Genomic DNA, 93,047 nt, shown 5'->3' with positions numbered 1-93,047 from the left:
CCCGTTCGGCTGGTCAATTCCGTTGCCGCCAGTGGTCAATTCGTATTGCCGCTGGTGGTCAAGGGGCTGCCGCCACTGGTCATTTTCGTTGGCCGCCGATGGGCAATTTCAAACTGCCATTGACAAGGGCGGAGGCCGCGGGGCCGCGGGCCTCTTTGACGCCTTGAACAACGTCTACAAACCCTGTGGCTCCTCGGCGCAGCAGGCTCTCGAAGAACAAAAGCGACAGAACCATCACTTTGCCCAAGTCCGGGACCCGAATCCACGGGAAGGTTTCGAGCATCACGGCCCGGAGCATCGGCACGAGCAAGTGAAAAGCAAAGAAGGCCCACCCGCTGAGCAGTGGACCCCTTCTCTAGCCCCACGGGCACACCTAACGAAGCTGGGGGCGGCCCGATCCATCCACCGCACGCATCAATGCCGTCGTCGGGCAGGTCCTCATGTGTGAGCGACTTCACCGGAGAGTTCGGAAGATCGACGTCCACGCATACTAGAATGGTGGCTGGGCCTAGCGCCTCACGGGGGAAATAACCTGCATACCCCCCTCTAGAACCGCTTCTGCAACGGTGCTTTAGCGGTAACAACCGGTTTGAGGATCTCCAGCCGGCTGACCCGGAAGGATATTCAGTGACCCAGCAGTCTGTCGAAGCCCTACAGGAATGGAGCGGACGCGAAGAACTCGCCGAAGCCATGATCCCGCTGATCGGGCGCCTGTACCGCAACAACAACGTGGTGACCTCCATCTACGGCCGCAAGCTGATCAATCAGTCTGCCATCAACATCCTCAAGGCCCACCGCGTCGTGCGCCGCATCGACGGAGAAGCGCTCTCCCTTGAGCAGACCATGCCGATGCTCAAGGCCATCGATGCACTGAACGTCGGTGCCGTCGCCATCGACTTGGGTCGCTTGAACAAGAAGTTCACCGAATCAGGTTCCCCTGACCTCAATGCGTTCCTCACCGAGGAGCTCGGTGAGAAAATCGGCAAGGCCGGCGCGACCGATGCCGAGCCCACCGACGTGGTCCTTTACGGATTCGGCCGCATCGGGCGCCTGCTGGCCCGCATCCTCATCGAACGCGGCGGCTACGGCCTGCGCCTGCGCGCCATTGTTGTCCGCAAGGGATCCGACGACGACTTGGTCAAGCGGGCCTCGCTGCTGCGCCGCGACTCGGTCCACGGAAAATTCGATGGCTCGATCACGGTGGACGAGGAAAACAACACCATTCTGGCCAACGGCACGCTGATCCAGGTCATCTACTCCAACGACCCGGCCACCGTTGACTACACCGAATTCGGCATCAACAACGCCATCGTCGTGGACAACACCGGACGCTGGCGCGACGAAGAGGGCCTGTCCCAGCACTTGGCCGCCAACGGCGTCTCCCGCGTGCTGCTCACCGCTCCGGGCAAGGGCGCGTTGAAGAACATCGTCCATGGCATCAACCACAAGGACATCACGGCCGATGACAAGATCGTCACCGCCGCATCCTGCACCACCAACGCCATCACCCCGGTGCTCAAGGCCCTGAACGACCGCTTCGGTGTCGTCCATGGCCACGTCGAAACGGTCCACTCGTTCACCAACGACCAGAACCTGATCGACAACTTCCACAAGGGAGAGCGTCGCGGCCGTTCAGCGGCGCTGAACATGGTCATCACCGAAACCGGTGCCGCCAAGGCAGTTGCCAAGGCCCTTCCCGAGCTCGAAGGCAAGCTGACCGGCAACGCCATCCGCGTACCGACGCCGAATGTTTCCATGGCCATCCTGAACCTTAACCTGGAAACCGCCACGGACAAGGAAGAGCTGAATAACTACCTGCGCGAGACCTCGCTGGGTGCCGAGCTGCACAAGCAGATTGACTACATCGATTCCCCCGAGGTCGTCTCCACCGACTTCGTCGGTTCGCGCCGCGCCGGCATCGTTGATGGCCTTGCCACCATCGTCACCGGCAAGAACGCCGTCGTCTACGTTTGGTACGACAACGAGTTCGGCTATTCCTGCCAGGTCGTGCGTGTCATTGAGACCATGGCCGGGACCCACCCGTTGGCGGTTCCGACCATCGCGGCTGTTGAGACAGCCAGCGTCTAGCCACATGCGTATCTAGCCGCCCGCCGCCCAAGGCGTCCGGTAGCAAAAAAGCGGGCTGTGGCCCTCGGATATCCGAGGGCCACAGCCCGCCTTTTTTTTCACGGTGGAGTCCTACCGCTCAGCTGGCACCGGCCACGCTGCGCGACCCTTGCCCGCCTGCCAGATCCCGTCCTCGTCGATCCGTCCAAGGACCAGCCGTTGCAGCGAGGATTCCCGGGGCAGTGTGGAAACGTCGATATCCGCCTGTGCCCGGAACGTGAAGTACAGGGCGTCCCCGGGAGCATCGCGCAAGGCGACATCGCTGAATCGTGCCGCGAAGCGGGCCATGTTCGAATTCGGCAGGCCCGTCGACAAGTAGGGGTCCAGCAGCCAAGAATCGCAGTAGGCGTGCTCGATGGGGTGTTCGGGGAAATGTTTGGCGAAGAACGCTGCGGCCAGCGCGAACGAGGAGTCCACCGAGGCGGCATCCAGCGGCCCGTCTTCGGGGATATGTATGCCCACCACCCAGGCACCGCTTCCTGATTCACGGTGCAAATGAAACTGCAACCGTCCCAGCCGGTACAGGGATCCCGAAAGGTGAAGTGTCGACCACCAGTCGGTAGCCATCCCAAATCTCCCGTGCGTGCGGCGGTGCAGCTCGAACTGCCGTCCGATGTCCGCCAGCGTCGCCTCGATAACAGTCGGTGAGATGTCGTTGAGTTCCATGCGTCCGGCGGCAACCGGGGCAAAGCGCAGCAATGCCTGTTGCCAGGCTTCGGCCGCGACGCCGGCGGGGCGTTTGAGGCCTTCGGCGGGCAATGTCCCCCATCGGGCCTCCAAGGCATCGCGTGTGCTGCGCGCCCCGTCGTCGATGGGCCGCAGCAACAAGGCTGTGCACCCTGTCTGGTCCTCGTCGTTTACCGCGCACAGAGAAAGGATCGCGCTGGGTGGCTCGGGGTGCCGCTGCTTGGTCATGGCGTCCTTTGAAGTGCCGCCAAGGCGAAGATGGCGGGTTGGGGTCGGGGTGTTGCGCGAGGCAACGATCCGTCGCCGGCTTGCCGCCACGTGTGGTGAAATGGCTAGGGTTCGTCGTGCCCGAAAGGGTCTTCGTCCGTGCCTGGCAGCCACGTCAGGTTCGGCACGCCCCAGCCCAGTGACTTCTTGGCCTTTTTCCAGCGTCTCGCCCACTTGTCGTTGAGCTTGTCGACGTAAAGGTAGCCGTCAAGGTGGTCGTACTCGTGCTGCATGATCCGGGCGAACCAGTCGGTGGCGTCGAACAAGACGGGGTTCCCATCACCGTCGAAGCCCTCGACGCGGGCAAACTCTGCGCGCTTGAGCGGGAAGTTCAGTGCCGGGGCCGAGAGACAACCCTCAACGTCGTCATCAGGGTCCGGGGTGGACTGCGAGACCTTGGAGAGCGTCAGCCGCGGGTTGACCAACACGCCACGAGGCCCCACGCCGTCATCGTTCTCGAACTGGTAGGTGAAGATGCGCAGGCCCACGCCGATCTGCGGCGCAGCCAGGCCGACGCCGTTGGCCGCGTCCATGGTGTCGTACATGTCCTTGATGAGCCCGCGGAGCTCCTCATTGAACTCGGTGACCTCCTTGGCACGTGTGTGCAGGACGGGTTCGCCGTAGATGGTGACCGGCCGAATGCTCAAGATCTCTCCTAGTGCTTCCTGGTGGCATGTTTCGTGTGTGGGGTTCTTCTCGGGGCGCCAACCCTTCGGTGCCCGGGTCCGCCGGGGGCTCGCAGGTCTGTCCAACGCATCCACGTGCTGCGCGGACCAGGCGTGATGCAGGGTCGCGGAGGGGTTCCCGTTTATCCCTGTGGTGGTGGGATGAGAAAAGCCGCCCCGGAGCGATCCGGAGCGGCTTTATTGGGGTGAGTAACGGGGATTGAACCCGCGACCTTCTGGACCACAACCAGACGCTCTGCCAACTGAGCTATACCCACCAAGTTCGCCCGAGGGCTAGCTGACCTGCACGTTGGAATCTCTTCCGTACTGCTGGGCAACGAGAACTATATTACACATACTTCGTGCTGGAGTGCCAACTCGAAAGGAGCCTAAGGGCCTGTGTTGTGCAGCACAGTGCCTAATCAGCTGATGTTTCCGCAACGATTTTTGCGGCGGCGGCCTTTGCCGAGGCTGAATCCGGTCCCGGCGCCGGAACCATCACGGTGGCACGGTAGTACTTCAGTTCCGCAATCGAATCGCGGATGTCGCCCAGCGCCCGGTGGTTTCCTGTCTTGGCCGGAGCCTGGAAGAAAGCGCGCGGGTACCATCGGCGGGCCAGCTCCTTGATGGTCGAGACATCCAGGATCCGGTAGTGCAAGTGGTCGGTGATCTCAGGCATGTCCCGGGCCAAGAAATTCCTGTCGGTGCCGACGGAATTGCCCGCAAGCAACGCTTTTTTTGGCTCGGGGGCGTAGTTGCGGATGTAGTCCATAACGATGCCCCGGGCTTCTTCCATGCCTAGTCCGGCATCCAGCTCGGTGATCAACCCACTGGTGATGTGCATGGTACGCACAAAATCGCCCATCTGTTCCATGGCGGCTGCCGGCGGCTTGATCACCACGGAGACCCCGTCGCCGAGGATGTTCAGTTCGGCGTCCGTCACCAGGACGGCGACTTCGATCAATGCGTCGTCTTCCAGGCTCAAGCCGGTCATTTCGCAATCGATCCAGACAATTTTTTCAGCTGATATAGGCACGAGCCCAATTTACCCGATGAACTCCCTGCCGGGATCCGCCGCCGCGGGCTATGGCTTGATTGAACCGGATAGCGAACTAAGCAGCCACAACAGCACGAAAGCCACGAGCCCGGTTGCCGCCAGCAGGATAGCGGCGCCCAGGCCCAAACCCACGAGCGGGGCAACTGCGACAACCAAGACGGCCAGGAAGATTCCCCAACCCAGCAATCCATGGTTGCGCACCGGACGACCGGGACTTTTTGCACGTCTGCCCACGCGATTTCCTCGCTTCCGCTCTTGATCCATCAACTACCACCAAGCCTAGGTAGGTGCAGGCCGTGAACCCGCCCGGCCACGCCGCAGGCACGCAGCCAAATGGGTTGGCTTCACGGCGCACCAGCTATGCGTGTGAACTCGCACGCATCCTCGGGCGGCATCCCCGGGAAACCCTGCTCTCGATGCTAGGATCGGACTTGATTTTTGCGCCTTGAGGCGCGGCCGCGAACGAGCTTCACGGACACCGTGGACGGGCAAGCGCGAGCAGCGAAAATGCAGGAATCCACCACCGGGGCACGACGAAGACGAATCAGGAGCGGTGCGCAGATGAACGATGTGCGATCCACCGCTCCCAGGACTGAGCGGCCCGGACGCGGCTGGCACCTCTCTCCGCTGATCCAGGGGACCATCGGATCGATCATGATCCTGCTGGGCTCCTACGCCATCGGGTGGCTTGCAAGCGCCTCGCCGTTGAACCGCTACCCATTGCTGATCGCGATCCGCACCGAGTATTCAGGGGTGATTGCCGGCACCGTGGTGTTGACACTGGGCTGTTGGATCCTCTTCCGCGCCTGGCTGAGGCTTGGACAACAACTGGCAGGCTGGGCCGAGGGCTCGCTTGCCGTGGTGAAGAAGGCCATCTGGGCATGGAGCATCCCGATGCTGCTGGCCCTGCCGATCTTCTCCCGTGACGTCTTCGCCTACATCGGGCAGGGCAGGTTGGTTGCCGCCGGGCAGGACCCCTATGTGGATGGCATCTCCACTCTGAACAACTGGTTCCAGCTGGGTGCCGACATCACGTGGGCAGAATCGGAAACCCCCTACGGGCCGCTGTACCTCAACGTGGAGTACTGGGTGAACCGGCTGGTGGGCACCAGCCCGGACCTCTCGGTGCTGCTCTTTCGGCTCGTCGCGTTCGCCGGGGTGATCCTGTGCCTGATCTACGTGCCGAAGATCGCCGCGCTTCACAAGGTCTCCGGCGCCAAGGCAACCTGGATCTCGGTGGCCAACCCGCTGTTCCTGATCAGCTTCGTGGCCAGCGCCCACAACGATTCGTTGATGGTGGGCCTGGCCTTGGCCGGGACCTACTATGCCGCCACGCGGCGCGGGGTGATCGGCGTTGTACTCATTGCCGCGTCGATCGGCGTCAAGCCGATCACCTTGGTGCTGCTGCCGTTCATCGGCCTGCTGTGGGCCGGGCCCGACGCCGGCTGGGCGCGCAAGTTCCGCTACTGGGCTTACACCGCATCGCTGGTGGCCATCATCATGGCCTTGATCGGCTGGGCGAACGGCTACGGTTTCGGCTGGCTTGGGGTGATGCTGGGAACCGGCACGGGCGCGGTGGTCTTCGCCCCATTGGGCGCGATGAACGCCGTGCTTTCCGGTGCCTTGGCTACCATCGGGCTGCCCACCGACTGGCTGTTGCCGGTGCTCAAGCTCATTGGCCGGCTGACTTCGGTGGCCCTGGTGCTGCTGTTGATCTTCAAAGGCAAGCAATCCCACCTCGTGCAGCGCATGGCGTTGGCGTTCTCCGCACTGGTTGTCCTTTCCCCGATCATCCAACCCTGGTACATCCTTTGGCTCCTCCCGTTCTTCGCGGTCACGGGCATCAGGGATGACTGGCAGTTGCTCTGGGTATATGTCACCACGGCCTTCTTCATCGCGTTTGGGGCTGCGGACCAGATCTTCATCTGGCAGTTCCTCTCCGCGCTTGACCCCTGGGTCAAGCACCTTTCCACGGGGATCTCTTGGGCGGCGATGGCCTACCTGGCCTTTGTCGACCCGCGAACCAAGGGCATCTTCGTCCAGACGCTTCCCCAACGCCTGCGACGGACCAAGGCCTGGATGCGCACCGATCCTGAGGTTCCGAACAAGTGAGCCTCCCCGACCCGCAGCCCTCCCAAAACCCGGTTCGCGTACGCCATTTCGCGGGCCTCACCCGGTCCCTGGAAGCACTGCGCCAGCGCAGCTCACGTGTCCCGTTGCTGGGTCGGCTCACCGGTGGCGGGGACAGCACGCCGGACATCGCCATCGCCCAGGGCTTGCTGGCCTCCGTGATGGTCATGGTGGGGTCCTGGGGCGTCGGGTGGATCCCCAGCTCACAGGAATCGGTGCTGGCTCGTTCGAGGTTCCTGCTGCCGTTGCGCGTGGAAATGCTCGGGGTCATCACCTGCACCCTGCTCTTGGCACTGGGTTCAATGCTGCTCTTCAGGGCGTGGCTGCGCCTGCGGCAGCGCGCCCAGGAAGCCAACGGCAACCCGGTTCTCGCGATCACCAAGGCCATCTGGGCCTGGTCGATCCCGCTGCTTTTCTCCTTCCCGATCCTCTCCAAGGACGTCTATTCCTACCTGGGCCAGGGGCGGCTCATGCACGCGGGGCTCTCGCCCTACACCGACTGGGTCTCGCAGCTGCCGGGCTGGTTCGCCCAGGGTTCGGACTCACTGTGGGCCGAATCCACCTCGCCCTACGGTCCGCTCTTCTTGATGTATGCGCGCTTCGTGTACTTCGTTTCCGGCGGTGTTCCCGAATACGGGGTCCTGCTCATGCGCCTGGTCGCGGTTGCCGGAGTCCTGCTGTGCGCCTACGCGGTCGTGGGCCTGGCCAAGGCCACCGGGAGGGATGCCGCGTGGCCGCTGTGGATATCCGTGGCCAACCCTCTTTTCCTGCTGAACATGATCGGCGGGGTGCACAACGACGGGCTGATGATCGGCGGGGTGCTGCTCGGCTTCCTGCTAGTGGCCCGCAAGCGCCGTTTCGCCGGTGTCCTTGTTGCTACCGCGGCGATCGCGATCAAGCCCATCGTGGTACTGGTTCTGCCGTTCCTGGGCCTGGCGATGCTGTCGCGGACGGCCTCGAACACCCAAAAGCTGCGTGCCTGGCTCTTCACCGGGTCGGTGGCGCTGGGCGTGATGGCACTGCTGGGTTGGGCCTCGGGGCTGTGGTTCGGTTGGATCGCGGCAATGGCCGGCGCCGGGTCCGCAGCCTTCCCCTACGCGCCTGTCGGGTTGCTGGGCATGTTCGTTGGCTGGATCGGCTCCCTGGCAGGCGGCGACCTCGAACTCATTGCCGGGGTAGTCTTCACGGCATTCCGTCTGGCCTCGTTGGCCATCGTCTTCTGGCTGGCCATCCGCCGCCCGGCCGGGCCTCCGTTGCTCTACGCCGGGTACGCACTGGGAACCGCCGTCGTGTTGGCACCCATCATCCAGCCCTGGTACCTTTTGTGGCTGATCCCGTTCTTCGCAATTTCCCGCAGGTACCCGGTGAACCTGGAGCGTGCGCTGTACATCCTGTGCCTGCTGGTGCTGCTCTCCGGGGTGGTTGACCAGCTCTCCATCGGCCAATGGTTCTCGCTGCTCTGGGTGCGGATCTTCGCCGCCGTCATCGGCCTGGCCTACATGGGATACCTGGTGTTCATCGACCCAAAGACAGCCGGCATCTTCGGCGCAGACAGGCTCAGGCCGCTGCAACAAGACACGAACTAGCCACATCCAACGCTTTTTACGTATTTCACACTCCCTAGAAATGAGGCAACCGGATCGTGATGCAACCGGTCAAGAACCTGTTCACCGCCCGCGAGGCAACGCGCCCGATCATTACCGGGCTGTTGGTGCTCACCGTCATTGGCGCGCTCATCGCCGTGCTGTCCAAGCAGTGGTGCCGAGTCAACGGTTGGCCCGATGCCGAACAGCACCTGCACATGTGCTATTCGGACTTCTCCCAGCTCTTTGGCACCCGGGGCATGGCCGACAAACTCTTCCCCTACTTCACCGGGCTGCCGGCCGAGCAGGCGCTTGAATACCCGGTGCTGCTGGCCGTCATCGCCGGGCTCACCGCCATGGTGATCCCGGGGATCGGGTTCTCACCCGAACGCCAGCTGGCCTACTTCGATCTGAACTCTCTGTTGTCCTTCATCTGCTGGGCCGTTGTGGTGGTGGCGGTTGCCTACGCGGCACGGCACCGCAGCCGCGATGCCATCATGGTGGCGCTGGCCCCGGGCATCATCCTGACCAGCCAGCTGAACTGGGACTTGTGGGCGGTGATGCTGGCGATGACCGGGCTGCTGGCCTTCTCGCGCAAGCACATCGTGCTGGCCGGGGTGTTGCTGGGCCTGGGCGCCGCGGCCAAGCTCTACCCCTTCTTCCTCTTCGGTGCGATCCTGGTGCTGTGCCTGCGCACCGGGAGGATGCGGCACTTTTGGGTGTCGCTGGCATCCGGTATTGCCGCGTGGCTGGTGGTCAACGTGCCGTTCATGATCACCGCGTTCGAGGAGTGGAGCCGGTTCTACACCTTCTCCGGTGACCGCCCGGCGGGCAACTCCTCGATGTGGTTGGCGTTCGTGTGGACCGGGATGGACGGGTCCACCATGTCCTACCTCTCCAACGGGCTCTTCGGCATCGCCTGCCTGGGCATCGCTTGGCTTGGCCTAAGCGCCACCCGCCGCCCGCGCATGGCGCAGCTTGCGTTCTTGATCGTTGCCGCGTTCCTGCTCTTGGGCAAGGTCTACTCGCCGCAGTTCGTGATGTGGCTGATCCCGCTCTACGTCCTGGCGCGGCCCAAGTGGCGCGAGTTCCTGCTCTGGCAGGGGATCGAGGTCTTCCACTGGGCCTTCGTCTGGCTCTGGAGCGCCAAATGGGTCAGCGGCCTTGAATACTTCGGGAACAGCCGGATGATCGAGATCCTCTACGGGCTGGGCATCGTCGCGCACATGGCGATGGTCACCTACATCTGCGTGAAGATCATCGGGGACATCCGGAACCCCGACCGTGACCTCGTGCGTGCCGAGGGCGACGATGATCCGCTGGCCGGCCCGTTGGAGTCCCTGGAAGACAAATTCGTCCTCGGACGCAAGGCCGGCAGCTAAGCCTGATCGCGTCGGCAGGGTTTGATTCGCGCAGACCCTGCCCCAACGCGGCGCCCAACCTGTCTTTTGCGCACCCGCACGCGCGCGGTTGGTCTCCCGGCGGGCGCGGCGACCTGGCCCACGGGCTTCGTTGCCCTTAGCCTGGTGGTTCCGCTGGGCGCCGGCATTCACCTGCTCGGCGCTTATCCGGCGTTCGGGGAGCGGTGCTAACAGCGGGAACGCGCTGGCACTGGGGATCTACGGACTACGGGGTGCCGCGGTGCCGGAGTGCCCTTCGTCATCTGCGGTTCGCGGTTCGGTGCAGCCTCTTGGTTCTTGCCGCGCACGGATTGGTCGCCCCCGGGGCCTGCTATCGAAGAATGGTGATGGGTTTCGCCCTTTCCCACGTCATCGGATCCGATGCCGGCACGCCGACCGGCGGGGGACTGGCCAGGGGGCCTGTCGATCAGCGGGGGCATCGCCGTGATGGTGCTCCTTGGCATGGGCCTCGGCCAGGAGAGGGGCAAGCGCGTGGACCAGGTGGGGACCTTTGGAAGCCCGCAGGTGCGCTGGTAGGGCGCCGATGCGCGCGCCATGAAAGGGGTCACCCCGCATCGTCGTCCGGGGCGGTGTTCGCGTTGGCATGCTGGGAATAGGGGGTTAGCTCTTGAGATAGTTGGTGCAGGCCGGGTCCACCGGGATCTCACGGTGCAGCACTAGGATCCCGTCATCGATCGGGGCCACCTGCTTGAAGCCCAACGCGTGGGCGCGGCGCAGCGCCTGCGGCGGGCTCAGCGGGTCCCAACCACCGAGTTCCTGTTCGTTGAAGTCGATGACCATCCAGCTGGACAGATCGGTTCCGATATCTCCCATCATCCCCACATAGGTGCGGGTGGATAGATGCGGGACCAGGGTGTCGGCGGCCTCGACGCACACTCCGTCGGGAATCATGTCCACGGCGCGTTCCTTGGCCGAGACCAGGGTGCCGGGCGCCCAGTTGGCTGCGGTGAGCGTGCGTCCCAGCGGGAACACCGAGTGAAAGAACAGCGTCCCCACCAATGAGAAGGCCAACAGCCAGGCCGGCGCAATGAGCTTGGCCTTGTTCCAGCCGTAGCGGTTGATCAGCTTTCCCAGCACGTGCACTGCGGAGAGGATCAGGATCGGGGCCATGATCGCGTCGTACTGGTAGACCGGTGCCCAGGTGTTCAACCGGTCGTTGAACAGCCGGCTGAGCAGCAGCGGGGCACCAAGGATGACGTAGGGCGATGCCAGAGGAAGCAGCGCCAGCGGCAGGAAGCTCAACAGCCACAGCGCCACCTTGAGCTGGTGGTTGAACAGGATCGCAATGGCGGAAAACGGGTGGGTAAGCATGAAATAGATGGCCGCCCCGGCGCTGGCGCCCAGCGCGGTGTATTGCCAGTAGGTGAACTCCCCGGCGGGGGAGAAGAGCGGTATCAGGTAACTGGTGACCAGCACGTACCCGCCGAGTCCCACCACGGCCAACAGCGCGGCCTTGGCCCACTGCTGGTGGAAGAGCATCACGATGCCCACCGCAAGAATGGTGATTCCCATGTCCTCGCGCACCAAAAGCAGCGAGGCCGAAAGCCCGACCACCAGCCAGTAGCGGGAGCGGTCGAAAGCGAAGATGATCCACGCCATGATCGGCACCCCGAAAGCGACCTCGTGGAACTCCCAGTTCACGATCGCCTGGAACGGCCACCACAACAACATCGCCGAGGCGGTCAGCAGTGCACCGAGGTGCCCGAAGCGGGGCCGGGTGAAGAGGTAGACGGGGATCGCGGTGGACACCAGCAGCAGCGCCAGGGCGATGCCCAGCATCCTGGGATCGTTCCAGATCCAGTAAAGCGGTGCCAACAGCGCCAGGATCGGGTGGAAGTGGTCCCCGAGCAGATTGAAGTCAACGCCCTTGATCGGCACGATGGGCGCCTTGAACATCGAGTACTGGCGTACCGCCTGGTCGAAGATGCCCAGGTCGTAGCCGCGGGACTCGAAGTTCGAAAAACGCAGCAGCGAGTGCGTCACATACAACACCCCCGCAATGGCCATGGCCGCACCCAGTTGGAGTTTCTGGGCAGGGCTTACGGCTGCGGGGGTGTGCTTGGGCATGGGTATGAGTTTATCCACGTGTTGCGGCGCGAGGAATTCGCGGTGCTACTTCAGGGTGTTCAGGCCGGTGCGTGCCATGGCGTCGGAGTAGGCGGCGTAGATTTCCTCGAGGTGTGCCTGTTGGCGTTCCGGGGAGCCGGCGAATGCGCGGCCATCAAGGGACTTGACCTTGTAGGTCTTGAAGCCGCGGCGCCACAGCAGCGGGTTCTGGGTCTTGACCAGCTGCTCGGAGAGGCGGTGTGCCTCGGTGCCGTGGGCGATCAACACCGATGCGCGCGGGACGACCTTGAGCAGGCGCAGCAGCGGCTTGAGGCCCGAGGTGATCTGCGGCGGGGTGAACTTGCCGTTGGCTTCGCCCGGGGTGTGCCACGGGTGCACATTCCAGGGAAGGAGGAACTCCGGACGCAGCCCCAACTGCCACTGCATTCCCAGCATACGGGTGGAGGCTTCCTGCGATCCGGCGTCGATGAACCCGGATTCGTTGGCCGCACCGATGTTGGAGAACAGCGAGATGATGCGGACTTCTTCGACGTTGTGTACCGGGTCGACATACGAAACCGAGGTTGCAGGGCGAAGTGCCCGCGTCTCGTCCACAAGGCGGTTGACGGGTTCGATCTGCTCCTCGTAGCGGCGTTCCATGAGAGGGTTTTCGACGTGTTCCGGGGCAATTGCTGTCATGAAGGTGAGCTTCTCCTGCTGGTGGTACGGGGACACGGAGGCGCACATCAAGCACGTCATCCAAAGGGGCAACGCACGATATGTACCGTGTCTTTGCTGCTAGAGCGGGGGGCGTGGGGAGCGGGATCTTCTGGTTTCGGGGGGTGTCATGCCCATGGGAGAACGCAAGTTTGATCCACCTTCTAACAATAGCCGCTTCTTCGGGCTTTGGGCATGTGTAGGGCCAAGGTAGTCATAGTGATCATTGGCACAGGCGATTGTGCCATCGTGGCCGGTGAGGCGTCCTTGCCCGTGTTCCCGAGGCAAAGGCGCTGCCCGGCTGCGTCTCGGGCACCGGTGGGAAACGCCGAGGGAACCGGGGTTCATCCGGGCGCGTGGCGCGCGGTGGAGTTGTCGCCGCCGTCCACGTTGGCCCCGCGGCGTTGGCGGTACTGCCGGGATGCGATCGTGCAGCTATGGTCCGGGGTCGGTAGGCCAGGCCATACACTTATCGATGGTTTGCCACGGGGACAGCTCTGTTCTGAGGCGGAGTCTGGCCGACCATTTTCACCGCAACAACAGACCCACAAGTGATTGAGGCACCCAGCCAGATGAATGAAAAGATTCCGAACGAGCCGCACAAGGCAGTCTTGCGTACGGCCGTTGCTGCCACCGTCCTGATCGCCATCGGCGCGTTCGTGCTCTCCTTCTCGGCGTTGACCGACCTGGCGCAACGCTCGGGCATCGATGCGAACCTCGCATGGATCTGGCCGATCATCGTCGACGGCATGATCGTGGCCTCGACCGTGGCCATCGTGGCGCTGAACGGCCACAGCCGCCGGGCCATGGTCTACCCGTGGACCTTGCTGTTCTTTGGTGCCTTTGTCTCCACCGCGGCGAACTCCGTGCATGCGATCCTGACCGTCGGCGAGATGAATTCGGATATCCCCCCGGTCGTCTCGGCTTTGGTTGCCGCGATGCCGCCAGTCGTTTTGCTGGCCATCACCCACCTGACGGTGCACATGTACCAAAAGAAGTCCGAAGCCGCAGAAAAGCGTGCAGCTGCCGCATACGATGAGGAAACCGTCGAGAACGAGAAGTACGGATTTGCCTACGACGACGGTTTCCAGGCTGCAATGACAGACGCGCAGAACGCCGAGTCCGAACGCGTGGCCACAGGCCAGGAGCAGTTGGCCGAAGCGACTGCACGTGCCCGTGCCGAGGGCCGTGCCGAAGCGAACAGTGCGTTGGCCCAGATAAAGACCGAGGCCGCCAGTGGCAACACGCAGGCAGTGAGCGCCAAGTCACCGGCGAACGCCTCCTCAAACGGGGCCAGGCCCGCGTCCACGGGCAAGATCGGTGCCATGGCAGGTTCCGGAGCAGCTCCGCTTTATGACGAAATCGCCCAATCGCAGGATTCGCGGAACTAGACACACCGTTCCCCGGGCACCTGGCGCGATGCGGACCCGTATTGGCCCGGCGGGTGATTCCGCCGGGATTTCCCGGGCAGCGTGATGCAAGACAAGTAGAATTCCCACGCCGATGGAGCGGCGGTTTTAGCCTCGATTCTCGGGGCAGCAGCCGCCGGTTCATGTTCCCAACACCTTGCTCCCGCAGGCAGCCGGGCATCAGTTGATAGGCTGACCAAGGATCACCACCCAACCAGCCGTTTGTTTCTAGGAGGCACGAGTGGGCACACCTTGGGAAACCCTGGATGAATCACTGCGCGAGGATGTCAACGCCAGCGTCAAGCTCTACGCCGAAGCGCGTGCGATGCTTGAGCATGTGGCCGACTCCATGCGCGCCCGGATCGAGATGCTCTTCGATGACACGGAGAACAATCCGCTCTTCATCGTCGGGCGGGTCAAGACCGTCGAGTCCTTCCGCGACAAGGCCTCGCGCATGCTTGTCGGGGAGGCGAGCGAGGCCCCTGCCCTGGAATTCCCCAACCCGCTACGGGAGATCCACGACCTGGTGGGCGTGCGCGTCATCGTCAAGTTACCCCATGAGATTCGCGAGGCCGCGAACCTGATCAAGCGCCGGCGCTCCGATTTCGATTGCCGCTCGGACCGTGAGAAAGACATCGGTTCCGTGGAGTCCGGCACCTACGGCTACTCCTCGCGCCACCTGATCCTCAAGACCCGTGGCGAGGAAGTGGTCCGGGATTTCCAGGCGAAGCTGGGCGGGGATGTGCGCATCACCGGAAACTTTGTTTTCGAGGTGCAGATCCGCACGATCCTGTCCCATGCCTGGAGCGAGATCGAACACGACATCCGGTTTAAGAACGCCGAACCACGCGCCTGGAGCCCCCACATCGACAGGCAGTTCACTGCGACAGCCGCGATGCTTGAAGCCGTCGAAGACCAGTTCTCCGAGCTTCATGAACGATTCCAGACCGTCACGGGGTTCTGGGATGCCGACGGCGAAGGAGCCGTGGAGCTCAGCGCGGAGCGCATCCAGTTCATCTGGCAGACGCTGCTGCCCCACGTGGACCGCAAGTCCGACGATGACTGGGGCTGGGCAGCGGAACTGCTGGCCGCCCACGGACTCTCGCGCACCCGCGAATTCGCCGAGCTGCTGCAGCCCAGCGTCATCACCTCGGTGCGCGCCGCCCTGGACCACCGCTACTCCCCGGGTCCCGATCGCTTGCTTGATGACGTGCTTCTGTGGCATTTCGGCACCACCCACATCCAGGCCACCAGCGGCGGGGATGCCCATCGTGCTGATTCATTGCGCCGCAGACTGGTCCAAATGGACGCCTACAGGACCAAGCATGCCGAGGCGAGTCTTTCCATCGTCCGCGCCCCGGGCGCCCTCGCCCCGGCAGTGCTGCCGGTGTCCACGGAATCCAAGCCAACGGCAAAGCAGGAACCAAAGGAGAGCCCCAAGTCGCAATCCAAGGCTTCGAACACGAAATCCTGAGGCCCCGGTATCGATCCGGGGAACCCCCTGCGGCGTGAGATGCAACGCATCATCATGCCAAACCGTGTCCGGCCCACGTAGACTGGGTAGGTTGCCCATCAGGGCGGCTGCATAACTTTACCGAAAGGGTCACCGTGATTTCCGTTGCCGATTTGGAGCTGCGCGCCGGCGCACGCCTTCTCATGGAGGGCGTCTCGTTCCGCATCGACAAGGGCGACAAGATCGGCCTGGTCGGACGGAACGGTGCCGGCAAGACAACTATGACGCGTGTGCTGGCCGGAGAAGCCGCACCCGCAGGTGGCGCCGTCACTTCCACGGGGGCCATCGGCTACCTGCCGCAGGACCCGCGTACCCCTGACATGGAACAGCTGGCCCGCGACCGCATCCTTTCGGCCCGAGGCCTGGACATCATCGTCGGCAACCTCAAGAAGTGCCAGGAGGACATGGCCTCGGAGGACCCCAAGGTCGCCGCCAAGGCGATGCGCCAGTACGACCGCATCGAGGCGGAGTTCATTGCCGGCGGAGGTTACGCCGCCGAATCCGAGGCAGCAGCGATCTCCAACAACCTCTCGCTTCCCGAGCGCCTGCTCAACCAGCCGCTGTCCACCCTTTCCGGTGGACAGCGTCGCCGTGTCGAGCTCGCCCGGATCCTCTACGCCGATGCCGAGACCCTGCTGCTCGATGAGCCCACCAACCACCTCGATGCTGATTCGATCACCTGGCTGCGCGGCTTTCTGGCCAACCACCAAGGCGGGCTGCTGGTCATCTCCCACGACACCTCGCTGCTGGAAGCCACAGTGAACAAGGTCATCCACCTCGACGCCAACCGCGCCACCATGGATGTATACAACCTCGGGTGGAGGCGCTACCTGCAGCAGCGCGAAACCGACGAGCGCGCCCGCAAGCGCGAGCGCGCCAACACCGAGAAGAAGGCCAGCACCCTTTTGGCGCAGGCCAACAAGATGAAGGCACGTGCCTCGGGCGCCTCGGCGGCCCAGTCGATGCTCAAGCGTGTTGACCGGTTGATGGGCGGACTTGACGATGTCCGCGTCGCCGACCGCGTCGCGGCCCTGCGTTTCCCGGATCCGGCCCCATGCGGCAAGACCCCGCTGATGGCCGAGGGGCTTTCGAAGTCCTACGGCTCGCTGGAAATCTTCACAGATGTCTCCCTAGCCATCGACCGCGGTGCCAAGGTAGTGATCCTGGGCCTGAACGGTGCCGGCAAGACCACCTTGCTGCGCATGCTTGCCGGGGTGTCCAATCCCGACACCGGCGACCTGATCTCCGGCCACGGCCTGAAGATCGGTTACTTCGCCCAGGAGCATGACACCCTGGACGTTGACCGCTCGGTGCTCGAGAACATGCGCTCGGCAGCACCGAGCCACATGGGTGACGCCGAGGTTCGCGGTATCCTGGGTTCCTTCATGTTCTCCGGGGACGACGTCTCAAAACCTGCCGGCGTGCTCTCCGGCGGCGAGAAGACCCGCCTTGCGCTGGCGACCATCGTAGCCTCGAGTGCGAACGTGCTGCTGCTCGATGAGCCCACCAACAACCTGGACCCGGCATCACGCGCCGAGATCCTCTCCGCGTTGTCAAACTTCACCGGTGCCGTTGTCATGGTCTCGCACGACGAGGGCGCGGTTGCCGCGCTGAACCCGGATCGCGTGGTCCTGCTTCCAGACGGCGACGAGGACCTCTGGAACGATTCGTACCTGGACCTGGTCACCTTGGCCTAAAGCCTTCCCGTCACCGGCACTTTTCACCGCCGTTACACCAACGCACGAGCCCCGTGGCGCCTACAAGGCAATGCCGCGGGGCTCGTGTCGTTTGGTGCTCAACCAATTCGTGTTCCGGAGCACCAAAGGTTCGACTGCTTTGCTAAAAGGCCGGTCGGGGCACCTGGTTGGCGGAGGATCGCGGACCTCGCCGGTTTGGTGCAACACGGCCCACCAGACCTTTTGGGACCCAAGAACCCCGTGAGGCCGCGGGGTTCCTCAGTCACACCTAAAGGGTGTCGGTGTTCCTGCCCTGGCCGGTCGAACCTGATGCGGGCCCATCGTCCTGGGCCCGTCGTTCAAGCTCGTCGAGGTAGGCGTCCTCCGTGGCCTCGTCCGTGGCACTGCCGTCACGACGGACCAGCTTCTTGGGCTTCTTGCGCAGCCTGTGGGCCTGGTGCAGCACGGGCTCCTCCCCGCGCAAGAGAGCAGCGGCACGCTCCTCGCGGTCCTCCCGGTTGATTCGTGATTGCTGTTTGGCCGCATAGCCGAAACCCACGAAGACCAGCACGCCGAAGGCGAACCACTGGAAGGAGTAGGACAGGTGCGGGCCTTCGTCTTCCTCCGGGCGTTGCAACGCCAAGGGCGCATCGGCAGAGGCCGGATCCTCCAAGTACATCAGCCCGAAGCTGCCGGTGGACACCGGATAGCCCAGCTGCTTCTCGAAGGTGCCCAGGTCGATCGAGGCCAGCTGGCCCTCGGGGGCCCCTCGGTCCAGTGTCGGTTCCCCTGCCTTGAGCCTGACATCAACCTCGACGGTTCCGCCGGGCGGTTCCGGAACGGCATCCGGGCGGCCGGCATTCTCGTTGCCGATGGGCAGGAATCCGCGGTCAACGATCACCACGGGGCCCTCGATGGTGCGGAAAGGAACCAGTACCTCGTAGCCGGGACGGGAGCCGGAGATGCGGTTGCGCACCACGGCCTGGTCTTCGGCCAAGTAACTGCCACGCAGCGACACCGGGGTCCATTTGCTCTCCGGGGGCATTTGCGTGAAGAGGTCTTGGGCCTTGGCGAAAGGAATCGGCTCGGCGTCGTAGTTGCGCTGCACGTGGGAGATCTCTGTCAGGGCGGTCTCACGGCGGTCCATCTGCCACTTGCCCAGGAAGGCGAACGTGGTGGCAAAAAGGCACACCAAAAGCAACCAGCCGATCCAGCGAGTGCTGGCCAGGAATCGATACACGCTAGCGGGTTCTCCTTAGGATGTGGTGCCAGGGGTCGGATCTTCAAGCGGCAGGCGCTCCTTGAAGAGCAACCGCTCCGAGAGGTAATTTTCAAGCCAGTCGGCATGCCCGTCGCAGGCCAACCAGGTCTTGCGTCGTTCCGGGGCATGGATTTTCGGGTTGTTCCAGAGCAGCCGGACGGTGGCGTCGGTCCTGCAGCCCTTGCGCGAACACCGCGGCGGTCCGGTGGGGCCCTGCGGACCTGACCCCTGCCCCAGGGAATCAAAGATGCTCATCGTCCACCATCGCGCTGGCCGTCATCGGGGCCGGGTTGGTCGGGGTCCTCCACGAAGCTGCCGTCGATCGTTGTTGGCGCCTCGGCGGGAAACCCTCCTGCGTAGCTGCCATTCGGTCCAGAGGCGGATGGCCACGTCGCTGAAGTATTTGCACGGGCGGATTCTCCGCTGTCGCTTTCGGACATGATGTCCCCTTCCTCGTAAATGGTGGAAGGATCCTCATCGCCATGTTGGGCCGTGGTTTGGGTGGATCCGGAATCCTGTGCTCCAAAGGGATGTTCGGCGGCATCTTCGGCCCTCTCCTGCGCAGCCGCGGGAGCGCGCTTGGGATCGTAGGCGGTGAAGCCAGAGGTCAGCAGGTGCGGGTCCCCGGGCTCGTAGAACTCGGCGGGAGGTTGCCGTTTTGTCAGGTCTGCGCCGCCATTGGCGATCACCACTGCGATGTAGGGAAGCACGATGGCCCCGGCGAGGAACACCCATTGAAGCCAGCCGTGCACGAAGAAGGCAGCGATGAAGCAGGCCAGGCGCACCGACATGGAGATGGTGTATTTCAGCACCCGAGAGTGCTGCTCCACGCTGTGGGACTCCTGCGCCTCGGTGATCCGATGCACCTGTGGGCCCGGGTCACGATGATGGTTGTTGCTATGTGGCTCGCTCATGGTTCTTCCGTGGATCCGATACCCAACATTGTCTCACCGACCTGCGCCGGTGTACGAATCGAATCGATATGCATGCAGCGAACGGCCGGCCGCGTACCAAAGCGTGCGCACCAAACCCCACGAATCGCCGGGGAACTTCGCCCCGGGAGGATGCGTCCGGGGACGAAGAAGCCCACCGAAGCCCGTCGCTTGGCCAGGCCGTGGCGCAGGAAGCAGCGTGCGGGGCACCGGTTAGAATGGGATCCGCAGCCCACCACCAAAAACAGTCAAGTCTTATGGAGGATCCATGTCCGAAACCCCCACCGGCCGCAGCGTGCTGGTTACCGGAGGCAACCGCGGAATCGGCCTGGCCATCGCCCGGGCCTTCGAGGCAAACGGCGACCAGGTTGCCATCACCTACCGCAGCGGCGAGGTCCCGGAAGGTCTGTTGGGAGTGAAGGCGGACGTCACCGATTCCGCCTCCATCGATGCCGCCTTCACCGAGGTCGAGGCCGCCCACGGGCCCGTGGAAGTACTGGTTGCCAACGCCGGGGTGACCCGGGACATGCTGCTGCTGCGCATGAGCGAGGATGATTTTTCCTCGGTCATCGACACCAACCTCACTGGTGCGTTCCGGGTGATCAAGCGTGCCTCCAAGGGCATGATCAAGAAGCGCAAGGGCCGCGTGGTGCTGATTTCCTCCGTCGTCGGGCTCTATGGATCCCCGGGGCAGATCAACTACGCCGCTTCGAAGGCCGGCCTGGTGGGCATGGCCCGCTCGCTGACCCGTGAACTGGGTTCGCGCGGGATCACCGCAAACGTGGTGGCTCCGGGCTTCATCAATACCGACATGACCGCCGCCCTGCCCGAGGCCACGCAGAAGGACTACCTCTCCTCGATTCCGGCGAACAGGTTCGCTGAGCCCGAGGAAGTGGCCAACGTGGTCCGCTGGATTGCCAGCGACGAGGCAGCTTACATCTCCGGCGCGGTCATCCCGGTGGACGGCGGACTGGGCATGGGCCACTAACAAGGCACCCGCCGCACCGTGCCGGCAATCCCGCCCCCGGCGGGGGACACCTTGATGCGTAAACTTACCAGGTGCAGGGCACGGCATTTGGCGCGCCGTCGGCCAAGCAACCTTATTTCTACACCAGCCAAGAGAGAACAGACCATGGAAAACCTGAAAGCGCGTTTGCGCGAGGACATGAAGAAGCACCTAAAGGCCGGAAACCGTGTGGAGTTGATGACGGTGCGCAACCTGCTGGGCGAGATCAACACCCGGGAAAAGGGTGGCAAGACACCCATGGAGATGGACGACGCCGCGGTGACCTCACTGCTGCAAAAGGAAGCGGCCCGCCGCAGGGAAACCGCGCAGACCTATTCGGAGGTCGGGGCGGAGGACCGTGCCGCGGCGGAAAACTCCGAGGCCGGGATCATCGAGGCCTACCTTCCGGCACCGTTGGATGCAGCCGCTGTGCAGGGGATCATCGATGACGCCCTTGACACCCTGCGCGAAGAGGGCAACGAATTGTCCATGCGCTCGATGGGCCAGGTCATGAAGTTGGTCAGCGCGGAGGTTTCGGGCCGTTTCGATGGCAAAAAAGTCAGCGAGATGGTCCGCTCGTCGCTCGCCTAGGCCAGCCACGGTCACCGGTGCACACGGGATCGAGATCTCTTTGGAGGTTTCCTACAACAGTGCCTCCGGTACATCACTGGCAGGATTGAAACACCGGGCGTCGGACTTGTCTGTTCCGCCCAAGAGACTTAGCACCATCAAGGCATGCCAGCCACGGTATCGCGTCGCCGACGCGGTGCCGTGGCCACCACCACAAGGAGCAGAATTGACAGATCTTTCAGCCAAGGGCGCCATCGTCACCGGATCCTCGCGCGGCATCGGCGCCGAAGTGGCAAAGGTCCTTGCCGCCCAGGGTGCCGGCGTGGTCATCAACTACCGGCAGAAGGCTCCGCGCGCCAACAAGGTCGTTGCGGGCATCGTGGAGGCCGGCGGACGAGCCGTGGCAGTGGGCGCCGACCTGACCTCGGCCGAAGGCCCGGCTGCATTGGTTGATGCAGCCATCGAGAACTTTGGGTCCCTGGACGTGCTGGTGCTCAACGCATCCGGTGGCATGGAAACCAGCATGGGAGAGGACTACGCGCTGCGCCTGAACCGCGACGCGCAGGTCGCGATGCTCGAAGCCGCCACGGCGAAGATGGGCCCAGGCTCCCGAGTCGTGTTCGTCACCAGCCACCAGGCGCACTTCATCGACCGGGTCTCCACCATGGACGCCTACGAGCCGGTGGCCCGCTCCAAGCGCGCCGGCGAACTCGCGCTGCGTGATTTCATCCCGGCACTTCAAGCCAAGGGCATCGACTTCGTGGTGGTATCCGGTGACATGATCGAAGGCACCATCACCGCCACGTTGCTGGACCGTGCAGAGCCCGGCGCCATCGAGGCCCGCCGCGCCGCCGCCGGGAAGCTCTACTCAGTTGAGCAGTTCGGTGCCGAGGTTGCCGCCATGGCCAGCGCCGAGGTGCCCACTGGACACACCGAGTACGTCGGCGGCGCCGTCGGCTTCCTGGAGAACTAGCCAAGGAACCAACCGCCAAGACCCCCGCGCGGGGGCCGGTGGGCAAAAGCAGGTCCCTGGCTCCGCAAAACGGAGCTAAGGACCTGCTTTTGTCGTCGGAGGGCCGTTACGCTATGGCTTCTTGCCGCAGATGACCTTGTTCCAAGGCTGGTAGGTCCACGACTTGGTCTCGGCCGGGAGCTTCTTCTCGGCGGAGGTGCGCGTTCGTGTGACGTCGATGGAAAAACCCTTCTTGCCGCCGCTTTCCGGCTGGCAATTGCTGGCCGGGTTATAGGTGGTGGTGGGGTTGGTGAAGTTGTACTTCGAGCTCGAGGAGGAACCCACCTTCCAGTACTTGGTGCTCCACAGGCGGGTGTTGACCTTGCCGCCACCGACCCCTGCCTCGATCATCACGGCGTAGGGGGTGTTGTTCTTCCACGCCATGTCGACCTGGCCCTCCCAAAGGGTCGCTTCGCGCCCTGGGGGGTAGCGGTCGAACCAGCGGCTGTGCGGCTTGTGGGTGATATCGTCGTATCCGGCCAGGAAGCCGACGTTGTACAGCTGCGTGGAGACCTGCGACAGGCCCCCGCCGACCGCCTCGGTGGCGAAACCGTCGACGACGACCCCGGAACCGTAATAGCCGTTGGCGGTCGTGATCGGGCCCAACGCCTTGGCCAGGGAGAAGGTCTGCCCGGGCATCACGAGCAACCCGTTCAGGCGCTTGGTACCGGCGTAGAGGTTCTTGGTGCGCACGGTATCGGCTGCCGGGTACGGCGTGGAGAAATTCGCGACCGGTTCCTTCACGCCCAGCTTCTTAGCCTGTTCGGTGCTCAGCTCGGGTTCCGAGACGGCGAGCTTGACGGTGGCCGTGCGTTCCTTGTCCTTGGAGGCGGCCAACACCGCGGTGTCCAGCCCGTTCTCATCGACGGACTTGCCGCTCTGCGAGGGGATGATCTGGGGCTTTCCGCCCTTGAGCACGATCTTCGCGTCCTTTGCGGTGGACCTGAAGCCGTCGGAACCGGCGCTGGCGGCCGTGGCAAGTTTCGCTGCATCCAGTGTCATACCTACCGCGTCGTCGGCGATCTTGAACGATGCGGTGTCCGCCAGTTGCTTCGGGCCCAGGTTTACGCTGGAGGTCCCGTCGGTGAGCTTGATGGGGCTGGCCACCAGCGGCTTGGCCTGCTCTTCGAGCGCCGTTTGCAGTGTTTCGGCCGAGGTCTCGGGCTCGGTGAGGGTAGCGGGCAGCTCGATGGCACCGTCATGGTCGAACCAGGAATCCGTGAGCACGTCCACGGATTCCTCCGCATCCAGCGCGACCCCGGTGACGGGCTTGGCCAGCACCGGGGTGGCTGCGTCGAAGGAAAGGTTTCCCTCGGCGGTTTTGATGCCGAACTTCGGCGCCAGGTCCTCTAGCGCACTGCGCAGCACATCCTTGTCCACTTCCAGTGCGGGCTGGACGTTCAACTGGTCGGTGAGGCGCTGGTAGAGGGTGGCGGGGTTCAGGGTGAACCCGGTGAGTCCGTCAAGGGTTTCATCAAGGTCCAGGCCAAGCCCGACCGCTGCCGGGTCCAATGCCTCCTTCTTCCCCTCGACGCTCACCGTCAGGGACTTTGCGGCCGTCGGCGCCAATTTTTCTTGCAGGACCTGGCGTGCGTCTTCGGGTGAGAGGGAACCCACATTGATGCCGTGGACAGTGGTGTTGGCCGGGGTTTGCGAGCCGAGGTAGACGGCGCCGCCGGCGTAGACGCCTGCTGCTACAACGACCAAGGATCCGGCGATGATCCAGCCGCGGCGTGACTTGCGTTTCGCGCCGCGGCTGTGACCGCGTACTTCTTGACTATCCAAAACCAGGTGTTCTCTTCCATCGGGGCACGCCTACGTACCGTGAATTAGGGGGTGGCGCAGTATGCAGTGGCTGCACCGCCTTCTGAAGCATACCGGGGTCCTCCAAACGAAGGAGTAAATGACAGGTGATTAGGGGCAAATTGTTATGAGATTCCCACCAAGTTGGCGATGATGTCCAGTCGCGGCAGGTCAATCCGGGCATCGGCTGCTGCGCGCAGCAGCGGTTTGGCGTTGAACGCGACCCCGAGACCGGCGGCACCGAGCATGTCCAGGTCGTTGGCCCCGTCACCGGCTGCAATGGTGTGTTCCATCTCGATGCCCAGCTCCGCGGCCCAGGTGCGCAACATCACTTCCTTGAAGGCCCGGTCCACCACCGTTCCATTCACTAACCCGGTGAGGCGTCCTGCGGCGATGTCCAGGTCGTTGGCCCGGGCGAAGTCCAGGTCCAACTCGGCGGCCAACGGACCAAGAACCTGGGCGAAGCCGCCGGAGACCACCGCGACATGGTGGCCCGCGGCCTTGAACGCGGCGACCAGCTCCGCGGCGCCATCGGAGAGCTCCAGTGTCCCGCGCACCGCGTCGATCACCTCGGTGCCAAGACCGGCCAGCACCTGCACGCGCGAATGCAGGGACTGCGCAAAATCGATCTCGCCGCGCATTGCCGACTCCGTGACGGCTGCGACCTCCGCCTCGCGTCCGGCGTGGGCGGCGAGCAACTCGATGACTTCCTGCTTGATCAGCGTCGAATCCACGTCCATCACCAGCAGCAGCTTCTTGGCACGCACCAGCTCTGCGGGAACCACGGCAATGGCCGCACCGTAAAGCTCCGGATCGGTGGAGGCCGCCAGCCGGTCATCCAAGGGGTTTGTCAGGGCACGAAGCTGGCGCACGGTGCCGCTGACCTCCCAGCGCGCCCCGGTGCGTCCCGGTCCGCCGAAGAAAGACTCGGAAATCACCTCGTGGCCGGCGGCGGCCAGGGTACTGCGCAGGCCGGCCGGTTCGGTGCAGGAACTGGCAGCGGAATAGAACACGATGAAGGCGGTGGATTGCATTCCCCCATTCTCCCGCCGTACGGAGCGCTGGCCCAAAACGGTATCCTTTGTTGCGCCCCGCCGAAGCCCCGCGGCATCGACTGCGGCTGCATGGTTTCTGCTGCCAATCAGGCACCATGGGCGGCGCGGCGCGGTACCAACCGGTGACCGGTTGGGTCAAAACCGGGAAACTGCCCTAGTGTTTTACCCATGAATGAAGTGCTGGGCCTGGCCGACGTCTCCGTGGTACGCGGACGCAAAGACTTACTAACCGATATCAACTGGACGGTTAAGGAGGGCGAGCGTTGGGTGGTGCTGGGGCCCAACGGTGCCGGAAAAACCACGCTGCTGCAGATTGCCGGGGCGCGCATGCACCCCACCCGCGGTGTTGCAGGCGTGCTGGACGAGGTACTTGGAGCCGTCGATGTCTTCGAGCTGCGCCCACGTATCGGGCTGTCCTCGGCGGCCCTTGCCAGCCACATCCCCGAACACGAGAGCGTGCTCAACGTCGTGCTCACCGCGTCCTACGGGATGACCGGGCGCTGGCGCGAGGCCTACGAGAAGCTCGACGAGCGCCGCGCCTTCTCCCTGCTCCACGACTGGGGCATGTCCACGATGATCAACCGCCCCTTTTCCACCCTCTCCGAGGGCGAGCGCAAGCGAGTGCAGATCGCCCGGGCACTGATGACGGATCCCGAGCTGTTGCTCCTTGACGAACCGGGAGCCGGGCTTGACCTTGCCGGCCGCGAGGACCTGGTCTCGCGCTTGAGCGAACTCGCCGACGACGACGAGGCCCCGGCGATGGTGCTGGTCACCCACCACCTCGAAGAGGTCCCCCCGGGATTCACCCACGTGCTGCTGATGCGTGAGGGCCAGGTGGTTGCCGCCGGTCCCATCGCCTCGACGCTGACCGAGGAGAACCTCTCGGAAACCTTCAACATGGCCCTGAGCCTGCGATCCGAGTCCGGACGCTTCAGCGCCGTTGCCAAGCGCTAACACCGATTGCTTGAACGTCCATGTGCCGCGCCCCGTCTTCAGGGGCGCGGCACATGGACGTAAGGGCCAGGACCAACTATTGAAGGACCGGTAACCTCCCGTGGACTTGTGGCGCGACATCATCATCTTTTTCGCGGGTCTCTGGGCCGGAACCATCAACACGATCGTTGGCTCCGGGACCCTGGTCACCTTCCCGGTGCTGGTGGCGCTGGGCTTCGCACCGGTCAACGCCGTTGTCTCAAACGCCATGGGACTGGTGGCCGGGGGATTCTCCGGCGCGTGGGGATACCGCCGCGAGGCCGCCAGCGTCTACAAGACGATGCTCAAGCTCGTGCCCGTCTCCCTGGTCGGCGGCCTGATCGGCGCCTGGCTGCTGCTGCACCTTCCGGACACGGTCTTCGGCTACGTGGCCCCGGTGCTGATCGTGCTGGCGTTGGGGCTGGTGATCTTCCAGCCAAGGCTCTCTGCCTGGGCCAAGTCGCGCCAGGCAACAAGTGTCGGAACAGACCCCGCGGACGCGGACAACGCCCCGATACCCATGGTGCTCTACATCCTGGTGTTTCTCATCGGGATTTACGGCGGCTACTTCACCGCGGCACAGGGAATCTTGCTGATGAGCGTGTTCGGGATCTTCCTGCACGCCTCGCTGCAGCAATCCAACGCCATCAAGGTGGTGCTCTCCCTGGCGGTGAACCTGGTGGCTGCGATCTCCTACCTGATCTTCGCCCCCGAACGCATCCACTGGCCGGTGGTGGTGCTCATTGCCGTGGGTTCGCTCATCGGCGGATTCATCGGCGCCAAGGTCGGGCGCAAGCTCTCCCCGGGCTGGCTGCGCGCGGTCATCGTGATCCTGGGCCTGGTTGCTTTGGCCAACATGGTCGCCAAGCTCTTCACCGGATCATGACGTCGACGGGTTCGGGGTCCTCCGCGCTGCGCGCCCTGGCCGGTCCCGGGCTGGGGGAGCGGCTCGTCTTCCTGGAATCGGGCGATGATCCACGGGTGCGCGACTACGTGGGCCTATCCGATGCCGCGTTGCGCCAGCAGGGGGACCCGGCCAACGGGCGATACATCGCCGAAGGCGCCAAGGTGATCAGCCGCGCCCTGGCCGCCGGGCATTCCCCTCGTTCCTTCTTCATGGCTTCCAAGCGCCTGGCGGGGCTTTTCGATGTCCTGGTCGCCCATCCCGGAGTTCCGGTCTTCGTGGGCGAGGACGCGGTGCTCGAGGCCGTCACCGGGTTTCACCTACACCGCGGCGCCCTGGCAGCCATGGATCGGCCGGCACCGGTGGTGCTGGAGGACGTACTGCGCGATGCAAAACGCATCGCAGTGCTCGAGGACATGGTGGACCACACCAACCTCGGGGCGATCTTCCGCTCCGCGGCCGCGCTGGGCATCGATGCGGTGCTGCTGAGCCCGCGCTGCGCAGATCCGCTGTACCGACGCAGCGTGCGGGTGAGCATGGGTGCTGTTTTCCAGGTCCCGTGGGTGCGGCTGGATTCCTGGCCGGAGGATCTTCACGCGCTGGACGCCGCCGGGTTCCAGACCGTGGCGATGGAGCTGACAGATCAGGCGCAGGATATCGACGAGGTTGCCGCCCTGGAGATCCCCAAGCTCGCCTTGGTGCTGGGCACCGAGGGCGCGGGCGTGAGCGACGCGGTGCTGGAGAAGGTCGCAAGGCACGCGATGATCCCGATGACCCCGGGGATGGACTCGCTCAACGTGGCGGCAGCCGCGGCGCTCGCCTTCTGGGAGCTGCGCCGCCGGAATCCCTGAGCTGGCCACACGGCTGTCACGGAGCTTGAATTGTGGATTCCCTCGCCCGTTCCGTTAGACTGGAACGTCGGCTTCGTGATCCCACGAGCCGGTTTTGCACATGTTGTTGCTGGCAAAATCCAGTGACGTGAACAAAGGTTTTTCCATGAAGGCTGATATCCACCCGCAGTACAACACGATCGTGTTCAACGACCTCGCCTCGGGCGAGAAGTTCTTGACCCGTTCGACCGCGAAGTCCAAGAAGACCATCGAGTGGGAAGACGGCAACACCTACCCGGTCATCGATGTTGAAATCTCGGCTGCTTCGCACCCGTTCTACACCGGCAAGCAGCGCATCATGGACTCGGCCGGCCGTGTCGAGCGCTTCAACCAGCGTTTCAAGGGCTTCGGCGCCAAGAAGTAATTCTTCGCCGCCCTTTGCACACGGGACCTTCCGTTTTGGAGGGTCCCGTTGCTGTTTAAGCTCTCTTCGCATACTTGCGAGGATCAAGCCCGATGGCGGGTGTCCTGCTCGGAGACTAGGATGGAGCCCATGACAAACGGCTATACGCATCATGGGGAATACAAGGTCATCGGCGGAAAGCTGGTCGTCGTCGACCTGGTGGTGGACAACGGGGTGATCACCGGGGCCTCGGTGAACGGGGACTTCTTCCTGGAACCCGACGATGCCCTGGGTGACCTGAATGCCGCGCTCATCGGGCTGCCTCAGAACGTCGAGCACGCGGTGATTCGCGATGCCGTCATCAATAACTTGCGCGAAGGCGCGGTGATGTTCGGCTTTGATGCCGACGCCGTGGCACGGGTGGTCCGCCGGGCCTTGGGCCATGCCACGTCCTGGGCCGACCACTCCTGGGAAGTCATCGGCCCTTCTTCCTTGCCCATCGCCCAGAACGTGGCCCTTGATGAGGTCATGGCCCGGCAAGTCGCTGCGGGAACCCGCGGTCCGACGCTGCGCTTCTGGGACTGGAACGACTCCGGGGTGGTCATTGGATCCTTCCAGTCGGTGCGCAACGAGATCGACGCGCAGGCCGCGGCCGAACAAGGCAGCCAGGTCGTGCGGCGCATCAGCGGAGGAGGCGCGATGTTCATGGAGGCAGGAAACTGCATCACATACTCGCTGTACCTTCCCGCATCGCTGGTCGACGGGATGAGCTTCGCCGATTCCTACCCGTTCCTGGACGCTTGGGTCATGGAAGCCCTGGGCTCCATCGGGGTCAAGGCACACTACAAACCGCTGAACGACATCGCCACCGAGGCCGGGAAGATCGGCGGAGCCGCGCAGAAGCGCCTGGCAGGCGGGGTGGTGCTGCACCACGTGACCATGAGCTACGACATCGACGCGGAAAAGATGCTGCAGGTGCTTCGCATCGGCCGGGAAAAGATCTCCGACAAGGGAATCGCCTCGGCCGTGAAACGCGTTGACCCGCTCAAGAGCCAGGCCAAAATGGGCCGGGACGAAATCATCGAACGCATGGCCCAGACCTTCACCCGTCGATACGGCGCCACCGGGCGCGAGCTCGATACCGAAACGCTCAACACGGCCCGCGAGCTGGCTGAGACGAAGTTCACCACCGACGCCTGGACAGCCCGCGTACCCTAACGAGAGTGGACCACATTGCGGTCCAAGGCGCGGAAGGACGAAGAAGGCCTCCCGGACATCGCTGTTCGGGAGGCCTTCTTGGCTACGCGGTGGTGCCGGAACTAGCCGCGGTAGGTGACCAGCTTGCGGTTGACGAACTCCTCCATGCCGTACTTGCCCAATTCGCGTCCAACGCCCGAGCGCTTGACCCCGCCGAAGGGAAGCTCTGCGGCGGTGCCACTTGTCTGGTTGATCGAGACCATCCCGACCTCCAGTTTCTCGGCGATGTCCCGTGCACGGTCCATGTCCTCACTCTGGATTGAGGCGCCGAGTCCGTACGCCGAGCTGTTGGCCAGGGCCACTGCCTCCTCGTCGCCGGATACCTTGTAGAGCACCGCGACAGGTCCGAAGAGTTCCTCGGAGTAGGCGCGCATGTCCTGGGTGACATCGGCCAGCACCGTCGGGGCGAAGAACGAGCCCTCGCCCTCCAGCGCGGTTCCACCAGCGAGAACGGTGGCGCCCTTGTCGATGGCGTCCTTCACCTGCGCGGCGAGTCCCTCGCGCGCCGCGGCCGATGAGAGCGGTCCCATGAAGGTCTCCGGCGCCGCCGGGTCTCCGACCTTGATTCCTGCGACGGCGCCGGTGAAGGAGTCAACGAACTCGTCGTAGACTGCCTCGTCGATAATGATGCGCTTGGCTGCGTTGCAGGCCTGGCCGGTGTTGGAAAAGCGGCCGAACATCGCCTGCTTGGCTGCGCGCTTGATGTTGGCGTTATCCAGCACCAGGAACGGGTCCGAGCCGCCGAGCTCGAGCACGACCTTCTTCAGGTTGCGCCCGGCGACCTCGGCCACCGCGGAACCTGCGCGTTCCGAACCGGTGAGCGATACGCCTTGGATGCGGGGATCGGCAATGATCTCCGCGGCCTGGTCGTTGGTGGCGAAGATGTTCACATAGGCGCCGTCGGGGGCGCCGGCGTCGGTGAAGATGGCCTCCATGGCCAGGGCCGACTCCGGGCACTGCGGGGCGTGCTTGAGCAGGATCGTGTTGCCGTTCATCAGGTTTGGCGCGGCAAACCGGGCGACCTGGTAGTACGGGAAGTTCCACGGCATGATGCCCAGCAGCACACCCACCCCTTCCTTGCGCACCAGCGCGGTGCCGCCGGAGGCCACCTCGAGTTCTTCATCGGCCAAGAACTTCTCGCCGTTTGCGGCGTAGTACCTGTAGATGGAGACAGTGATGTCGATTTCCTTGCCGGACTGGACAATCGGCTTGCCCATTTCACGGGTGATGATTCCCGCCAGCTCGTCGCGGTGCTCCTGGTAAAGGTCCGCTACGCGGTTCAGCAGCGCGGCGCGCTCAGTGATTTCCGAGGTGTGCCAGGTGCCGAATGCGGTGTCGGAACGATTCAACGCCGAGGCGATATCCGCGTCGGTGGCCGTGGGGTAGGTGGCTTCGACGATACCTGTCGTCGGGTTGGTGACTGCGTAAACACTCATGGGGATCTCCTTCGAGCTGTGGAACAAGGATACTGGCAACCGTAATTCATCAGCGCCACCGATGACCAACCGCGCCGTTTAAAAACCGGCGCAAGCCCGGGGGCGCGAGGTTGCAGCCGTCGGGTGCAAGACCTGGTGTTTATAACATTGAGACCTCGCTACCACGCACGCCGGACGGGATCCACCCGCAGGCTCTCGTGCGGTGGTCGGCCTTCACCATCAGATCGATGGTGGAGGCCAGCGATCCGTAGATCATCGGGGTCCTGGGGGAAATACCTTCCGCGGGGCGTGCCCAAGGCGACGAAGGCCCGGCCTTGCGGACCGATGGCCAAGGGGCGGATGCTTCCTCACGTGGTGTCCGCGGAAGGAAACATCTGCCCCTTGGCGTGTTGGAGTTGTTGGTGCCGTGGAACCTAGCGCGAGGCGAGTTCCTGGGCGGCCAGCGAGCGTTCCAGTGCATCGCGTTGCTCCGCGAGGATCCGGCGCAGTGCGCGCGGTGCCTTCGGGTGGCCGTTGAGCCAGCTCTCCAGTTGGGCCATCACCGGGTGGGTACCGTCATCGACACGGTCCTGGGATCCCGGGAAGAGTCCGCTGATCACGCGGGTGGCCATGCCGATGCTCATGGAGGACCAGATTTGCTCAAGTGCGGGCCAGTAAGCACCGTAGTGGACATCGAGCAGCTCGTGGGTGCCCAGCAGGAACCCGGCGGCGGTGGCGGAGATCGCCTCGTTGGACAGGGCTGATCCATCGGCGTGGTGTCCGGAAAGCACCGCGTTGAATGCACTTTCCTTCACCTGGGCCTCGGGGCGTGCGGCAAGGGCGAGCAGGCGGCCGGCGGTGGAGACCGCCGAGGGCTGAGCCGCGGCGTCGGCTTCCAACTTGGCCAGGGCGTTATCGTCCAGTTCGCCGGTGGCTGCCTTGGCCGCCCACAGTGCCCAGCGCAGTTCCTCGTCAAGCTCCAGGCCCGCGAACCGGTTCTCCCCGGCCAGCAGGGAGTCAACGATGTCCCCCGCGACCCCGCCGCGTGCCAGCACGGCCAGGGCTCGCGCGGCAGCGATCTGAGCGTCGCTTCCCGGCTCTGCGCGCTCGAGCCAACCGGTAATGGAATCTGCCAGTGCTTGGCGCTGGACCCTGCGTTGGCCCGGCGGCAGGTACTGGGTGATGGCAGTGTTTCCCTGGGCGAGGACCTGGGCGAAGACCGAGACCTCGGTCAGGGAACCGGCGTGCGCGCGTACCGCCAGCAGGAATTCCGGTGCCGGAAGCCGGGCATCGCGCACCATGTTCCACAGGGCGGCCCAGCAGGTGGCGCGGGCCAGCGGGTCACCAAGGGTGCCCAGGTGGCCCAGCAACGTCGCCAGGGAATCCTCGTCGAAGTCCACCATGGCGTAGGTGTCATCCCCGTCGTTGGGGAGGATCAAATCCGGGCGTGGCCGGCCGGTGAGGAAGGGCAGGTCGATGCCGGCGCCGGTGAGTTCCACGCGGTGGATGGAGGTGCGGGTGAGGGTTCCGTCGAGGATGTCGAACAGGCCCACGTTGAGCACGTGCGGGTGCCTGATGTCCGCACCGGTGATGGGGTCGGTGCCGGACTGGGTGAGCCTGGCCGCGGTGATTGCGCCATTGGCCAGTTGGAGCTCCACGCCCAGGCGCGGCACCCCTGCGGTCTTGAGCCACGCGTCGGACCAGGAACCCATGTCGCGGCCCGAGGCCTCGCCCAGGGCGATGAGGAAGTCGGTGAGCGTGGTGTTGGCAAATTCATGGGCACGGAAGTAGCTGCGGGCGGCATTGCGGAAGGCCTCTGCCCCCACGTAGGCTGCTAGCTGCTTGAGCACCGAGGCGCCCTTGGCATAGGTGATCCCGTCGAAGTTCTGCTTTGCCGCCTCGAGATCGGTGATGTCCGCGACGATCGGGTGCGTCGAGGGCAGCTGGTCGGCCACGTAGGCCCACCCCTTGCGGCGGTTGGCGAAGGTGGTCCACGCGGTGGTGAACTCCGTGGCGTCGGCGTTGGCCAGGGTGCCGATGTAGTCCGCGAAGGACTCCTTGAGCCACAGGTCATCCCACCAGGACATGGTGACCAGGTCGCCGAACCACATGTGCACCATCTCGTGCATCAAGGTGTTGGACCGCTGCTCGTACTGCGCCTCGGTGGCCCGGGAGGTGAACACGTAGGACTCGGTGAACGTGACCAGCCCGGGGTTCTCCATGGCGCCGAGGTTGTATTCGGGAACGAATGCCGAATCGTACTTGCCCCACGGGTAGGGGTAGTCGAAGAGTTCGTGGAAGAAATCCAGCCCGGTCTTGGTCAGGTCCAGGATGTTTTGCGCATCGAAGTGCTCGGCGAGGGAGACACGGCAGGTCGCGTTCAGGTCAATCACCAGCTCGGTCCCGTCGGGGCGGGTGTAGCTGTAGGAATCGGTCGCCACGAAGTAGGGGCCCGCCAACACCGTGGTGATGTAGGTGGAGATCGGCAAGGTCGTCGCGAAGTGCGTCGTCGCCGTGCCGTCCCCGTGATCCTCGAGGCGGGCGGCGGCTTGGTTCGAACCAACGTGCCATTGGCTCGGTGCGCGCACGATGAAGGTGAACGGCGCCTTCAAATCGGGCTGTTCGAAGTTCGCATAGACGCGGCGGGCGTCGGCCGGTTCGAACTGGGTGTAGCAGTAGGTCTCCCCGTCGGCCGGATCCACGTAACGGTGCAGGCCCTCGCCGCTGCGCGAATACTTCGCATGCCCGTCGATGACCACGGAGTTCACGGCGTCATTTCCCTGGCCCAGGCCGTCAAGGTAGATGCGCGAGCCGTCGACGGCTTGCGCCAGGTCCACGGCAGCCCCGTTGAGGGTGATCGACTCGACCGATTCGTGGATGAAGTCCAGGAACGTGCCGCTGGTGCCGTGGGCCACGACGTCCAAGGTGGTCTTGGAGCGGTACCCGGTGACCGTCGGGTCCTGCGCCTGGCTTAGGTCCAGTTCAACCTTGTAGGCGAGCACCCTGAGGGTTTGTGCGCGCCAAGCTGCTTCGTCGCGGGAGAGGTTTTCGTTCGGGCCTGAGATTCTTCGCATGTGATCCACCAGACCATTCAAACATGAAACGAGCGTTTGAGAGTCTCGGAGGAGGAATGTGGCCCGAGGCTGTGGCCCGACCGGCGATCCGGGCCCGGCACCAAGTCCGTGGTACCGCCATTGGCCCCTGCACGAGAGGGCAGTGGCGGCACCACGGCAGGTGCTGTGATCAGTGCACGTCAGGCTCTGCGGTGATCGCCCCCTGCAGGTTCCGGCGCGGTCAGCTGACCTGCATCTGCATGGGGGTGGCTGCGTTCGAGGCTGGAGCCTTCAACATCGACATCCGGCATGATGCGGTCCAGCCACTTGGGCAGCCACCACGCGGCGTTGCCCGCAAGGTGCATGAGAGCCGGGATCAACAGCATGCGCACCACGAACGCGTCGACCAGCACGCCGAAGGCCAGCGCGAACCCGATGGGACGGATCATGGAACTGTCCGAGAACACGAAGCCTCCGAAGACGGAGATCATGATGATCGCCGCTGCGGAGACCACTGCGCGTCCGGCCCGCACACCCTTGATCACGGCCAGGCGTGCCGGTGCTCCGTGCACGAAGGATTCGCGCATTCCCGAGCCAAGGAACAGCTGGTAATCCATCGCCAAGCCAAACAGGATTCCCACCAGCAGCGTGGGCAGGAAGTTCAGGATGGGACCGGGGCTTTCCACGCCAAAGACCGCCGGCAGCCAACCCCACTGGTAGATCGCCACGACCCCACCCAACGCGGCGAAGTAGGACAGGATGAAGCCCAGCGTCGCAATGACCGGGACGAAGATGGACCGGAAGACCAGCAGCAGGATCAGCATCGAGAGCCCGACGACCACGCCGAGATACACCGGAAGTGCCTGCGCAAGCTTCTCGGAAATATCCACGTTGCCGCTGGCCGACCCGGCGACCCCGAGGTCATAAGTGCCCTCGAGGGGCGAGAGCTCACGTAGGTCATGGACGAGGTTCTCGGTCGAAATGCTCGTTGGCCCCTCGGCCGGAATGACCTGGAACGCAGCAACAGTGCGGTCCTTCGAGGTGCCTGCCGGGGCGACGGCAAGGACATCCTGTTGGTCGAATAGCGCCTTGGCGATCCGTGCTTGGTCGGCAAGCGCCTCGTCCTCGCTCGGGCTTCCGGGCAGGTCCGCCACGACCAGCAGCGGGCCATTCACTCCTTCGCCGAAGCGCTCCGAGATCGTCGTGTAGGCCCGGTATTCGGTGGTGTCGGAGGCCTCAGAGGAGCCATCGGGAAGGTTCAGGCGAAGATCCAGGGCCGGGGTGGCGATCACCAGCAACACCAGGACCGCGGCAAAGGCGGTGGCGATGGCTCCCTTGGTGGACATCGGCTTGAGCGTTGAACCCTTGGCATGCCGGGGCTCGGTGCCTTTACCGGTTCCCGGCATGCCAAGGGCCCGGGAACGTTCCTTGCGGCTGAGAATCTTGGTGCCCACCAGCGACAACAAGGCCGGAGTCAGCGTGATGGCAACGAGCACCGCGATCAAGACGCTTCCCGCACCGACGCTGCCCATCAGTCCCAGGAACGGGATCCCGGTGACATTCAGTGCCAGCAGCGCGATGAAGACCGTGGCGCCGGCAAAGACCACGGCATTGCCGGAGGTCCCGTTGGCCAGGGCGATGGATTCGCGCACACCCAGGCCTTCCTTGAGCTGGTGCCGGTGTCGGTTGATGATGAACAGGGAGTAGTCAATGCCCACGGCCAAGCCGAGCATCACGCCAAGGACCGGGGTCACCGAGGTCATTTCCAGCATGCTGGAAAGGGAGAGTGCGCCAAGTGCGCCGATTCCCACGCCCAGCAAGGCGGTGAGCAGCGGCAGGCCCGCACCGATGAAGGTCCCCAGCATCAGCACCAGGACGACCCCGGCGACAACCAGGCCGATGACTTCGCCGGGACCGAGAATGCTAGGGATGCCTTGGGAGACCTCCGAGGAGAAGTCGATTTGCACACCGTCGACGGGGTTCTGCGCATAGAGCGCGACGAGCGCGTCCTTGGTTTCCTGGCTGACGTTCATTTGCGCCTCGGTGAAGATCACCGTGGTGACCGCCGCGGTATCGTCCTTCGAGACCGTGCGGATCTCAGCGGCCATCTCCAGCAGCGAGGCACCCTGTTCGAGCTTGGCGGTTTGCTCCTTGAGCTCCGCACGCTTTGATTCAAGGTCCGCTCGTTGGCTCTTGAGTTCCTTGCGGCCCGCATCGAGCTGTTGGGCCTGGGCGCCGAGCTGCGCCTTGGCCTTCTCATAGGCACCGGCACTGCGGGCTTGGGCAATCGCTGCGTCGAGTTTTGCCTCACCCACATCCAGTTCTTCCCCGGCGGCGTCCAAGGACGAGAAGCCGGCGTCGATCCTTGCGTTCCCCTGCGATAGCTGGTCGCGCCCCTCGGTGATCGCGGCGGACTGCTCGGAGCGCTGCTGCTGCGTGGCAAAGGGATCGATGACGTCCTGCACGCCGTCGATCGACCCTGCCTTGGCCGCCAGCGCGGCGAGTGCTTCCTCCTGGGTCGAGGAGAACGGATTATCCCCGGTGGTTTGGGCAACAATGCTCCCGGTGCCTCCGGAAGCGGAGGGGAACTCCGTGGCGAGGCGGTCGGTCACCTCGGCCGTGGGGGTTCCTGGAATGGTGATGTTGCTCGACAGCGTTCCTGCGCCCACTGCGAAGGCCACCGCAGCGAGCAGCAGGACCGCGAACCATGCGGCAATGATTTTTCGTGCATGGCGCGCTGATCCGCGTCCAAGACGATAGAGGAATTCGGCCATGGTGTCCTTCAAGTTGACGAGGGGAAATGATGGAGCCGGCGGACAGGCACTTTCCTAGCCTGCTAAGGGGAATGTCACCCGGGTGCCCGTTCGGGTGTTCCAGGCGGGCCGGTTTGGTGCTGGATGTTCGCTTCTCGGAGCGCCGGAAGGGCTGGAGAGGCGGAGGCAGGGAGCCGGAACCGGGAGCCGTGGAAATGGACAGGTTGCGCTGCACGCATTCCGGTGCCCGGCCACCAAGAGGGGTGCCGCGGCAGCCCTCGACCGGAGGTGCCGGGGAGCAACGGACATGCGTTGGGCGGCCCGCGAAACTGTTCGGGGCCGATCGAGGGTGTGCAAGGAAAACAAGTTCACGAACTTACACTATGTGCATGTTTGCATTCGGTGCAAGTTGAATGGTCACGACGCGGTGGCACCACCGACCGGACGTGGTCAAGCTCCGTTTGGATCGGTCCGTCGTTGCGCCTACCAGGGGGAGGGTTCGTAGTCCTTCAGGAAGCAGCCGTAAAGGTCGATGCCGCGTTCCCCGTCGACGATCGGTTGGTAGACCCGGGCCGCGCCGTCAATGAGGTCAAGCGGCGCGTGCCAGCCTTCGGCGACCATGCGGACCTTGGAATCGTGCGGCCGTTCGTCGGTGATCCATCCGGTGTCCACCGCGGACATCAAGATCCGGTCGGTGGTGAGCATTTCCTCGGCGCTGGTGCGCGTGAGCATGTTCAGCGAGGCTTTAGCCATGTTCGTGTGGGGATGCCCAGCGCCCTTGTATCGGCGGGAGAACTGGCCCTCCATGGCAGAGACGTTCACGATGTACTTGCGGTGCGCTTGACTGGCCGCAAGCGCCGGGCGCAGCCGCGAGGCCAACAGGAACGGGGCGGTGACGTTGCACAACTGGACCTCGAGCATTTCCAGCGCATCCACGTTGCCCAGGATCTGCGTCCACGAGTTCTCCGTGACGACATCGGGAACCATGCCGCCGGCGTCGATCGCGGTGCCGGAGGCAATGCGCTCAAGGGTCGCCGAACCGGCCTTCATCGCCAGGTCGGCCACGGACTGGGCATCGTAATTGGTTTCGGTAGCCGGGACCAGCAAGGTGGAATCCTCGAGGCGGAACGCGCTGGCAAGGGCTCGAGGGTGCTCGGACGGGGGACTGGTCTGGCCCCAGACTTCGGGGCCTCCGTGGGCGAATTCAAGTTCGGAGGCCAGCGGCTGGTTCTCGGATTCGATCAGGTGCAGGTAGGAGTTCGAGGTGCGGCGCACCGTCTGCGCGGCATTGTTGATCAGGATGTCCAGCGGGCCCTCGGCGGCAACCCTGTCGGCCAAGGAGATGACCTGGGAGGGGTCGCGCAGGTCGATACCCACGATGCGCAAACGGTGGATCCAGTCGGCGGAGTCTTCCAGGGCGGTAAAGCGGCGGGCGGCATCGCGAGGGAAACGGGTGGTGATCGTGGTGTGGGCGCCGTCGCGCAACAGACGCAAGGCAATGTGCATGCCGATCTTGGCACGTCCGCCGGTGAGCAGGGCGCGTTTGCCGGACAGGTCGGTGCGGGCATCGCGGCGATCGCGCCCCGCCGCCGCGCATTCGGGGCACAGGTAATGGTGGAAGGCATCGACTGTGGTGTATCGCTGCTTGCAGATGTAGCAGCCGCGAGGCTTGATGTACTCCCCGGCGGTATGCGCCTCCGTGGGCGTGCTGAGGTCAAGACCGAGGGTCTCGTCATCGAGACGCTGCGGGGATCCTGTGGCGGTGCGTTCAACCACGGCCCGGTCCGCGGCGTTGATCGCCGAACGCTTCTCATTCTTGCGGTGGCGCTTTGCGGACTTGAACATCTTGCCCGTTGCCCGGCGTACCGCAACGTGGCGCTCGTCCTTGGGTTCGAGCTGGTGCACCAGACCCAGCACCTTGATGGCGGCCTCGAGTTCGGCAGCGGTAAATGGGTCGTCGGTGCCAGCCTGGTGGGCCTGCGAAAAATTCTCAGTCATGTCGCCCTCAAGTCTACCGGCCGATCCATGCGGCTAAGGCACCGGTTCACGGCCGCTGGCCCTACGTCGATGCGCGCGGGCCGACGACCTGACAGTCCGGCCAGCCCCAGCGGAGACCCTCGAGGGCCGTCGCGCATTCGTATGCGCGCACGACACAGGGGCTTGGCCCAAGCAATCATGGACACGGCAGTTTTCTGGGCAGGGATCAAGGGCAGCCGTACAGGGCAAGATACCCGGGTGCTTGCTTGGCGCCCTGGGATCTGGTTCGTAGTGAGGTGCCCGCAGGCCAACTTCAAGCGGGAAACCGAGGAAACATCCGGAGATTATGGAGGACCACCCGGCCCATTGGTGGCTATCGATCCACCTACGGGCGGCCTTCTGGCCCCCGTGGACACGTTTACGTCCGGTTCAGGAGCGGGGATCCGCGGTGCCACAGCCAAGGACAGGCACGTGGAAGCCAGGCTTTGTTGAATCAGAGGAGCCAGGCGCCATGACGCCGACGTGCTTCCCCTCGCCGTGCGGAACCGAGGATCAAGCCGACCGCCAAGAAGATGGCCCCGACCGCAAAGAGCCCGACGTACATCCGCAATTGGTATGGGCCGCTCCCAAAATCGCTAAAGGGGTGAGGGCCCGCGGTGACCCAGGCGGTGCGCTCGGGGTCCGCGTGGATGAACAGATACAGGGCCAAGGGGCTCAACATCAGTAGAAGGCCCCAGCCAGAAAAGATTCCTGCTGCAAAACCGCGACTCTTGCGCATTCGTGGTCCTCCCGATCGTGTCAGCTCATTCAACCACGCAAACGCGAGCAATCAACGGTATCCATGGTCTGTGACAAGGGATGAAGCAGCCGGACGGGGATGAGATCCGATCGGGGTGCGTTAAAAGGCCGTGGTGGGTGCGATTAACCGTACCCACCACATCTTGCCGGCCCATGCGTGATCAAGGCCGAAGCGGCCTCCACCAGGGCTAGGCCTCGTTCTTGGCCTTCAATGCCGCCAAGCGGGCCTCGATGTCCGACCCCGCCGGAGCTTCTTCGATCTCCGGGGCAGCGGAGGACTGCTCCAGGATGTTGCTTTCGGACTTCATCGCCGCCAACCGTGCTTCGACCTCGGTTGATTCGCCAAGGTCTTCAAGAGAGGCGAACTGTGCATCCAGCGAGGACGAGGCCAGCTCGGCGGCGCCGCGCACCTTGGCCTCGTCGGCACGGATCTTGGCCTCGAAGCGGCCGATCTCCGAGGTGGGGTCGCTCATGTCCAGGGCCTTGACGGCATCCATCATCTGGCTCTGGGTCTTTGCGTTGCGCGCACGGGCCACCAGTTCATCGCGCTTGGAAACCAACTCCTGGCGCTTGGTCGACATGGTGTTCAGCCCGGTCTTGAGCTGCTCGACGACCTTGCGCTGCGAAATGATGTTCGGTTCGGCGTTGGCAGCCTTCTTCTCGCTGGACATCTGGCGCTGGATGGCCACGGTGGCCAACTTGTTGAACTTCTCCGCGTTCAGCGCATCGCCGGCCGTTGCATACTCCTCGGCCTTGTTCGATGCGGCAAGCGCCTTGGTGCCCCACTGCTTGGCTTCTTCCCCCGCGGTCTTGTGGTCCTCTTCGAGCATGCGCAGGTTCCCGATGGTCTGGGCGACGGCTGTCTCGGCCTTGGCGATGTTCTCGGTGTAGTCGCGAACGTTCTGGTCCAGCATTTTCTGCGGGTCTTCCAGCGCATCCAATGCGGCGTTTGCGTTTGCCCTGCCGATTCCGAACAGGCGAGCGAAAATTGAGTTCTTCTTCATGGGTTGAGCGTTGCCCTTTCGTAAGCCGCGTTGCTTTAACTCTATGGCAATGTCGCGCTACACAGAACCCGGACCAATGGCCCAAGAACGTTTGGGCCCCATCTGCCGGGCTTTTCGGCGGTCGGGTGAGATGAACCCGTCGGCCTTTTTTCGCGCGCGATCCTCCTTATTTCCGGGCCATGGGTCGGGGTCAGCGAACGAGACCTGGCGGGCCCGGACCGTTCCCGGCATCTCCACATCGATGCGTGTGCCTTGTCAGCAAGTAGCAGTGCTGCTTGGGTGGTTCCATGAGACCTCGAAGCGGCAGTGCCATCTGGCCCGTGGTGCACCAGGAACGCATGGCCCTGCTGCAGGATCTAAACGGGCTGGCGCCAACGAAGTGGCAGACGTCCTCGTTATGTGTTGGCTGGGACGTACATCAGGTATTGGCCCACTTAGTTGATGCGGCGTGCACGACACGACTTGGGTTCATCGGCCGGCTGGTTGCCTCGGGGTTCGACTTTGACAAGGACAACGCCACGGGCGTCACCAAGGAACTGCGCGCGGATCCACAGGAAACGCTTGCCGCGTTCGCAGCCGTGCTGGGACGCACGAGCACCCCGCCTGCCCCGCTGGCCACCCGGCTGGTTGAGGCGTTCGTGCACGGGGAGGACATTCGCCGTCCGCTGCTGATCGGCCGCGACTACCGCGCAGCCCACGTTGCCACCGCCTTGGCCCACCACCTCAAGACGGGCACCAAGTTCGGCGGCGGTAGGGAAACGGCCGAAGGCTCGCGCTTGGTGGGCACCGATGACGAATTCAGCCACGGTGCCGGGCAAGAGGTGCGGGGCCCGATGATCGATCTGCTGCTTGCGGTCTCCGGACGTCCGGTGCAGGCCGGGCGACTTACCGGTGAGGGTGTGCCGGGCTTCACCGCACGCATCGCCGCCGGGCCATGACGCATGAGAGCGGGAGCCGAGGCCAGATGGACCTCGCCCCCGCCCTCAATCAGCGATTCCGCGTTTTCGTGCCGGTACTACTTCTTCTACTTTTTCTTCTTGGACCCCTGCTGTGCGGCCTTCTTGGCGGCTTTCTCGCGGGCGATCAGCACCTTTTCATCGACCGGTGTATCAGCGCTGGCGCGCAACCGGCGGTAGTATTCCTGGGCCTCGTCCTGGCGCTTGGATTCGCGGTCATCGGCGATGATGGCCGCGCGCAGGTGCTCGGGACCGTAGCCAAAGGCGTCGACAAGGTCCTGGGCGTGCGGGCGCAGGCGGGCGAGCAGGATGTTGATGTAGCCGGGCAGGGTGCGGGCACGCTGCATCGACAGACGCCCGTTCATCAGGTACCAGCCGAGGTTCTCCTCGATCAGGCAGAGCGCGTAGACATCGCGCAACCAGGTGAGCACGGTGCGGGTTCCGGCGTCGGTTGTCTTTTCCAGTGCGGTGGTGAAGGCTTCCCAGCGCAGCAGCTCGCCGTGCGCGCGGGCCGCGGCGATCAGCGCATTCTGGTTTTCGTTGAACACCGCGGCACCTGCTGCGCGGTCCTTGGGATCGACCCCGCGCATCTCGTCGGCGATCTGGGCGACCATGGTCTTGATGCGGTCGGTGAGCAGGGCGCGCTGGTTCGCGGTTTCCTTGAAGAAGTTCGCGCTCTTGCGCTCGTCCCCGGTGTCGGCAACGAACTGTGCCACCGAGCGAAGCCCGGTGCGGTGCAATGCCACGTTTTCGGCTTGCTTGACGACGTAGCGGGCCATCACCCCGGCGTTGAACTGGCGAAATTCCTGCCCGTAGTCGGTGAGCAGTCGCTTGCCGACCAGCTGGAGCAGCACGTTGTTGTCGCCCTCGAAGGTGACGTAGACATCCAGGTCCGCGCGCAGTGCGGTGAGGCGGTTCTCGCCGATGAAGCCGGCGCCGCCGCAGGCCTCGCGTGCCTCCTGGAGAGTGTCCAGCGCATCCCAGGTGCTCAGCGACTTCAACGCGGCGGCCAGGGTCTCGAGGTCCTGGCGGTCAGCGTCGGTGTCGGTGGCACCGGAAAAGACGCCGTCGAACTTCTCCAGCAGTTCCTCGTGGGCGAATGACGCCGCATAGGTGCGGGCCAGGCGGATGAGCAGCCGGCGCTGGTGGCGCTGGTAGTCCATCAGCGTTTCCTCGACAGTGTCGGAAGTGGCGTTGAATTGGCGGCGCTGGTTGCCGTAGGTGACCGCGATCTGCAGGGCGATCTTCGAGGCGGAGGTTGCCGCGCCGTCCAATGACACCCGGCCCTGAACCAGAGTGCCGAGCATGGTGAAGAAGCGCCGGCCCGGGGAGTGGATGGGCGAGGAGTAGGTGCCGTCGATGGCGACGTCGCCGTAGCGGTTGAGCAGGTTGGTGCGCGCGATGCGCACATCGGTGAAGTGCAGGCGTCCGTTGTCGATGCCGTTGAGCCCGCCCTTGAGCCCGTCGTCCTCGCCCCCGACACCGGGCAGGAAACCGTTCCCGTCGCGGATGTCGACGTAGAAGGCGTGCACGCCGTGGTTCACCCCGGCGGTGATGAGCTGGGCGAATACCACCGCTGCCTTGCCGTGCAGGCCCGCATTGCCCAGGTATTCCTTCCACGCCGCCTTGAAGGGGGTGTTGATGCTGAATTCCTGGGTGTCCGGATCATAGGTGGCGGTGGTGCCGATGGAGGCCACGTCCGAGCCGTGCCCGATTTCTGTCATCGCAAACGCGCCGGGGATCTCCATGTTCATGATGCCCGGCAGCCACTTGTCCTGGTGCTCCTCGGTGCCCAGGTGCAGCACGGCGGAGCCGAAGAGACCCCACTGGACACCGGCCTTGATCTGCAGTGACGGGTCGGCGGTGACCAGTTCCTCGAAGCTGGCAATGGATCCGCCGTGGTTGTCTTCCCCGCCCAGGCGCTTGGGGAATGCACGGTGCACGGCCTTAGCATCAACCAGGTCGTGCAGCTGGGACAGCACGCGTTCGCGGTGCTCGTCCATCGACAGGCCGGGGATGCCACGCACCGCTTCGCTGCCCGAAAGGGCTCGGGCTTGTTTGCGGATGTCGGCCCAGCGACCCAGTAGCTGTTCGCCGAGGGCTGCGACGTCGATTCTCGCCTCGAGGGCTTGGGTGGTGAGTTGTTCAGTAGTCACGGGCGTATCTGCCTTTCGGTGGGGCTTGCCTGTTGGGTGTGCGGGGGGTGGAAGTGGTGCGTACGGCGGGAAAAGAAGCTAGGAGGCGGCCTGCTGGGCCACTCCGTGGGTGAGCCAAGAGGTGATGGACGTGGCGAGCTCCTCGATGCCTGGACGTTCGGCGGTTTCCGGGGCGCGCAGCCAGAGCTCCCCGGCGGCACGCACCATCCCGATGGAGGCGCGCGGCCACAGCTCAAGGGCAGCCGAGGCGCTTTCGCCGGGCTCGATGCCCATGTAGGAGTGCATCCGCGTACGCATCATGGAGGTGAGCTCGTCGAAGAAGTCGTGGAGCACGCCGCTGCCGGACTCGGGGTTCAGCTTGGCCGCGGGGTCGGTGAGCACGTCGGTGTGTGGGTTGGCGGTGACGAAGAAGTAGATGTTCGGTGAGGTGGCGGCCATTTGCAGGTAGGCAAGGACCATTGAGTGCAAGGCGTCGACCTCCCCGTCGGTCTTGCGGGCCGCGCCGATCACCTGGGTGCGGAAGTTGGTGATGATGTACTGGCCCAACGCCTGGCGCAGGCCTTCCTTGTCCCCGAAATACCGGTAGAACACGGACTTGGAGGTGTTGGCCTGCACGGCGATTTCCTCCATGGAGGCTCCTGGGCCCAAACGGTGGATGGTGTGCCGGGCGAGCTTGATCAGTTCCAGCCGGCGTGCGGCGCGGTGGGAATCCCAGCGGGCCGAACGGCCGTCGCCGGTGTTCTCTGCTTCGGTGCCCGGGGTGTCGGGGGCTTGCGGGTTCTTCACGATACCCAGCGTATCAGGTACGCTGGGTATCAGTAACCCACCTCACGTCTGACCCCAGGAGCAGCACAGCATGTCGGAAAAGACCCCAGCCATCCGCCCGGCCGTCATCATCGGCGGCAACCGCATCCCCTTCGCACGTTCCAACGGCGCATATTCCACGGCTAGCAACCAGGATATGCTCACCGCAGCACTGGACGGTCTGATCGCTCGCTTCGGCCTGCAGGGCCAGCGCATCGGGGCCGTGGCAGCAGGTGCGGTACTCAAGCACTCCAAGGACTTCAACCTGGTGCGCGAATGCGTCCTGGGCACCTCGCTTTCGGCACAGACCCCTGCCTACGACGTGCAGATGGCCTGCGCCACCGGCATGGAAGCCATCGGCTCACTGGCCAACAAAATCAAGCTGGGACAGATCGACTCCGGCATCGGAGGTGGCGTAGATACCACCTCCGATGCCCCCATCGCCGTCTCCGAAGGGCTGCGCGAGATGCTCATGGAGCTCAACCGCGCCCGCTCCACCAGTGCAAGGCTCAAGGCGCTGAGCAAGTTCCGCCCGCGGGACTTGGCACCGAACGCACCGGGCACCGGGGAGCCACGCACCGGGTTGTCGATGGGGGACCACCAGGCAATCACCACCAAGGCCTGGAACATCACCCGTGAGGCCCAGGACGAGCTAGCCCTGGCCAGCCACAAGAACCTGGCGGCCGCCTACGACCGTAACTTCTTCGATGACCTGATCACCCCGTTTGCCGGGGTCTCCAAGGACACCAACATGCGTGCGGACTCCACCTTGGAGAAGCTCGCTTCGCTTAAGCCTGCCTTCGGGAAGAACCTTGGCGCCGAGGCGACCATGACCGCGGGAAACTCCACCCCACTGACCGACGGCGCCTCGGCGGTGCTGCTTGGCTCCGAGGAGTACGCCCGGGCCAACGACTTGCCGATGCTGGCGAACTTCGTGGACTTCGAAGCGGCGGCCGTGGACTTCGTGCACGGGGCAGAGGGCCTGCTGATGGCCCCCACCTACGCCGTGGCACGGATCCTTGAGCGCAACAACCTCACCCTTCAGGACTTCGACTTCTACGAGATCCACGAGGCCTTCGCCGGCACCGTGCTCTCCACCCTCGCCGCTTGGGAGGATATGGACTTCTGCAAGAACAAGCTGGGCCTGGATACCGCACTGGGATCCATCGACCGCTCCAAGCTCAACGTGAACGGCTCCTCGTTGGCCGCCGGGCACCCGTTCGCCGCCACCGGCGGACGCATCGTTGCCACGCTGGCGAAGATGCTCCATGAAAAGGGCTCGGGCCGAGGCCTGGTCTCGGTGTGCGCCGCCGGCGGACAAGGCGTCGTGGCGATCGTGGAGGCACGCTAGGCATGGCCGACAAGTACCTGGAACTCGTGAACTTCGGCGTCACCAAGAAGCTCGCCAAGACCCTGGGACTGCCCAGGCCGGCAATCTTGCGCCGCTATGCACCGGGGGCCCCATTGCTGCCGGGTCCCGTGCTGCTGCTCGGCGAGTCCGCCGAGGCCCAAGGGATCGCCGACACCCTGCTGGGCTGGGGGCTTGATGTGCGCCGGCACGTAACCGGGGACACCAAGCTGGGCGGGATCATCCTGCTCCTTGACGAGCTCGGCGCCCCGGGGGAACTTTCCGCACCGATGCTCGCCGCCGGAGATGCGCTGCGCCACCTGGCGCCCGGGGCACGGATTGTCAGCTTCAGTAGGCCGGCTCTGGGAACCGACGCACCGGCAACGGCCGCGGTGCGCCAGGGCATCGACGGTGCCATCCGTTCCCTGGCACGCGAATTGCGCGGCGGGGCAACGGCCAACGGGATAGTGCTCAACCAAGAGGTCACCGCAACCGCACCCTCCGCCGTGGCCGCCCTGCACTTCCTGCTCTCGGGACGAAGTGCATACGTGGACGGCCAGTTCCTCTCCATCGAGACCAGAAAGGGCACGCTGCCGGCAAACTTCGAGAAGCCGCTGGCCGGCAAGGTCGCCGTGGTCACCGGGGCGGCACGCGGCATCGGCGCCGCCATCGCCCACACGTTGCACCGCGACGGCGCAACCGTCGTGGTTGTCGATGTCCCGGCCGCCGGGGACGCTTTGGCCAAGGTGGCCAACCAGGTCGCCGGAACCGCCCTGCAGCTCGATGTCACCCGCGCCGATGCCGGGGCGAAGATCATCGAGCACGCCGTTTCACGCCACGGCAAGCTGGACATCGTGATCCACAACGCCGGGATCACCCGCGACAAGCTGCTGGCCAACATGGACGCGGCACGTTGGGACTCGGTCATCGCCGTAAACCTCGCCTCGCAGCTGGCCATGAACGAGGCCTTCCTTGCCGCGGAGCTGCCAGGCCTGCGGATCGTGTCGCTGGCCTCGACCTCCGGGATCGCGGGGAACCGCGGACAAACCAACTACGCCGCCTCCAAGGGCGGGGTCATCGGCATGGTGCGCGCCTCGGCCTCCGACTTCGCGGCCAACGGCGGCGGGATCAACGCCGTCGCACCGGGATTCATCGAGACCGAGATGACGGCAAGGATCCCGGTTCCCACGCGCGCCGTGGCACGGATGTTGATGCCCTCGCTGATGCAGGGCGGATTGCCCGGCGACGTCGCCGAGGCGATCGGGTTCCTGGCCTCCGACGCGGCGGCGGGGATCAACGGGTCCACCTTGCGGGTGTGCGGACAGTCGATGGTGGGAGCATGAGCCCGCGGCGCACCGAGGTCCTGGACGTCGCACCGTCACTGGGATCGCTCTACGCCAGGGCGGCCGGTGCGCGGGTTCGTGCCATGCTCCCCGGGGCCAATCCCTCAGCCGGAGCGCTTCCTGCCGTTGAGCACCACCTGGAAGTGCTTGAGGTGGATGCGGCACGCCTGGTGGCCTACCAGCGGTTGATGGGCGACACGGTGCGCGATGAGCTGCCCAGCGTGTTCGTGCATGGACTGGCGTTCCCGGTGGCGATGTCGGTGATGGTGCACGAGGACTTCCCGCTGCCGTTGCTGGGCATGGTCCACCTGGCCAACAAGGTCAACCACCACCGGCCCATTTCACCGCGGGCAGTGCTTTCGGTGACCGCCTACGCCACCGAGATGCGCCAACACCGGGCAGGTACGCAGCTCGATATCGTTGCCGAGGTCCGCGAGGGTGCGGAACCGGTGTGGCGGGGGGTCTCGACCTACCTGGCCCGCGGAGTGTGGCTGGCGGGCAAGCCCGATGCTCCGGCCGAGCCACGGGTGCCCTTTGAGGCCCCGATGCGCACTGCGTCGTGGAAGCTCGCTTCCGACACCGGTCGCGCCTACGCTGCGGTGATGGGGGACTACAACCCCATCCACCTCTGGGCGGCCAGCGCCAAGGCGTTGGGCATGAAACGCGCCATCGCCCACGGAATGTACCTGGCCGGGCGTGCGCTGGCAGGTGCCGTGCCGCACGGGGAAGGCTACGACTGGGAAATCGAGTTCGCCACCCCGGTCCTGTTGCCATCAACCGTTGACGTGTCCTTCAAGGAGCACGGCAATAGCACGAGGTTCACCGGGTGGGGCTCACGCAGCAACAAGCCCCACTTCAGCGGCCAGGTCACGGCGAACAGCGACACCGGTACCCAAAGGTAAACCCGGAGCGCTTCGCCTCAAGGACCGGGACCGATGTTGCCGCATGAGCCACCGGCCCGTGCGGCAACACGTGTTTGGGGCCCAGCGGCCTGGGCGGTGCAGGAGCCTGCGGCCCGGGCCTCAGTGTGCAGGGGTGCTCCCGGAGGCCAGCACCGCGCAGCAATCCAACGCCCGTTGGTAGGACATGATCGCCGCATCGGCTGTTTGCTCCCAACCGTGCCCTGCCGCAAAGACGGCGGCCTGGGTGCCCAGGGACAGGCGCAACGCCGGGTTAGTTGCCAAGGTGGCCAGCGCCGCCGCCCACGAAGCCGGTTCGGCTCCGTCAACCAGGATCCCCGTTCGTCCGTCCTGGACCGCGTGCGGCAGCCCGCCGACGCGGTGGGCCAGCACCGGTGTTCCGCAGGCCTGTGCCTCCAAGGCAACCAGGCCGAATGATTCGCTGTAGGAGGGGACGGCAACCACATCGGCGCAGCGGAAGGCCTTCGCCAGGTGCTCGGCGGGCATCGGCAGGGAAAAACGCACCAGGTGCTCAACGCCTTCTGCCTCGACGAGCTTTTGCAGGTTCAGTTCCTTGGCCCCGGAACGGGCGCCGATGACCGACAGCTTCACATCCAGGTCCGGTCGTTCGCGTGCCAGGATGCCCAGGGCGCGCACCAGGATCTGCGGGCCCTTGAGCTTTTGGAGGCGGCCGGCAAAGACAACACGCAATGAACCATCCGGACTCTCGCGTTGCACGCACACCCCGGGGTGGAAGCAGGACAGGTCAACGCCCGGTTCCACGACATCCACGATTTGAGGTTGGGCCCCATAGAGATCCACGAGCTCCTGGACCTCCGCAGGGGTGTTGGCCATAAGCCGGTCCGCCTCACGGCACAAGAGCATCTCCGCGCGGATGCGCGCGGCAGATTCCTCGGTCTGCGCCGAAAGCTTCTTCACCTTGCCCATGGTGTGCATGGTATGCACCAGCGGCACATCCCATACCTTGGCCAGGCGCAGGCCGACCACCCCGGAGAGCCAGTAGTGCGAGTGGATCACCTCGTATGGGGCGAACCCGGTGGCGTAGTCCCTGATTGCCCGCGCCGCATCCTCGAGGTGTTCGGCAAGGTCTTCCTTGCTGAGCTTGCCTGCCGGTCCGGCGGGCACCTCGTGGCAGACTACCCCGGGGGCCATTGCAGTGGCCGAGGACTGCGTTTCGCCGCGGACGAAGACATCGACCTCGATCCCGAGTTCGCCCAGGGCGAGAGCCAGATGCCGGACATAGACGTTCATTCCCCCTGCGTCTCCCGAGCCCGGCTGCTCCAGCGGTGAGGTGTGCAGCGAAATCATCGCGATGCGCTTGGGAAGGATCGTTGGTTCAGTCATCGTTGCTCAGCCACCTACACACGCGAAAAATGGATTCATGCTCGCTGCGGCCGCGGGTTATTCCAACCAGACGGCGGCGAACATCTTCATCCTATGCAACAACGCGTACCAACGCCCCTGTTCCCAGCGTGCGAAGCACTCTGGGACCCCTAAGATGACACCGACGGGTATGACCCTGCTCACAATAGTGCCGCCCTGGGGGCGTTACCGCCCGTTGACGAGGCAAAATCACTGATGAACACGGGGTTTTCGGTGCCAGGAGGAGTCGAATTGATGTGCGCACCGAACCCGTGCTAGAGTCTTATCTCGCCGCGGACAACGGAAACAAAGTTCTTCACGAACTTTGATGTTGTCCAGGACACCAGCGAGGGTGGCGGAATGGTAGACGCGCTAGCTTGAGGTGCTAGTCCACGCAAGTGGGTGGGGGTTCAAGTCCCCTCCTTCGCACAGATCAACCCCCGACCAGACGTAAGTCAGGTCGGGGGTTTTCTCGTACCCGGGTTGCGGCCCAGGATCTGCATCCTGCGCACCCCCGGGGGGCACTCGCGCACGGGGGCGCATGCTCGATAGGGTTAGGTGTACCAGGCCCCGCCACCCGAAGAGAAAAAGGTCCTTCCATGTCAGCCGCCCAGCAGTCTGCGCAGAAGATCAATGCCGAGGACGAGGTCGCAGGGATCTGCCAGGCATTGATCCGCATCGACACCACCAACTACGGCAATAACGAGGGCGCAGGCGAGCGCAAGGCCGCCGAGTACGTCGCCGAGTTGATCCACGAGGTCGGGCTCGAAGCCACGCTCCTGGAATCCGCCCCGGGGCGTGCCAATGTCCTCACGCGCATCGAAGGCACCGACAGGACGCTTCCGGCATTGATCGTGCACGGCCACCTCGACGTGGTCCCCGCGTTCAAGGACGAATGGTCGGTTGACCCCTTCGGCGCCGAGCTGGCGGATGGGATGATCTGGGGCCGCGGGGCAGTGGACATGAAGGACATGGACGCCATGATCCTTGCCGTGCTGCGGCAGATGCAGCGCACCGGAACCCGTCCGCGCCGCGATCTGGTCTTTGCCTTCTTCGCCGACGAGGAAGCCGGGGGAGACTACGGGGCAACCTGGATCGTCGAGAAACACCCCGGGCTCTTCGAAGGCGCGACCGAGGCCATCAGCGAGGTCGGAGGCTTCTCCGCCACCATCGACGGCAAGCGTGCCTACCTGCTCCAGACCGCGGAAAAGGGAATCGCTTGGCTCAAGCTCACCGCCGCAGGACGGGCCGGCCACGGGTCGCAAACCAATGACGAGAACGCCGTCACCCGTCTTGCCGCCGCGATCACCCGCATCGGCGAGCACGACTGGCCGATCTCCTACACCGACACCACCCGGGCCTTCATGGCCGGAGTCTCGGAGATGACCGGGATCGAATTCACCGAGGACAACCCGCAGGTGCTGCTGGCCGAACTGGGCAACGTCGCCCGCTTCGTCGGGGCGACCCTGCAGAACACCGCCAACCCCACGGCGCTGGACGCCGGCTACAAACACAATGTGATTCCCGGCTCCGCCGAGGCGTTGCTGGATGTACGCACGTTGCCGGGCCAGCACGATGCTGTCATGGAAACCCTGCGCATGCTTGCCGGTCCCCACGTCTCGCTCAGCTCGGTGCACCTTGACCGCGCGCTCGAGGTGCCCTTCTCAGGAAACCTCGTCGATTCGATGGTCGCCTCGCTGGGCCGCGAGGATCCCGAAGCCGTGGTGCTTCCCTACATGCTCTCCGGAGGGACGGACAACAAGTCGCTGGCCCGCTTGGGCATCACCGGCTACGGCTTTGCCCCGCTGCGACTTCCGGCGGAACTCGATTTCACCGGCATGTTCCACGGCGTTGACGAGCGGGTGCCGGTGGATTCGCTGAAGTTCGGCACCCGGGTGCTGCATGACCTGCTCACCAACTACTGACCGCGCAACACGCCATTGGAGCCCTGACCGCCATCGGACCCGGTAAAAGATCCAGCAACAGGAAGCGAAGCCAGAACCACGTGAAAAACATCGACCAGGTGCTCGGCACCGACATGCTGGAACGATTCCGCTCCCGCGCCGGGACATATGATGTGCAGAACACGTTCTGCACCGAGGATTTTGCCGAGCTCACCGAGGCCGGCTACCTCAAGGCGATGCTCCCTGCCTCCCGCGGCGGCCTGGGCTGGGGGATGGAGACGATGACGGCGGCGCAGCGACGCCTCGGTGCCTACGCGCCGGCCACGGCGCTGGCGGTGAACATGCACCTGGTCTGGAGCGGGGTCGCCTCGCTGCTTGCCGCCCGGGGCGATGACCGCCTGGAGATGGTGCTGGATTGGGTCGAAGCAGGTGAAGTGATGGCCTTCGGTGTCTCGGAGGCCGGCAACGACGAGGTCCTCTTTGACTCGGTGACCCGCGCGGTTCCTGCCGCCGACGGCTCTTACGCGTTCACCGGGATCAAGGTGTTCACCTCGCTGGCCCCGGTGTGGACCCGTCTGGGGATCTTCGGGAAGGACGAAAGCACCGACGCCGGCCAGCTTGTCCATGGCTTCCTGGCCCGGGACGCAGGCGGCATCGAGATCCCGCAGAACTGGAACACCCTGGGGATGCGCGCCACCCAGTCGAACACGACGATCCTTACCGATGCACCGGTGCCGGCGGAAAACATCCATACCAAGCTGCCGGTGGGCCCGGTCCCGGACTTGCTGGTGTTCGGCATCTTCGCCTCGTTCCTGGCGCTGACCGCCTCGGTCTACGTGGGCCTGGCCGAACGCGGCATGGAACTCTCGGCAACGATCCCGGCCAAGCGGACCTCGTTGAAAAACGGCGGGCGCGCATACGACCAGGATCCTGACATCCGCTGGCAGGTCGCCGACGCGGGGATGGAGATCTTGAAACTCGACGCGATGCTGCGTCTGACTACCCGGGACCTCGATGACCTCGTGGACCACGGCGGCTCCTGGTTCCCGCGCTTGGTCACCCTGCGCACGCAGGCCGGGGACGCAGCCCGTTCGTGCATCGACATAGCAGCGAAGGTCTCCGGGGGCGGGCAGTATTTCCGCGGCTCGGAGATTGAGCGGCTCTACCGCGATGCGCTGGCCAGCCTGTATCACCCCTCGGATGCCGAATCAGCACACTCAACGGTCGCTTCGTGGCTGCTGGGACAGGTCAAAAAATAAGCTGTCCTTCTCCCTGGACCCGCACCCGGATGGTGGTCAAGCGCGGATGTTCAGTGTTGGCTTGACCCGCATGATGCGCCGACGCATCCAGTACTTTTGTCCGCCGCCCTCGTACAGGCAGGTACGGACCAGTTCCCATTTGCCGTATTCTGAGTGCTCGCGCACAGCTGCCCGGGCAACGGACCGGTGCTCGCCGGGGCGCGCGGTGATGATCAGGTATTCGAAGCGATGTTCCGGGTCCCCGGGCATCGTCTCCAGGGGGTTTGCCGCTGGGATTTTCTTTTCGATCATGACCCTGTCCATAGTGTGGCTTATGCCTGTAACGTCGGACACATGAGTACAGACCCACGTGTTGCCCTCAGTGTATTGATCAGCTGCCTCGAAGAACACCTTTCCGCGGTCGCCGCGAAGCGTGGCACCGCCGATGCATCGATCAGCTCCGCGTTCCTGGCGGTCGCCGATGCCTACGAGGAGTATGAGGATGCCCTCTATGAGTCGTACGAGGAATTCCTGCCGCTGACCGTTGCCGACGAAGACGACGACGGCTATGAGGACAACCAGCAGCAGGAACAAAGCGACCGGTAGCGCCGAAGCGCCGGGAGGCACCCCGAGGCGGTGCCGCGGTATTATCTTCGACTCGTTGTGGAGCGCCAACAGGCGTCGGTGCGACTTGGTGAAGTAGTGTCGGTACGTGAATTGGTTTGAAGCGGCTTTCCTGGGGCTAATCCAGGGTATAACGGAATTTCTCCCCATCTCCTCCAGCGCCCACCTGCGCATCGTCGGGGAGCTGCTGCCCAACGCCTCCGACCCCGGCGCCGCATTTACGGCTATTACGCAGCTGGGTACCGAAACCGCGGTGCTGGTCTTCTTCTGGAAAGACATCGTGCGGATCATCGGTGCGTGGTTCAACGCCTTGAGGGGCCGGATCCCGCATAGCGACCCCGACGCGAAAATGGGCTGGCTGATCATCCTCGGCTCCATCCCGATCGCCGTGCTGGGGCTGCTCTTCGAGAAGCAAATCGACACCTCGTTCCGTTCGCTGTGGATCGTGGCGACCACCTTGGTCATCTTCGGCCTGATCCTGGCCGTCGCGGACTACTACGGCAAGCAGACCCGTGAGCTAAGTACCCTGACCCCCAAGCACGGCATCCTCTTCGGCTTCGCCCAGGCGTTGGCACTGATCCCCGGTGTGTCGCGATCCGGGGGCACCATCACCGCCGGCCTGTTCATGGGCTACACCCGTGAGGCTGCGGCCCGCTACTCCTTCCTGCTGGCCATCCCCGCGGTCTTCGCCTCGGGGCTGTACAAGCTGGTGAAGTCCTTCGACGAGCCAGGCTTCTACACGTTGGCGCAAACCGGGCTGGCGACCGTGATTGCCTTCTTCGTCGGCTTCCTCATCGTTGGCTGGTTCCTGAAGTACGTTTCCACGCACAGCTACCGCCTTTTTGTCTGGTACCGATTGGCACTGGGCCTGGCCCTGTATGTGCTGCTGGGCTTCGGTGTGATCAACGCCTAGGGCGGCTGCTCGGACCATGCGGAATAACCGCGGGACCGTTTGGACTTGCCACCAGTAACTTCCATTTGCGCCGCGGGCCCGCCCGGGTGCGTAAAACCTAAGAGAAAGGACGCCCCCCGTGCTTGCATGGCCAGCGCCCACCGTCCCCCATGTTGCCGGAAACGCACCGATCCTTGAGGTGTTTGACACCGCAACGAACCGGCTGAAGGACACCGCACCGGCGGACAAGTCCAACGCGCCGGCGAGCATGTACGTCTGCGGGATCACCCCCTACGACGCCACGCACATGGGCCATGCGGCAACCTACGTCACCTTCGACCTGCTCCAGCGCACCTGGCGCGACGCCGGGCGCAAGGTCACCTACGTGCAAAACGTCACCGACATCGACGATCCGCTGCTCGAGCGCGCCGCATCGCTCGGGATCGACTGGCAAGCGCTGGCGACCGAGCAGACCGACCTGTTCCGCGCCGACATGGAGGCGTTGAACGTGATCCCTCCAGAGCACTACCTCGGTGCCGTGGAAACGATCTCTTGGCTGGTCCCGGTGGTCGAGGAACTGGTGTCCAAGGACCTCGCCTACCCGGTTCCCGGCCAGGACGGCGAACCCGACGGGGACATCTACTTCGACGCCGTGGCAGCGGCCAACGAGGCCTGGGAGCTGGGCACCGTCAGCGGTTACGACCGCGAGACCATGCTCGGGTTCTTCGCCGAACGCGGCGGGGATCCTCAGCGACCGGGCAAGCGCGACGCGCTGGACCCGTTGCTGTGGCGCGTGGCCCGCGAGGGCGAACCGGAATGGGACGGGGCAACCCTGGGCTCGGGTCGTCCGGGCTGGCACATCGAATGCTCGGTGATCGCCCGACGTATGCTCCCGGCGCCCTTCACCGTCCAGGGCGGGGGATCGGATTTGATCTTTCCGCACCACGAGTTCTCCGCCGCGCATGCCGCGGCGCTTGACCACAAGGCATTGGCCGAATCCTATGTGCACACCGGCATGGTGGGCCTGGACGGCGAGAAGATGAGCAAGTCCCTAGGCAATCTGGTGCTGGTTTCGACGCTGCGTGCCGCCGGGGTCGAACCCGTGGCCATCCGCACGGTGCTGCTGGGCCAGCACTACCGCAGCGACTGGTCCTGGACCGACCAACGTTTGGCCGAGGCCCAGGCGCGGGTGGCCCACTGGCGCGCGCGCATCGATTCCACCAGCCTGGCTGAGGCCACCGCCGTGATCACCCGGATCCGCTCGAAGCTGGCAAACGACCTGAACTCACCGGCGGCCCTTGCCGTGCTTGATGCCTTCAGCGCGCAGGAACCGACCCGGGACGGGGATTCGGCCGGCACCGGCGGGCAATTGCTGACCGACGCCCTGGATTCCCTGCTGGGACTCAAGCTCCGATAGCTCGCTGCTACTCGGGGGACCCCGGAGAATCGGGAGTGTCCGAGGACCACGGGGTCCCCGGTGTGTCCGGGGATTGCGGTGCCGGGGGAGCACCTGGCCGGGATCCGGGATCCTGGTGCCCCTCATGGGTGCCGGCGGCCCCGTGGCGACGCTTGAGATAGCGCTCGAACTCCCGGGCGATGGCCTCGCCGGTGGCCTCGGGCAGGGCCGTCTCGTCCTGCGCCTGTTCCAGCTGCTCGACGTAGGCCGCCACATCGGCGTCCCCGGTGGCCAGTGCGTCGACCCCGCGTTCCCAGGCCAGTGCGTCCTCGGTGAGCTCGTGCAGGTCAAGTGCCAACGGCAGCAGTTCCTCCACGCGGTGCAGCAGCGCCAACTGCGCCTTGGGCGAGGGCGGCTGGGCAACGTAGTGCGGGACCGCGGACCAGATCGAGAGCGTGGGCAGTCCCGCGGCCTCGGCGAACTGCGCCAGCACCCCCACGATCCCCGTCGGGCCCTCGTAGCCCGCGGCATGGGCGCCGAGCGCCTCGCGCACCGCCGGGTCCTCGCTGGAGACCGAGGCCTGGATCGGCCGGGTGTGGGGAACATCGGCCAGCAGCGCACCCATGACCATCACGCCCTGGACGTTTTCCTCCTCGGCCCGTGTCAGGATCTCGGCAATGAAGGACTTCCACCTGAAGCTGGGCTCCACGCCGCGAACCAACAGCAGGTCAACGGGTGAATCGGGCACCACTGCACGGTAGATGCGCGTTGTTGGCCACTTGATCACCCGCTTGCCCTTGGCATTGCGCTGCATCAGCGGGCGGGAGAACTGGTAGTCGTAGTAGTCCTCGTCGCCGATGCCGGCAAGCTTCACCGCACCGGTGGCTGCCTTGATGGTCTTCAGCGCCGAACTCGCCGCATCCCCGGCATCGTTCCAGCCCTCGAAAGCCACGACCATGATCGCCGGGCGCACTGCGGCGGGCGTCGTGGATGCAGCCACCAGGGATGAAAGTGTCACTGGATCATTCATATCTTCGCTCACAACCTCACCCTAGCGCGCGGATCGGTCGCCGGGTCAATGCCGCGCACACTAGAATTGGCTCATGCCAACCCAGAATTACGAGCCCCTGCCCGTGCGCAGCCCGAACACCTCTATCCAGGGCGTGCTGTGGGACATGGACGGAACCCTGCTTGACACCGAACCCTACTGGATGGCCGCCGAGGCGGCGCTGGTAGCCGAGTTCGGCGGGCAATGGAGTGAGGAAGAGGCGATGGCGCTGGTCGGCAATGCGCTGCCCGACGCCGCGGCCGTGCTGCAACGCGCCGGAGTCGGGCTGGACGCGCGCCAGATCATCGACAGGCTGCTCACCGAGGTGCTCATCGGGGTCCGGAGGCACGTCGCCTGGCGCCCCGGTGCCCTCGAGCTGCTTCAGGAACTGCACGAGGCGAAGATCCCCTGCGGGCTGGTGACCATGTCCGAGGAGCCGCTGGCCGCCCTGGTACTCGAACAGCTTCCCCACGAGTACTTCGCCTTCCGTGTCACCGGCGAGATGGTCGCCCGCGGCAAGCCGCACCCGGACCCCTACCTGCTGGGCCTGGCGAAACTGGGATCACGCGTACATGGCCTGGACCCGCGCCGTGTCATCGGCCTGGAGGATTCGGCCCCCGGCATCGCCTCCGCCGCCGCCAGCGGCATCAACGCCGTGCTGATACCGCACATTGCCCCGGTACCGCACTCCGATTCCTGGCACCGGGTCTCCTCGCTTGAGGAACTGGACCTCGAATCCCTGGGCGCCTTGGTGTCCAACGGGGCCCAGGGATGAGCAAAATCGGTGTTAGGCGCGAAGGAATCCCGCTCGGATCGATCTTCGGGGTACCGGTGTCCTTGGCATGGTCCTGGTTCATCATCACCGGTTTCATCGTCCTGGTCTTCGGGCCCACGGTGGCCCGGGCCATGCCCGGGCTCGGCGCCGGGGCCTACCTGGTGGCATTCGCCTACGCGGTGCTGTTGGCTATTTCGGTGCTCATCCACGAACTCGCCCATGCCCTCAGTGCCAAGGCCTTTGGCTGGCCCGGGGCGAAGATCACCTTGAACCTCTGGGGCGGGCACACCCAGTTCTCCTCCTTCGATGCCACCCCCGGCCGCTCGTTGGCCGTGGCCATGGCCGGCCCGGGCGCGAACTTCGTGATCGCCGGCGTCGGTTACGTGCTGCTGCAGGCCTTTGAACCGGTGGGGGTGCTCGCCCTGCTCTGGGGCATCCTGGTCTGGGCGAACCTGCTGGTGGCGATCTTCAACGTGCTTCCGGGGTTGCCCCTGGATGGCGGGCGCCTGGTCGAGTCCGCCGTCTGGCGATACACCGGCTCCCAGGACCGCGGCACCATTGCCGCCGGCTGGTCCGGCCGGGTGCTGGTGGTGCTGATCGTGGGCTACTTTGTGATCACTCCGCTGACCCGCAACCAACCACTTGACCTGCAGGTGATCATCGTCGCCGTGCTGATCGGCGGTTTCATGTGGGTCGGTGCCAGCCAGGGGATCACCAACGCCAAGCTGCGCCTGCGCCTGCCGCTGGTTTCGGTGCGTGCCCTGATGGAACCGGCAACGGCCATCCGCCAGGACTCGAGCCTGGCCGAGGTCACGGCCCGTCTTCAAAGCCGTGGCGGGCGGGTCATCCTCATTGATGCACCGGGGAACCCCGTTGCGGTGATCGACGAGGTCACCCTGGGTGCCATCGACCCCGCACTGCTAGCCCAAAGCCCCGCGCTCTCGGCGGCCCGTGCACTGGGCCCGGGGGCTGTCGTGGACGCCAACGCGGACGGCCGCGCGCTGATCGGCTACCTTGCCACGCTGCAGGGCAGCGAATACGCGGTCATCGACGAATCCCACCGGATCATCGGGCTGCTTTCCCAGGCCCGCATCCTCGCCGCGATCACCGGCAAGGCACACTAGGCCCAGGCCTTGGACCCCGCCGCACGGCGGGGTGAACATACACCTACCCCCCCATAAGAACCTAAGGACGATCCACCGCCCATGAGCGAGAACCCAGCAACGCCCCACGGTGCCCAGAGCCGCCGAGGCCCCTTCCGGACCGGTGACCGGGTCCAGCTCATCGACCAGAAGCGCCGGATCCACACCATCACCCTGACCACCGGCGGCCAGTTCCACACGCACAAGGGCGTGCTCTTCCACGATGCACTCATCGGGGCGAGCGAGGGATCGATCGTTGAGAACACCAACGAGATCCGCTACCAGGCACTGCGCCCGCTGCTGAAGGACTTCGTGCTCTCGATGCCGCGCGGGGCCACCGTCGTCTACCCCAAGGATGCGGCCCAGATCATCGCGATGGGCGACATCTACCCGGGTGCACGCGTAGTGGAGGCCGGGGTCGGCTCCGGCGCCCTGTCGATGTCGCTGCTTCGCGCCGTGGGCGACGGGGGCTACCTGCACTCCTTCGAACGCCGCGAGGAATTCGCCGAAATCGCCCGCGGCAACGTGGACACCGTGTTCGGGGGCCCGCACCCGGCCTGGCGGATCTCCATCGGCGACTTCCAGGACCAGGTGGTCCGGACCGAAGAATCGGGTTCCGTGGACCGCGTGGTCCTGGACATGCTCTCGCCGTGGGAATGCCTCGACGCGGTCTCCACCGTGCTGGCACCCGGCGGGGTGTGGGTGAACTACGTGGCGACGGTGACCCAGATGTCGCGCACCGTCGAGGTGATCCGGGCCTCGGGGCTCTACACCGAGCCCGAGTCCTTCGAGACAATGGTCCGCGGCTGGCACGTCGAGGGCCTTGCCGTGCGCCCCGACCACCGCATGGTCGCACACACGGCCTTCCTGATCACCTGCCGCCGGCTCGCCGACGGCGCGGTGGGCATCCCCGGGGCCAAGCGCGTGAAGGAACACAGCTACTCCGCAGCCGACCTGGAAACTTGGACCCGTTCAAAGGACCCGGAGGCTTGGACCCAGGGCGCGCTGGGGGAACGGGCGGTCTCGGACCGCAAGCTGCGCCGGGCCGCCAAGGACGCCAAGTCAATGACCCAGCGCGGTTCGCTGCCCGCCGCCACCGCCCCCGGGGCCGATAACGAAGCGGCGGAAAGCACGGAGCTCGACACCGAAGCGAACTAGCCGCCGCACGTGCCCGCGCACCTTGGCAAGGACCACCTGCCTTGCCAAGGTACGCAGTCACATTTCAGCCTTTGGGCCGCCGCCATGCCTAGGATGGAAGCAGAGATGACGTGCACCGGTTCACCCCGGTGCACACAAACCCGAGATTATGTGAAACAGGTGGATGATGGGCGAAGAAACGGATCGCACACGGCTCGAGGGCCAGGTAACGGCCGCCGAGAGGCAGCTGAACATCGTGCGGGACAAGAACCGCCAACTCGATCGGCAACTGGCCAGCGCGGGAGGAAACAACACCCGCCTCGTTGCGATGCTCGAGCGCACCCGCGAAGAGATCATCACCCTGAAGGCAGGGCTTGAGAAGGACGGGGACACCCCCTTCAGCCACGGCACCATCGTCCAGATGCACGCCCGCAGCCACCCGGTCCCCGGGGTGGCGATCTCCTCCACGGGGGTCCAATCCGCGGACATCGTCCAGGGCGGGCGCAAGCTGCGCGTGGGAATCTCCCCGCTGCTGGACTTTCAGAAGCTGGCCATCGGCCAGGAGGTGCTGCTCAACGAGTCCCTGGTCATCGTCGCCGGCCTGGGCTACGAGCAGTCCGGCGAGCTGGTCACCGTCAAGGAGGTCCTGGAGGACCACCGCGTGGTGGCCATGGGCCGGGCCGATGACCAACGCGTCATCAAGCTGGCCGAACCCCTGATCAAGGACACCGTGAGGGTCGGCGACGTGCTGACCCTTGACACCCGGACCGGGCTCGGGCTGGAAAAGGTGCACCTTTCGGACATGCAGTCCCTGGTCCTCGAAGAGGTCCCGAACATCTCCTACGCCGACATCGGCGGGCTCGGCGAGCAGATCGAGGCGATCCGCGACGCCGTCGAACTTCCTTTCCTGCACCCGGACCTCTACCGCGAACACGGGCTCACCGCCCCCAAGGGCATCTTGCTCTACGGCCCCCCGGGCTGCGGCAAGACGCTGATCGCCAAGGCCGTGGCGCACTCGCTTTCCGAGCGCACCAACGAGCGAAACGGCGATTCGGGCACCGCCAAGAGTTACTTCCTGAACATCAAGGGCCCCGAGCTTTTGGACAAGTACGTCGGGGAAACCGAACGCCACATCCGGCTGATCTTCGCCCGGGCACGCGAAAAGGCGGCCGGCGGCAACCCCGTGGTGGTGTTCTTCGACGAGATGGACTCGCTGTTCCGCACCCGCGGCACCGGGGTGTCTTCGGACGTGGAAACCACCATCGTCCCGCAGCTGCTCTCGGAAATCGACGGTGTCGAGCGCCTGGACAACGTGATCGTGATTGGCGCCTCCAACCGCGAGGACATGATCGACCCCGCGATCCTGCGCCCCGGCCGCCTGGATGTGAAGATCAAGATCCGCCGCCCGGATGCCCAGGGCGCGGCGGAGATCTTCGCGAAGTACCTCACCGCGGATTTGCCGCTGCATCCCGATGACCTCGCCGAGCACGGCAACGACGCCGGCGCCTGTGTTCGGGCCATGATCCAGGCGACAGTGGAGGCGATGTACTCCACCGGGGAGCAGAACCAGTTCCTCGAGGTCACCTACGCCAACACCGAGACCGAGATCCTGTACTTCAAGGACTTCTCCTCGGGTGCGGTGATCCGCAACGTCGTGGACCGTGCCAAGAAGTCCGCCATCAAGGCGCTGCTCACCGGGGCCGAACGAGGTCTGCGCATGGAGCACCTACTCGCAGCGGTCGTGGAGGAATTCCACGAGCACGAGGACATGCCCAACACCACCAACCCCGATGACTGGGCTCGGATCTCCGGGCGCAAGGGCGAGCGCATCACCTTCATCCGCACCATCGTGGCGGACAAGAACGGGCGCGGCAAGACCCTGCCCGCACCCGGGGCCGACGAGACCGGGCAATACCTGTGAGCGTGCACCGCGTGATGGGCCTGGAGACCGAATACGGGGTGCTGGCCCCCTCGATGCCCGGGGCCAACGCCACGATGCTCTCGGCCCAGGTGATCAACGCCTACGCCGCGACGATCCGCGAGGCCCGCGGGCAGATCTCCGGCACCCGCTGGGACTACGCCGACGAGACCCCGCTGAACGATGCGCGCGGGTTCACCCAGTCCCGGTCCTCGGCCGATCCCTCCCAGCTCACCGACGTGGAACCGGAGCTTGACGCCGAACAGGTGGCACTGGACGGGGGAAACGTGAGCATCGGGGACACGCTCTACGACAGGGGATCCACCGAGCACGAGGTGTTGATGAACATGGTCCTGGGCAACGGGGCCCGGCTCTACGTGGACCACGCGCACCCGGAGTATTCCTCCCCGGAGACCACCAACCCGTTCGACGCGGTGCTCTGGGACCAGGCCGGGGACTACGTCGCGCTCGACGCGGTGCGCCGCATCGCCGGGCTCCCGGGGACCCCGGATGTGCACCTGTACAAGAACAACACCGACAACAAGTCGGTGTCCTACGGCGCGCACGAGAACTACCTGATGCCACGCTCGGTGCCCTTCGATGCGATCGTCTCCGGGCTGATCCCCTTCTTCGCCACCCGCCAGGTCATCTGTGCCTCGGGCAGGGTGGGGCGCGGCGCGCTGGGCCAATACCCCGGCTTTCAGGTCTCCCAGCGCGCGGACTTCTTTGAGGCCGGGGTCGGCCTCGAAACCACGGTGCGACGACCGATCATCAACACCCGCGACGAGCCTCACGCGCACTGGGAAAAGTATCGCCGGCTGCACGTGATCATCGGGGATGCCAACCTCGGGCAGGTCTCCACGCTGCTGCGCACCGGGAGTACCGCGCTGGTGCTCTCGATGATCGAGGCCGGCACCGCGCCGGCGATCGAGCTGCGCGACCCGGTCGCGGCGCTGCAGGCCATCAGCCACGACCCGACCCTGAAAACCAAGGTGGAGCTCACCGACGGCCGCAAGCTCACCGCACTTGAAATCCAGTGGATCTACGCGGAGGCCTCGGCGGCGCACTGCGGGGCAACCGATGCCACCGACGAGGCAACCGTGGAAATCCAGCGCCGCTGGGAAGAAACCCTGCACCTGCTGGAAACCGATATCTTTGAAGCCGCTTCCACCGTTGACTGGGTGGCGAAGTACAAGCTGATGCTTTCCTACGCCCAACGCCACGGCGTGGATTTCTCCGACGCCCGCATCGGGTTGATGGACCTGCAATGGGCCGACATCCGTCCGGAAAAAGGCCTGTACCACCTGCTGGCGGACCGTGGCCTGATGGAAACGTTGTATTCCCCGGAGCAGATCGCTGCCGCGGCCTCCAACCCGCCCGAGGACACCCGGGCATACTTCCGCGGCAGAGTGCTTAGCCAGTACCCCCAGCACGTGGTGGCCGCCAGCTGGGATTCAGTGTCCTTCACCCTCCCCGGGGCCCGAAGGCTTCAACGCATCGCCACCTTGGAGCCGCTGCGCGGCACCAAGGCGCTGGTCGGGGACCTGTTGGACAAGGACTTGTCGATTCAGGAGTTCTTAGCAACCCTGCGGAGCTAAAAGCCCTACCCAGTGACAAGATGTAGATATCAGCACGTTGGGCGTCGGCGGTGCACCCAAGCTCCACGGCCCGGTAAGACACGCGAAAGAGAGCGGTACGTACGATGACACAGGAACAACACTCGGGCCAACGCCGCGAGGAAACCACCGAAACGGATGCGACCCAGGAAAGCGCCGTTGCCCAAGGCCAGGACGCCGGGGTCGATGACCTGCTCGACGAGATCGACGGGGTGCTGGAGCAAAACGCCGAGGAGTTCGTGCGCGGCTTTGTCCAAAAGGGCGGTCAGTGATCGAGCTCGGTCCCGGTCCTTCCTTCCTCGAGTACCTGAACCGGGACCGCCCGGACCTGCTTCCGGCCAACCGGGCCGCTGTGCCCTCCGATGCCTCCGGGCAGGTCCCGCACGGTACGACCATCGTTGCCCTGGGCTACGCCGAGGGCGTAGTGATGGCCGGGGACCGCCGGGCTACCATGGGTAACGTGATTGCCAGCCGGCACATCGAGAAGGTATTCGAAACCGACAAGTACTCGGTTGTCGGGATCGCCGGTGCCGCCGGGATAGCCATTGACATTGCCAAGCTCTTCGGGGTGGAACTCGAGCACTACGAAAAGATCGAGGGGACCCGCCTGTCCATGGAGGGCAAGGCCAACCGCCTTGCCTCCATGATCCGGGCGAACCTGCCCATGGCCATGCAGGGCATGAGCGTGGTTCCGCTCTTCGCCGGCTATGACACGTTCACCGGCAAGGGGAGGATCTTCTCCTTCGACATCACCGGCGGGCTCTACGAGGAAGTCGAGCACCACTGCGTGGGTTCGGGCTCCCCGTACGCCCGCGGCGCTCTGAAAAAGCTGTGGCAACCGGGCATGGGCGCAAGTGCCACCGTGCGGGTCGCCGTCGAAGCGCTCTATGATGCGGCCGACGACGACTCGGCCACCGGGGGACCGGACACCGTGCGCAGCCTCTGGCCGGTCATTTACACCGTGGATTCCACCGGCGCGCATCGCGTGGAGGAATCCATCCTCGCAGCGATGTCCCGCGAGATCATTGCCGAACGCACCGCCAGCGCGAAGGAGTCCTAGATGAGCGCGCAATACTACGTTTCCCCGGAACAGCTCATGAAGGACCGGGCCGACTTCGCCCGCAAGGGGATCTCGCGCGGCCGGGCGGTCATCGTTGCATCCTGCGCCGACGGGATCGCATTGATCGCGGAGAACCCCTCGGGCTCGCTGCACAAGATCGGGGAGATCTACGACCGGATCGCCTTCGCCGCGGTGGGCAAGTACAACGAATTCGAGTCCCTGCGCCAAGCCGGGATCCGCTACGCGGACACCCGCGGGTATTCCTACTCCCGGCACGATGTGACGGGCCGCGGGCTTGCCAGCGTCTACGCCCAGTCCCTGGGCGCGGTGTTCACGGCCGAGTCCAAGCCCTTTGAGGTGGAGCTCGCCGTGCTGGAACTCGGTGCAACCGCGGATACCGACACGCTGTTCTCCTTGAACTTCGACGGATCGATCGCGGAGATGCCCGGATACATCCTCATGGGCGGAGACACCCCGGTGCTGCGCGAGGCCTGGAACGGGCACTGGGCATCGAAGTCCCTTGCTGAATCCGGCTCCGATGAAGTCATCCGCGCAGCCGCCATGGTGCTGCCCGGTGCAGGGGAAAGCCCCAACGACGCTGGCCTGCTGGAGGTGGCCGTGCTCGAACGGTTCACGCCCTCCGGATCGCACCGGCATTTCCGACGACTCGACACCCCAACTATTGCCCGGATCCTGGCAGCAGGGAAGTAAAGACAGCATGGACCGCAGAATCTTTGGCATCGAAACCGAATACGGCATCAACTACTCGGACCCCGATGGACGCCAACTCACCCCGGAGGAGTCCGCCCGCTACCTCTTCCGCCGTGTGGTGGCCTGGGGACGCAGCTCGAACGTGTTTCTCACCAACGGCTCACGGCTCTACCTCGATGTAGGCTCGCATCCCGAATACGCCACGGCCGAATGCGACGACATCACCCAGCTGATCGCCCATGACAGGGCGGGGGAGTCGATCCTCAACGACCTGGTGTCCAGTGCCGAGGAACGGATGGCGGCCGACGGGTACAACGGCCGGCTTTACCTCTTCAAGAACAACACCGACACCGCGGGAAACTCCTACGGCTGCCACGAGAACTTCCTGATTCCGCGCAAGCTCGAATTTGCCCGGCTCGCCGAGATCCTGATCCCGTTCCTGGTCACCAGGCAGCTGATTGCCGGAGCCGGAAAAATTGTCAACCTCGACGGGGAAGCCCACTACGCCTTCTCCCAGCGAGCCGACCACGTCTGGGAAGGTGTTTCCTCCGCCACCACCCGTTCGCGGCCGATCATCAACACCCGCGACGAGCCGCACGCCGATGCCGAGTACTTCCGCCGGCTGCACGTGATCGTGGGGGACTCGAACATGTCCGAAACCACCCAGCTGGTCAAGCTCGGTGCCACAGACCTGATGCTGCGGATCATCGAATCCGGCAAGATCATGGAAGACCTGCGCCTGGAGAACCCGATCCGCTCCATCCGCGAGATCTCACATGACTTCAACGGCACCACGAACATCAAACTCGCCAACGGCGCCGAGATGTCCGCTCTCGAAATGCAACGTCGGTTCCTGAAACTGGCCACCGACTTCGTAGCCCGCGAGGGGGCGCACCACGACAAGGTCCCCGAGGTGCTCGACCTGTGGGAGCGTACCCTGGACGCGGTGGAAACGGGGAACTTCTCGGGCATCGACACGGAGATCGACTGGGCCATCAAACACAAGCTCGTCACCTCCTACGCCAACCGGCACTCCCTGGAACTGGGTTCCCAGCGACTGGCCCAGCTGGATCTGACCTATCACGACATTGATACCAAGCGAGGGCTCTTCCACTTGCTGGCTGCCCGCGGCAGGGCCGCCACAGTGGTGGCTCCGGGCGATATCGCTTACGCCGTGGACAACCCGCCACAGAGCACCCGGGCCAAGTTGCGCGGCGACTTCGTGCGCGCTGCCAAAAGTGCCGAACGCGACTTCACCGTGGACTGGGTCCACCTGAAGCTCAACGACCACCCGGGGCAAACCGTGCTGTGCAAGGACCCGTTTGCCAACGAGGATCCACGCGTCGCGGCACTCATTGCCTCCATGGCAGGCTGACCACCGGCTACAGGATCGTTGCTACCGGCAATAAGCAGATTCACAGTTTGAGCCTTTACGCTGGTTATAGCCTGTTTCGAAAGCTCACCATTCAGTGTGGGTGTCTACAGCTCCATTTCCCCAACTGAAAGTTGATTTCGTGCGCAAAGTTATGACCCTGGCTGCAGCGGCATCGTTGCTGCTGGTGACGGCCTGCGGTTCGACCGCGACTGCCTCCAGCGGTGACATCACCCCTTTGGAATCGATCAAGGTCACGCCCGGGTCCGATGATTCATCGGACCCCACGGTGACCTTCGACTCACCTCTGGTCGCCACCGAGACCGCTGCCAGAGTCCTGGAAGAGGGCAAGGGCGACCCGATCAAGGAAAACCAGAACATCAAGTTCAAGTCCGTCGCCTACAAGGCCGAAGACGCAAGCTTGATCGGTTCCGGATTCTCCGGCGAGCCGGTGACCCTGCCGGTCAACGACGAGTTCAAGGCGCAACTTCCGGCGCTGTACGAAACTCTCCTGCAGACCAAAGTCGGTTCGTGGATCGCCATGGTCGAGCCGGAGGCCGAGGTCCCTGCAGTCGAGGGAGCAGACGCCTCGAAGGGCCCCGAAGACGACAAGGTCAAGACCGTCGTTGTCCTGAAGGTCGTCTCGACCGAGGAAACCCCGGAAGCATCGAAGAAGCTCGGCGCCGACGAGGTCAAGACGCTCAAGGATGACGGTGTGCTGCCGTCCTATGAGATGAAGGATGACAAGCCCGCCATCACGATCCCCAAGGGCAAGGACGTTCCGGCCGGCCTGGCCGTCGATGTCATCAAGGAAGGCACCGGAAAGGTTGCCACCGAGAGCTCGGACGTTGCCGCGAACTACACCGGTGTCCGCTGGGACGACGGCGAGCAATTCGACTCCAGCTATGACCGTGGAGAAGCCTCCGAATTCAACCTCGGCCAAGTTATCCCGGGTTGGACGCAGGGGCTGACCGGTTTGAAGGCAGGAACCCAGGTCATGCTGACCATTCCCACGGACCTGGCATACGGCCCGGATGCGGCAGCGCAAAACAAGCCTGCAGGTCCGCTGGTCTTCTTCGTTGAACTCAAGGAAGTAAAGTAGCTAGGACGCTTCTAGCAAACAACCGAAAGGATTCCACCATGTCTTTTGGACAGCGTGATTACGACCGTACGAAGCCCGAGATTGATTTCCCGGGCACCGAAGCCCCGATCGAGCTCAAGCTCGAAGACATCGTCGTTGGCGACGGCGCCGAGGTTGTTGTCGGCTCGACCGTCTCGGCCCACTACGTGGGTGTGGCGTGGTCCACCGGTGAAGAGTTTGATGCCTCCTGGAACCGCGGCACCCCGCTGGACTTCCGCGCCGGTGTCGGCCAGGTCATCCAGGGCTGGGACCAGGGCCTGATCGGGATGAAGGTCGGTGGCCGCCGACGCATGGAAATCCCGTCGGAACTGGCCTATGGTTCCCGCGGTGCAGCCGGGGCAATCGGACCGAACGAAGCATTGATCTTCGTGGTGGACTTGGTGGACGTGCGCTAGGCACTACCACCACCATCCAGTGCCTTGGCCGTGTTTTCCCTTGTTGAACCGGGAAAACACGGCCAAGGTCCGTTAACACGGCGTTGCAGTGGCGCCGCCTGCGCACCAAGAGGTAGCCTAGCCAACGTGTCTCAAAATATCACCGGCGGTCCTTCGCGCGCCGAGAAACTCGTCAGTCTCACCTATGCGTTGATTAACACACCTTACGGGTATTCCAAACGAGAGCTGCGCAAGATCGTTGACGACTACCAAGACCTCAACGATGCCGCCTTCGACAGGAAGTTTGACAGGGACAAGAAGGACCTGCGTGAGATGGGCATCCCCGTCAAGACCCTGGGCACCGGTTCCGGTGAGCGATACCTGGTCACACCCGAAAGCTACAGGTTGCCGGAGGTCAGCTTCACCACCGAGGAAGCCGCCGTGCTGGGCCTGGCCGCGCAGCTGTGGAAAGACACCGATCTGGAGTCCTTTGCCTCACGTGCCAACGGCCGGCTTTCAGCGGGGATTGAAGACGACGGCCACGGCGTGCGGTTCACCGAGTACGTCCCGCGCCTGCACGCCGCCGGACCGGCGTTTGCTGCCTGCCTCGAGGCGGTCTGGGCCCAGCAGACCATCTCCTTCGATTACTTCGATGTCCAGGGACGAGCGAGCGAGCGAACCGTTGAAGCCTGGGGGATCGGTTCACGCTTCGGGAACTGGTATTTGGTGGGCCTGGACCAGGACCGCCAGGAGATGCGGATGTTCCGGCTCACCCGCATCCTCAGCGACATCGGCACCGGCACCGTGCACCACTCGCGTCCCGCTGGATTCTCCATGGCCGAGACCCTTGGCCACCTGGATCCGGACGTCCTCGTGGACACCGCACGGGTTTCGGTCGCCAAGGACACAGGTTGGGCACTGCGCTCCCGGGCAACGACCATCACCCCTGGCCTAACCCACGATCTGATGAGCCTGCCCTTCCACGATCTGATGGGACTGGCAGCGGACATCGCCAAACTCGGTGCGAACGCCCGGGTGCTCGAACCACTGGCACTGGCCAACGCCGTTCGCCATATGCTCGAAAGGGCACTGGAAACACAGAGCAAGGTGATTCCCAGGTACAAGCTGAGCAAGCGACGCAACCTAGGTCGCCCGCCTTCCACCGAGGCTGTTGCCCGAAACCTGGACATCATTGCCTATGTCGCCAGCCACGGCTCACCCACCGTCGGTCAAACGGCGGCCCATTTTGCACTTACCGAGAAACAGCTGCTGACCCACCTGCAAACGATCATGATGTGCGGGGTGCCCAATGGATTGCCCGATGAACTGATCGACGTGGAGTGGGAAACCGGAATCGTCAGCATCAACAACGCCGAAGCGCTCAATGCGCCGATCCGGCTCAGCCTCCCGGAGGCCGCGACGATGCTTGCCGGCCTTGCCTCGCTGCGCGGTCTTCCGGACTTCGAGCACGCCGTTGCGGTAGATTCCGCCCATGCGAAGCTGAAAAGTGCCGCCGTGGGCTTCGAAGGCCTGGAATCCGTCTTGTCCATTGCCTTGCGCTCCACCGAAGACAGTGAGGTGTACGCAACCCTGGTGCGAGCCATACGGCAGCGCGAGGTTGTCGAGCTGAGCTACTACAGCCTGTCCAGCGATTCGGTGTCCACGCGCCTGGTTGAACCCATCAGGCTGTTGGAGGACTCAGGGCGGCAGTACCTTCGTGCTTTTTCGGTACCCAACGAGCAGATCCGGAGCTTCCGCGTGGACAGGATCCAGTTCGCGACGGTCCCCGGGGAACGCTTCATCCTTGATGCGAAGCGCCACGAGGACCAAGATGACATCTTCTTCACTCCCGGCCCGGAGGACAAACTGGTGGTGCTGGGCTTTGCCCCGCGCCTAGCAACCCTTATCGACGAGTACGCACCTGGGAACTGGGCCACCGCGGCCGGGGAGAATATCGCCGAGATCAGGATGCAGGGCACACAGACCATTCCCGGCATGGTCGCTTATCATGGTGGGGACTTGCGCATCATCGGGCCCGACCCGCTGCGTGCCGAGGTCGAGACCTGGCTACGTGCCGCAGTTACCTCTCTGGAAGTGAAATAAAAATGTTGCCTTGGTGGTTTTGGGTCCTGCTTTGGACGGTGCTGGCACTGGCAACATTGCTTTTCCTCGTTCTGGCCGGGATCAGGCTTTTCCGCGGATTCATGGCCGTTGCCAACGACGTGGGCGAAGCGATGGAAAAGACGGGAACCGCGATGGACGCCGAAGTGGAACCACGCCACTACCCCGAAGTGGCTGATCGGACGCCTTCGGGGGTTGCTGCCTTGTTCCAGGACCCTGCGACGGCACGTGAGATATACGAGCTCGGCAAGGCGAACCGGTCAGCTGACCGACGCGCCGGCCGCATCGCCCGCAAAATCAGGCGAGGACAACCACAGCGAGTGGCCGACCTCGAGTTGTTCTGACGTAGACTTAAACTGATCGAAAGGTAGGTTCCCCATGATGGGACTTCAAGGATGGCATTTGGCCATTATCATCGTTTTGGCCCTCCTGTTGTTTGGCGCCCCGAAGCTGCCAGGTTTGGCTCGATCCGTCGGCCAGTCGCTACGGATCTTCAAGTCCGAGGTCCGCCAGATGAAGGACGACGAGAAGGCTCCCGAGGCAGGCGAGGAAACCGTTGAGGGCAAGATCGTTGATCCCGACCGTCGTGAGAACAACGCATAATATTTCGTGAGCGATCAAGAAACAGCCCCGAAAAAGGGGCGGAAGAAGAATGCCGAGGGCCGCATGGCCCTGAAAGAGCATCTGGTCGAGGCCAGGAACCGCATCTTCATTTCGCTAATTGCCTTGGTGCTGGCGACCGTCGGCGGCTTCTTCCTTTACGACGATGTTCTTGAACTGATCATTGCTCCGGTTCGCGAATTCGGTGGCGAAGTCAACTTCAGTTCCGTGATGGCACCCTTTGACATCATGCTCAAGACCTCGCTTCTCTTGGGTCTGGTGTTTTCCTCCCCGATCTGGATCTACCAGTTGTGGGCGTTCATCGTTCCAGGATTGAAGAAGAAGGAAAGAAACACAGCCATCGCCTTTGCCGCGGCAGCCGCACCATTGTTCATCCTGGGTGTCGGCATGGCGTACTGGGTGCTTCCGCACGCACTGAAGTTCTTCATTTCCCTGACGCCTGCAAACGCCGTCTCCTGGCTGACGACCGACACGTACCTGCCTTTCGTGTTCCGCCTGTTGATCGCCTTTGGCCTTGCCATGTTGGCACCGGTGCTAATGGTCGGCCTGAATATGGTTGGGGTGCTGAAGGCCAAGATGATCCTGCGGCACTGGAGGATCACCGTATTCCTCATTGCCTTGGTGGCGGCCATGGCCGCACCCGGGGGCGACGCGGTGACGATGTTTGCACTGGCCGGCCCGTTATTTGTGACCTTCGCAACGGCCACACTTATTTGTTACCTGAACGACCGCAAACGCGAAAAGAAGCACAAGCAGCAAGAGGCGGAAAATGCCGCCACCGCCGGCGAGAGATCCACCATCCCCCAGTCGCCGGACCTTACATAGGTGCGACCGTATCCGCATAATGAATCCGATCGTCCCTGCAACAGTCTTGAAAGGGGTCCTAGCGTGAGCACGCCGGCCAAGCGATACTCCGCAGCCAAGGAAAAAGTCAGGGGGAACGGAACCGGTTTGGCCGAATTCCGTGACAGCCTCAACTTCGACCTAGATCCGTTTCAAGAAGAGGCATGCCTCGCCGTAGCCTCCGGTTCCGGGGTCCTGGTGGCCGCGCCGACTGGAGCAGGCAAAACGGTTGTCGGTGAGTTTGCGATATTCCAGGCGCTGAGCACCGGACGGAAAGCTTTCTACACGACGCCGATCAAGGCGCTGAGCAACCAAAAATATAGCGACCTGGTCGCCATCTACGGTCCGGAGCGCGTGGGTCTGCTCACCGGGGACCTGACGATCAACGGTGAAGCCGAAATCGTTGTGATGACCACCGAGGTCTTGCGAAACATGCTCTACGCCGACTCGGACACGCTTGATTCACTTGGATACGTCGTCATGGACGAGGTCCATTACCTCGCCGACAAGTTCCGCGGCGCGGTGTGGGAAGAAGTCATTATCCACCTGCGCGAAGACGTCCAAGTGATCTCGCTTTCGGCAACTGTGTCCAACGCAGAGGAATTCGGTGGCTGGCTCGACACCGTGCGCGGGGATACCCGTATCATCGTTTCCGAACACCGACCCATCCCGCTTTACCAGCACGTGATGGTCGGCGGCAGGTTGCTGGACCTCTTTGCCGAGGACGTCTCCTTCGACGAAGTCGCGGGCGCCCCCGAAAAAATGGCCGAGGTCAACCCTGAACTTACCAAGTTGGTGCACCGCTCCGCTGGAGGGTCGGGTTCACGCGGGCCTCGTGGCCGGGGCCGCCGCGGCGGCAAAGGCTGGGAGGTGGACCGCGAGCAACTCAGCACTAGGGTCTCGCGACCTGACATGATCATGGCCCTGGACCATGCAGGCCTGCTGCCCTCTTTGGTCTTTATTTTCTCGCGCAAGGGATGCGATGCCGCAGTGGCACAGTGCGTGCGTTCGGGCCTCGCCCTGACCACCACGAACGAAGCCACCGAAATCGAACAAGCCATCGATCTTGTCGCCCACACCTTGCCTTCGGGCGACCTCGATGTCTTGGGCTTCTGGCCATGGCGCGAGGGGCTGATGCGCGGCTTTGCCGCCCACCATGCCGGGCTCCTTCCGATATTTAAGGAAGTCGTCGAAGAGCTCTTCGTCCGTGGCTTGGTCAAAACCGTATTTGCCACCGAGACCCTGGCGCTGGGTGTGAACATGCCCGCCCGTTCGGTCGTCCTGGAAAAGCTGGAGAAGTTCAACGGCGAGTCCCATGTCTCGATTACGGCGGGGGAGTACACCCAACTCACCGGTCGTGCCGGCCGCCGGGGAATTGACGTCGAGGGCCATGCAGTCGTGCTGTGGCAGCAGGATACTGACCCTGCGGCGGTCGCCGGGCTGGCCTCCAAGCGGACCTACCCGCTGAACTCCAGCTTCCGGCCCACCTACAACATGTCGCTGAACCTGACTTCGCAATTCGGCCGGGAACGGGCACGCGGCGTCCTGGAAACGTCCTTTGCGCAGTTCCAGGCAGACCGATCGGTGGTCGGCATGGCCAAACAGGTCCGATCGCGCGAGGAGTCACTGGCTGGCTACGCCAAATCGATGACGTGCCATCTAGGTGACTTCGAGGGATATGCAAAGCTGCGCGCCGAATTATCGAGCGCGGAAAAGGAAGCAGCGAAAACCATCTCGCGTCTTAGGCGAGCCGCTGCCGCGGATTCACTGGAAACGTTGCAGCGCGGTGACATCATCGAAGTCACCGGAACCCGCCGTCTGGGACGGTGCGTAGTGACTGAACTGGACAGTGCGTGGCACGATCCGCGTCCCACCGTGCTGACCGAGGACAAGCATATCCGGCGCATCGGGGTCCAGGACCTCAATGGGCCTGTCCAAGTGATCTCGCAGATCCGGATTCCTAAGGGATTCACCGGACGAAGCCCCAAGGAACGCAAGGACCTCGCAGCTTCCCTGCGCAACGCATTGACCGAGTCACGCCCTCCGCGCGAATCCGCTCCCGCCTACGACTTCACCGGCAGCGACGAGCAAGAAGAACGCATCACCGCGTTGCGTGGGGTCTTGAAGGCCCACCCGTGCCATGGCTGCCCGGAGCGCGAAGACCATGCACGCTGGAGTGAGCGCCACGCGAAACTGTTACGCGACACCAACAAGCTTCGTTCGCAGATCAGTGGGCGCACCAATACCATCTCCAAGACCTTCGACCGGGTCGCAAGGGTGCTTGAGGATTTTAACTACCTGCTGCCTGCCGCCGAAGATGCGGCTCAGGTGCAGATCACGGCGGCGGGCCAACGGCTTCGTCGGATCTACGGTGAACGCGACCTGCTGACTTCCTTGGTCATGGAAACCGGGGCCATGAACAAGATGACCGCCGAGGAGCTCGCCGGGTTCATCTCTGCCCTGGTCTTCCAGGCACGTCGCGAAGACCACGGCCCGGACCCACGCATGCCCACCGCGAAGATCCAGATGGCTTGGGAAACGGCCGTCAAGCTTTGGTCTTCGTTGTCCGATGCGGAGGCTCATGCCAGTCTTCCCGAAACACTGGCCCCGGATTCCGGGCTCATCTGGCCGATCTACAAGTGGGCCCGCGAGTCTGACCTACGCGAGTGCCTGCGCGGCACCGACCTTGCCGCCGGTGACTTTGTCCGCTGGGCCAAACAGGTCATAGACGTGCTTGACCAACTCGCCAAGATCCCCGACCTGGATTCGGGACTGGCCCGCAGCTGCAACCAAGCGGTGCAGCGTGTCCGTCGCGGTGTTGTCGCATATTCCAACGTCCTTGACTGAGAGGGCCTGCCGCCGTGCATGCCCATCAACAGAATGATCGAAGTACGTTCAAGAGCACAGGCGTACATCCCAAAGCAAAGGTAAGACATGTCCCTTGAGCTGTACCGCAATGGTTCCATTTATTCACCGGCCGACCCTTTTGCGACGGCAATGCTTGTTGAAGGCGGAACCGTTGCGTGGATAGGCTCCGAATCTGCCGCAGGATCGTTGCTTGATGCGCGCATGGCTGAGATCGATCTGCAAGGGGCCTTGGTAACTCCCGCTTTTGTGGATTCCCACGTTCACCTAAGCTCACTGGGCTCCAAGCTCAACGGCCTGGACTTAGGCGGGGCTCGCAGCGTGGAAGAGCTTCTGTCCTTGGTGGCAGCGGCAGCCGCCGACACCACCGGGATCCTCATCGGGGCAGGATGGGACGAAACACGGTTCGCATCCGGCCAGCTACCCACTGCAGAACAACTTCAAAAAGCAGCACCGGACCGCGAGGTCTACCTGGCGCGGATCGACCTGCATTCTGCCCTGCTTAGCCCGGGACTGGCCCACCGCATCGGCTTGCTCGAGGGTCCGGAATACACCGGATCCTTGGTTCGCGGCAATGCCCACGAACGCGTCCGTGACGCCGTCTTCGTCTATGACCCTGACACCAATGCCAAGAACCGCGAACTCGCTTTGGCGCACATGGCATCAACCGGCCACGGCACGGTGGTTGAAATGGCAGCCGAACACATTGGTGGCCGTAAAGACCTGGAAGGTATCCTTGGTCGAGGCGAAGCAGCCAAGGCCATGAGCCCGGAGGTATTCGCCTATTGGGGCGAATTGGTCAGCACCCGGGAAGAGGCCAGTTCGCTGCTGTCGTCTTTCAACTCGGCCGCAATGGTGGGCTTGGGCGGAGACTTGAACATCGATGGTTCCATCGGTTCACGCACCGCGCTCCTGCGTACGGACTACACCGATGCAGCAGGTCAACGAGGTGCTTCATACCTTGACGTTGAACAGGTCAGCGCCCATGTTGCCGCCTGTTCATTGGCAGGAATCCCGGCCTCCTTCCATGTTATCGGCGACGCTGGCCTCGATCTCGCCCTGGAAGGTTTCTCAAAGGCGGTCGAATCCGTTGGTCTCGCGAAGGTCCAAGCGGGAAGGCACCGTCTGGAGCACGTGGAGATGGTCGATGAAGCAGCGCGTGAAAAAATGCTGAACTTCGCCATGACTGCCTCCATGCAACCAGGCTTCGACGCTGCTTGGGGCCGCGGGGACGGGCTTTACCAGCAACGTCTGGGCAAGACGAGGGCAGGTGCCATGAACGGGGTGGGCCAGTTCCTTGCTTCCGGTGTTCCGGTGGTGATCGGTTCCGATGCCCCCGTTACTCCGGTGAATCCGTGGGCCACTGTCAAGGCATGCCTTGAGCTTAGTGATCCCCGGGCACGAATCTCGGCCCGTGCTGCTTTCATGGCGCACACCCGCTCCGGATTCCGCGCACTGGGATCTGCGAACCCGATGGCCGGCCAGCTGGTCAACGGCGCAGAGGCCACCTTTGCCATCTGGGATGCAGCAGAGCTTTCGGTGCAAACCCCGGATCTCAGGGTGTCCTCCTGGAGTACTGACGCTCGCGCCGGCACGCCCATGTTGCCGGTCCTGGAGGATGATCTGCCCAGTTGCCTACGAACTGTTCGCGCCGGAAATGTACTTTTTGATTCGATGGGCAAAGCCTGACCGAACACGTTTTTCGCCGTGAAATTGAGTCGTTCCCGGGCAAACCTAGAGGATCGACGCGGATATTGCCATTTGTTAGGATTAATTCTTATCCATCTGCGTGGCATCATGATCCATTGGTTGACCTGCAGTAATTCATTAAGCCGGTGGTCCGGAAACGGTTGACAGTGAAAAACTGGGCGGTAGGCTGGTGTGAATGTCTGATCCTTCGATCCGGCTAGCCGGGACTCCGGTCTGAAAGAGCAAATTGACCCCGTAGGCATTAGATAACACCCTTCCGCCGCTTGCCGGCCGGAAGGGACGGACCGAAGCCTCGGGGTCAATTTGTGTCTGGCGCCACTTCTGAAATCGTCTTGTGCATCACATGGCCAGGAACCGGGTTTTGGGGGAGTGTCCGCGTACAATTGTTCACTGACCCCCACTTGATCCCTAAAACCGGGCGCAGCGGAGTTTACGCTTTGCCCCACGTTGGAACCCGGCCCCTTGCGGTCCCTTCCGCGGATCATTCCATCAGCAGAAAGGGACTGCCGCGTGCGCGTAGTCACGATCATTCCGACCTACAACGAGATTGAATCGCTGCCCGTCCTCTTGGGCCGCTTGCGCGCTGCGGTGCCCGATTCGGATGTCTTGATCGTTGACGACAACTCACCGGATGGAACCGGCGACCTCGCCGATAAGATGGCGGAGGCGGACAAGGCCGTCCACGTCATGCACCGCGAGGGCAAAGCAGGACTGGGCGCCGCCTACCTTGCCGGGTTTCGCTGGGCGTTGGATGCAGGCTACGACGTGTTGGTGGAGATGGATGCCGACTGCTCCCACCAGCCCGAACAGTTGCCGCTGCTGCTGGCGGAGATCCCCAAAGGCGCGGATTTGGTCATTGGTTCGCGCTGGGTCAGGGGAGGATCGGTGGTCAACTGGCCGCTGCACAGGAAGTTGATTTCCCGTCTGGGCAGCTTCTATTCCCGCACCATGCTCGGAGTGAACCTGCGTGACATCACCGCCGGATACCGTGCATTCGGTCGCGAGACCCTCGAAGCACTGGACTTCAATGCCATCGAGTCGGTAGGTTACGGCTTCCAGGTGGACATGACATTCCGCGTCGCACAGCTGGGAAAGAAGATCGTTGAGGTTCCGATCACATTCGTCGAGCGAGAGCTTGGCGTTTCGAAGATGAGCGGCAATATCGTGGTTGAAGCAATGATGAACGTGACCAAGTGGAGCCTTAGCGCACGGTGGAAGAAACTCACCAACCGCAAGTAGCGTCCTTACCGTGGCTCGCGGTAGTGCTACTAGATACGGTAGGGGCCCGAATGGATATCCATTCGGGCCCCTACCGTATTGAGTCAGTAGCTGTTTACTAGCTCTTGGCAGCAGCTTCGGCTGCCGCCTTGGCCGCGCCACGGGCTGCGCGCAGCTTCGCCAGTCGATCCTTCAAGATCGTATCTAGCTCTTCCATTGAACGGCGCTCGAGAAGCATGTCCCAGTGCGTACGCACCGGCTTTTCGTTGGTCACCGCTGGCTCTGCTTCACCATTGACCAGCTTGGCAACCTTGCCGGTCTTTGACATCCATGTTGCCGGGATGTCTGCCTCGGCCGCCATGATCACAAACACTTGCTCGCCGTCTTCACAACGATATTCAACTCGCTGGCGCGCTGCCGGCTCAACGCCGGCCTCAGTTTCCATGCTTTGCGCGCCAAGGCGCATTCCTCGCAGGCTGCGATCGCTCATATTGTCTCCCTACTGCGATTACATACGGGTTCTTCTACCGAAATCAACGCCTCGGGGCATCCAATAATTCCCGTGGTCGCAAGTCTCGAAGTTTCCATTGTACGTCCCCCGCGCGACGCGGGCGGGCGACCTCTGCTGTGAGGTCGCCCGCCCGCGAACTATCCGCTTGGAACGCGGTACATTACATCAGCGTAGTGCTGCTGCCTTCAGGCTTCTCGTCGCCTTCGGAACCATCGGTGAGGTTCCCCAGCGCTCCACCGATTCCTTTAAGTGCCTCACCGACTTCGCTGGGGATGATCCACAGCTTGTTGGACGAGCCCTCAGCAATCTTCGGAAGGGTCTGGAGGTACTGGTAAGCCAGCAGCTTTTGGTCCGGCTTGCCCGCGTGAATCGCATCAAAGACCTTCTGGATGGCCTGGGCTTCACCGTCCGCGCGCAGGATGGATGCCTTGGCATCGCCTTCGGCGTTGAGGATCGACGCCTGGCGCTGGCCCTCGGCCGTCAGGATCGCTGACTGCTTGGTGCCTTCGGCGGTAAGGATCGCAGCACGGCGGTCACGTTCGGCACGCATCTGCTTCTCCATGGAATCTTGGATCGACAGTGGTGGATCGATGGCCTTGAGCTCCACGCGTGAGACACGGATGCCCCATTTTCCGGTGGCCTCGTCAAGGACTCCTCGCAGCTGACCGTTGATCCGGTCACGGCTGGTCAGTGCCTCTTCGAGGTTGAGTCCACCAACCACGTTTCGCAGCGTGGTCGTGGTCAATTGCTCCACGGCCATGATGTAGTTCGCGATCTCGTACGTGGCGGCTTTTGGCTCGGTGATCTGGAAGTAAACCACGGTGTCGATGGAGACCACCAGGTTGTCTTCCGTAATCACCGGCTGCGGCGGGAAGCTGACAACCTGTTCACGAAGATCCAGTATCGGCAACAAACGATCGACAAACGGAATCAAGATCGTTAGTCCGGGAAGCAGGGTGCGGTGGTACTTGCCCAACCGTTCCACGATGCCGGCCCGTGCCTGGGGAATGATACGCACTGCACGAAGCAGCACGAGGATCACGAAGATTGCCAGTACAACCAGGACGACTGTTATGCCTAGACCCGATGTTTCCATCTCTTCTCTCTTTCGTTGGGGCGCCATGTTCCATGCGCCATAATCCTGTGTTGAAGTCTTTAGTCCAGACCGGGCATCTTGGTCCGCAGGGTGATGTAGGCCGTCGCCCCCTCAATGCGGACCACTGAGCCGTATGTTCCGGGTTGAAGCGGCGCGTCGTCATCGGAGCGCGCGGACCATGTTTCCCCGCCGATCTTGGCCCGGCCGTTCATCCGCGAGGTGGGCTCCAGGACCAAGGCGTCTTCCCCGATCAGCCGATCGACGTTGGTTCGCAATGCTTCTGGATCCTTGCGCAGATGCCGCAGGGCGATTGGCCTGACCAACATGATCATGAGCAGGGACACGATGGAGAAGGCTACTATCTGCAGCCAGAATTCCCCGCCTAGGAGGGCAACTGTCACCCCGCCCAGTGCCCCGACACCGAGCATGATGAAGTACAGGTCAAGGGAAATCATTTCGATGATGGCCAGCAGAAGGAAGACCGCCAGCCAAACCACCCACGCGTTGGCTACTAGCCATTCAGTCATGATTCCCCCTCAAATCCTTATGTGCTGGATAAACTCCAACCTCACACCACCCATTTTGCCCGATGTGCATGTTGATAAGAGTCAGCACAAGGGAGGATGTTCGTGCTTCGGGCCTCATCCGGACGATGAGAGGCCCTCCAAGTTGGCCTGAATCCGGTTTTCATCGACTTTTCGGAATTCCTGTATACGGAACGCCGCGGTGACAAGAGTTGCGTTACCAGCATCCGAGAGTCGGTTGCGTAATGCCTCCGGATTCAGGTGATGTCCGGCAGGGCCCATCATGGCCAGCTCGAAAGCCGCCGGGGGATCGAGCACCAACGGGATTCTTACCTCCTCAGTGGCAGTGAGGATGAACTCTTCCCCCATTGCAGCCACCACGCCGGCTGCCTTGTCGGCGGCGATTCCCAGCAAGCCAAGGGAGCCTGCTCCTTCCGCAAGGTGTTCGGGCAGCGGAGTGACAACCAAAGCCGTTCCGCCCGGGCGAAGCACCCGGGCGAACTCGGTCCCGTTGTGCGGGGAAAAGATATTAAGCAACACATCAAAGGCCCCGTCCTGAAGCGGCAAGTCCCTCCAGAGGTCCCATACCAGCGCCACGGTGTTGGGAACCTTCGCTGCCCTGCGCATGGCATAGCGCGAAATGTCCAAGGCGACCGCGCTGGGTGCCGTGGTGCCGGGCAGTGCCTGGAGCACCTGGCGGAGGTAGTACCCGGTGCCGGCACCGGCGTCCAGGACGCTGGGATGCTCGTATCCACGAAGCACTGTCCGCACGCGGTGTCCAAGGGCTTCGGCCAAGGACTCGTAGTGCCCTGCATCCAGGAAGGATGCCCGTGCCGCGACCATCTGGGCACCGTCTTGGGTGAAGTTGGTGCCCTTGCCCGAAAGCAGATTGAAATAGCCTTGTTTGGCTGCATCAAAACGGTGCCCCGCAGGACAACCCAGATGCGCCGGACTTCCCTGTTGCCGATCCAACGAGAGCCCCAGTTGGCAGACAGGGCAGCGCAGGGTTCGGTCGAGAGGTGTTTGCTGCTGCACGTAAGTCCTTATTCTGGGCGGAGTTCGACAGGTCGACTCCGGGAAACCGCGGTGACAAGACCTACCAACCACTGTATCGGCGCCCCGTGCTGCACGCCGCCGGACACCGTGCCTCACAGCTCCCTGCAGAATCCGTGCACGCATTCCGGTTACTGCACGAATGAGAGTTCTTGGCCGCGCAAACTAAACGGAAACACGGCCTGCGGAAATCATGGACAGTTCCTCCTGCACGCCAGCAGTTTGTGCACCGCAGTTTCCAGGTGGGTGATCCGGGAGTTCGGGCTGGGCTGCAAGATGGAGGTCTAGAAGTCCAGTCCTCTGCGGGCCTGGTCCACGTCGGGATTGGCCCAACGCGCATACTCGAGGCTCGAGCACAGCGAACGGCTCAGTGCCTTGTCGATATATACGATGCCGTCCAAGTGGTCTGTTTCGTGTTGGAAGATCCGGGCCTGCCATCCCGAAAACAATCGCTCACGGGCTCTGCCATAGACGTCGGTGAAGCTCGTGGTGATATCGGACGGGCGAACCACCACCCCTTGGTAGCCGTTGAACGAGAGACAACCTTCGTAGAACTCTGCCATGCGTTCCCCGACAGGGTAATAGCGGGGGTTGATGATCTCAAGATATTCCAGCGGTTCTCGTTGCCTTGCCGCTGCGATTTCCGGGCTGGTTTCGTAAAGATCTTCCAGGACCGCGATCCGCAAGGGGACGCCGAGCTGCGGTGCGGCCAGTCCGACCCCCGGGGCATCGAGCATCACCGCTTTCATGGTGTCGAGAAAGCGGCGCAAGAGCTTTTCACCCAACTGCTCTGCGTGGTCCACGGCTTGCATCCTGAGCACCGGGTGCCCGAGCTGCACAATGGAAGGCATCGTCCCCGATTCATGGAGCTCGACGAGCCTGCTGACTTCCTCACGGATCCAATCAGGTGAGTACTGGGTAGTTTCGTTGGCTTTGGGGTCCTTCTTTGCTTCGGGGCTCATGCTGTGGCACTTTCGGTGTCGGGGCTAGTTGCGGGGGATTGCAATGCGTTCAAGCGACTGGTCAATCGTGCGGCATCCGATGGTGGCAAGTGGTGCAGCGAGGCCATGGAATCGGCTGTGACCAGCAAATCCAACCTGATCTCCCTGTCATAAAGCACGTCGATGAGTTTGGCCAGGCGGCGCAATCCAAACGCGGTCATCGTCTCCGCATCCGGATTTCCTGAGATGACCCAATGATCGTAGCTGTTGGATAATTCCAGATAGTCGAGCGTAGCGGTTGACGGTTCGCAGAGGTCACTGAATTTAAAGCTAAGCATGCCATGGATGGCCTGCAGGCTTAAGATTTCATGGCTGGTCGGCTTCAGGATCACCGTTTCCCCGGGCAAAGGTTCGTTCAGGCCGATCTGCTGAAGTTGCCTTGGCCCAGGTGCGGCCAAGATGATTCCCTGTTGTATCCCCGACGGTCCGCGTCAGAAACGGTGATGGTTCGGTAGTCCCGTCTGGCGTCGAGCTCGTGGACTTCCATGTGCTGGCGGATGGCGGCTATCGTCGGGCGGACCAAGTGATGGTGGTACTCGTTGGCCAAGAGCTCTTCCGGTGGATAGTTCGAGGTCGTGACCAGAAGGATCGCGTTGTCGACAATGACATTCAGCACCCGCGCCAGCACCCTGGCATCACCGGAGTCTCTGCGGTGGAACTCGTCGAAGCACACCACTCCGACGTCCTCCAGCAAGGTGCCGATAGTCGGGTCGACGGCGCTGGTGCGTGCCAGAAGGGGAATAGTCGCCATTTTCCAGGAACCGGGCAGCGTTCCGGGTCAGCAATTCAATGGTGTGGATCTGTTGGGGATCAAGGGCCAATCCTTCGCTGGCCGCTTTCCGGTGGATGCCGAGACTGAGATCCTGCAGGAGGCGGTCTGCTGTTCCGGGGATTCCGCAGACGACTGGGCCGGAATGACTGTGTGGCATACCCCCGAGTTTCCCTGAATAACTATGCAACGTTCAGAATTTCGCGATACGTAGTTATGTCAACCAAGTATTAGTCTGGGAGGCACCATCCGGAATTCCCGGAATGCTCCATGAAGTGGATGGGTACTCCGGGCTTTGGCTGGGATGGTTCTGGAGCGATCGAGGTGGCGAGCCCTGGCCCGGTGGCGTCGTCGACGAAAATCATCTCGCGAAAGTGCAGGCCGGCGTCGGGACATCGATCCGGAGTCAATCCACGGGGGATTTGGCGATAGAGCGCGACGGCAGCAAGTGCCTGGTTTAGGTGCTTTCCGAAGACTGGTTAATTCGCCGATAATCTACATTATGTCAACTTACACTTTGGGTGGTCCTTTTACCGGAGGACCAGACCCAAAACCACACCGAAAACGGACCACTGCCCACCCGCGAACGATCAATACGGATTGACGGATTCGATGATAGGTGGTGACCAGGCGTTGATCAGCCATCCCGACCGCGCAAAGCATTGTGATACCCGCGATTGCCGTCGACACCGCAACAACCGTCTCCCTCCACGGAGTCGTGTCGTGGGATACATAGCCGGCGAAGATCGGTGCGATCAAGGTGCTGGCAACAACGTATCCCCCTAAGGTTGATCCGATCAGGAACACGCATGCGTTCGTTGCGGCACGCGACTTGCGCCGCCAAAGCCAACCGAGGGCAATCAACGCGGGAAACCCGAGCAACCCCGACACCCATGAGTATTGCAGCGGAGAAGGAACATCCGTGACGCCCGAGACCAGGGCATGAGCTCCGTAAAACCCGAAAGAAGCGGCGACAATTGCGGCAAGGAGCATCTCGACGACGGAGATGAGGTCGCTGCGAGGTCCTGCCTCACCCGACAGGAGAAGGACGCCGAACGCAATGGCCAAGACGCCGAGTGCCTGAAGGAAAGTGCCCACACCGAAGAACTGTGCCGCAGTCCCGATGCTCTCCCACGGTTCACTGGGGAAGTCGTAGTCAAAGCGATGGTCTTCAGCGGAGACATCCTCGGGCCCAAACGATCCGCGGAACACGACCCAGCGTTGGAGTGAGGCCAGAAACTGAAGCACGGCTGAGCCAAGCAGCAAGCAGGCTGCCGCAACCGACCAAATAACTGAAGCTTTTTGGACACGGACGTTCCCCCTGGGCAGGTCTGAAACGTCGTCGGCCGACATGGTGCCTACACTAGCAATGGTGGGCGACCTGTCAAGGAAACGGGTTTACCTGACTTCCCCTACTCGGGTAGCTGCATCCAGTATCCGGGGGCACGGAATCCGGTCACAAGAGCGGTCACGAGCCGGACAGCGTCAACTTCTTCGAACAGCTTTCAATGTATCCGCTTCCCCTTCGCTGTCGCTGTCGCTTTCGAGGCATCCTGGGGAACCGGGAACCTCCGGCCTTGAATACTGGCGAGGCATCGTTAACATTAAGGCGTAGAGGTAGGTCTTTGCGAGGCGAAGGCCCATGCCCTTGCCCTTGGGGACCACAAACATAAGGCGGAACGATGTGTCGTCTGTTCGGGCTACATGCCGGCCATCAAGCGGCACGGGCCACGTTCTGGCTGCTGCAGGCGCCCAACAGCCTGTCGCTGCAAAGCCACTACGAACCTGACGGGACGGGCATCGGTATCTTTGACAAGCAGGGAAAGGCCCTGGTTGAGAAACAGCCACTGACCGCGTGGCGAGACCACGACTTTGCCACGGAAGCGCGGATCCTGGAAAGTACGACGTTTCTGGCCCACGTGCGCTATTCGACCACCGGATGCCACACGGTGCTCAACACCCACCCGTTTGAGCAAGATAACCGTATTTTCGCGCACAACGGAGTCCTGGGTGGTCTATCCGTGCTCGATCGGCGCCTGAAGGCCCGTGGCACCATGGAGCTTGTCGGGGGTGATACTGATAGCGAACGGATGTTTGCGCTGATCACTGCTGAGATCCGGCTTTCGGATGGTGACGTGGGGGCAGGGATCACAGCCGCAGTGACCTGGATTTCTGAAAACCTGCCTGTTTACAGCCTCAACCTGATCATCACCACAAGCGCCGAATTGTGGGCTGTGCGCTACCCGGACACCCACGAATTCTAGGTCTTGGACCGGCCAACTGGCCCCACAAGGAGCGTTGACCCGCTGATAGGGCACAGCCAACGCATCCGGGCCAACAGTCCTGCCTTGGTAAATCGACATGTCGTGGTTGTCGCAACCGAGAAGATGACCCGTGATCCACAGTGGCGCCTCATGGAACCAGGTGAACTGCTGCATGTTTCTGTGGGTTTGGATGTTGCATCCGATATTGCGTTTCCCCATGAACCACGAACAAAAATCAAGCTTGAGCAGCTCGATGCCGCCGAGACGGCATCGCAGCATCCCCAGGATGACCACTGAGTTCCGGGACCGGCGAATCGAAGTACGTTGTACCGCACTACTCCCCCATGTACCAAGCCGAACTCCTGCTGGGCCCCGTGAACAAGAAATTGGTGGGCCGCTGGACCGTGCTTGCAGCCGCCACCCAGCTGGTCTCCACCTGGAATTCTGCGACCTCGGCACAACGACGGTGCCGAACGAACGCTCAAGCTGACCACTGGTTGGTTTAAGATTCACTTTTCAGGGGCCATTCTCGATCCGCGCGTCAACGAGATCAGTCGGGCCCTCTACGACGGCGGAAAGGGACTCCTGCGATACCAGTCGATCATCGGTCCCCCGGCGGGCCGGGCGAGTTCTCCAGGTTGAGATCGACACGTGCAACGATCTGGCAGACCTCCCCGTGTGCAGCTCGGTGCCTCCACTCCCCCCACGTTCGTTGCTGCCTGGCTCGTAGTTTCTGCGATCGTGGGGATACGCGTTACCGATCCGGAGAACGGGCTGGGACGACGCGGATCTGGCGAAGGTCCATGGCGGCCCAAGGTCGGCCCTGGAACTGCCGGAACCAATGAACAGTTGGCTAGCCGGTTTCCCCTAACGCCAAGGGCCCGTATCTTAGTGTGCACGGATAAGGCCATCCCGGTGGAATCGCAGCTTCTCCCCCGCAAGACATCGGCGACGTGGCAGTTGACCCCGGCGCCACCCACCGAGACAAAGCGTTTCCGGACAGACCTCGGCCGCAGCAAGGTTGTCCCGAGGTTCTTGGACATGCCGTCGTACTACCGCCGGTATAATCGATCCATGACTTCTCGCAACACCTGGATCGTATACTTCGCAAGCGACGTTGTCCTCGTCCTGATCTTTGCACTGAGCGGACGCAGCTCCCACGAAGAATCAGCGACCTTCATCGGTGTCATCCAGACTGCAGCACCGTTCCTGCTGGCCTTGGCCGTCTTGACGTTGCTCTCCCGCCCATGGATCACGCATTCGCGGATCTGGCCCACCGGTGTGTTGATCTGGGTTGGAACGGTTGCGCTGGGCATGGCTTTGCGTGTGCTGTTCGGCGCCACGGCCGAGGTGCCTTTTATCGTCGTGGCTACGATCGTGCTCGGGGTCTTCCTTGTGGGCCGTCGTGCCGCCACCACGCTTGCGTCGCGACTCCGTGGACGCAGCACCGCCCACTAGACTGTCAGCAACGCAAATCCCGGAATCAGCAACCCGAACCCATTTGGAGGTATCAACTTGGTCACTGCATTCGTCATGATCCAAACAGCTTCTGACAGCATTCCCGAGTGTGCAGAAAAGATTTCGGAGATTGAAGGTATTTCAGAGGTCTACTCGGTCGCCGGTGACTGGGATCTCATAGCCATTGCTCGGGTCCGCCACCACGAGGACCTCGCCGAGGTCATCGCCAACAAGTTGTCAAAGGTGCCGGGAATCACCGGCACGCAAACACATATTGCATTCCGGGCATATTCCAGTCACGACCTGGACGCAGCTTTTTCCCTCGGGCTCGAATAAACAATGATTTCCTGACGCACCTCGAAACGGATGGCGGCTACACCTCTTGCCTCAACGGGGCCAGCTTCCTGCCACCCGCTTTTAATGTCCGGGTCCGTTCCCGCCGATAGGTTCGAGCGTCGTGCCGGTCCGAAGTCATGGGCACCCGAAGCGAATCGCTAGAAGAGAGCTCCTTCGCCCATTCCCGCCTCAGGCAATGGCAATGGCAAGTTCCCGCCCATTGCTGGCCCTACGGTTGGAAAAACACCTTGGTAGTGCTCAGCAAGCCCGAAGGGCCCCAGCGGCCCACCGCCGGACCCAAATGCCGATCGTGGGTACCGGGGTGCAGAACGGCCGGGAGGCGACAGAAGCGCCCCCGCCGCGCCTTTGGAGAGTAGTAGCTGGCAGGCGCTCCCGGATCCTTTGGCCTGAGCCGACGGGAACCTATCCGGTGGCGCGGATCCAGTTCTCCAACACCCGACGGGCTGATCCGGAGTCGATGGACTCGAACGCCCTGAGCACGGCTTTTTCCAACCGCTCTTTCAGGGTTCCGGAATGCCCGAGGTCAAAGGCCACCAATCCTGCTGCCGCATTGAGGACGACGGCGTCGCGTACCGGACCCTTGGCTCCGTCCAGGACGTCGCGAACGACCTGGGCGTTGAAGTCGGCATCTCCGCCGCGCAGGTCCTCGATACTGACCCGTGGAAGACCGATGCCCTGGGCATCGAACACCGACTCGACGACGGTCCCTTCTCGGACCTCCCAGACCCGGTTGGCAGCCGTGGTCGTCAACTCGTCCAATCCGTCCTCACCGCGGAACACCAAGGCGCGCACGCCGCGTGCTGCCAAGACGCCGGCCATCAGCGGCGCCATCCGCAAATCCGAGCAACCGATTGCCGATGCGGTCGGCTCCGAGGGATTTGTCAGCGGTCCCATGAAGTTGAAAGCAGTGGGTACGCCAAGCTCCCGTCGCGGAACTGCGGCGTTGCGCATCGAGGGATGGAAGAGGTTGGCGAAGCAAAAAGTGATGCCGGATGCATCAAGCACGTCATGAAGCCGCGCGATGGGGACATCCAGGCGCACACCCAGAGCCTCAAGCACATCGGCGGAACCGGATGAGGAGGACGAGGCGCGATTGCCGTGCTTGACGATGCGTGCCCCGGCCCCGGCGCACACGATGGACGCCATGGTGGAAATGTTCACGGTGTTCTGTCGATCGCCCCCGGTCCCGACGATATCCAGGCATTCCCCCTCGACCGCCAAGGGCATGGCGTTGGCGATCATGGCCTCCACGAGGCCGGTGAGTTCATCAACCGTTTCACCCTTGGAGCGCAGCGCAATCAGGAAGCCGGCCACCTGGGAATCGGTGGCATTACCCGTCATCACCTCGCCCATAGCCCAATACGATTGGTCCCTGTCCAGATCGCCGCCGGCGATCAGGATAGAGAGAATAGTTGGCCAGGTGGGGAACTTTTGCTTCGCTCTAATCGTTGACACGCCCCTAGGTTATCTACGAATCGTAGAAAGTCTGAAATCTTAATCCCGCGTGTTTCCGCGGCTGTAGGCATGAAGGGGTGAAAATTCCCGCAACGCGGGGTCGAATGCATTGGTGTCAGAGGGACTTTTACAGACATAATGGCTTTGTGACAACTGCGACTCATGCCCTCAATGCCCCGGCGCATCCTGCGCCGAACCGTCCCAACATGGTGTCGGTAGGAACTGTCGTCTGGCTTGCCAGCGAGCTGATGTTCTTTGCCGCGCTCTTCGCCATGTACTTCACACTCCGTGCTGCATCGCCGGAGTTGTGGGCGACCGAAACCGAGAAACTCAACGTTCCGTTCGCACTTATCAACACGATCATCCTGGTCTCGAGCTCATTCTCCTGCCAGTTGGGTGTCTTCCGTGCCGAGGATCTTAAGCCTCGCCGCACCGGCGGACTGTTCAACTTGAAGGGATGGGGAATGGTGGAATGGTTCGTCCTGACCGTCATCCTCGGCGCCATCTTTGTTTCCGTGCAGGCCTACGAGTACACCGAACTGGTGGCTCACGGGATTGCCATGAACTCCAACGCCTACGGCTCCGTCTTTTACATGACCACCGGCTTCCACGGCTTGCACGTGGTTGGCGGCCTCATTGCCTTCATGCTGATCATCGGACGTGCGCTTATTGCACGTAAGTTCGGTCACTACGAGGCAACCGGTGCGATTGTGGTGTCTTACTACTGGCACTTCGTCGACGTCGTGTGGGTCGCGCTGTTCGCGATCATCTACTTCCTGAAGTAGGCAACCTGAAACGTTGCCTACAAAGGCAACTCCCCGTTCTAAAAATAAGTGAGGAACCAGCAAGTGAAGGCTCTTTCGCAAAGGCGCCGCCATCCACTCGCCGCCGTCGCACTGCTGTTGATGGGACTGCTCATCACCGGAGGCCTGTACATGGCCGCCGGCAGCGTAAACGAGGCCAAGGCGGCCACTGGATACAGCGCAAGTGACATCGATGAAGGCAACAAGCTATTCATCGCGAACTGCGCTACATGCCACGGCTTGAATGCCGAGGGATCCGCAGACGGTCCCTCGCTGATTGGCGTCGGCGCCGCTTCCGTCGACTTCCAGGTCGGAACCGGCCGTATGCCGATGCAGATGCAGGGGCCCCAGGCCAAGGCCAAGCCGGTACAGTTCGACGACGACCAGATCTCCCAGCTCTCCGCATATGTGGCTAGCCTGGGCGCCGGACCGGCAATCCCGTCTGAAGAGATGCTCGATACGTCCGACGGCGACACCGCCGCCGGCGGCACGGTATTTCGCGTGAACTGCGCAATGTGTCACAACGCCGCCGCTGCCGGCGGTGCACTGACTCGCGGCAAGTTCGCCCCGGCGCTCGCTGGCTCATCGTCAAAGCACATCTACGAAGCCATGGTCACCGGCCCGCAGAACATGCCTGTCTTCAACGACTCAAACGTCACCCCCGACGAGAAGCGTGATGTCATTAAGTTCCTGAACGAAATTGATGCGCAGGGTTCTCCTGGCGGCGCTAAGCTCGGTTCGCTGGGTCCGGTCGCTGAAGGTCTCTTTATCTGGACAGCTGGTCTAGGCATCATCATCGCCTTCACCATCTGGCTCACCTCGCGACCTTCCTAGGGCGCGGGCGGCTTCTGCCGGCAACATCACTACGTACTAATGAATCTTGAGAAAAGGATGAGAGACAACATGGGCGACCATAGTCACGGCAGTCCGGACGACTCGGGCACCGTTGCTAAGGCTGGCACGGGAACCCTGGATAAATTCCAGGATCCTGGCCTTCCGCCGCATCGGAAGCGCTTGGCAGATACCGACCCGCATGCAGAGAAGCGAGCAGAGCGTCAGGTAGCGCTGCTGTTTATCATCTCCATCATCGGAACGCTGTCATTCTTTATTGCTTACTTCGTTCTGGGACGTCCGGAAAACATCTCGGAAATCCGCGTACAGAACGCGATGCTCGGCCTTGGCACAACTTTTGCCATGCTTGGAATTGGTATCGGCATTGTTCACTGGGCAAAAACCCTGATGCCGGACCACGAAATCATGGAGATGCGCCACGAGATCCGCCCTGAGGCGGACCGCAAAGAGGCCGAGGAAATCATCAATCAGGTGCTCGAAGAGACCGGCATCAAGCGCCGTCCGCTCATTCGCAACACCCTCATTGGTGCTATCGCTTTGGCCCCGATCCCGGCCATCTTCATGTTCCGAGATCTTGACCGCACGGGAAAGAACGCCGGCGCCATGGTCGAGCAGCTGCGCCACACCATGTGGGACGCGGATATCAGGCTGACCCGCGATCCTTCTGGTACCCCCATCAAGGCTTCGGATGTGCAGATCGGTTCGGTCTTCCACGTCATTCCCGAGGGTCTCGACGACGCCGAGGACGTGCTCAACGAAAAGGCCAAGGCCGTTGTTCTGTTGATGCGACTGGATCCAGACAAGATGGACATTTCCGCAGGCCGCGAAGACTGGCATTACGAGGGCATCGTTGCCTACTCGAAGATCTGCACCCACGTTGGATGCCCGGTCGCCTTGTATGAGCAGCAGACCCACCACTTGCTGTGTCCGTGCCACCAGTCGACCTTTGACCTTACGAAGGAATGCAAGGTCATCTTCGGTCCGGCCGGACGCCCGTTGCCGCAGCTGCCGATCAAGGTTGACTCCAACGGTTTCCTGGTCGCCCGGAGCGACTTCCACGAGCCTGTTGGCCCGAGCTACTGGGAGCGTGGCTAACCATGAGCAACACCACTGAATACACCCCGCAAACCCGAACCGGGCGGATCACCAACTTCGTCGATACCCGCGTTGGCGGTTCGGCGATGGTCAAGGAATTCGGTCGCAAGATCTTCCCGGACCACTGGTCGTTCATGTTCGGCGAGGTGGCACTTTACACCTTCGTGATTCTGCTGATTTCCGGAACGTTCCTGACATTCTTCTTCGATCCGACGATGACCCACGTGGTCTACAACGGTTCGTACAATCCGCTCAAGGGCATCGGCATGTCGGCCGCATACTCCTCGACGTTGGATATTTCCTTCGACGTGCGTGGCGGTCTGTTCATGCGCCAGGTACACCACTGGTCGGCAATTCTCTTTGTCGCTGCCGTTGCCGTGCACATGCTGCGCGTCTTCTTCACCGGTGCATTCCGCAAGCCGCGCGAACTGAACTGGGTTGTTGGCGGAACCCTGCTCATCCTGGCGATGGCTGCCGGCTTCACCGGCTACTCGCTCCCCGATGACCTGCTTTCTGGCAACGGCCTTCGCATTATTGACGGAGTCGTGAAATCGATCCCGATCGTCGGTTCCTACATTTCGTTCTTCCTCTTCGGTGGAGAATTCCCTGGCAACGCAGTGATCGGTCGTCTCTACGCCCTGCACATCATGATCGTGCCGGCCCTCATCTTGTTGATGATCGGCATGCACCTGTTCATGGTGATTGTGCACAAGCACACTCAGTACCCCGGCCCGGGCCGCACCAACGACAATGTCGTGGGTTTCCCGGTTGGCCCGGTTTACGCTGCCAAGGCAGGCGGCTTCTTCTTCATCGTCTTCGGAATCGTAGCCGCAATCTCCGGATTGCTAACTATCAACCCAGTCTGGAATTACGGTCCATACGATCCGTCACCGGTTTCGGCGGGCACACAGCCTGACTGGTACATCGGATTTGTTGACGGTGCCTTGAGACTGATGCCCGGAACACTGGGGAACTTCTCGTTGGAGTGGAACATCCCGTTCCCTTGGGGTGTGAACACGTTGAGCATGAATGTGCTCTTTCCTGCGCTGGTTCCGGCAGGCATAATGTTCACCTTGATGTTCGCGTGGCCATGGGTGGAAAGCTGGATCACGAAGGACAAGCGCGAACACCACCTGCTGGACCGACCGCGCAATGCTCCGTTCCGGACAGGTGTCGGCGTTGCTGGCGTAATCTCCTACTGTGTGATGTGGGCAGCCGCCTCCTCCGACCTTGTGGCAACTCACTTTGAGGTGTCGTTGAACGATGTGCTTTATTGGACACGGGCATTGTTCATCATTGGACCAATCCTCGGCTTCATCGTTGCCCGCCGTATCGCACTGGCACTGCAACGCAAGGACCGAGAGATCGTCCTTCACGGCAGAGAGACCGGAATCATCGAGATGTCACCCGAAGGCTCCTTCTCAGAACGTCACGCGGACCTGGACGTGTATAAGCTGCACAACCTGGTCAACTATGAGGATCGCCAGGTCATCCCTGCACAGCCGAACGCCACCGGGTACATTACCCGCAGCGAGAAGAGCCGCGGCGCCCTTTCGAAGTTCTTCTTCGAGGATCGTGTAGCTCCGGTGACTCCTTCCGAGTTGGCCGCCCTGCACGCCGAACACGGAAGCGGTCCGGCAGAGATCGAAGGTTCCTCCACGGAATCGCTCGAAAAGTAACATCTGCACGTACTGATTTCCAACTGCTGGGCCCACCGTTCGGTGGGCCCAGCAGTTGTTAATCGGCTTTGCAATCCTGCGCCGCGGGGTTCCTCTCGGCCAAGCCCGAGAATGACCGAGCTACCCACGCACCGCAGCCGAAGTCATGAAGCGGCCTAGGATCCCCGATACTCCATAGCATTTGAACTCGATGGCTGACGACCCACGAGGATTGCCCGTATACTGCCCTCCCCCATTTTTTCGCAAGGCCGTGACGGCCGGCAGCGGGTCGAGGTCCGATCACTAAGGAACGCGAACCCCAACACCGCTACGAACCGCAGCGCCGATGGACGGAAAGGGCAACCTTCTCGTGGCCGCAAGCGCGAACTGGAAGTCTGTCCAAGGGCAAGGACACAACTTCTATGCCATCGTGGGCTATCTGGCTGTGATCAGTCGGCGTGATGTTGAATTTTCGTTTTGGCGCGCTTTGGCGATTCTCCGCAACAAGCACGAGTCCGTCGATCGTGATGATGCGACGGACGGCGACACTCCCACCTGGGAGGGCTTACGGTCCCCTGCCTCCGGTTCCTGGAACCACGTAGTTGGGTCGTAGCCAAGCCGAGTTTCGGATCGCGTGGACGCGCTGCTCTGAGCCATCACGGGACGTCGTACGCCATTTGGCTCCCTCGTATTTGGGTCGAGGTTGGACAACCACCAAAACCTGGTCGCGGAGTCCCTCGAGAGCACTGATGAACCCGTCGGGTTCGGGCCAATTGCCGCTGTGATCCGTTGACGCTCAGCACGGCTCCCTCGACAACGCTGCGGAAGCCATCCCGACACGTGTCGGTTCCGGCCAAGCCGGCTATGTGGCAGCAGCGTCGCAATATGCGCGAGAACCCACAGCCCCACTGGTGCCGGACATTCGCCTACGACCGGCAGCGCAGAGAAGGTCCCCGCCGCGAAAACGCCCGGTGACGCTGTTTTGGCCAAGAGCGACAGATAATACAGAACCGCGTGGGCCACTCGCCAACCACGATATGACTAGGGACATGCCGATCCTCGGCAGCAGTACGTGCAAGAAACAGCGCAGCAGCACCAGTACGAGTGCTGTTAAGTGACCGTTTCTGAAACCGGCAGTCCACGTAAGTGAAACCGCACCGCCACGGACCGGGTACCGGCCACCAACCATCGCTGATGTCCGGCACCCGTATGAGCCCGCCCTGTATCGTTACG

Annotated in this window: 81 protein-coding genes and 2 tRNA genes; 52 read left to right on the top strand and 31 right to left on the bottom strand. The window is 63.2% G+C overall.

What is annotated here, in order from left to right:
- Window positions 1-627 precede the first annotated feature (627 nt).
- A complete protein-coding gene (locus ABEA12_RS18060) occupies window positions 628-2,088 on the top strand; it encodes a glyceraldehyde-3-phosphate dehydrogenase (RefSeq protein ID WP_210100721.1) in 1,461 nt (486 codons plus the stop codon).
- A 111-nt stretch (window positions 2,089-2,199) separates the two neighbouring features.
- On the opposite strand, the gene ABEA12_RS18055 is transcribed toward ABEA12_RS18060, so the two are convergent.
- The 5 genes from ABEA12_RS18055 to ABEA12_RS18035 all read right to left on the bottom strand — a co-directional run bounded on the left by ABEA12_RS18055 (window position 2,200) and on the right by ABEA12_RS18035 (window position 5,037).
- Window positions 2,200-3,042 (bottom strand): acyltransferase domain-containing protein, encoded by an 843-nt coding sequence (locus ABEA12_RS18055; protein WP_210100722.1) that lies wholly within the window; start codon window positions 3,040-3,042, stop codon window positions 2,200-2,202.
- A gap of 104 nt (window positions 3,043-3,146) precedes the next feature.
- Window positions 3,147-3,728: a peptide deformylase gene (gene def / locus ABEA12_RS18050; RefSeq protein ID WP_210100723.1), complete on the bottom strand. Its 582-nt coding sequence runs from the start codon at window positions 3,726-3,728 to the stop codon at window positions 3,147-3,149.
- Window positions 3,729-3,948: 220 nt separating this feature from the next.
- Window positions 3,949-4,024, bottom strand: a tRNA-His gene (locus ABEA12_RS18045).
- 140 nt (window positions 4,025-4,164) lie between these two features.
- Window positions 4,165-4,782 (bottom strand): oligoribonuclease, encoded by a 618-nt coding sequence (gene orn, locus ABEA12_RS18040; RefSeq protein ID WP_210100724.1) that lies wholly within the window; start codon window positions 4,780-4,782, stop codon window positions 4,165-4,167.
- A gap of 48 nt (window positions 4,783-4,830) precedes the next feature.
- On the bottom strand, window positions 4,831-5,037 hold the full coding sequence (locus ABEA12_RS18035) for a hypothetical protein (RefSeq protein WP_210100725.1): 207 nt from the start codon (window positions 5,035-5,037) through the stop codon (window positions 4,831-4,833).
- Between the two features lie 327 nt (window positions 5,038-5,364).
- Here ABEA12_RS18035 and mptB (ABEA12_RS18030) point away from each other — a divergent pair, with 327 nt between their 5' ends.
- The 4 genes from mptB (ABEA12_RS18030) (at window position 5,365) to ABEA12_RS18015 (ending at window position 10,453) form a co-directional block, all read left to right on the top strand.
- Window positions 5,365-6,915 carry a polyprenol phosphomannose-dependent alpha 1,6 mannosyltransferase MptB gene (mptB, locus tag ABEA12_RS18030; protein WP_210100726.1) on the top strand — a complete coding sequence of 517 codons (1,551 nt, stop codon included), beginning with the start codon at window positions 5,365-5,367 and terminating at the stop codon, window positions 6,913-6,915.
- On the top strand, window positions 6,912-8,519 hold the full coding sequence (gene mptB / locus ABEA12_RS18025; protein ID WP_210100727.1) for a polyprenol phosphomannose-dependent alpha 1,6 mannosyltransferase MptB: 1,608 nt from the start codon (window positions 6,912-6,914) through the stop codon (window positions 8,517-8,519). Before mptB (ABEA12_RS18030) ends, mptB (ABEA12_RS18025) begins: the two co-directional genes overlap by 4 nt.
- Before the next feature lie 59 nt (window positions 8,520-8,578).
- Entirely contained in the window at window positions 8,579-9,898 is a 1,320-nt protein-coding gene (locus ABEA12_RS18020; protein WP_210102545.1) for a glycosyltransferase family 87 protein, read from the top strand.
- Window positions 9,899-10,297: 399 nt separating this feature from the next.
- Window positions 10,298-10,453, top strand: a complete 156-nt coding sequence (locus ABEA12_RS18015; RefSeq protein WP_210100728.1) for a hypothetical protein — start codon at window positions 10,298-10,300, stop codon at window positions 10,451-10,453.
- 84 nt (window positions 10,454-10,537) lie between these two features.
- Here the strand turns inward: ABEA12_RS18015 and ABEA12_RS18010 are convergent, their stop codons facing one another.
- Complete coding sequence (locus tag ABEA12_RS18010) at window positions 10,538-12,004, bottom strand: DUF2079 domain-containing protein (protein WP_210100729.1); 1,467 nt, start codon at window positions 12,002-12,004, stop codon at window positions 10,538-10,540.
- Window positions 12,005-12,049: 45 nt separating this feature from the next.
- Entirely contained in the window at window positions 12,050-12,682 is a 633-nt protein-coding gene (locus tag ABEA12_RS18005; protein ID WP_210102546.1) for a uracil-DNA glycosylase family protein, read from the bottom strand.
- 590 nt (window positions 12,683-13,272) lie between these two features.
- Between ABEA12_RS18005 and ABEA12_RS18000 the strand changes: the two genes are divergently transcribed.
- The 3 genes from ABEA12_RS18000 to ABEA12_RS17990 all read left to right on the top strand — a co-directional run bounded on the left by ABEA12_RS18000 (window position 13,273) and on the right by ABEA12_RS17990 (window position 17,319).
- Entirely contained in the window at window positions 13,273-14,091 is an 819-nt protein-coding gene (locus ABEA12_RS18000; RefSeq protein ID WP_210100730.1) for a DUF2637 domain-containing protein, read from the top strand.
- A 259-nt stretch (window positions 14,092-14,350) separates the two neighbouring features.
- Window positions 14,351-15,583, top strand: a complete 1,233-nt coding sequence (locus ABEA12_RS17995; RefSeq protein ID WP_210100731.1) for a GTP pyrophosphokinase — start codon at window positions 14,351-14,353, stop codon at window positions 15,581-15,583.
- Window positions 15,584-15,717: 134 nt separating this feature from the next.
- Window positions 15,718-17,319, top strand: a complete 1,602-nt coding sequence (locus tag ABEA12_RS17990) for an ABC-F family ATP-binding cassette domain-containing protein (RefSeq protein WP_210100732.1) — start codon at window positions 15,718-15,720, stop codon at window positions 17,317-17,319.
- A 268-nt stretch (window positions 17,320-17,587) separates the two neighbouring features.
- Here ABEA12_RS17990 and ABEA12_RS17985 read toward each other — a convergent pair whose 3' ends face one another.
- From ABEA12_RS17985 to ABEA12_RS17975, 3 genes are read right to left on the bottom strand one after another with little or no spacing between them, the layout of a single operon-like run.
- The gene (locus tag ABEA12_RS17985; protein ID WP_210100733.1) at window positions 17,588-18,538 is read right to left on the bottom strand and encodes an SURF1 family cytochrome oxidase biogenesis protein; all 951 of its coding nucleotides are present in this window, start codon (window positions 18,536-18,538) and stop codon (window positions 17,588-17,590) included.
- Between the two features lie 15 nt (window positions 18,539-18,553).
- Window positions 18,554-18,814, bottom strand: a complete 261-nt coding sequence (locus ABEA12_RS17980; RefSeq protein ID WP_210100734.1) for an acetone carboxylase — start codon at window positions 18,812-18,814, stop codon at window positions 18,554-18,556.
- Entirely contained in the window at window positions 18,811-19,473 is a 663-nt protein-coding gene (locus ABEA12_RS17975) for a DUF3099 domain-containing protein (RefSeq protein ID WP_210100735.1), read from the bottom strand. Before ABEA12_RS17975 ends, ABEA12_RS17980 begins: the two co-directional genes overlap by 4 nt.
- 286 nt (window positions 19,474-19,759) lie before the next feature.
- Between ABEA12_RS17975 and fabG the strand changes: the two genes are divergently transcribed.
- The 3 genes from fabG (at window position 19,760) to ABEA12_RS17960 (ending at window position 22,040) form a co-directional block, all read left to right on the top strand.
- Entirely contained in the window at window positions 19,760-20,479 is a 720-nt protein-coding gene (gene fabG, locus ABEA12_RS17970) for a 3-oxoacyl-[acyl-carrier-protein] reductase (protein WP_210100736.1), read from the top strand.
- 144 nt (window positions 20,480-20,623) lie between these two features.
- A complete protein-coding gene (locus tag ABEA12_RS17965) occupies window positions 20,624-21,088 on the top strand; it encodes a GatB/YqeY domain-containing protein (protein WP_210100737.1) in 465 nt (154 codons plus the stop codon).
- 205 nt (window positions 21,089-21,293) lie between these two features.
- Window positions 21,294-22,040 carry an SDR family oxidoreductase gene (locus ABEA12_RS17960; RefSeq protein ID WP_210100738.1) on the top strand — a complete coding sequence of 249 codons (747 nt, stop codon included), beginning with the start codon at window positions 21,294-21,296 and terminating at the stop codon, window positions 22,038-22,040.
- Window positions 22,041-22,151: 111 nt separating this feature from the next.
- Here the strand turns inward: ABEA12_RS17960 and ABEA12_RS17955 are convergent, their stop codons facing one another.
- A complete protein-coding gene (locus tag ABEA12_RS17955; protein WP_210100739.1) occupies window positions 22,152-23,864 on the bottom strand; it encodes a VanW family protein in 1,713 nt (570 codons plus the stop codon).
- Window positions 23,865-24,007: 143 nt separating this feature from the next.
- Complete coding sequence (serB, locus tag ABEA12_RS17950) at window positions 24,008-24,916, bottom strand: phosphoserine phosphatase SerB (protein ID WP_210100740.1); 909 nt, start codon at window positions 24,914-24,916, stop codon at window positions 24,008-24,010.
- Between the two features lie 189 nt (window positions 24,917-25,105).
- Between serB and ABEA12_RS17945 the strand changes: the two genes are divergently transcribed.
- The 5 genes from ABEA12_RS17945 to lplB all read left to right on the top strand — a co-directional run bounded on the left by ABEA12_RS17945 (window position 25,106) and on the right by lplB (window position 29,264).
- Window positions 25,106-25,891 (top strand): ABC transporter ATP-binding protein, encoded by a 786-nt coding sequence (locus ABEA12_RS17945; protein ID WP_210100741.1) that lies wholly within the window; start codon window positions 25,106-25,108, stop codon window positions 25,889-25,891.
- Window positions 25,892-25,991: 100 nt separating this feature from the next.
- On the top strand, window positions 25,992-26,795 hold the full coding sequence (locus tag ABEA12_RS17940) for a sulfite exporter TauE/SafE family protein (protein ID WP_210100742.1): 804 nt from the start codon (window positions 25,992-25,994) through the stop codon (window positions 26,793-26,795).
- The gene (locus tag ABEA12_RS17935; RefSeq protein ID WP_210100743.1) at window positions 26,792-27,664 is read left to right on the top strand and encodes a TrmH family RNA methyltransferase; all 873 of its coding nucleotides are present in this window, start codon (window positions 26,792-26,794) and stop codon (window positions 27,662-27,664) included. Before ABEA12_RS17940 ends, ABEA12_RS17935 begins: the two co-directional genes overlap by 4 nt.
- A 145-nt stretch (window positions 27,665-27,809) precedes the next feature.
- A complete protein-coding gene (locus tag ABEA12_RS17930; RefSeq protein ID WP_210100744.1) occupies window positions 27,810-28,067 on the top strand; it encodes a type B 50S ribosomal protein L31 in 258 nt (85 codons plus the stop codon).
- Window positions 28,068-28,196: 129 nt separating this feature from the next.
- Entirely contained in the window at window positions 28,197-29,264 is a 1,068-nt protein-coding gene (lplB, locus tag ABEA12_RS17925) for a lipoate-protein ligase small subunit (RefSeq protein ID WP_210100745.1), read from the top strand.
- Between the two features lie 101 nt (window positions 29,265-29,365).
- Here lplB and ABEA12_RS17920 read toward each other — a convergent pair whose 3' ends face one another.
- The 5 genes from ABEA12_RS17920 to ABEA12_RS17900 all read right to left on the bottom strand — a co-directional run bounded on the left by ABEA12_RS17920 (window position 29,366) and on the right by ABEA12_RS17900 (window position 40,303).
- Window positions 29,366-30,739 carry an NAD-dependent succinate-semialdehyde dehydrogenase gene (locus ABEA12_RS17920; protein ID WP_210100746.1) on the bottom strand — a complete coding sequence of 458 codons (1,374 nt, stop codon included), beginning with the start codon at window positions 30,737-30,739 and terminating at the stop codon, window positions 29,366-29,368.
- A gap of 413 nt (window positions 30,740-31,152) precedes the next feature.
- Window positions 31,153-33,792, bottom strand: coding sequence for an aminopeptidase N (gene pepN, locus ABEA12_RS17915; RefSeq protein WP_210100747.1), 2,640 nt, complete (start codon window positions 33,790-33,792; stop codon window positions 31,153-31,155).
- A 179-nt stretch (window positions 33,793-33,971) separates the two neighbouring features.
- The gene (locus ABEA12_RS17910) at window positions 33,972-36,545 is read right to left on the bottom strand and encodes an MMPL family transporter (RefSeq protein WP_210100748.1); all 2,574 of its coding nucleotides are present in this window, start codon (window positions 36,543-36,545) and stop codon (window positions 33,972-33,974) included.
- A gap of 462 nt (window positions 36,546-37,007) precedes the next feature.
- Window positions 37,008-38,522, bottom strand: a complete 1,515-nt coding sequence (locus ABEA12_RS17905; RefSeq protein ID WP_210100749.1) for an SDR family NAD(P)-dependent oxidoreductase — start codon at window positions 38,520-38,522, stop codon at window positions 37,008-37,010.
- A gap of 965 nt (window positions 38,523-39,487) precedes the next feature.
- Window positions 39,488-40,303 (bottom strand): PspA/IM30 family protein, encoded by an 816-nt coding sequence (locus ABEA12_RS17900; RefSeq protein WP_210100751.1) that lies wholly within the window; start codon window positions 40,301-40,303, stop codon window positions 39,488-39,490.
- Window positions 40,304-40,590: 287 nt separating this feature from the next.
- On the opposite strand from ABEA12_RS17900, the gene ABEA12_RS17895 reads away from it, so the two are divergent.
- Window positions 40,591-41,241 carry a maleylpyruvate isomerase family mycothiol-dependent enzyme gene (locus ABEA12_RS17895; protein WP_210100752.1) on the top strand — a complete coding sequence of 217 codons (651 nt, stop codon included), beginning with the start codon at window positions 40,591-40,593 and terminating at the stop codon, window positions 41,239-41,241.
- An 86-nt stretch (window positions 41,242-41,327) separates the two neighbouring features.
- Here ABEA12_RS17895 and ABEA12_RS17890 read toward each other — a convergent pair whose 3' ends face one another.
- Together ABEA12_RS17890 and ABEA12_RS17885 are read right to left on the bottom strand one after the other, a co-directional pair.
- Complete coding sequence (locus ABEA12_RS17890; RefSeq protein WP_210100753.1) at window positions 41,328-43,415, bottom strand: acyl-CoA dehydrogenase family protein; 2,088 nt, start codon at window positions 43,413-43,415, stop codon at window positions 41,328-41,330.
- Between the two features lie 78 nt (window positions 43,416-43,493).
- Window positions 43,494-44,201 carry a TetR/AcrR family transcriptional regulator gene (locus ABEA12_RS17885; protein ID WP_210100754.1) on the bottom strand — a complete coding sequence of 236 codons (708 nt, stop codon included), beginning with the start codon at window positions 44,199-44,201 and terminating at the stop codon, window positions 43,494-43,496.
- A gap of 70 nt (window positions 44,202-44,271) precedes the next feature.
- Between ABEA12_RS17885 and ABEA12_RS17880 the strand changes: the two genes are divergently transcribed.
- From ABEA12_RS17880 to ABEA12_RS17870, 3 genes are read left to right on the top strand one after another with little or no spacing between them, the layout of a single operon-like run.
- Window positions 44,272-45,570, top strand: a complete 1,299-nt coding sequence (locus tag ABEA12_RS17880; RefSeq protein WP_210100755.1) for an acetyl-CoA C-acetyltransferase — start codon at window positions 44,272-44,274, stop codon at window positions 45,568-45,570.
- 2 nt (window positions 45,571-45,572) lie between these two features.
- A complete protein-coding gene (locus ABEA12_RS17875) occupies window positions 45,573-46,910 on the top strand; it encodes a 3-oxoacyl-ACP reductase (RefSeq protein WP_210100756.1) in 1,338 nt (445 codons plus the stop codon).
- A complete protein-coding gene (locus ABEA12_RS17870; RefSeq protein WP_210100757.1) occupies window positions 46,907-47,812 on the top strand; it encodes a MaoC family dehydratase in 906 nt (301 codons plus the stop codon). Before ABEA12_RS17875 ends, ABEA12_RS17870 begins: the two co-directional genes overlap by 4 nt.
- A gap of 120 nt (window positions 47,813-47,932) precedes the next feature.
- Here the strand turns inward: ABEA12_RS17870 and ABEA12_RS17865 are convergent, their stop codons facing one another.
- Window positions 47,933-49,174 carry a glycosyltransferase gene (locus ABEA12_RS17865; RefSeq protein WP_210100758.1) on the bottom strand — a complete coding sequence of 414 codons (1,242 nt, stop codon included), beginning with the start codon at window positions 49,172-49,174 and terminating at the stop codon, window positions 47,933-47,935.
- Window positions 49,175-49,538: 364 nt separating this feature from the next.
- On the opposite strand from ABEA12_RS17865, the gene ABEA12_RS17860 reads away from it, so the two are divergent.
- The 3 genes from ABEA12_RS17860 to ABEA12_RS17850 all read left to right on the top strand — a co-directional run bounded on the left by ABEA12_RS17860 (window position 49,539) and on the right by ABEA12_RS17850 (window position 52,355).
- Window positions 49,539-49,621, top strand: a tRNA-Leu gene (locus ABEA12_RS17860).
- Window positions 49,622-49,791: 170 nt separating this feature from the next.
- Window positions 49,792-51,117 carry a M20/M25/M40 family metallo-hydrolase gene (locus ABEA12_RS17855; protein WP_210100759.1) on the top strand — a complete coding sequence of 442 codons (1,326 nt, stop codon included), beginning with the start codon at window positions 49,792-49,794 and terminating at the stop codon, window positions 51,115-51,117.
- A gap of 113 nt (window positions 51,118-51,230) precedes the next feature.
- On the top strand, window positions 51,231-52,355 hold the full coding sequence (locus tag ABEA12_RS17850) for an acyl-CoA dehydrogenase family protein (RefSeq protein WP_210102547.1): 1,125 nt from the start codon (window positions 51,231-51,233) through the stop codon (window positions 52,353-52,355).
- A gap of 36 nt (window positions 52,356-52,391) precedes the next feature.
- On the opposite strand, the gene ABEA12_RS17845 is transcribed toward ABEA12_RS17850, so the two are convergent.
- Window positions 52,392-52,646, bottom strand: a complete 255-nt coding sequence (locus ABEA12_RS17845) for a DUF5703 family protein (protein WP_345469141.1) — start codon at window positions 52,644-52,646, stop codon at window positions 52,392-52,394.
- Window positions 52,647-52,688: 42 nt separating this feature from the next.
- On the opposite strand from ABEA12_RS17845, the gene ABEA12_RS17840 reads away from it, so the two are divergent.
- From ABEA12_RS17840 to mshC, 3 genes are all read left to right on the top strand, one after another.
- Window positions 52,689-52,940, top strand: a complete 252-nt coding sequence (locus tag ABEA12_RS17840; RefSeq protein ID WP_210100760.1) for a hypothetical protein — start codon at window positions 52,689-52,691, stop codon at window positions 52,938-52,940.
- Window positions 52,941-53,046: 106 nt separating this feature from the next.
- Entirely contained in the window at window positions 53,047-53,871 is an 825-nt protein-coding gene (locus ABEA12_RS17835; RefSeq protein WP_210100761.1) for an undecaprenyl-diphosphate phosphatase, read from the top strand.
- A 118-nt stretch (window positions 53,872-53,989) separates the two neighbouring features.
- Window positions 53,990-55,267 carry a cysteine--1-D-myo-inosityl 2-amino-2-deoxy-alpha-D-glucopyranoside ligase gene (gene mshC / locus ABEA12_RS17830; RefSeq protein ID WP_210100762.1) on the top strand — a complete coding sequence of 426 codons (1,278 nt, stop codon included), beginning with the start codon at window positions 53,990-53,992 and terminating at the stop codon, window positions 55,265-55,267.
- A gap of 7 nt (window positions 55,268-55,274) precedes the next feature.
- On the opposite strand, the gene ABEA12_RS17825 is transcribed toward mshC, so the two are convergent.
- Complete coding sequence (locus ABEA12_RS17825) at window positions 55,275-56,276, bottom strand: PAC2 family protein (protein WP_210102549.1); 1,002 nt, start codon at window positions 56,274-56,276, stop codon at window positions 55,275-55,277.
- A 73-nt stretch (window positions 56,277-56,349) separates the two neighbouring features.
- On the opposite strand from ABEA12_RS17825, the gene ABEA12_RS17820 reads away from it, so the two are divergent.
- From ABEA12_RS17820 to ABEA12_RS17735, 18 genes are all read left to right on the top strand, one after another.
- Window positions 56,350-57,069, top strand: a complete 720-nt coding sequence (locus ABEA12_RS17820; protein ID WP_210100763.1) for an HAD family hydrolase — start codon at window positions 56,350-56,352, stop codon at window positions 57,067-57,069.
- Complete coding sequence (locus ABEA12_RS17815) at window positions 57,066-58,193, top strand: site-2 protease family protein (protein ID WP_210100764.1); 1,128 nt, start codon at window positions 57,066-57,068, stop codon at window positions 58,191-58,193. Before ABEA12_RS17820 ends, ABEA12_RS17815 begins: the two co-directional genes overlap by 4 nt.
- An 81-nt stretch (window positions 58,194-58,274) precedes the next feature.
- Window positions 58,275-59,369, top strand: a complete 1,095-nt coding sequence (locus tag ABEA12_RS17810; protein WP_210100765.1) for a tRNA (adenine-N1)-methyltransferase — start codon at window positions 58,275-58,277, stop codon at window positions 59,367-59,369.
- A gap of 163 nt (window positions 59,370-59,532) precedes the next feature.
- Window positions 59,533-61,269: a proteasome ATPase gene (gene arc / locus ABEA12_RS17805; protein WP_345469135.1), complete on the top strand. Its 1,737-nt coding sequence runs from the start codon at window positions 59,533-59,535 to the stop codon at window positions 61,267-61,269.
- Between the two features lie 14 nt (window positions 61,270-61,283).
- A complete protein-coding gene (gene dop, locus ABEA12_RS17800; RefSeq protein WP_345469170.1) occupies window positions 61,284-62,864 on the top strand; it encodes a depupylase/deamidase Dop in 1,581 nt (526 codons plus the stop codon).
- Between the two features lie 104 nt (window positions 62,865-62,968).
- Entirely contained in the window at window positions 62,969-63,154 is a 186-nt protein-coding gene (locus ABEA12_RS17795; protein WP_210100766.1) for a ubiquitin-like protein Pup, read from the top strand.
- Entirely contained in the window at window positions 63,151-63,942 is a 792-nt protein-coding gene (prcB, locus tag ABEA12_RS17790) for a proteasome subunit beta (RefSeq protein ID WP_210100767.1), read from the top strand. Before ABEA12_RS17795 ends, prcB begins: the two co-directional genes overlap by 4 nt.
- Window positions 63,943-64,653, top strand: a complete 711-nt coding sequence (gene prcA / locus ABEA12_RS17785) for a proteasome subunit alpha (protein WP_210100768.1) — start codon at window positions 63,943-63,945, stop codon at window positions 64,651-64,653. It begins immediately after the preceding gene.
- Window positions 64,654-64,660: 7 nt separating this feature from the next.
- A complete protein-coding gene (gene pafA, locus ABEA12_RS17780) occupies window positions 64,661-66,028 on the top strand; it encodes a Pup--protein ligase (RefSeq protein WP_210100769.1) in 1,368 nt (455 codons plus the stop codon).
- A gap of 139 nt (window positions 66,029-66,167) precedes the next feature.
- Window positions 66,168-67,127 (top strand): FKBP-type peptidyl-prolyl cis-trans isomerase, encoded by a 960-nt coding sequence (locus ABEA12_RS17775; protein ID WP_210100770.1) that lies wholly within the window; start codon window positions 66,168-66,170, stop codon window positions 67,125-67,127.
- Between the two features lie 38 nt (window positions 67,128-67,165).
- Window positions 67,166-67,561, top strand: a complete 396-nt coding sequence (locus ABEA12_RS17770; protein WP_210100771.1) for an FKBP-type peptidyl-prolyl cis-trans isomerase — start codon at window positions 67,166-67,168, stop codon at window positions 67,559-67,561.
- Window positions 67,562-67,687: 126 nt separating this feature from the next.
- Window positions 67,688-69,643 (top strand): helix-turn-helix transcriptional regulator, encoded by a 1,956-nt coding sequence (locus ABEA12_RS17765; RefSeq protein ID WP_210100772.1) that lies wholly within the window; start codon window positions 67,688-67,690, stop codon window positions 69,641-69,643.
- A 2-nt stretch (window positions 69,644-69,645) separates the two neighbouring features.
- A complete protein-coding gene (locus ABEA12_RS17760; RefSeq protein WP_345469131.1) occupies window positions 69,646-70,005 on the top strand; it encodes a hypothetical protein in 360 nt (119 codons plus the stop codon).
- A gap of 34 nt (window positions 70,006-70,039) precedes the next feature.
- Window positions 70,040-70,264, top strand: coding sequence for a Sec-independent protein translocase subunit TatA (gene tatA, locus ABEA12_RS17755; RefSeq protein WP_425571806.1), 225 nt, complete (start codon window positions 70,040-70,042; stop codon window positions 70,262-70,264).
- Between the two features lie 6 nt (window positions 70,265-70,270).
- Entirely contained in the window at window positions 70,271-71,107 is an 837-nt protein-coding gene (gene tatC / locus ABEA12_RS17750; RefSeq protein ID WP_345469129.1) for a twin-arginine translocase subunit TatC, read from the top strand.
- Between the two features lie 63 nt (window positions 71,108-71,170).
- Window positions 71,171-73,972, top strand: a complete 2,802-nt coding sequence (locus ABEA12_RS17745) for a DEAD/DEAH box helicase (RefSeq protein WP_210100773.1) — start codon at window positions 71,171-71,173, stop codon at window positions 73,970-73,972.
- 87 nt (window positions 73,973-74,059) lie between these two features.
- Window positions 74,060-75,679 carry an amidohydrolase gene (locus ABEA12_RS17740; protein WP_210100774.1) on the top strand — a complete coding sequence of 540 codons (1,620 nt, stop codon included), beginning with the start codon at window positions 74,060-74,062 and terminating at the stop codon, window positions 75,677-75,679.
- 531 nt (window positions 75,680-76,210) lie between these two features.
- Entirely contained in the window at window positions 76,211-76,939 is a 729-nt protein-coding gene (locus ABEA12_RS17735; RefSeq protein ID WP_210100775.1) for a polyprenol monophosphomannose synthase, read from the top strand.
- A 97-nt stretch (window positions 76,940-77,036) separates the two neighbouring features.
- On the opposite strand, the gene ABEA12_RS17730 is transcribed toward ABEA12_RS17735, so the two are convergent.
- From ABEA12_RS17730 to ABEA12_RS17695, 8 genes are all read right to left on the bottom strand, one after another.
- Window positions 77,037-77,408 (bottom strand): RNA polymerase-binding protein RbpA, encoded by a 372-nt coding sequence (locus ABEA12_RS17730; RefSeq protein WP_210100776.1) that lies wholly within the window; start codon window positions 77,406-77,408, stop codon window positions 77,037-77,039.
- A gap of 181 nt (window positions 77,409-77,589) precedes the next feature.
- A complete protein-coding gene (locus tag ABEA12_RS17725) occupies window positions 77,590-78,525 on the bottom strand; it encodes an SPFH domain-containing protein (RefSeq protein WP_210100777.1) in 936 nt (311 codons plus the stop codon).
- A gap of 59 nt (window positions 78,526-78,584) precedes the next feature.
- Window positions 78,585-79,052, bottom strand: a complete 468-nt coding sequence (locus ABEA12_RS17720; protein ID WP_210100778.1) for an NfeD family protein — start codon at window positions 79,050-79,052, stop codon at window positions 78,585-78,587.
- A gap of 114 nt (window positions 79,053-79,166) precedes the next feature.
- Window positions 79,167-80,084, bottom strand: a complete 918-nt coding sequence (locus ABEA12_RS17715) for a putative RNA methyltransferase (protein ID WP_210100779.1) — start codon at window positions 80,082-80,084, stop codon at window positions 79,167-79,169.
- Between the two features lie 302 nt (window positions 80,085-80,386).
- Window positions 80,387-81,064 carry a peptide deformylase gene (locus tag ABEA12_RS17710; protein WP_210100780.1) on the bottom strand — a complete coding sequence of 226 codons (678 nt, stop codon included), beginning with the start codon at window positions 81,062-81,064 and terminating at the stop codon, window positions 80,387-80,389.
- On the bottom strand, window positions 81,061-81,501 hold the full coding sequence (gene zapE / locus ABEA12_RS17705; protein ID WP_210100781.1) for an AFG1/ZapE family ATPase: 441 nt from the start codon (window positions 81,499-81,501) through the stop codon (window positions 81,061-81,063). Before zapE (ABEA12_RS17705) ends, ABEA12_RS17710 begins: the two co-directional genes overlap by 4 nt.
- On the bottom strand, window positions 81,459-81,854 hold the full coding sequence (zapE, locus tag ABEA12_RS17700) for an AFG1/ZapE family ATPase (protein WP_210100782.1): 396 nt from the start codon (window positions 81,852-81,854) through the stop codon (window positions 81,459-81,461). The genes zapE (ABEA12_RS17705) and zapE (ABEA12_RS17700) overlap by 43 nt, the downstream gene beginning before the upstream one ends.
- A 528-nt stretch (window positions 81,855-82,382) precedes the next feature.
- Window positions 82,383-83,120, bottom strand: coding sequence for a hypothetical protein (locus ABEA12_RS17695; protein ID WP_210100783.1), 738 nt, complete (start codon window positions 83,118-83,120; stop codon window positions 82,383-82,385).
- Window positions 83,121-83,554: 434 nt separating this feature from the next.
- Between ABEA12_RS17695 and ABEA12_RS17690 the strand changes: the two genes are divergently transcribed.
- The 4 genes from ABEA12_RS17690 to ABEA12_RS17680 all read left to right on the top strand — a co-directional run bounded on the left by ABEA12_RS17690 (window position 83,555) and on the right by ABEA12_RS17680 (window position 85,930).
- The gene (locus tag ABEA12_RS17690; RefSeq protein WP_425571805.1) at window positions 83,555-84,136 is read left to right on the top strand and encodes a class II glutamine amidotransferase; all 582 of its coding nucleotides are present in this window, start codon (window positions 83,555-83,557) and stop codon (window positions 84,134-84,136) included.
- 3 nt (window positions 84,137-84,139) lie between these two features.
- Window positions 84,140-84,433 (top strand): class II glutamine amidotransferase, encoded by a 294-nt coding sequence (locus ABEA12_RS18765; RefSeq protein ID WP_425571804.1) that lies wholly within the window; start codon window positions 84,140-84,142, stop codon window positions 84,431-84,433.
- Between the two features lie 777 nt (window positions 84,434-85,210).
- Window positions 85,211-85,594 carry a DUF3054 domain-containing protein gene (locus ABEA12_RS17685; RefSeq protein WP_210100784.1) on the top strand — a complete coding sequence of 128 codons (384 nt, stop codon included), beginning with the start codon at window positions 85,211-85,213 and terminating at the stop codon, window positions 85,592-85,594.
- Between the two features lie 57 nt (window positions 85,595-85,651).
- Window positions 85,652-85,930 (top strand): Lrp/AsnC family transcriptional regulator, encoded by a 279-nt coding sequence (locus ABEA12_RS17680; RefSeq protein ID WP_210100785.1) that lies wholly within the window; start codon window positions 85,652-85,654, stop codon window positions 85,928-85,930.
- A gap of 423 nt (window positions 85,931-86,353) precedes the next feature.
- Here the strand turns inward: ABEA12_RS17680 and trpD are convergent, their stop codons facing one another.
- A complete protein-coding gene (trpD, locus tag ABEA12_RS17675) occupies window positions 86,354-87,406 on the bottom strand; it encodes an anthranilate phosphoribosyltransferase (protein ID WP_210100786.1) in 1,053 nt (350 codons plus the stop codon).
- Between the two features lie 146 nt (window positions 87,407-87,552).
- On the opposite strand from trpD, the gene ctaE reads away from it, so the two are divergent.
- From ctaE to qcrB, 4 genes are all read left to right on the top strand, one after another.
- On the top strand, window positions 87,553-88,191 hold the full coding sequence (gene ctaE / locus ABEA12_RS17670; protein ID WP_345469123.1) for an aa3-type cytochrome oxidase subunit III: 639 nt from the start codon (window positions 87,553-87,555) through the stop codon (window positions 88,189-88,191).
- A 63-nt stretch (window positions 88,192-88,254) separates the two neighbouring features.
- Window positions 88,255-89,043 carry a cytochrome bc1 complex diheme cytochrome c subunit gene (qcrC, locus tag ABEA12_RS17665; protein WP_210100787.1) on the top strand — a complete coding sequence of 263 codons (789 nt, stop codon included), beginning with the start codon at window positions 88,255-88,257 and terminating at the stop codon, window positions 89,041-89,043.
- A 69-nt stretch (window positions 89,044-89,112) separates the two neighbouring features.
- Window positions 89,113-90,156, top strand: a complete 1,044-nt coding sequence (gene qcrA / locus ABEA12_RS17660; protein ID WP_210100788.1) for a cytochrome bc1 complex Rieske iron-sulfur subunit — start codon at window positions 89,113-89,115, stop codon at window positions 90,154-90,156.
- Window positions 90,157-90,158: 2 nt separating this feature from the next.
- Window positions 90,159-91,835: a cytochrome bc1 complex cytochrome b subunit gene (gene qcrB, locus ABEA12_RS17655; protein WP_210100789.1), complete on the top strand. Its 1,677-nt coding sequence runs from the start codon at window positions 90,159-90,161 to the stop codon at window positions 91,833-91,835.
- Window positions 91,836-93,047 lie beyond the last annotated feature (1,212 nt).

It is taken from the genome of Paeniglutamicibacter antarcticus (assembly GCF_039544305.1).
Taxonomy (GTDB): domain Bacteria; phylum Actinomycetota; class Actinomycetes; order Actinomycetales; family Micrococcaceae; genus Paeniglutamicibacter; species Paeniglutamicibacter antarcticus_C.
The sequence above is the reverse complement of the archived record's forward strand: the minus strand, read 5'-3'. Positions and strand labels throughout refer to the sequence as shown.

Excerpts from the sequence above, each read along its gene's own strand:
- tatA (WP_425571806.1), top strand. The coding sequence starts at position 70,040 with ATGATGGGACTTCAAGGATGGCATTTGGCCATTATCATCGTTTTGGCC.
- ABEA12_RS17945 (WP_210100741.1), top strand. The coding sequence starts at position 25,106 with ATGAATGAAGTGCTGGGCCTGGCCGACGTCTCCGTGGTACGCGGACGC.
- ABEA12_RS18015 (WP_210100728.1), top strand. The coding sequence starts at position 10,298 with ATGCCGGCACGCCGACCGGCGGGGGACTGGCCAGGGGGCCTGTCGATC.
- ABEA12_RS17920 (WP_210100746.1), bottom strand. The coding sequence starts at position 30,739 with ATGAGTGTTTACGCAGTCACCAACCCGACGACAGGTATCGTCGAAGCC.
- ABEA12_RS17710 (WP_210100780.1), bottom strand. The coding sequence starts at position 81,064 with ATGAGCCCCGAAGCAAAGAAGGACCCCAAAGCCAACGAAACTACCCAG.
- ABEA12_RS17930 (WP_210100744.1), top strand. The coding sequence starts at position 27,810 with ATGAAGGCTGATATCCACCCGCAGTACAACACGATCGTGTTCAACGAC.
- ABEA12_RS17815 (WP_210100764.1), top strand. The coding sequence starts at position 57,066 with ATGAGCAAAATCGGTGTTAGGCGCGAAGGAATCCCGCTCGGATCGATC.
- ABEA12_RS17825 (WP_210102549.1), bottom strand. The coding sequence starts at position 56,276 with ATGAATGATCCAGTGACACTTTCATCCCTGGTGGCTGCATCCACGACG.
- ABEA12_RS17965 (WP_210100737.1), top strand. The coding sequence starts at position 20,624 with ATGGAAAACCTGAAAGCGCGTTTGCGCGAGGACATGAAGAAGCACCTA.
- serB (WP_210100740.1), bottom strand. The coding sequence starts at position 24,916 with ATGCAATCCACCGCCTTCATCGTGTTCTATTCCGCTGCCAGTTCCTGC.
- ABEA12_RS17795 (WP_210100766.1), top strand. The coding sequence starts at position 62,969 with ATGACACAGGAACAACACTCGGGCCAACGCCGCGAGGAAACCACCGAA.
- ABEA12_RS17875 (WP_210100756.1), top strand. The coding sequence starts at position 45,573 with ATGGCCGACAAGTACCTGGAACTCGTGAACTTCGGCGTCACCAAGAAG.
- ABEA12_RS17690 (WP_425571805.1), top strand. The coding sequence starts at position 83,555 with ATGTGTCGTCTGTTCGGGCTACATGCCGGCCATCAAGCGGCACGGGCC.
- pafA (WP_210100769.1), top strand. The coding sequence starts at position 64,661 with ATGGACCGCAGAATCTTTGGCATCGAAACCGAATACGGCATCAACTAC.
- pepN (WP_210100747.1), bottom strand. The coding sequence starts at position 33,792 with ATGCGAAGAATCTCAGGCCCGAACGAAAACCTCTCCCGCGACGAAGCA.
- ABEA12_RS17870 (WP_210100757.1), top strand. The coding sequence starts at position 46,907 with ATGAGCCCGCGGCGCACCGAGGTCCTGGACGTCGCACCGTCACTGGGA.
- ABEA12_RS17840 (WP_210100760.1), top strand. The coding sequence starts at position 52,689 with ATGAGTACAGACCCACGTGTTGCCCTCAGTGTATTGATCAGCTGCCTC.
- ABEA12_RS17980 (WP_210100734.1), bottom strand. The coding sequence starts at position 18,814 with ATGAGCATCTTTGATTCCCTGGGGCAGGGGTCAGGTCCGCAGGGCCCC.
- ABEA12_RS17810 (WP_210100765.1), top strand. The coding sequence starts at position 58,275 with ATGAGCGAGAACCCAGCAACGCCCCACGGTGCCCAGAGCCGCCGAGGC.
- ABEA12_RS17935 (WP_210100743.1), top strand. The coding sequence starts at position 26,792 with ATGACGTCGACGGGTTCGGGGTCCTCCGCGCTGCGCGCCCTGGCCGGT.
- ABEA12_RS17865 (WP_210100758.1), bottom strand. The coding sequence starts at position 49,174 with ATGACTGAACCAACGATCCTTCCCAAGCGCATCGCGATGATTTCGCTG.
- ABEA12_RS17760 (WP_345469131.1), top strand. The coding sequence starts at position 69,646 with ATGTTGCCTTGGTGGTTTTGGGTCCTGCTTTGGACGGTGCTGGCACTG.
- ABEA12_RS18000 (WP_210100730.1), top strand. The coding sequence starts at position 13,273 with ATGAATGAAAAGATTCCGAACGAGCCGCACAAGGCAGTCTTGCGTACG.
- qcrA (WP_210100788.1), top strand. The coding sequence starts at position 89,113 with ATGGGCGACCATAGTCACGGCAGTCCGGACGACTCGGGCACCGTTGCT.
- ABEA12_RS17720 (WP_210100778.1), bottom strand. The coding sequence starts at position 79,052 with ATGACTGAATGGCTAGTAGCCAACGCGTGGGTGGTTTGGCTGGCGGTC.
- ABEA12_RS17850 (WP_210102547.1), top strand. The coding sequence starts at position 51,231 with ATGCTGGAACGATTCCGCTCCCGCGCCGGGACATATGATGTGCAGAAC.
- ABEA12_RS17740 (WP_210100774.1), top strand. The coding sequence starts at position 74,060 with ATGTCCCTTGAGCTGTACCGCAATGGTTCCATTTATTCACCGGCCGAC.
- ABEA12_RS18020 (WP_210102545.1), top strand. The coding sequence starts at position 8,579 with ATGCAACCGGTCAAGAACCTGTTCACCGCCCGCGAGGCAACGCGCCCG.
- qcrB (WP_210100789.1), top strand. The coding sequence starts at position 90,159 with ATGAGCAACACCACTGAATACACCCCGCAAACCCGAACCGGGCGGATC.
- ABEA12_RS17880 (WP_210100755.1), top strand. The coding sequence starts at position 44,272 with ATGTCGGAAAAGACCCCAGCCATCCGCCCGGCCGTCATCATCGGCGGC.
- ABEA12_RS17845 (WP_345469141.1), bottom strand. The coding sequence starts at position 52,646 with ATGATCGAAAAGAAAATCCCAGCGGCAAACCCCCTGGAGACGATGCCC.
- arc (WP_345469135.1), top strand. The coding sequence starts at position 59,533 with ATGATGGGCGAAGAAACGGATCGCACACGGCTCGAGGGCCAGGTAACG.
- ABEA12_RS17900 (WP_210100751.1), bottom strand. The coding sequence starts at position 40,303 with ATGAAGAAGAACTCAATTTTCGCTCGCCTGTTCGGAATCGGCAGGGCA.
- fabG (WP_210100736.1), top strand. The coding sequence starts at position 19,760 with ATGTCCGAAACCCCCACCGGCCGCAGCGTGCTGGTTACCGGAGGCAAC.
- ABEA12_RS17975 (WP_210100735.1), bottom strand. The coding sequence starts at position 19,473 with ATGAGCGAGCCACATAGCAACAACCATCATCGTGACCCGGGCCCACAG.
- ABEA12_RS17730 (WP_210100776.1), bottom strand. The coding sequence starts at position 77,408 with ATGAGCGATCGCAGCCTGCGAGGAATGCGCCTTGGCGCGCAAAGCATG.
- ABEA12_RS18005 (WP_210102546.1), bottom strand. The coding sequence starts at position 12,682 with ATGACAGCAATTGCCCCGGAACACGTCGAAAACCCTCTCATGGAACGC.
- ABEA12_RS17685 (WP_210100784.1), top strand. The coding sequence starts at position 85,211 with ATGACTTCTCGCAACACCTGGATCGTATACTTCGCAAGCGACGTTGTC.
- ABEA12_RS17895 (WP_210100752.1), top strand. The coding sequence starts at position 40,591 with ATGAGACCTCGAAGCGGCAGTGCCATCTGGCCCGTGGTGCACCAGGAA.
- dop (WP_345469170.1), top strand. The coding sequence starts at position 61,284 with ATGGGCCTGGAGACCGAATACGGGGTGCTGGCCCCCTCGATGCCCGGG.
- prcA (WP_210100768.1), top strand. The coding sequence starts at position 63,943 with ATGAGCGCGCAATACTACGTTTCCCCGGAACAGCTCATGAAGGACCGG.
- ABEA12_RS18055 (WP_210100722.1), bottom strand. The coding sequence starts at position 3,042 with ATGACCAAGCAGCGGCACCCCGAGCCACCCAGCGCGATCCTTTCTCTG.
- ABEA12_RS18010 (WP_210100729.1), bottom strand. The coding sequence starts at position 12,004 with ATGCCCAAGCACACCCCCGCAGCCGTAAGCCCTGCCCAGAAACTCCAA.
- lplB (WP_210100745.1), top strand. The coding sequence starts at position 28,197 with ATGACAAACGGCTATACGCATCATGGGGAATACAAGGTCATCGGCGGA.
- ABEA12_RS17725 (WP_210100777.1), bottom strand. The coding sequence starts at position 78,525 with ATGGAAACATCGGGTCTAGGCATAACAGTCGTCCTGGTTGTACTGGCA.
- ABEA12_RS17770 (WP_210100771.1), top strand. The coding sequence starts at position 67,166 with ATGTCTTTTGGACAGCGTGATTACGACCGTACGAAGCCCGAGATTGAT.
- ABEA12_RS17905 (WP_210100749.1), bottom strand. The coding sequence starts at position 38,522 with ATGACTGAGAATTTTTCGCAGGCCCACCAGGCTGGCACCGACGACCCA.
- zapE (WP_210100782.1), bottom strand. The coding sequence starts at position 81,854 with ATGGCGACTATTCCCCTTCTGGCACGCACCAGCGCCGTCGACCCGACT.
- ABEA12_RS17910 (WP_210100748.1), bottom strand. The coding sequence starts at position 36,545 with ATGGCCGAATTCCTCTATCGTCTTGGACGCGGATCAGCGCGCCATGCA.
- mptB (WP_210100726.1), top strand. The coding sequence starts at position 5,365 with ATGAACGATGTGCGATCCACCGCTCCCAGGACTGAGCGGCCCGGACGC.
- ABEA12_RS17855 (WP_210100759.1), top strand. The coding sequence starts at position 49,792 with ATGTCAGCCGCCCAGCAGTCTGCGCAGAAGATCAATGCCGAGGACGAG.
- ABEA12_RS17820 (WP_210100763.1), top strand. The coding sequence starts at position 56,350 with ATGCCAACCCAGAATTACGAGCCCCTGCCCGTGCGCAGCCCGAACACC.